Below are 115,343 nucleotides of genomic sequence, written 5' to 3'. Positions count from 1 at the left end.
GTTCGGAGCAGGCAGGCCAGCGTTACCTGCTGGACGTCACGCCCATCCTGCGCTTGTCCATGATGCAGCGCGCCCTGAGCAATCGCCTGCTCAGCGGTGATTCGACTGCGCAAGCCGATGTACTGGCCAACCAGGCGAAGCTGGAGGACGCATTCTCGAAACTGGCCGCCACTGACCGCCAGTTCAACGAGCCGCTGGAAACCGGTGACCGCGTCCAGGATCTGCACGCAGCAGCCACGCGGTTGATGGCGCAGGCCAAGCCGGGCGCCGACCAGAGCGGCGTGTTCGACGCGTGGAACGACCAACTCACCGAGACGTTGAATTTTGTCTACTACGTGTCGGCCACGTCGGGGATGGTGCTGGATGAGGATTACGCATCGCTGTTCATGATCGACCAGAGCACCTTGCGCCTGCCCCGCCAGATCAACATCGTCGGGCAACTGCGTGGGCTCGCCAGCGGCCTGCGTGAAGGGCAGGTGTTGAGCCCGGCTACGCGCGGCGTGATCAAGTCGATGCTCAAGAGCGAACTGCTGATCCACAAGGAACTGCAGCAAAGCCTGGCCTTGCTGCGTCGCCGTGAGCCCGCGCTCGCCGATCGGATCCAGGCACCGATCAACAGCGCTTTCGCAAGCCTCGAGGGCTTCCGTGCGGACCTCGACGCGGTGACGTCCTCGACCAGCGATACACTGGGCAACGTGCAGAACGTACCCGCCAAGGGCAATGCAGTGGTGGCTGAGTTGTACAAGGCCCAGGACACCCTGCAGGTGGAGTTGCTGAATCGGCTGGAACACCGTGTCGAGGAGAAGAATGCTCAACGCCAGTTCATCATTGGCATGTTCGCGCTCGTCGGCCTGCTGCTGGTGTACGTGTTCTGCGGCATCTACAGCGCCATGCGGCGTACCATTCAGGATGTGCTGTTGGCCACCCAGCTCATTGCCCAGGGCGACCTGAGCACGCGCGTCCAGGTCCGCGGCAAGGATGAAATGGCCGACGTAGGCAACAGCCTGAATCATATGGTGCAGGCCTTCAGTGGTTCTCTGGCTCAGGTCGAGCGCAGCTCGCAGTCGGTGTCTGACGCCGCCACGCGCATGGGTGTGTCCATCGACCGCGCCAAACGCTCGATGAACACCCAGCAAAGCGAAACCGAGCAGGTGGCCACGGCCATCAACGAAATGACCACCAGCGTTGCCGACGTCGCGCAGAACACCGAAGGTGCCGCCCACGCGGCCGAACAGGCCAGCCAGTCTTCCCATGCCGGGCTGGCGCAGATGCACGAAACCAAGGTCACCATCGAGGCCCTGGCCGACGAAGTGGAGCGCAGCGCGCAGAAGGTCTCGGCGCTTGCCCAGCACAGCCAGCAGATCGGTGGGGTCATCGAAGTGATCCGCAACATTGCCGACCAGACCAACCTGCTGGCCTTGAACGCCGCCATCGAAGCCGCCCGTGCGGGCGAGCAGGGCCGGGGCTTCGCAGTGGTCGCCGACGAGGTGCGGACCCTGGCATCGCGTACGCAAAACTCCACCGAAGAGATCCGCCGCATCATCCAGGAATTGCAATTGGCCACCGCGGCTGCCGTCGAGCAAATGAAGGCTGGCAAGCAGCGCGCCCAGGAATGCCTGCAGTCCGCGGATGCGGCCTCGACCAGCCTGGATGCCATCAGCGATGGCGTCGAGCAGATCGTCGGCATGAACACCCAGATCGCCAGCGCGGCCGTTCAGCAGCACGCCGTGTCGGAGGACATCAACCGCAACGTGACCGAGATTCGCAATGGCAGCCTGGCGTTGATGGAAGGTATCGAAGACAACGCTGTGACTGCAGAAGAGCTATCACTGCTTGCAACCGAGCTGCGCACCGTGGTGGCGCGGTTCAAGCTATAGGAAGGCGCCCCGAGGGAAGCGCCGATCTGCGCTCAAGGGCAAATCGGCGCGCTGTGGTCCATCGAAGCTGACAGTCGGAGCGCTACAGGGATGCAGCCAGCTTGGTGGCTGCATCCAGGGCGGCGTTGAAACTGGCCTCGGCCGTTGCGGCATCGCCCAGCGTCGCTTCCGACTCCACCGTGTCGATGGCTGGAATCCCCACCATGCGTGCCCAGGTTCTGAGGAATGCAACCTGATGGTCGTAATCCTCGGTGGGATAGTCCTCGCCCAGCACCACTCCGCGGGTGGCGAGCACCACCACCTTCTTGCCCTTGAGCAGGCCGCACATGCCCTGTTCGTCGAAATCGAACAGCACGCCTCGTTGCGACACCGAGTCGATCAGGTGCTTGAGACGGTAGGGCACGCCGAAATTCCACATGGGCACACTGAAAACGATCACATCCGCACGATGGAAGCGCTCGCCCAAGGCGTGGATCTGCTTCCACACCGCCGCCTGCTCGGCAGTCATTTCCACGCCTTCGAGGTCGGCGTACTTGGCATTCAACGCAGGACCGTCGAAAGGCAGCAGATCAGTGGTCCACACATCCAGCACGTCGACGGTGGCGTCAGGCTGATGCGAAGCGACGGTTTCGAGGTAGCGTGCGGCCAGTTTCAGCGAGGCGGAACGCTCGCCACGCGGAGAGCTGGCAATGTGAAGAATATGCATACAGGGGTTTCCTATGTGGCGCAGCTGCGCGGGGTTTCGATTTAGTCCTGTGCGCGAGCGCCGATGTTCAATTCTGCAACGCGTACCGTCGGCAATGCTCCAGGTACCCTTGCTCATGACTGCCCACCAGATGAACCACGCTGGACCATAGCCAGGACGGCGCGTCCAGCGTGTTCGAACGATTCGTCTGCAACTCGCGCATCCAGTCGGCCCTGGTCGAAAGGTCCATCTGCCGTGCGTGAGCGGCGCCCACCACTCTGGCCAGGTAGCTCGCCGCGCGCATGGCCTCGGTTTCGCTCAACTGGTCGAGCTCAAGCTTCATGTCCTGGGGCAGCAGTTCACGAATGAAGAAACCATGGTCGAGCATCCGCGTGGCCAGCATCCGATTGCCCAGGCCCGGAGACAGATGCCGGGCGCCTTCGACCACGCGCCGGCCGTTATCGCGCGGCATACCTGCGCGCACCGTGCGCGGTGCTGCGGCAGCGACCGCTTCCTTGACGTCCAGGAGACACAGTTCCTGGTCATCGTCGTCGCCCACGCCGAGCAGCACGGCATAGCGCTTGAGGCCCAGGGAGCTGCAACCCTTGACCCAATAAGCCGAATCCAGCAACTCGACACTGTCACTCCCCGAGCGGCCCTTGAGGGACGTGACCAGGGCATGGATCTCGTCGGTGGCGCACAAGGCCTTGATGGCGCTGCGCTCGGTTTTGGAGAGCGCCCAGAAATGCTTGCCCAACGGAATCGTCGGACGCATGTCTTCGATGCGTTCCTGCGCCAGATGCTTCCACGTACGCTGCACAGCGCTGCGCATGCCAGCCTTGACCTGCGCGGGACGCTGCGGCTGTTCTTCCTGGTTGTTCTCGAAGGCTTGCTCGTAGCCCACCATCATCTCTTCGAGCATGCGCGCGGTAGCCACGCCGGGCAGGTCCGAGCCGCGAGCCGCGGTCGCCAGCGACAAGCCGAGCCGGACCAGGTCGTGGACAGGGTTGCCGATCACCGTCTGGTCCAGGTCGCGAATATGGATGTCGATGCGACCCTTCAAATCGCCGGTCGGCCCGAGGTTGCCGGCGTGACAGTCGCCACAGATCCACACCGGCGGCCCACTGGGCAAGCGCCGACCGGACTGGGACTGCAGCCATTCATAGAATTGCACGGTGCTGCCGCGCACATAGGCATGCGCGGATCGGGCCATCTTCAAATTGCGCAGTTGCTCGAGGGGTTCCAGGCGTGCGGCAGGACGGGGCGTTTTCATGGAATAGTCTTTGGGGGAAAGACTATGGAGTGGTTATCCGAGGTGCATGTTTCAAAATGTTTCTAGTTTTTTCTCCGGGCAAAACACGACGAGAGGAGCATATGGCTTTGGCAGACGCTGAGCCGTTCTATGCCGGCAGGTAGCGGGCCACCGGCGCAGATGGGTGCAGGGTTCATCCAATACGCGTGGGCTTGGATTCCTCGATGAATACATCTGGCTTGGTATGGAAGCGCTGTGCCAGCGCATAGGCCATCTTGTGGCTGATGGGGCGCGTCCCGGCCAGCACCTTTGACACCACATGCTTATCGCCAATTTCGGGCAAATCCGAACCGGTAAGCCCCAGCATCTCCATGAAGTCACGCAACAGCTGCACGGCAGTGCTGGTGGGTTTCAAATGGGCGTTGATGGCCTCGAACTGCTGCGAATCACGCTCGTAATTCAGAAGCGCATCCTCGAGCTCGACCAGTACCTGCTCTTCATACTTGTTCAGGGTGTGGCCATCAGTCAGCTCGTCGAGCAACGCAGACGCAAGCGCGTATTCAGCGGGGCTATGGATGCCGCCAACGAACGACTCACGTAGCTGCTCAACCAATACTTGAAGGCTTTCCAAGGCAGCACGGATGCTTTGAGGATCTTGAAGTACGGTGGTCATGGTTTCGCCCCCTGGTTGTTTCTGGCATACCAGTCATTTGCAGCGTCATATTCAGCATGGGTATAGATGTGTTTGACGTACAGCTTTTGTCGCTTGTAATTGACGCCTGCGATCAATCTCAATTTGTTGCCGCCGATATCGATCACAACCCACCCCACCTGTGCCCGGGGCTTGAATAGATCCAACCGGCTCCCAAACAGGTCTGCCAGATCGTTGTAACAGCTGGGTTCCAATGCACACAGAATTCGATAGCAGGCTTTGAGGGCAGTGGCGCAGGTAGGGTGCCTACGGCATGCGTCGTCAAATCGATCCTTCTTCAGAACATCCATATGTTTTCCTGGCGTTTATCGTCATGATACGCCAGTTGTCATTTTTGGCAACCTCAAGCCGGCCGTAGCAGTGATGTGCAAGCTAGGTCCCCAAGCATTTGCATGTCAGCCATCAACCCTATGACGAGCCAAGTCGGAACTGCTCTCAACGAGGCCCGGACCGTGGCCGCTTTTGCCCAGCACTGTTCGCTTCGGGAACTGCACAACTGCCGTTCCTGCAGCGAGCACTGCCGTCCGGGTGGGGCAGCCAGGCCAGATGCGGACGCCAGCGGCAGAACAGCCGATAGCCAACGTTGAACAGGGGCCTGGCCCACCGCCAGGACAACGGCGCGGCCCATAGGCCAAGGCCCGCGGCGCGCCAGCTCCAGAGTGTCGCGTCCAGGCCGGTGACCCATGTTCCATCGCTGAACCGGGCATGAAGCAACGATTCCATGTGCGCCCGGGTGAAGCCCAAGGATTGAGCGTCGAACGCCGGATCGCTGATATCGATGAAATGAAGGCGTTCGGGCAAGGCACGCGCCCTCAGAAGCTTGATTTCGTGGGCGCAGAGGGGGCAGTCACCGTCGAAGTAGAGGGTCAGCGGCCACTTTATGCTGTCGTGCATCGATGAGTGTCCTGGGTGGGTGTGGGAATGAAATGTCTGAAATCGAGCGAGGTGTGCTTGATTGGAATAGACACCCGGTTCTCCCTTTCACTCGTTTTTTTCGTTGGCGCGCAGATTGTTTCGCGCAAAAGCGCGTTCGATCAGCGCCCAAGCGCCTTGCCCCACCCCTGATCCTTGGCGTGGCGCCAATCGCGGTCTTCCTTGCTGTCGATGCCGACATGCCGTTGGAAGTCAGCGATGGCGCTGGCTTGGCATTGCCGGAAGCCGTCGTCCCAGCCGGTGGCGTATTGACGATCCGAAAGGTAGACGGGCACGTTCTTGCGAAATTCGCCCAAGGCTTGCGCGGCGTGCCGACCACTGCCGCAGCCGTCCTCGAAGCCGCTGGCGAAGGGGGCAGGGTAGCCCTCGGCCAATAGCCGCTCCCGGGTCGTTTGGCAGGCGCTCAACACTACTGCCGATAAGGCTAGGCTCAGCAGCACCCCAGTTCGTCTGCCAGGTCTCCACAGGGCGTTCATCGCCGGTACCCGTCGGGCATCAGGGCCGCAGCCGGCACAGGTGAAGGCTGTGTCGAGGGGCGGTAGAGAATCCAGCGATAACACAGCACGCAAATGACCCAATCGATCAGCAGCGTCCAGATGTTATGGGAAAGGAAGTGCGCGCCTTGCGCCATTCGCCCCAGCGAAAAGACCGATCCCAGTATCAGCGCCACCGCCAGTGCGATGCTCGCAGTGCGTGGGCGACGATCGCGCCAGAAAAAGAACAGGGCGAGCAGCGAGAAGCCGCTCGACGCATGGCCGCCGGGCCAGCACAGACCAGGCTTTTCCGTTGCGGCGCGGGGGCTGAGCAACGGTGTATAGGTTTCCTGGCCGCCGAACTCTTTCAGGCTCCAGGGGCAATGCACGGCTGTCAGCACCTTGAGCGGCGTCACCACCGACGTAGTCAGCGCCATCGCCAGCACCACATACCCCAGTGGTCGACGCCATTGGCGCAGGCGCGTGGCCCACAGACTCGCCACGAAACCTGCGAGTGCAAGTACGGCAAAGGCGATCACCGCCTGCTTGGCGCGATCATGCAGAATATTTTCCAGCCAGTAGCTCTGGCGTCCGATGAAGCCAACCCCCGGCACGTAGAAGATCTGCGCCAGGGCGAAGTCGAGGGCGGGCGGATACAGCCACAGCATCGTTGCCATCAGCACGAGCGGAATGCCCAGCGCCAATCGAAAGTCAAAATGCCGGGACGCAGCAACAGGTAATGCGATAGCCATGACAGGCTCCGATCCAATGATGAAGAACAGGTGAAAGTTACGTGGGGAAGTAACGACGGCGGCCTGTCATCAATGATCTATTGGCCGCTTGCGTTACGAGCGACGATAAGTTTGCGCCGTTCAGAACGAAGTGAACGAACTGTGAAAAATACGTGGAAAGTAGTGCTCGCCTCGGCTGAAGGAAGCGATCGCATTGCTGTGTTCCAGCGCATGCCTCGAAACGGACTCGCAACGAGCTTTTCCTCGCGAATCTTTCACGAAAATTTGAATTATCCGCGTCTAGAGTCCGCGCCATCGACAACCGTAGCACGGCGCACGGCTCGCTTCTTTGCCCGACGGCAGACTCCCATGTTCAAACTCAAACCTGTACGCCCGGAAACCGCGACGGTGCTTGCCAGTGTCTTTCTGCTGGTGGTGTTCAATGTGCCCCTCTGGCAGCATCTGGCTGCAATCACCGGGGAGGGTGGCGCTGGAACACAACTTGCCCTTGCGTTTGCCATCATGCTGTTGGGCGTGTTCAATATCGTCCTGACGATAGTGGCGTTTCCATTCATATTCAAACCGGTATTGACGGTGCTGTTTCTCACCAGTGCCAGTGTCACCTACTTCATGAGTCACTACGGTGTGCTCATGGACGTTGGCATGCTTCGCAATCTGGTGGAAACCAATATCACCGAAGTACAAGGCTTGTTGTCTCCGATGCTCTGGGTCTATGTCTTGCTGTTGGGCGTATTGCCGTCGGTGCTGTTGTGGAAAACGCCCATCGCCTACCGCAAAGTGCATCGCCAGTTGGTCAGCAAGGCACTGGTCGGCGCGGGCTCTGCGGCGGTCATTGCCGTGGTCGCGCTGGTGGACTATCAGGGGCTGTCGTCACTGTTGCGCAATCATCACGAGTTGCGCCTGATGGTGGTGCCGAGCAATTACATCGGTGCCTCGATCGCCTATGCACGCGAACAAGTGTCCACGGCACGACAGCCATTCCGGGCCATCGGCGAAGACGCCGTGCGAGCCGTCAACGTGGCCAGCAATGCGCCCAAGTCACTGACGGTACTGGTGGTAGGGGAAAGTGCGCGCGCCGAGAACTTCGGCATCCTGGGTTACGAGCGCGAGACCACGCCGCAACTTGCCCAGGAACAAGGGCTGGTGGCCTTTACCGACATGCACTCCTGCGGCACCGAAACGGCTGTCTCTGTGCCATGCATGTTCTCCAACATGGGCCGCAAGCAGTACAAGGCGGACATTGCGAAAAACCAGGAAGGCTTGCTGGACGTGCTCAAACGCGCGGGGCTGGATGTGGTGTGGTGGGACAACCAGTCTGGCTGCAAGGGGACGTGCGACCGGGTCACTTTGCTGGACGTCAGCCATGACAGAGATCCCGCATTGTGCGCGGACAACGAGTGCGGGGACGAAATTCTGCTGCAAGGTCTGCAGGCCTTCATTGACCATTTGAGCAAAGATACCGTTCTGGTATTGCACCAGATGGGCAGCCACGGGCCCGAATATTTCAAGCGTTACCCCAAGGCGTTCGAGAAATTCACGCCGGTGTGCAAAAGCAATGCGCTGGATGCGTGCAGCAGAGAGAGTATCGTCAACGGCTATGACAACACCTTGCTGTACACCGATCACGTGCTGGCTCGGCTCATCGATGTACTGCGCAGCAACCAGGATCATCTGGCCACCGCGATGATCTATCTGTCGGATCATGGCGAGTCGCTGGGCGAGTACAACCTGTTCCTGCATGGCACGCCTTACATGCTTGCCCCCGATCAGCAGAAACACGTGCCGCTGCTGGTATGGCTTTCCGAAAGTTATCAGCGCGCGCTCACGGTCGACAGCCGCTGCCTGCAGCAGACGCGTCATGAACCGCTGAGCCAGGACAATCTGTTTCACTCGGTGCTAGGCTTGCTGCATGTGCAGACGCGTGTCTACGACACCGGATTGGATATGTTCGCCAGTTGCAGGGGGATCAACGGGCATGCGGCTGACGCGGCGAAACAACTGGCGGCCGGCCGCTGAGCGGGTGACCTTTTTCCGTTGTTCCGCCTGACACCACAAAGAGGGTTCCATGCGCATACTGGTTATCGAAGATCACGCCGATATCCTCGCCAACATCTCCGAGTATTTCACGCTCAAGGGCTGTGAAGTTACCGGGGCGCTGGATGGCGTCACTGGGCTGCACCTGGCGATGACCGGCAACTTCGACGCCATCATTCTGGATGTGATGCTGCCCGGCATGGACGGCAATCGGGTCTGTCACAAGCTGCGCTCGGTTTCCAGGCAGAACACCCCCATCCTGATGCTGACTGCACGTGACGAATTGGAAGACCGCTTGACCGGCTTCAGCGTCGGTGCCGACGACTACATCATCAAGCCCTTCGCGTTGTCCGAGCTGTTTGCTCGCGTCGAGACGGTGAGTCGACGGTCGACAGGCGTTCGGAAGAACGTGCTCCAGGTCCATGACCTGACCTTCGACCTGGATTCGCTTGAGGTGAAGCGGGCGGGCAAGCTGCTCAAACTCAACCCCACCACCCTCGTGCTGCTGGAGCTGCTGATGCGCAAAAGCCCCGCGATAGTGAAGCGTCGCGAGTTCGAACTGGCGCTATGGGGCCAGGAAACGCACGACTCCGACAGCCTGCGAACGGGCATCTACATGTTGCGCAGAACCATCGACAAAACCTTCGACGTGCCCCTGCTGCACACCGTGCACAGCATGGGCTACAAGCTGCAGGGCCCGTCCGGTGGCGAAGTGTCGATCGAACGGCACTGACCCCGGCCCAGGCCTCGCAGCGCCAGGCTCAGGCGAGCTCTAGCGCCTTCAGTATCTGCACCAGGCGCTCGTTGGACTGCCGGTCGAGCCCCTTGAGGGGAAGAGGCAGGCAATTGGCTGCTGCCTGGCCCATGATCTCGGCTGCGGCAGCGATGACCCGGACACTGCCATATTCACGGAACATTGCCCACAGCGGTTCAAGCCCTGCCGACAGTTCGACGGCGCGGCCCGAGTGTGCACCCTTCGTTGCCTCGATGAGCGCCAGCGCAGTTCGCGGAAACAGTCCGCCCAGCACGGAGTACCACAGCTCGCACCCTGCATTGAGGCCGGTCACTGCAAAGGCATCGCCACTGATGCCTATACTGACGTGGGCAGGGATGCTCGCCCGCAGGCGCGCCACCCGGGCCGAGGCTTGCGCTGGATCCAGGTTCATGCCGGGGATCTTGATCGAGGCGACATTCGGCAAAGCTGCAATGCGCCCGTGCAGCTCGTCCGTGAACTCGAAGTGCGTGGTGCCGGGGTTGTCGTAGACCACCAACGGCACCGAAACGTGGTGAGCGAGGGTTTCGTAGAATTCGAATACTTCATCGGCACCAAGCTTCTGGTAACTCACCGGCGGCAGCAACAGCGCGCAGGCCCCAGCGGCCTGCGCATCCTCCGCCAGCAGCAGCACATCTCGCGTGGCGACCGAGCCGATCCCGACGATAACGGGCACCTCACCGGCCACGCTGACGGCAAGCTGCGTCGCGAGGCGTCGTTCTTTCCGGTTCAGGTACGCGTAGCTTCCCGTCGAGCCCAGAACGCCGATGGAATCGACCTTTGCCGACGACAGGTTTTCAATCAACCCGGCGAAGGCCGTTTCGTCGACGACACCGTCACGCAGCGGGGTCAAAGGGAATGCGCTCAAACCTGTGAACATGAAAGAACTCCTCATTTTCGGACGAAATACGCAGGTTTGCATCGGCGACCGGCGTTGCTATAGGGTACCTGAGTACATTGCCAGCGACGCAACAGAGTGGGGCCCCTTTATGTCGTTCGATATTCACCATCTGCTTCTGGTGTTCGTCACCTACATTGTCGGCGCAGCGAGCCCGGGGCCCAGCAACATGCGAATCATGAGCGTCGCGATGCACCAAGGCAGACGCCCGGCGTTGGTGCTGGCGGCAGGCGTCATCAGTGGTTCGTTCTTCTGGGGTTCCATGGCTGCTACGGGTGTCTCGGCAGTGCTCGTGCAATACGCCGGCGCGCTGTTCATTCTGAAGATGGCAGGCGGCGCCTATCTGCTTTTTCTGGCCAGCAAGGCCTGCCGTTCCGCGCTGACGTCCAATCAACGCTTTGCCGATGAGTTGGCATCTTCACCGAAGGCATCCTGGCCGAGTCTGTATCGTCGGGGCTTGCTGATGCATCTTACCAATCCGAAAGCCCTGCTGAGCTGGATCGCTACGATGACCCTGGGCTTGGGCCCAGGCGCGACGAGCTCGACCGTGGCGATCATCCTGGCGGGTTGCGCCATACTTAGCGTGACCATTTTTGGCGGTTATGCACTGGTCTTCTCTACGGCCCCAATGGTGCGTGCCTATGGAAAGGCGCGCCGTTGGATCGAGGGCACCTTGGCGATGGTCTTTGCCGCAGCCGGCTTGAAACTCCTGTTCGCCAGGCCGTGATCCGCTGCAGGCCCTGATCGCGCTCGTTTCGCTATCGTCGTGAGCCATATCCGATAGCTGCCGACCTGCCCCATGCTCAAGATTCCTGCCGGCGGGCCGATGATGGTTGTCATCAACCCCCGATCGCAATGGAATCCTGCATGATCATCCGACGCCTCAATCTCGCCCCTCGGGCGATCGCTTTCTTCTCGGCCGTAGTCGCGGTCGTGATCCTTCTGGGCAGTATCTCCATCGTTCAGATGAACAAGCTCTACCAGGCCGAGCAGGACGTGGAAACCAACTGGATGCTCGGCATTCGCGATGCGGGTCAGATGAACAGCGGACTGCTGAGGTTGCGGCTCGAAAGCATGCGCGGTGCTACCACCACCGATGCCGCGCTTCGTGAACAGACGATTGCTGCGTTTCCGGGCTATCGCCGTACTTTTCAGGAAACCATCAAGCACTACGAAAGCACCGTTGCGAGCGACGATGACCGTAAACTTTACGAATCCATACGCTCCGATGCGGCAGCGTATGACCAACTGCTGGGTCAGCTCGAACCTATGCTGCGTGCTGCCGACACCACTGCGGCAACTGCGCTGATCAACACGGGCATTCGTCCGTTGACCAATGCCCTCGAAGGCAAGGTCAACCAGCTCATGGCGCTGAACGACCGCGGTGCCACGGATGCCGGCGATGCGGCGCTGGCGACGTTCGAGTCGGGACGCAACTGGGTCATCGGGCTGATGGCTGCGGCCGTGCTGGCTACCATCCTGCTCGCTGCGCTATTGATCCGCAGCATCACCCAGCCGATCAAGGAGGCCGTGCAGATCGCCCAGCGCATCGCGCGCAAGGACCTGACCGAAACGATCGTCGTGGTCGGGCAGGACGAGGCCGCCAGCATGCTCACCGCGTTGGCCCAGATGCAGGCCAACCTGCGCCAGACCATCGCGCACATTTCCGACAGTTCCAGCCAGTTGGCTGCCGCCTCGGAAGAGATGAGCGCCGTGACCGAGGAATCCAGCCGCGGTCTGGCGCGCCAGAACGACGAGGTCAATCAGGCTGCCAGCGCCGTCACCCAGATGAGCTCGGCCGTTGATGAGGTGGCACGCAATGCGGCAGAGGCCGCCGACGCGTCGGCAACCACCCAGTCCCTGGCCAGGGATGGGCTGGGCAAGGTCGAGCAGACCCTCACCGCCATTCAGGCACTGGCCACCAACGTGGGCAGCACCAGCACCCAGGTCAAGCAGCTGTCGTCACGGGCGCGGGAGATCAATACGGTGGTCGAGGTGATTCGCGCCATCGCCGAACAGACCAACCTGCTGGCATTGAACGCGGCCATCGAAGCGGCCCGCGCCGGAGAGCAGGGTCGAGGCTTCGCCGTGGTGGCGGATGAAGTGCGCGCCCTGGCTCACCGCACGCAGCAGTCGACCCAGGAAATCGAAAAGATGATCGGCTCCATGCAGACCGATTCGGTGCAAGCCGTGCAAGCCATGGAGCAGAGTCAGCAGATGGCCAGCGATTCGTCGGCCGTGGCGCAGCACGCCAGCGCATCGCTCAGTCAGATATCGGCATCGATCAACCTCATCAGCGAACGCAATACCGTAATCGCCACCGCAGCCGAGGAGCAGGCACAGGTGGCACGGGAAATCGACCGCAACATCACCAGCATCCGCGACCTTTCGATCCAGAGCGCAGCCGGCGCCACGCAAACGGCCACTGCCAGCGGAGAAGTGTCGCGGCTGGCGGTCGGGCTGACCGCATTGGTCGGGGCGTTCGCGATCTGACCGTGGCCGAGTGGGAGCGGCGCAACTGTAGCGTCAGCGATTATTGCGCAGAATCGAGAAGTTCAGCGCCGCTGCCACGCAGAGCCAGGCCAGGTAGGGGAACAGGATCAGCCCGGTGATGACGTCCAGGCGCATTGCCAGGGCAACCATGGCGGCGGTCACCAGCCACAAGACCACGATGATCACCATCCCGGCGAGCAGGCGATGGGCGCCGAAGAATACCGGCGTCCACAGGGTGTTGAGGGCGATCTGAGCGGCCCACAGCGCCAGGACGGTCTCGCTGCCCGGCAGTTGGGTCAGTCGATAGCCCGCCCAGGCGAGCAGCAGGTAGATGACCGTCCAGGCGACGGGAAATGCCCAGTTGGGCGGGGTGAAACGCGGCTTGACCAGCGAGGCGTACCATTCGCCGGGCTTGAAGATGACACCGGTGCTGGCTGCGGCGGCGCAGGCCAGCAGGAAGATGAAGAAAACCATGATGAGTCCTTGTGCAGGGGCAGGGGGACGCTGCAATAGCGAGATGTGCTATCAAGCTGACGCCTAAACGACGGAAAAGTTTGCGCGGGCGCGCAGTGCGTTCAGCCTTCCTCCCGCTGTCCTGCCTGGCCAACCGCAGCGCTCAGGCGACGAATGGGACGTAGCGGCACCAATCGAATCCCAGCTGAAATTGTGCAAGACAGCCCTGATCATTGTGGTAGGTTTCGATGATCCCTGCTGCCAAGCTGTTCAATCGACCCTGCGTTTCAGTCCGGAGAATCACCATGTCCCAGAGCAACGTTTCCAAGGCACCACGACAGACCCTGACCGAACAAGTCCTGCAGGCCAAGGCCACGCACAATCTGACCTGGGCGGCGCTGTCCGAGGGGACCGGCCTGAGTACGGTGTATGTGACGGCCGCGCTGCTGGGCCAACACCCGCTGCCGCAGGCGGTTGCCGAAGTGGTGGCCGAGCGTCTGGGCCTCGACGCGCAAGCGGTCGTTCAGTTGCAGACCATACCGTTGCGCGGCAACGCCGAAGACGTGTCCAACGACCCGACCATCTATCGCTTTCACGAAATGGTCCAGGTCTACGGCACTACCTTGAAGGCTCTGGTGCATGAGCAATTCGGCGACGGCATCATCAGTGCGATCAACTTCAAACTCGACATCAAGAAAGTCGAAGATCCCGAAGGCGGATCGCGTGCTGTGATCACCCTGGACGGCAAGTTCCTGCCCTACAAGCCTTTCTAGGATCCTCGCCATGAACCAGAAAAACCGCCCACCGTTGCCACCTTTCACCGTCGAAACCGCCATTCAGAAAGTGCGTGGCGCCGAAGATGGCTGGAACACCCGGGACGCCGCCAAAGTGGCGCTGGCCTATACCCACGACACCTACTGGCGCAACCGCAGTGAGTTCATCGAAGGTCGAGCCCAGGCCCAGGCGTTTCTCGAACGCAAGTGGCGCAAGGAGTTGGACTACCGCCTGATCAAGGAGCTGTGGGCCTTCGCCGACAACCGCATTGCCGTGCGTTACGCCTACGAGTGGCATGACGATTCGGGCAACTGGTTTCGCTCCTACGGCAACGAGAACTGGGAGTTCGCCGCCAACGGACTCATGCACCGGCGCTTCGCCTGCATCAACGACCTGCCGATTGCCGAGTCCGAACGCAAGTACCACTGGCCCTTGGGGCGGCGCCCCGACGATCACCCAGGGTTGAGTGATCTGGGGCTTTGAGGGCGCGCTGACGGCCATCGTCAGCGCAAGTGCTCAGGCCAGTTTGCCGCGCGACACGCCCGTTTGTTCCGAGGCCGTCACGCGGGCGGCGGCTTCGGCATCGACCGTGCGCAACGACTTGCCACGGGTTTCACGGGTCAGGCTGACGGCGACGATGGAGATTACCGCAGCCCCGACCAGGTACCAGGCGATGGGCGTGGAGCTGTTGTATTTGTTCAGCAGGGTGATTGCGATCAGCGGCGCCAGCGAGCCGGCGAAGATCGGCGCCACCTGATAACACAGCGACAGCGCTGTGTAGCGCACGTGGGTCGGGAACATCTCGGCCATGAGTGCCGAGTAGGGCGCATAGGTCATGGATTCGATGGCCAGGCCCAGAGTGATGGCCGCCATGATCAGCCAGTTGTTGCCGGTGTCCATCATCGGGAAGCCGACGAAACCCCAGAACGCCGTCAGTACCGCGCCGGTCAGGTACACCGGTTTGCGGCCGACCAGGTCGGACAGGTAGCCCATCAGCGGAATCATGAAGAAGTGCAGGAAGTGCGCGCCGAACATCAGCAGCAGAATCTGCGAGGTGTCCTTGTGAACCACCAGCTTGAGGTAGGTGATGGAAAAGGTCACCACCGTGTAATACAGAATGTTCTCGGCAAACCGCGCGCCGATTCCCACCAACACTGAACGCCAGTGATGGCGCAGTACTTCGACCACACCCAGCTGTTCGGATTGAATCGATGCCTGGCGCGCCTGGGCTTCCTTGAAGATAGGCGCATCGTCGACGCTGCTGCGGATCCAGTAGCCGATCAGCACCACAATGGCCGACAGCCAGAACGCCACGCGCCAGCCCCAGGCCAGGAACTGCTCCTCGGAAAGCCCGGTGGACAGCCCCAGCAAGGCGACGGTAGCGATCAGGTTGCCCGCCGGCACGCCCGCTTGTGGCCAGCTGGCCCAGAAGCCGCGACGGTTGTCTGGGCAGTGCTCGGACACCAGCAGGATGGCACCGCCCCATTCGCCGCCGAATGCGAAGCCCTGGATCAGCCGCAACAGCACCAGCAGCACGGGCGCAGCGTAGCCGATGGTGGCGAAACCTGGCAGGCAGCCCATCAGGAAGGTGGTGATGCCCACCACTACCAGGCTCAGTTGCAGCAGGCGCTTGCGGCCGAACTTGTCGCCGTAGTGGCCGAACACCAACCCGCCCAGTGGTCGGGCCAGAAAGCCCACTGCGTAGAGCGCGAAGGCAGCAATGATGCCGTCGATGGGGCTATCGGTCTGGCGAAAGAACAGCTGGCCGAACACCAGCGCGGAGGCCGTTCCGTACAGGAAGAATTCGTACCATTCGGCGACGGTTCCGGCCATGGCGGCCGCCACGACACGTTTGAGTCCCGCTGGGGTGGTCGCGTTGGAAGAAGTGGACATGATCAGGCTTCCTGGAGTGGCAATGACAGGTACCCGGGCCTGGCGGATGCGCCTGGCCCGGTCGTGATTCAAAGACCGACGTCGGGCAGGGTGGGGCGGTTGGCCAGGGCCTTGGCCATGATGCGTTCGACGAACAGACGGTCTTCATCCGGCAGGGCCAGGCGCGGTGGGCGAGTGAGGGCGCTGCCGCGGCCCATGATCGCTTCGCACAGCTTGATGCACTGCACCAGGTCCGCCCGGGCGTCCAGGTGGAGGATCGGCATCAGCCACCGGTAGATTTCCATGGCTTCGGCAAAGCGTCCGGCCTTGGCCAGGCGGAAGATGGTTTCGCCTTCCTGTGGGAAAACGTTGGACATGCCCGACACCCAGCCTTCGGCGCCCACTGCGATGCTTTCCAGGACGACGTCGTCGAGGCCGGCGAACAGCACGAAGCGGTCGCCCACTTCGTTGCGCACGTCGATGAAACGCCGGGTATCGCCGGAGGAGTCCTTGAAGCACACCACGTTGTCGCAGTCGGCCAGGGAAATGAGGATCTCGGCGGTGACATCGTTCTTGTAGATGGGCGGGTTGTTGTAGACCATCAAGGGCACGTCGGCGTGCTTGGCCACGTAACGGAAGTGCTCGGCGGTCTCGAAAGGCTTGGAACCGTAGACCAGTGCCGGCATCAGCATGACGCCGTCCACCCCAGCCTTGCGTACGGCATTGGCGGTTTTCGCGGCAGCGACACTGGTGAATTCCGCCACCCCGCAGATGACCGGCACGCGCCCACCGGAGGCGTCGACGGCCACTTCGGTGACAGCGATTTTCTCTTCGGCGGTCAACGAGGTGTTTTCACCTACCGAGCCGCAGACCACCAGGCCTGACACGCCGTCGCGAATCACATTGGAAATCACCTGATGAGTCTTTTCCAGGTTGATGGAAAAGTCATCGTTGAATTGAGTGGTAACAGCCGGGAATACGCCACTCCAGTTGATGCGCTTGCTCATTCGATTTGCTCCGCTGATTAATGGTATTTCGTATACGCTTTGATTCGTACGTTGTTTGCAAAGGGTGATGCGGTTCCAGCCATGTTGTCGCGAGTAGGCGATGTGCCCGCTCGTGTATGGGTAGCGCCTATTTGACCGACTTCAGGAACGCGGCCGTTTCCGGCTGCAAGGGGTTGCCGATGACTTGGTCCGGGCTGCCGATCTCATGCACCAGGCCGTTGCGGAAAAACGCCACGCGATCGGACACATCGCGGGCGAAACGAATCTCGTGGGTTACCAGTACCATGGTCATGCCGTCTTCGGCGAGCATGCGCATGGTGTCGAGCACTTCGCCCACCAGTTGCGGATCGAGCGCCGAGGTGGCTTCGTCGAACAGCATGTAGTCCGGTGACATGGCCAGCGCTCGGGCAATCGCCATGCGCTGCTGCTGGCCGCCCGAGAGCTTGCCGGGAAAGGTATTGAATTTGTCGCTCAGGCCGACATGGGTCAACTGCTGCACGGCCAGCGCCTCGGCCTGCTCCTTGCTCTTGCCCAGTACCTTGCGTGGCGCCAGCATGACGTTCTCCAGCACGGTGAGGTGAGGAAAGGCGTTCCATTGCTGGAACACGATGCCGATTCGCTGGCGCAGCTGGTTGAGGTTTGTGCTGCTGCCGTGGACCTCGACCCCGTCGACTCGAATACTGCCTTTCTGGATCGGCTCCAGGCCGTTGATGCACATCAGCAAGGTGGATTTTCCCGAACCCGAGCCGCCGATGATCGACACCACCTCGCCCTTGCTCACCGTCAGGCTGACGCCCTTGATGACCTCCAGTTCGCCGAAGGATTTGTGTACGTTGTCGATCTCAATCATTTTCCTGCCACCTTCTTTCCAGACGAGCGCCCAGGCGAGCGACCACCAGGCTCATGACGTAGTAGATGAGCCCGGCGATGCACAGCACCAGCAGCGGCTCCTGTATGCGCGTGACGATGGTCTGCGACGCGCGCAGCAGTTCGACGATACCGATCCACATCACCAGCGCGGTGTCCTTCATGACGCCAAGCACCAGGTTGAGCCAGCCGGGGAAGGCGACCCGGGTGGCCATCGGCAGGACGATGTAGCGCAGGTCTTGCCAATAGCTCAGGCCGAGCGAGCGGCTGGCCCGGCGCACCGATGGCGACACGGCAAGCACCCCGCTGCGGACGATCTCGGTGAAGTACGCCGCCGCGTAGACGCCCAGCACGATGCAGCCGACGCTGAACGCGCTGATGTTCAATCCGACGATGCTCTTGAGCGAGTTGAGCAGCACGAACTGGATCAGCAACGGCACGCTGCGGAACACGTCCAGCACCCACGCCAGCGGCAGGCTGGCGCGCGGTGCGAGGGCCCGCAGCAGGCCGCACAGCAAGCCGCCGAAGGAGCCCGCCAGGATTGCCCAGAACGTCAGTTGCAGGGTGACCCAGGCGCCATCGAGCATGTACAGGAGGTCTGTCGCGGTGAGGCTGGTGGAAAACATGCGCCGCTCCTCAGTAGCGAAACAGACGCCAGCTCAACAGCCGGGCGAGGCCGACGATCAGCTTGGCGATCAGGTAATAGAGCACCGCGGCCATCGCGAAATATTCGAAGGTGCGGAAGGTCTTCACGTTGTAGTCCTGGGTGACCCCGGTCAGGTCGTCGTTGAGCCCGACTACCACGCCCAGGGACGTCATCAGCACCGCCCAGACCATCTGGTTGCTCAGCGGGTAGAACACCACGCGCAACAGTTGCGGAACGATGATCATGCGGTAGGCCTGGAAGGCACTCATGCCCAGCGAGCGCGCGGCGCGCATCTGGGTGTCCGGCACCGCCCTGAGACCGCCGCGGAAATTTTCCGCCAGGTAGCCGGCGTTGTTGAAGGTGATGCCGGCCAGCAGTGCCAGCCAGGAGCTGACGTGCAGGCCCAGCGAGCCGAGGCCGAAGTACAGGATGTAGATCTGGAACAGCGACGGGGTGTTGCGCGCAATCGACACCCAGCCGTCGCCGATGCCGCGCAGCGCCCGGCCGCGGAACGTCCGTTCGGAGCCTGCACGCATCACGGTCAGAAGCAGGGCGATGAGCACACCGAAAATCATCGACAGCGCCGCGGTTTCGAACGTCACCCACGCGCCTTGCAGCATGTCGGGCAGGGCGCGCCACGCAGCCCGCCATTGGAAGGTGTAGTCAAACATGCTCCGCGCCCTCCGCTGCACAGGTGGCCAGCCAGGCGGGCGGTCGAGCGCTGGTGGCGCCGCTGCACGCGCTGTCGACACAGGTGCCGAGGCTGGCGAAATGAACGCTGCGCCCGACCAGGCCGGGCGCGTAGTGGGCGTACTTGCCCGAGTTGGTCATCAGGCTGCGCACACCCACGGGAATGACCGGTTCGCCCAGCATGCACCAACAGGTGTCGGTGATCAGCGTGGCGCCGAAGGCCTCGAGCACGGCCACATGACCCGCCGCCCGTGCCTGTTCCAGCACCGCTCGGCCACAGGTGATGGCCAGTACCACGTCCGGGTGCCTGCGCAGGCCGCGGCAGAGCTCGGCCAGGCGGGCGAATTCGGTCAGGGAGAAGTGCGGGTTGCCCAGGGATACCAACCTTACCTGCGTGTCCCGGGCGCTGTTGAGTTCCATCCAGCTGGCGTAGAGGTCTTGCAGAGAAATCGAGACGCGCGGCAGCGTTTCCGGTGAGTCACTCGAGTGCGCCGGGTTCAGGGCTTCCGGAGTGACGCCGGCGATATGAAACATGGGTGCAGCGCTGGTGGTGGCGAACGCGGCGCCGAATGCCTTGAGGTCGTCCAGGCTGGGCCTGAGGTGCTGCAGGCCGCTGATCAATGGAATGCGGCTGCCGCACTGGGTCCCGACGTGATAGCCGAGCAGCGGGTAGAAGCTGTCATCCAGTTCTTTCAACGCCGGTACGTCGATCAGCAGTTGGGCCCGACGTTGCTCCTGGAGATGGCAGCCGATCAGGGGCGCGCGGCCAGTCAATGCAATGCAGATGTCCAGGTAGTCCGGGTACTTGAGCGTGCGCGCACCGAGCACGCTGTTGGCGTATACCACCGCGTTGGACTCGGCCCACACCACTTGCTCGCCGAGCGCCGGTGCACTGTCGAGCAGATAGGGCGCGCAGGTGAAACTTGCGCGCGCACCCATGGCCGTGTACGCGTCGCCCAACGCGCTGGCAGGCTCGCCCAGGGCCGGATCGATGCCCAGTGCTCGCCAGCGCCGCTGGTCCACCGAGATGGCGTTCAGGGTAGTGGGCACCCGCACCCGCGCGCCCCATTGCACCAGTTGTTCGGCAAACCGCAGGCTGGCAGGGCCGGTGTAGATGCAGCCGTCGATGTGCGCCTGAGTGATATCGACCAGTTCCCGCGCGCCCTGTAGACGGGCCATGCGCAGGACGATCTGCATCGCCACCTGCGCCGCCTTGCCGTGGCTGCCTGCGAGCAACTCATGGTCACGGCTGTCGAGTGCAAAGCCGTCATCGAACGGCTCCGGCTGGCCGACGCCTGGCTGCGGCTGCCAGTCGTCCGCCGGCGCCTGGCTGTAGAGACCGAGCGTTGCCCCATCCAACCGAGCCCATGCCACGCCGCGCAGCGTATCGAAGGCTTCCTGGCCGATGCACAGCACCGGCAGCGAGCGGGCGAAGAAGTGCTGTGCCACCAGCACGCCCAAGCTGAGGATTTCATCGGCTTCGGCCAGTACCAGCGCTGCCGGCGCGTGGCCGTTGCTGATCAGTTCCATCATGACGCTGCTGCCAGTGCAGGACCCGCGACTGCCGGGAATCGCCAGGACCCGGCCCGCCACCCGCTGACCGCTGAGCGGGTGATGACGGTCGATCACCTCGCCACTGCTGGGGTCGACCCCGCCCCAGAAACTCAGGCCAGTGTCGGCAAACAACAGGGCGCCTTGTGCGCTGCCGTCTATCAGGCTGCGTCCACCGACGCTGCGTGGCATGGTCGTCACCTCAGTAGTAGACGTTGGGTACGGTGAGGTTGGCGGGCGCAATGTCGGTGCCGACCCATTTGACGAACAACTCGTTGTAGCGACCGCTGCGCACCTGCTGGTTGACGAACAGGTTGAGGTAGTTGAGCAGACCGTATTCGGTGCGCTTGGCGCCCAGGGAAACGTAGTCGATCACGTAGGGCGCATTGCCGGCGACCTTGAGGTTCTTGTATTTGCCGGATTTCAGAGTGGCGGCGGCCACGGTATTGGTGACCACGGTGGCCTGGATATGGCCTTGGGCGACGGCCAGAATGGTGTCGTTCTGCGACTGATACGCGCGGAAGCTGCCGCTGCCCCAGCCCTTCACGTCCTTTTCCAGCGCGATGGCCTCGTAGGTGCCGCTGGTGTTGCCCACTGCCTTGCCCTTGAGGTCGTCGAAGCTGTTGACGCCGGTGTCGTCGCGGGTCAGCACGACCATCTGGAAGGCGAAGTAGGGCACGCTGAGGCCGACGGTCTTGGCCCGTTCCAGGGTGTCGGAGGTGGAGGCCACGATTACGTCGGCACGGCCCGAGATGAGTGCCGGAATCCGGTCTGGAAACGGCGTCTCGATGACTTCGGCATCGACGCCCAACACCTTCGCCAGGTCGTTGCAGTAGTCGACGTCGAACCCCGCAGGCTTGTTGGCGCTGTCGCGCATGCCCATGGGCGGGAAGTCCAGGGTCACCGCACAGCGCAGCTTGCCGGAACCAATGATGTCGTCCAGCTTGTCGGCCTGGGCGGTCGCCATGAAAGTAGTACTGAGCACAGCGGTTAGGGCTACGGCGAAGGCGGGAGTTTTCATGGAGGCCTCGGAGTTGGGTGGGCACTGGAACTGTCATTGAGAATTTCGTATACGATATTTCAAATGCAACAGACGTGCCTGTTTTCGTTCGTGCTCGCGCTGTCGTCGTAAGCCCCTGAATCAGGGCGTATTCATCATGGATCGACGATGGTGGAAGAGTCGGGTATGACGCCGTGGGGTGTTACATAAGGGAGCACCGCCCCAATGATTGCCCGCTAACGGAACATCAGCGATGGCTTTCGCGGTACAGGCTTGGCGAAAGGTGCGTCAGCGCGCGGAACTGCCGGCTGAACGCACTGTGGTCGGTGTAGCCACAGCGCAGGGCGACATCGGTGATGGGCAGGTCTTCGTCGCGCAGCAGACGTGAGGCCTCCTCGAGGCGGGCCTTGTGAATCAGCTGGCGCGGGGTCAGGTGGAAGATCCGCTTGCAGTGACGCTCCAGTTGCGCAACCGACAGCCCGGCAATGGCGGTCAGCTCCGCGAGGCTGATCGGACGATGAAAATGGGTGCGGATGTGCGCGTCGACCGCCGCCAGTTTCGCGAAGGCCGGGTGGCTCGACTGAGGCAACTGCAGGTCGCGGGAAATGCCGGCCAGGCCGATGATCCGACCCTGTTCATCGTGCAAGGCGATCTTGTGGGTCAGGCACCACACGGGCTGGTTGCCATAATAGAGGTGCAGCTCCAGCTGATTGGCCAATTCGCGGCCGCTGCCAAGGACCTTGCGGTCCTGTTCGGTGTACAGCGTGCCAAAGCGTGCCGGGAACACTTGCTCGGCGGTCAAGCCCAGCAGCTGCTGACTGGTCTTGAAGCCGCAACGCTTGGCCAGGGTGGCATTGACGAAGGCATAGCGGGCGGCGTCGTCCTTGATGAAAAACACCACGTCGGCCAAGGCGTCGAGCAAGGGGGCCAGGGGGTGCAGGCTGCCCAGCAGGTTCGGTAGTTGGCACGGGCTGGCGCTGAGGAATGCGGCGAGCATGGGGTCGAGGTCCGGAAGTGACTCCTGCAGGATAGTGCTGCCGGGCTGCTGCGCAAAGCCCGGACAATGTGTTCAGGCGGGCGGGTGGCCGTCGAGGCGCAGCAGGGTCTCGATCCGTGCCGGGCTGAAGGGCGGTCGCGGTGCCGAGGGTTGCCAGCCGAACAGGTGCGCGGTGGCGGCGCCGCATACCCGCCCCTGGCAAGCGCCCATGCCGCAGCGGGTGGCGAGTTTGGCCTCGCGCCAATCGCAATGGGCGGCAAGCGCTGCAAACGGCACGTCTTCGCAGCGGCAGACCAGGGTGTCCGGCGCGCACAGGGCAGCGAGCGCAGGATCGAGGGCAAATGCCCGGTTCAGCACGGCGGCGAAGCCTTGCCAACGGGCCCGCTGCGGCCAAAGCCGCTGCGCCGCCGCCTGGTCGCCAGCGGCGGCGTGTCCGGCGATGCTGCCTTCCACCGAGGCCAGCTCGCTGCCGCCGAAGCCGGTGCATTCGCCTGCGGCAAAATGGTCCGCCAGGCTGCTCGCCTGCCAGGCATCGACGGCGATGGCCCGGTCCTGCAGCGCACAGCCCAAGGCCTCGCCCAGCTGCGTGTTGGGCACCAGGCCGAAGCCGCAGGCCAGCCGGTCACAGGGCAGTTCCCTGATTCGGCCCTGCTGCATCAGTCGTACGCCTTCCAGGCGGTCGTCACCCAGAGCGGCCAGCACATGGCTGCTGGTGCGATAGGCGGGCGAAAACAGTTGCAACGACTGCAGCCATTTATGTGGCCAGCGTGGCAGCTGCGTGGCAAATCCTGCCACGGCGCGGGTGCTGGCCTGCTCGGCGATGCGCAGGATCCGTGCGCCGTTCTTCGTTGCACTGTGCGCGCTGGCCAGCAGCAGCGGGCCGCTGCCAGCGACCACCACGCGTTCGCCCGCAACGGGGAGGCCGCCCTTGATCAACGCTTGCAGGCCACCGGCACCGGTCACGCCAGGCAGCGTCCAGCCGGGGAAGGGCAGCAGCAACTCGCGGGCACCGGTGCACAGAATCAGCTTTGCATAGCCAATGATCCAGCCGCGCTCGTCGCTCTCCACCAGTAACTGATGGGGCGCAGGCCGGGCGATCACCCGAGTGGAACCCTGGATCTGCACGTTGGCACACGCCTGCAGGCGCTCGCGCAGCCGTGTGGCCTGGGTGGGCAGCGAGGCCTGCGGGCCATCGCGCCAGATCTGCCCGCCGGGCAACGGATTGTCGTCCAGCAACACGATGCGCAGGCCGCTGGGTGCCGCTGCCAGCGCCGCATGGATGCCTGCCGGCCCGGCACCGATGATGAGAATATCGACGTGCTCGATCATGGCAGGCTCCGTACCTGCATGCCGTCGCGGCAGGACGTCTGGCACGCCAGGCGCCGCGCGCCGTCGATGGTCACACGGCATTCCTGGCAGATACCCATGCCGCACAGCGGCGCGCGCCGTTGGCCGCTGACCGAGGTGCGCGTGCAGCCATCACCGGCCATCGCGAGTGCCGCAGCGACGCTGGTGCCGACCGCCACCTGCAGCGTGCGTCCATCGACCGTCAACTCAAGCATGGCTGGACCCTCCAAGAAAACGTTGCGGCAGGTAGGGCGTTGCCGCCAGCGGCAGTGATTCGTCGAACAGTTGCGCCACCAGCAAATCGGCGGTCGCCGGCGCAGTGGTCACCCCCAGGCCTTCATGACCCACCGCCAGCCACAGGCCCGGACGCTGGGGATGCTCGCCCACCAGGGGCAAGCCATCCGGGCTGGCGGCGCGAAAACCGGTCCAGGCACGAATCACATTCAGCGTGTTCAGCGCAGGCACGTACTCTGCCGCGCGCCGGAGCATCTTGGCGAGCATCCAGCCTTCGACGTCGGGATCCGTGGTGTTGAATTGCCGCGAGGCGCCGATGAACAGTTGTCCGGTCGGGCGCGGCTGGATGTTGCAGGCTGTGGACGGCCCACTGGCGTTGTGGGCGCTGGTGACATAACCCAGTTCCACCAGCGTGTGGGTGATCTGCGCGGGGTAGCGGTCGGTGATTGCCAGATGGCCTTTCTTGGCCTGGATCGGCAACTCGGGGCACAGCTCGGTGGCCTGGATGCCGTTGGCTAACAGCACCATGCCAGCACTGAGCCATTGGCCGTCGGCCAGACGCACACGGTTGCCGTCTACCTGGGTGACCGTGGCGCGTTGCTGGCGGATCAATGGATGATCAAGCATCCACTGGGCGGCCGCCGGCGCATACACAATGCCGTCCCCCTTGATCAACAGACCACCCTCCAGCCCTTCGCGAAGCAACGGTTCGCGCTCGCGCAGGGCGTTGCCAGCGAGGATTTCGCAGGCCTCGCCATGCTCGCGCAACACCTCGAGCTTGTGCTCGGCAACGGCCATTTCCTCAGCGTTGGCGGCCAGCCACAGGGTGCCGTTGCTGCGGTAGGCACAACCGTCGGGCAACGACCCGGCGATGTCGCGCCAGCGCTTCAACGAGTATTGACTCAAGGCCAGTTCGGCCGCGTTGTCGTCGAGCACCAGCAGGTGGCCCATGCCGGCGGCCGTGGCACCGGGCGTGCCGGCGTCCAGCACCCGTACGCTCAGCCCGCGCTTGGCCAGGGCCTGGGCGCAGGCAGCGCCGACGATGCCTGCGCCGATGACGATGGCATCGGCCACGGCCGTGGGGTTCACAAGCGGATACCCCAGGCGAAGGGGTCGTCGGCCTGCAGGATCAGTGTGGCTTCGGCGCTGATGTAGGCCCGGCCGCGAATGGTCGGCACAACGGGCCCGTCGCTGCCGTGTTCCAGGGTTTCATAGGAACCCTCGAACTCGCTGCCGATGACGCTGGCCTGACGCCAGATCTGCCCGGGCTGCAGTTTGCCGTCGGCGGCCAGGCACGCCAGCTTGGCGCTGGTCCCGGTTCCGCAAGGCGAGCGATCGTAGGCTTTGCCGGGGCACAGCACGAAGTTGCGGCTGTCGGCCCGTTGGTCTTCGGCGAACAACTCGATGTGGTCGATCAGCCCGCCGTCCTCGCCGCGTATGCCTTGGTTCTCCAGCGCTTGCTGCACGGCGACGGTGTAGGCCGTCAGGGCGTCGAGGTTGTCGCCGCTGACCGCCAGGCCATGCTCGGCGACCAGGAAAAACCAGTTGCCGCCCCAGGCGATGTCGCCGGTGACCGAACCGATGCCCGGCACCTGCAGGGCGACGTCCTTGCGGTAACGATAGGCCGGCACATTGCGCACGCTCACCGAACCGTCCTCGTGCAGCGTGGCCTGGACGGTGCCGACCGGCGTCTCGACGGCGTGCACGCCCGGCCCGATTCGGCCCAGGTGGGCCAGCGAGGCGATCAAGCCGATGGTGCCGTGGCCACACATGCCCAGGTAGCCGGTGTTGTTGAAGAAGATCACCCCGGCGCAGGCGTTCGGGTCTACCGGCGTGCACAGCAGTGCGCCTACCAGCACATCGCTGCCCCGCGGCTCCAGTACACAGGCGGCGCGCCAGGCATCATGCCGCTCGGCGAGCAATTGCTTGCGCTCGGCCATGCTGCCGGTGCCCAGCTCGGGAAAACCGTCGATCACCAGGCGGGTGGGTTCACCACCGGTGTGCGAGTCGATCACTTGGATGCGGGTCATGGGGCCACTCGTCGGGTCGGTTAAGTGACCCTTAGAATGGCGCAGATAGCCAACTGCGGCTTGAGCTATTTAGCCCGCGACAATGACGAATTCGGCACAGTGCCAGGGTTCAGCGGGCGCTTGGCAGATGCTCGAACAGGGTCTGGCAGACGCCGACGATGTGTTCGTCGAGCAGGCGCACGGCCAGCTCCACGTTGCGCTCGCGGCAGGCCTGGAGAATCTCCCGGTGTTCGTGGTCGGCGCGATCCTTGCCGGCCGACAGGCTCATCTGCATGCGCAGGTAACGCTCCAGCTTGTCGTTGACCGAACGAATCATCCCCACCAGGAACGGCCGTTGCGCGGGCTCGTAGAGGCAGGCGTGCAGCGCCCAGTTCAACTCGGCCCAGCGGCCCACGTCGGTTTCACCGATGAACTCGCGGCAGATCCTCTCGGCGCGGGTAAAAGTGGCCTCGGTCATGTTTGGAATGGCCAGGCGCAGCACCTTGTCTTCGAGCAGCATGCGCACTTCGAACATCTGCGCCAGCTCCGACTCCGACAGGCGCGTGACCATCGCCCCGCGATTGCGCTGGAACATGACCAGACCCTCGGCTTCGAGGCGCTTGAGCGCTTCGCGAACGGGGATCTTGCTGACATTGAACTGGCGGGCGATGTCGTCCTGACGGATCGGTTCGTCCTCGGCAAAATGCCCGGCAACGATCGCGTCGCGCAGGTGCCGGGTGATGATCTCCGAGGTCGAGGGAGAATTGCCGAGGTCCGGCGCGTTGAGTTTGGTCTGGGCCACGATGCTGGGTCATTCGAGGGATTGAGTGCATATGGTATACAGTTTTGCGGCGGCCTGAACCGGCTTTGATCCGGCTAAGGCATCAGGCGCTGCCGCTGATGACGCCGTCGCAGCTTCATCAGCACCCCTGCCAGCAGCGCGCCGCAACCCAGCGCTACCGCTTCCACGCTTGCGCGCTGCCAGTCGCCGGCGACAGCGTAGCGCCACAGGTTCTGCCCCGTGGTCCAGTGATTGAGCAGCGGCAGGCACAGGCACAGCAGCGCCCCCAAGCCGAGCTGTTCGGCCCATGCGCGGTTGCGCGGCCGACACAATGCGTGCAGCAGGGTCGCCAGCCAGATCAGCAGAAAACAGCGTATCTCCCAGCTGGCCCGGTCCGGCAACTGCAGCGGCAGCAGCCGGTTGGCGTAGAAGTAGGCACAGCACGCCAGGCCAATGCCCACACTGCACGCCACGTTGAGCGCTTCGACACCGTGATAGAAGCGTCGGGTCGCAGCGCCGAATTCGTGCTGCCCCTTGATCCGTCGCTTGATCGAGAACAGCAGCGTGCCGGCGACCATCATCAGCGTGCCCAGCAGGCCGCTGGCGAAGTACACCCACCTCAACGCCCAACTGCCGAAATCGGCGAAATGCAGGGCACGCATCACGCCTTCGATGCGTGCGCCCATGGACACGCTGTCCGGGTCAGGCAGCCTGAGTTGCAGCACGTCGCCACTGGCTGCGTCGAACAGCACGCTGGCCTGGGGCGTGAACAGATCGGACGAAGGCTGGCCGGGGTCGAGACGACCGATGACGCGCACGCTGGCGCTGGCAGTGCCAGGCTTGTCCACCAACAGCATCTGCGCCGGCTGCCCGGTCAATGCATGGGCCTGTTCAAGCAGCCGCTCCCACGCAGGTGTCGGGGTGTCGAGCGCCGCAGTGTTGCGCACAACCGGAGCCTGCGGCGCCAGGTCGGCGCTGAAGCGTGCATGGGCACCGTCATTCGAGCCGTACACGGCGTACACCGGCCACGGCATGTAGCTGCTGGCGAAGATGCACAGGCCTGTGTAGGCGATCATCAACTGGAACGGCAAGGTCAGCACGGCCGCGGCGTTGTGTGCATCGAGCCAGGCACGCGGCCCGCGGCCGGGTCGGAAGGTGAAGAAGTCGGCGAAGATGCGTCGGTGAATCACGACCCCCGATACCAGTGCAACCAGAAAACCGACGGTCAGCGCGCCGACGATCCAGAAGCCCAGCGCCGGCAGTTGCAGCATGTAGTGGAACGACATGAAATGCCGGCCGCCTTCGGTCTTGCGCAGTGCTTGCGACATCACCGGTGTACCGCTCGCAGGGTCGAGAGCGATCTGCCGGGTGCCGCTTGCGTCGCGCCACAGCAGGTGCACGGCCTCGCCCGCAGAGGTCGGCAGCTGCACCCGCCACAGCCGCGCACCGGCGCCGTGTGCAGCCAGGTAGCGCTGCGCTTGCCAGGCAGCAGAGCTTTGATCCAGCGGCTCCCCGGCGTCGAGCGGGGCGATCGGCTGCGCCTCCATCCAGCGGGTGATGGGTTCGCGGAACACACTCAACGAGCCGGTCAGGAAGATCACGCACAGCAGCCAGCCGCAGACCAGGCCGCACCAGGTGTGCAGCCAGCCCAGGGAGCGGCGCAGGGAGCCGTTCAGCGCACTGATCCCGAGGTCGACGCGATCAGAAATCGCCTCGCAGGGTCAGCATGTAGCTGCGTGGCTCGCCGAACACGTTCGAACGGTCGACCGCTACCGCAGTGGTGTAGTAACGCTTGTCGAACAGGTTCTCGGCGTTGAGCTGCACCTTCCAGTGCTCGTCCAGCTTCCAGGCCACGCGCGCATCCCAGATCGCATACCCCTGACTGCCAAAGTCCAGCCCGGTGGTCGACGAGGCCTTGTAGTAGGACTGCGCCGACACGCCACCCCCGACGGTCAGCCGGTCCCAGGCACCGGGCGGGTTGTAGCTGGTCTGCAGGCGCAGCATGTGCTTGGGCGTCTCGTAGGCCACCTCGACGTCTTCGGTATTGTTGCGCAGCAGGTTGAAGGTGTAGCCACCGAACACCTGCCAGCCTGGCAGGATCTCGCCGCTGGCTTCGAGGTCGACGCCTTTGCTGCGCTTGATGGTGCCGTTGACGTAGCAGCTGCCCTCGGAGTCGTTGCTGGTGCAGTTGGTATTGGCCAGGTCGACCAGAGCGACGTTGGTCTGCTTGATGTAGAACAGCGCCATCGACAGGTTCAGGCGGTCATCGAACAGCGCGCCCTTGATGCCGGTTTCGTAGTTGTCGCCTTCGGAGGGTGAAAGCGGCGTACCGCTGGTATCGACGTAATTGCCTTGGGCATTGAAGATTTCCGCATAGCTGGCATACCACGCCCAGTCGTCGCTGATGTCGTAGATCACGCCGGCGTAGGGGGTGACCTTGCGTGTCACCTTGGACTCGTAGGGCAGGGCGGCGCCGCGCTTGATGTCGTAGGTGTAGTCGTACCAGCTGGTGCGACCACCCAGTACCAGGCTCAGCGGTTCGCTCAGGCGCAGCCGTGAGTTGGCGTACAGGCCCGCGCGCTCCTCGGTCATGTCGATATCGGTGCTCCATGCCGGCCTGGCAGGCTTGGCGATGGCATGGTGGTCGACATTGAAAATGTTCAGTGGCCGGTTGCCCAGGCTGGCGGTGGCCTGCTGGGTGTTGGCCTCCTGGCGCGACCAGGTGCCGCCCACGGTGACGTCATGGGTCAGGCCGAAGGCATCGAAATTGCCGCTGACATGGCTGTCCACCCCGGTGCTGGTGACCTTGTCCTGGCGAAACAGTGCGGCCTGAAACGCCGAACCGGTATTGGTCACCGGGCTGATGGTGCGTCGCGCATAGGCAATCTGTTGATCGAAGCTGCCTTCGGAAACGGTCACCGAGGTGGTGCTCGACCAGCGTTCGTTGAAGCGGTGCTCGATTTCCGCGAACGCTTCGCTCATCTCGCTCTGGTGACGGTTCCAATCCTGCACCAGCGAAGTGGAGCGGGAGATGTCCAGGGCGTTGCCGTTGCTGTAGCGCGGCAGGCCGTAGATCGAATAGCCGTTGATGACGTTTTCCTGGTGGCGCAGGCTCAGGCTCACGGTGGTGTCCGGGTCGATATCGGCTTCGACGATGCCATACACCAGCGGCGTGCGGGTGTTGCGTTCATCGAGGTAGGAACCGTTGTCTTCGTAGGCCGTGACCAGTCGGCCGCGCACGCTGCCGGTTTCGTTGAGCTTGCCGCTGGCGTCCAGGTCCATGCGGTAGCGGTCCCAGGAACCGGCGCTGGCCTGTACCGTCAGTCGCGGTTCGGCGGTCGGCCGCTTGCGCACCAGGTTCACCGCGCCGCCGGGCTCGCCTGCGCCCACCAGCAGGCCCGCCGCGCCGCGCAGCACTTCGACCCGGTCGTAGATGGCAGTGTCGGGCTTCATCCACCCGGTGATCTGATAGCCCTGGCCAGGCACACCGTCCACCAGAAAGCTTTCCGCCAGCAGCGAAAAACCGCGGGAGGTGTACACATGCCCGCCGAAGTTTCGGTACTGGAACGTGATGCCCGGGGTTTGTTCCAGCACCTTATCCAGGCTGGTGAGCTTCTTGTCGTCCATCAGTTGCCGGGTCACCACGCTGACGGTCTGCGGGGTGTCCTTGAGGCTCAGGTTGAGTTTCGCGGCGGTGCTGCTGCTACCAGTGGTATACGAGCCCGTGCCGTCGGTGCTGCTGCCCAGATCGTTCATGGCATTGACGGTGGTGGCGCCCAGAGCCATGGCCGGATCGTCGCGCGCGGGCAGCTTCTGCAGCACCAGGGTGCGTGCATCGAGCATCTGCCAGCCGAAGCCGCTGCCGCGCAGCAGCGTCTGCAGGGCCTGGTCGAGGGTGTATCGGCCTTTCAAGGCCGGTGCGCGCAGGTTGGCCACATCCGAGGAGTTGAAGATCAGGCGTACGTTGGCCTGGTCTGCCAGTCGGGTCAGCGCCTGATCCAGCGACTGCTCTGCCGATTGCAGGTTCAGGACGGTGGTCGCTTCTGCCCCCTGTGCCGAAGGCGCAAGCAGTGGCAGGCCCGCCGTCATGGCCAGCATCAATGCCAGGCTCAGGGTGCGACCGGTAGCGGGAGTGAATGAAGGAAAACGTGCCTGCATCTGTAAACGTCCGTAAGCCAATGGAGGCGGAATGCCCGAGAATCTTGCTTCTCACTCCAACGACGAACGAGGTGACCCGACCTTGCCACTCAAATTGAAAATATTTTCATTATCATCTGCCAATCTGATGATAACCGTTCTCAAGTGGGATAGGATGCGCGCCTCGATCGCCTGGGCCGTGCGCATGTCCGTATCACCCAACTCCAACCCTTTGCTGATGGTCTTTCAGGAGCACTATGCCGACCTGTTGGCCTTTCTGGCACGGCGCTTGGGGAATGTGGAAAAGGCTGCCGACGTGGCTCAGGACACCTACGTGCGCCTGGCTGGCCTGGCCGACACGGCGCAGATCCTCGAGCCCCGCGCTTTCGTCTTCCGCGTGGCCGGCAACCTGGCCATCGACCGCCTACGCCAGGAACGGCGCTATTGCGCGCTGCAGGTCGATGAGCCCGACGAGGAACCCTGTGATTCCATGGCCTCGCCGGAACGCTCCTTTCTTGCCGCCGAAGCCATCGAGCAACTCGACAAGGCCCTGCAGCGCCTGCCCAGCAATGCCCGTCTGGCGTTGCTGCTCAGTCGCCTCGAAGGCCTTACCCACGCAGAGATCGCCACACGCCTCGGGGTGTCGGAAAGCTCGGTAGGCAAGTACATGGTGCACGCCATGCGTCATTGTCGCGATTGGCTTCGTCAGTCGGAGTGCCCTTAGAATGCACGGTACTGACGTCTATGCGGCAACGACCGCGAGCCCATTATCATGACCGAGCCCACCCATCCGAGTGCTTCTGCCGTCGACCTGGAGGACCAGGCCATCGAGCAGTGGGTGCACCTGACATCGGGCCGCGCCAGCGAGGCGGATCGCAGCGCCTTTGCCCGCTGGCGCGGACAGAGCGCGGACCACGAGGCAGCGGCACGACTGGCCGAGCGGATCTGGCAGGCACTTCCCCAGACTTGCGCCGCGCAGCGCTTCGTTGTGCCCGCCAGGGTCACGCGCAGGCCGCTGCGCTGGGCGGCGCTGGCAGCCGGGGTGGGCGCCCTGGCCCTGACCGGGTTGAGCGAGCCGGCCAAGGTGTATTTCGCCGACTATGCCACGGCGGTCGGCGAGCGACGGGCGCTGACCCTCGAAGATGGCAGCCAGGTGTGGTTGAACAGCGGCTCGGCTTTATCGGTTCGCTATTCCTCGTCGCGGCGCGAGATCAGCCTGATCAAGGGCGGAGCGCTGTTCCAGGTGAGCAAGGACGCCTCGCGTCCTTTCGTGGTGCAGGCGTCGGGCGGCAGCGTACAGGCCGTGGGCACCCGCTTCGATGTCGATCGCCAGGGTGAACAGGTGCGTGTCGGGGTGACGGAGGGTGAAGTGAAGGTTTCGTCTGGTGGGGCGGTGGTTCCCCTGAAGGCCGCCCAGCGTCTTGAATACGTTGCGGGAACGGCGCCGTCGCCCACCGGCGCTCTGGACCTGGGCAGCGCGTCGGCCTGGCAGCGCGGCAAGTTGATCTTCAACCGCCAGCCGTTGGCCGAGGTGTTCGCGGACATTGAACGCTATCTGCCTGGCTCGCTGGTGATCGCAGGCAGCCTGCCGACCACGGCAGTGAGTGGCGTATTCAACCTCGACGACATTCCCGGCATGCTCGAAATGCTCGCCCGCACCCAGCCGGTGAAGATCTATCAAATGCCCTGGCTGACCGTAGTGGTGGTGAATCAGACGCGCGCATGAGCCTGGCATAAAGCCTTGGCCGTCGAGGCAAAAGAGGTTTGGCGGGGGAACAGGGCTATCGAGGGGTGGGACGCTAGGGCGCAAGGCCCTAGCAGACAACGGATATCACTTTTTCTTCTTCGCAGGCTTTTCTGCTTTTTCGACCTTGTCAGACTTCTTGGCCTTTTCAGGCTTGCTGTCGGCTTTCTTGGCAGTTTTCTTCGGCTCGGCGTCTTTCTTCTTGTCTTTCTTGTCCTTGTCGGAGGACTTCGAAAGCGCTGAGGCTGCGGCGGATTTCTTTTCCGGTGACGACTTTTTGTCCTTCATTTCCTTGCTGGCTTTCGAAGCATCGCTTTTGGTTTTCTTCTCGTCTTTAGCCACGTTGACCACCTCTGGGGAAAGTGCCGATATTGACACAGTGCCTGTGGGAATATTCACAAGCTGATCATTAGGCGAACGGCTGGAAAAGCAGTTCAACTTTTTTTGCGAAGCGCGCTGCTGCGCCGACGACCTGCCGGCAGCGGTCGGCGCAGTCGGGCTCAGGCGGGTTGAGCCACCACGTTGTTGCTGACATTGCGGCCCAACACCAACACCGTGGCGAACCCTGCGCCAACCAGTGCCGTGGCCAGGCTCAACAGCACCGAGCTGCCCAACCGATCGACGATCTGCCCGCCGAAGAACGAGCCCAGGGCAATGATCACCTGAAACAGCGCAACGAACAGGGGCATGCCGCGCTCCACATCCTTGGGCGCGACCACGAACATCCAGATGCTGGCGCAGGCCGGGAAAGCCCCGAAAGCGAAGCCCCACAGGGCTATCAGCATGGCGGCCCCGGTGATACCAGTGGCGAAGTGGGGGAACAGTGCGGTGCTGGTGCCGATCATCAGGGCCACCAGCAACAACGTATTGCGCACGCTGCGATTGGCGGCGAAGCCGGCGAATACATTGCCCAGCACGCCGGCCATGCCGTAGAGCAGCAACAGCGAGCCGATGGTGGACCCATCGAAGCCGGCACTCTGCTTGAAGAACGGTGCCACGTAGGTGTACGCGGCGAAGTGCGCCAGGCCGATCAGCAATACGGCGATCAAGCCAACCCGCGCCTGTGCATTGGTGAACAGGGCAGGCAGGTCCCTGACCCGAATGGCCCGGTCCGGATACAGCGGCGGCAGCAGGAAGATCTGCGCCAGCAGTACCGGCACGCCCACCAGCGCGGTGACCAGGAAGGTCATGCGCCAGCCCATCAGGCCACTGAGCCAGGTGCCTACGGGCACGCCCAGTACCGTGGCCAGGGTCACACCCATCATGATGATCGACGTTGCCTTGGCCACGCCGACGCCCTTGGGCGCCAGTCGACCGCTCAAGGCGATGGCCGTGGCCCAGAAGCCGCCGATGCTGACGCCCAGCAACACGCGGCCGATCAGCAGGACGTTGAAATCGCTGGCGAAGGCCACGATGGTGTTGGCGATGATCATGATCAGCGTCAGGCCGGTCAGCAGGTAGCGACGGTCCATCGCACCGATGCCCACCGAGAGCAAGGGCGCAGCAAGCGCAGCCATGATCCCTGGCAGGGTGACCATCAGGCCGGCGCGACCGGCACTGATGCCCAGGTCGCTGGCAACATCGTTGAGCACACCCACGGGCAGAAATTCGCTGGTCACCAGGGCGAAGGCGCCGACGGCGACCGAGAGGATCGCCAGCCACTGTTGCTTGACGCTTTGCGGGGTACGTTCGGAAAGGCCGGGGGCGGCCGAGTGAGGGGTGGGCATGGGCATCGGTTCCAAAGGGGCGTGGCGCCTGCGGGCAGGCGTGAAGAGCGGGGGGATTGGCGGCGATTATAGGGGAGGGTTGCCGCAGCCTGGGAGGCGCGGCGCTTGATAGTGATCATCAGTGAGATCAATGCGCCGCTCCCCCTTGTGGGAGCGGGTCTCTGCCCGCGAAGGGCGCGCCGCGGTCGGCCAGATGCACCGCAGCGCCTTTTCGCGGCCACGGACCGCTCCTACGATGGGTTGGTGTATTTCTTCCCCTGTAGGAGCGGTCATCGACCGCGAAGGGCGCACTGCGGTCTGCCTGATTCACCGCAGCGCCTTTTCGCGGCCACGGACCGCTCCTACGATGGGTTGGTGTATTTCTTCCCCCGTAGGAGCGGTCATCTACCGCGAAGGGCGCACTGCGGTCTGCCTGATTCACCGCAGCGCCTTTTCGCGGCCACGGACCGCTCCTACGATGGGTTGGCGTATTTCTCCCCCGTAGGAGCGGTCATCGGCCGCGAAGGGCGCACTGCGGTCTGCCTGATTCACCGCAGCGTCCTTTTCGCGGCCACGGACCGCTCCTACGATGGGTTGGCGTATTTCTCCCCCCGTAGGAGCGGTCATCGGCCGCGAAGGGCGCACTGCGGTCTGCCTGATTCACCGCAGCGTCCTTTTCGCGGGCAGAGCCCGCTCAGGGGATTGGGTGGGCAGACGGCTATCGGCCCTCCCAGCGCCGGAACAATGCACTGGCGTTGACGCCGCCGAAGCCGAAGCCGTTGGACAGGGCGTAGGTTATCGCTGTCTTGCGTGCAGTCGGACCGACCAGATCGAGCCCGGCTGCCGCTTCGTCCGGCGTGTGCAGGTTCAGCGTCGGCGGTGCAATTTGATCGCGCAAGGCCAACACGGTAAAGATGGCCTCGATCCCACCAGCGGCGCCCAGCAGGTGGCCGGTGGCCGACTTGGTCGAGGTGATGGCAAGGCCGGCCCGAGTGCCGAACAAGGCGCGAATGGCCGCCAGCTCACCCTTGTCGCCGACTGGCGTAGACGTCGCGTGGGCATTGATGTGCTGCACATCCTGGGCGTCGATGTCGCCCTGGCGCAGGGCCTGTTCCATGGCCCGGCGGGCTCCGCTGCCATCTTCCGGGCCGGCCGTCAGGTGGTAGGCGTCGGCACTGGTGCCATACCCAACCAGTTCCGCCAGCGGCGTCGCGCCTCGGGCCAACGCATGTTCGAGCGATTCGATCACCAGCAGGCCTGCTCCCTCGGACATGACGAACCCGTCGCGATCCTGGTCGAACGGCCGCGATGCCTCGCTCGGCCGGTCGTTGAAACCCGTGGACAGCGCACGCGCGGCGGCGAAACAGCCCAGGGTGACGCGGTCGATGGCCGCCTCGGTTCCGCCACAGATGGCAATGTCGGCTTCACCGCTGCGGATCAGCCGTGCGGCATCGCCGATCGCCTGCACGCCCGCGGCGCACGCGGTGACCGGAGCACCCAGGGGGCCTTTGAATCCATTGCTGATGGACACGTGCCCGGCCGCCATGTTGGCCAGGAACGATGGCGCGGTGAACGGTGACAACCGTCGCGGTCCGCGCTCGTCGGTCGTGCGCACGGCCCCGGCGAGCGCGCCGAAGCCGCCGACGCCCGAGCCGATGACGGTTGCCGTGCGCTGCTGCTGGGCTTCGCTGGTGGGGTGCCATCTGGCCTGGGACAGCGCCTCATGCGCGGCGACCAGGGCGAACTCGATGAAGCGGTCCATCTTCTTGCGCTCCTTGGCCGGTATCAGCGCCTGCGCATCGTAGCCTGCCACCGGGTCGGCCTCCAGCGTGGGAACCTGCCCGGCCACGGCGACCCCGGTACCTTCACCGATGTGCGCAGGCAGGGGGCTGATGCCCGAAGTGCCCGCCAACAGCCGCCGCCAGACCTCGTAGACGCCGCATCCCAGCGGCGTCACCAGCCCGGTACCGGTGACGACGATGCGTTTCTGACCCTGTCGATTGTTCATGGGTGTTTCTCCAAGCCTGTCATTGAATGACGTGTTGAACGGGTATCCGGACGAATGCGGAACCAGATGGAATACATCGCGGGGAGGAATATCAGGGTCATCACCGTCCCGCCGAACGTGCCTCCTATGAGGGTGTAGGCCAAGGTGCCCCAGAACACCGAATGGGTCAGTGGAATGAACGCCAGGATCGCCGCCAGCGCCGTCAGCAGCACCGGCCGGGCGCGCTGCACGGTGGCTTCGACCACGGCGTGGAAGGGCTCCAGGCCGTTCTTCTCATTGAGGTCGATCTGCCCGATCAGAATCAGCGTGTTGCGCATCAGAATGCCAGACAGCGCGATCAGCCCGACCAGGGCATTGATGCCGAACGGCTGGTTGAACAGCAGCAGTGTAGGCACCACGCCGATCAGCCCCAATGGGGCGGTGAGGAACACCATGGTCATGGCTGACATCGAGCGGGTCTGCAGGATGATGATCAGCAGGGTGATGGCGATCATGATCGGAAACAGCGGCGCCAGTGCCGCGGTGGCCTTTGCCGATTCTTCGATGGAGCCTGCCTGTTCGATGCGGTAGCCGTCGGGAAGCGTGGCGATGATCGGTTGCAGGGCTTTCGTCAGTTGGCTGGAGACATCCGGCGGCTGCAGGTGCTCGGCGATGTCGCCGCGTACGGTCAGGGTAGGCACCCGATCGCGGCGGCGCAGAAGCGGATCTTCCATGCGGACCTCGACAGCGCCTATCTGCGACAGCGGGATGCGCTGGCCATTGCCGCCGACGAGGGTGAAGCCGCCGATTTTCGCCGGGTCGAGGCGGATCTCCCCAGCAGCCCGGCCCACCACCTGCACCGAACGAATGTCCTCGCGCACGGCGGTGATCGGTACCCCGGACAACAGGAACTGCAGCTGCTCGGCAACCATAGCGGAACTCAGGCCCATAGCCTGCAGGCGATCCTGGTCCAGGACGAAATGCAGGGTGGGCACCCGCGGCCCCCAGTCGAGGTTGACGGTGCGCATCATCGTGCTGCCCTGCATGACCGTCTGCACCCTGCCGGCGATTTCACGCAGCACTTGCGGATCCGGCCCCATGACGCGGTAGGCCACCGGGTAGGGAGAGTAGGGCCCGAACACCAACTGGGTCACCCGCACCCGCGCTTCGGGGGCCAGGCCCCGAGCCACGGCCTCGCGGATCTTCAGCTTGAGGGCCTCGCGCGCCGCCTGGCTGTCGGCCAGCACGACGATCTTGGCGAACGAAGGGTCCGGCAGTTCGGGCGCCATCGCCAGATAGAACCGCGGCGGGCCCTGGCCGATGTAGGCAGTCACGACCTTTGCCTCGTCCTGCTGGCGCAGCCAGGCCTCGATCTTGGCGGTGGCTGCGCTGGTCTGCTCGATGGCCGTGCCATAGGGCATCTGCACTTCGATCAGCACTTCCGGCCGATCCGAGGTGGGGAAGAACTGCTTATTGACCTGGGCCATGCCCACGATCGCCAGGGCGAAAGAAAGGAGCACCAAGCCTGCCACCGGCCATTTCCAGCGAATGACCTGATTCAGGAACCGGCGAAAACGGTTGTAGTGAGGGGTGTCGTAGATCGCCCCATGACCGCCTTCGACGGCCTTGATCGCCGGCAGCAGCTTCACCCCCAGATAGGGGGTGAACACCACTGCCACCACCCAGGATGCGATCAGCGCGATGCCGACGATCCAGAACATATTGCTGGTGTACTCGCCGGCCGTGGACTGGGCGAAGCCGTTGGGCATGAAGCCGACGGCGGTCACCAGGGTGCCGGCCAGCATGGGCGCCGCGGTGTGGCTCCAGGCATAGGCCGAGGCCTTGATGCGGTCGTAGCCTTCCTCCATTTTCACCACCATCATCTCGATTGCGATGATGGCATCGTCTACCAGCAGCCCCAGTGCCAGGATCAGCGAGCCCAGGGTGATGCGGTCGAAATGCTTGCCTGTGGCTTCCATGACCACGAACACGATCGCCAGGGTCAGCGGCACCGCCGCCGCAACCACCACGCCGACGCGCCAGCCCATGCTCACGAAGCACACCACCATGACCACCAGCAGGGCGACGAAGAACTTGATCATGAACTCGTTCACTGCCGAACCGATGTTCACCGACTGATCGGTGACCTGCGCGAAGGTCATGCCCAGTGGCATCCCGGAGCTGATCCGCGCCGTCTCGCCGGCCAGCGCCTTGCCCAGCTCCAGACCGTTCCAGCCATCACGCATGACCACGCCGAGAAGCAGCGCCGGTTCACCCTGATGGCGCACCATGAACGTGGCCGGGTCTTCGTAGCCGCGCGCAACCGTGGCCACATCGCCCAGCTTGAGCGTGCGCTGGCCGGCGATGACAGGCGTGTCGCGAATGGCGTCCAACGTGCCGAAGGCACCGTCGAGTCGTACCACGACTTGAGGGCCTTGGGTTTCCATGGCGCCTGCGGCGGTCAGCCTGTTCTGTCCGTTCAGGCTGGCGAAAATATCCTGCGGCGAAACGCCCAGCGTCGCCAGGCGCTCATGGGAAAAGGACACGAAGATCCGCTCGGACTGCTCGCCAATGATATTGACCTTCTTCACCCCGGGTACGTGCAGCAGGCGCTGACGCAGTGATTCGGCTTCACGCACCAGCAGGCGTTGCGGCTCGCCTTGCGCCTTGAGCGCGAACAGGGCGAAGGTGACGTCGGCGAACTCATCGTTGACCATGGGGCCGACCACCCCGGCCGGCAGGCTACTGGCCGCATCGCTGAGCTTTTTGCGTGCCTGGTAGAACTCGTCCTCGACCTGAGCAGGCGGCGTCTTGTCCTGCAGAAACAGGAGGGTGAAGGCCAGGCCCGGTCGGGTGTAGGTTTCGCTGCGCTCGTACCATTTCAACTCCTGCAGACGCTTCTCCAGAGGCTCGGCCACCAGGTCCTGCATCTGCTGCGCGGTCGCGCCGGGCCAGGCCGTGATCACGGTCATCTGCTTTACCGTGAACGGCGGATCCTCGGCGCGGCCCAGCTTGAAGAACGACAGGGTGCCGACGATGGCGATCAGGAAAATCAGGAACAGCGTCACCGACCGCTCGCGCACGGCGAGGGCGGACAGGTTGAAGCGACTGCCGCTCAAGGCTGAGACCCGGCCTGGACGCGCAGATCCTGCGGCGCCAGCAGCACTTCCTCGCCCTCATGAAGCAGGTGCGGGCCCAGGGCAACCAACCGCTCACCTGGAAGCACGCCGCGCACCGTGGCTGTGTCATCTCCCAGGCCGACGACCTGGATTGCCCGCCATGCGATCACCGCCGGCGTGCCCGCGACGATCCACACACCTGGCCCGTTGCCTGGGTCGTGAATGGCGGCCATGGGCACGCTCAGGGCGTCGGCTAGCGAAGGCGTCGGGGCAATGGCAAGGGTCACGGTCGAGCCCAGCGGCGCATTGGCCTGTTCGCCGTTCAGCACATAGCGCGCTTCGAAGGTGCGGGTCAGCGGGTCGGCAGCGTCGGCCAGTTGTCGCAGCGCGGCGCTGACGCTGTTGCCGGAACTGCCGAACAGCCTGGCCTGGGCAGTGCTGCCCGGCGCCGGCCGCAGGGTTTCGGGCAGTTGCACGACCGCTTCGCGCAGGCCTGCCTTGGCCAGCTTCACCACAGGTTGTCCGGCGCTCACGACCTGGCCTGGTTCGGCCAGGGTGGCCACGACCACACCGTCGGAATCCGCGGTCAGGGTAGCGTAGCTCGCTTCGTTGCGGCCCACGGCTGCCTGCGCCTGCAGTGCTACCAGATCGGCTCGGGCAGTGTCGGCTGCTGACTTGAAGCGGTCGTAGTTGGCAGCGGAAATGGCGCCGCTGGCAACCAGTTGGCGATTGCGCCGCTCATCGTTCGCAGTCTGCGTGGCCAGCGCCTGGGCGGCGGCCACGGCTTGCTCGCGGGCGTTGGACTGCAGTGCCAGGTCGGCGGGGTCGAGTCGCATCAACCGCTGTCCGCGGCTGACCGACTGGCCAGCATCGACGAAACGCTCCACGACCTTGCCCCCCACTCGAAAGCCCAGGTCGCTTTGCACGCGCGCTGCCACCACACCGGTAAACGCGCGGTCGACATCCGTTGCATGGCCGGCCTCGATCACCCTCACCAAAGGTGGCTGCGTGCGCGGGTCGACAGTGCTGGGCTGGCCTTCGCAGGCGGTCAGAAGCACAGGCAGCAGGCAAATGCCGAGCACTGGAGCGCGAAGCCGAGACATGGGATTCCTTACGCAAGCGGGTAGAAGGAATCCGATTCTGATACTAGTGACCAAATCAGTCAATGGTCACATATCAGGGTGCCAGGCTCCTCAGTATCAAGGCGGGCAGTTGTGCGGCGGCGAGCGAGGCGCTCTCGAGGTTGTATTGCAGCTGCACTGGACTGATGTAGGGCCGCATCACCAGAAAGATCCCATGGCTCGCTTCGTCCAAAGGTGTCTGATGTTCGAACTCGCCGGTTTCTCTGCCTTCGCGCAGGATCTGCTCGATCAGCCCATGCAGGCGTTGGCCGTGTGCCGCCGCCGAGGGCCAGTTGTCCCGCGCCGCGACAGCGGCGATGTCGTAGAGCTTGCGATCATGGAAAAACAGCTCGCTGCCGGCTTCCACCACGGCCTTGAACAGACGCGTCAGCTTGTCGGAAGGGCTGCTGGCTGCGCCCATGGCCTGGTCGACCACGGCCATGATCATGGCCAGCCGGCTGGCGCAGATCATTTCGCCGATGGCCTGCTTGGATTCGAAGAACTTGTAGATGTAGGCCTTGGAAAAGCCGATGGCCTTGGCAAGGTCCGATACCGTGGTCTTGTCATAGCCGTAATGGCCGAAGTGGGCCATGGCGGCCTCGACGATCTGATCGCGAACGCTGTGATCGGTTGGGCCCCGGGAGGGGAAAGCGAGGGGCTGGCGGGTCATGGCGGTTGTAGGGCTCGGTAGACGGGGATCTACAGAGAGTGACTGTAACCGCGTCTGGTCACAAGTTCATTTGCGACGCGTCGAGCCTGCGAACGGCCGCTCCCACCCAACGAGCAGCGCCCTCGTAGGCGCGGCCGGTGGCCGCGAAAAGGCCCTGGGCCGGCACGTTGACCTGCGCCCAGGGAAGCGACTGCCGACGGGCCGGCCTGGTTCTAGAAGTCTACGCTGGCCGACAGCTCATAAGTGCGCGGAGCGCCCAGCCCCAGGCTCTGGGTGAGCGGCATCCCCCAGTAATCCTTGTCGGTCAGGTTGCGCACGTTGGCACGCAACGTCACGGGTTTGTTGGAGACGTGCGTGGTGTAACGCGCACCGGCATCGAAGAGGGTGTAGCCGGGGACGGACAGGCTGTTGTCGGCGTTGATGTATTGCTCGGAAACCGCCGTGGCATTGGCGGTCACCGTCAGGCCTTCAAGCAGGGGGGTGTCCCATTCCATGCCGAGCTTGCCCTGCAGTTTGGGATAACCGGTGGCCTTCTTGCCGTCCGTGGCGCCACCGGCGCTCTTGGTCACTTCCGGGTCGACGTAGGCGACACCGCCCATCAGCCGCACATCCATCATCGGCGAACCGAAGAAACCCCACTCCACGCCGCGGTTGCGCTGTTCACCACCGAACGAATAGATATTGGTGGCCGGGTCGGTGTAGGCATTCGGGCGCTTGATCTCGAACACCGCCAGGGTGTGGGTGAAGGTGCCCAGGTCGAGCTTGAGGCCGACTTCCTTCTGCTTGGACTTGAACGGCGCGAACACATCACCGGCGTTGGCGGCGCTCGCGGGCGCCGAGGCGCCCTTGCTCAGGCCCTCGATGTAGTTGGCATACAGCGACAGGTTGTCGGTGAGCTTGAACAGGATGGCGCCTGCAGGGGAGGTGGCATGGGTATCGTAATTGGGTCGGTTGCGCGCGCCGGTGACGACGCTGAACGTATCGGTGACCACTTCCTGACGGCGTACACCCGCAGTGACCTGCAGACGATTGTCGAACATCGACAGGGTGTCGGCTATGCCGTAGCTCTTCAGGTCGTTTTCGGTGTGCGAAACCGGCGGCCAGGACTCGGGCGATTTTGCTCCCCAGACAGGGTGGTAGATGTTGGTAGTCACGATTGAATTGGGGACTGCACGAAGACCGAAGTTTTTTTCCTTGTCACTGTATTGGGTAGCGTTCACCGACCACTGGTGATTGATGCCGAACGTATCGAAATGACCACGCAGGCCGACCTCGGCCGAGGTTTTCTCGATTTCGGTTTTCAGCAGCCCCATGGTCGTTCTGAAATCACCCGCCGCATTGATCACGGCCGAGGATATGGCTCCGCTGTATTGGTAATGGGTTTTGCTGGTGCCCACCGCACCGTAGGCCATCACGGCGTCGCTGAGGTCGTACTCGCCGCGCAGGATGACGCCTTTGTCCTTGGTTTCGACGTAGGCCCAGTCAGGGTTGAGCAGCGTTCCCGCTTTCGGCGGCTTGGGAATGCCGACGCCGGCAGCCAGGCCAATGCCGCGGTTCTGACCGTTGACACGATCGTCGGCGTCGAAGAGGTCGACGGACAGCCGGGCGCGCTCGCCGCGCCAGTCCAGCGCCAGCGACGACAGCACGTTGCGCGACGACTGGTCATCGGTGGCGGTGTCGCCGTCACGGTAGACACCGTTGAAGCGCACACCGAATTGGTTGCCCTCGCCGAAGCGTCGACCGATGTCCAGATGCCCACCGAACTGTGCATCCGATTGGTAGGTGCCGGTCAGACGCGTCAGCGGGGTATCGCCAGCGCGTTTTGGAATCAAGTTGACGATGCCGCCCACCGAGCCGCCGGGTGGCATGCCATTGAGCAGCGCCGAGGGGCCCTTGAGCACTTCGATACGCTCGTACATTTCCGGCGATGCCCGGTAGAAAGGCGCCATGCCGTAGAGGCCGTCGACGGTCATGTCGCTGACGCTCACGCCGAAACCGCGGATCGAATAGTTCTCGCCGTAGGTGCCCTTGATACCATTGTTGAACACCGACGGGTCGGTGGCGGCGATCACGTCGGTGATGTCCTTGGCCTGCCTGTCCCGAATGTATTTGTCGGTGTAGCTGATGGTGCTGAAGGGCGTCTCCATGATGTCTTTGTTGCCGAGCAGGCCGACCCGCCCACCGGTTGCCACTTGTCCGCCGGCGTACTCGGGCATCAGGGTGCCGAGCGTGTCCTGGGTGCCTTCGATAGTGGTCTCGGACAGCACCAGGCTGCCTTTGTCGGGCGCTGTGCGAGCTTTTTCAGCCTGCTCCTGCGTCTCGCCGAGGGCGCCCATCGCAACGCCGCTCAGGCCGAACAGCAAAGCCATGTGCACGGCGGTGCAGGTACGGCTCAGGGCGAATGTCGGTGCTGCCGGTGCTGGATTCGCGGGTCGCGGGTGACGGTGTGGCAACATGCTGGATTCCTTTCGGTTCGGTAATGAGTGAAGGCTCACTAGGGTTCCGAAACAAAACGAAATGTCCTCAATGGAAAAGATTAACATTCGATAATAATTCTCGTCGCCGTGACCGACCGTTGCCTTGCGGCCACATTTGCCGCTTCGGATCAGTGTGCGTAGCCCTCCATCACCTCATCAGCCATGCGTGAAAGACACGTCACGCTGGCGGTGCACAGGTACCAGGTGCGGGCGTCGACGAAGATCACCCGGCCCTGGGTCCATGCCTTGGTCTTGCGCAGCAGGGGGTTGTCCAGGCTGTCCAGGTTCAGCGCCGGGCGTCGTTCCATGACGGCGGTGCGGTCGATGACATAGAGGATGTCCGGGTCGGCCTGCTGAATGAACTCGTTGGAGATCGGCTGGCCGTGCAGCCCGGCTTCGATGTCGCTGCTGGCGGGCTTCACGCCCAAAGTGTCGAAAATGAAGCCGTAGCGCGATTTCACGCCGTATGAGGTGAAGGCGCCATTGTTGTGCAGCACGATCAGCGCTTTCTCGGGACGCCCCTCGGTGACCTTGCGCGTCTGCTCGACCTTGGCATCCATCAGCGCGACCTTTTCCTCGGCCAATGCCGGTTTGTTCAGGATGCGGCCAAGCAGGGTCAGGTGACGCTTTGCCGTTTCGATGAAATTGCCCTGTTTGTTGGTCAGGTCGATGTCGTCGTAGACCGTCGGTGCGATCTGGCTGAGCTCGTCATAGCTGCGCGCCTGCAACGGCGAGATCAGGATCAGGTCGGGCTTGAGCGCGTGCAGGCGCTCGAGGTTGGGTTCGATGGTGGTACCGACATCGGCGATGTTCGGATCATCGCGGTACTTGAGCAGAAAGTCGGCGACGTAGTCCTTGGCGATGCCCACTACCGGCGCGCCGAGTTGGTCGAGGCTGTCCAGTTCGCTCATGTCGAAGGCCACGACACGTTGCGGCAGCTTGTCGATAGTGGTCGTACCCAGGGCATGCTTCACGGTGATCGGCGTGTAGGCGGTGGTGGCAGGCGCGGCTTGCACGGCAGCGGGTGGGGTGACCCCGGCCGTGGGTTGGTCGCAGCCGTAGAGCGTGCTGATGGCCAATGCCAGCAGGCCACCGGCGACCTTGTGGTGTGGGGTGTTCATATCGGTTGCCTTGATGTCGAGGGGTTGAAATAGTTGCAGACGAACCCGCGTTCGCTGCGCAGGATTTCGAAATCCAGTTCGTAGAGATCGCGCAGGCATGCTTCGTTGACCACCTGCGCGACCGGGCCCTGGCTGTGCACGGTGCCGTTCTTCATGGCAACGATGTGGTCGGAATAATTGGCGGCAAAATTGATGTCGTGCACGACCAGGATTACCGTGCGCCCCTGTTCGTCGCACAGCCTGCGCAGGGCGCCCATGATCATTACGGCGTGTTTCATGTCGAGGTTGTTGAGCGGCTCGTCCAGCAGCAGATAGTCGGTCTGCTGGGCGATGGTCATGGCCAGGAACGCCAGCTGCCGTTGTCCACCGCTCAGTTCGTCGATGTAGCAGCTGCGCAGTGCCTGCAGGGACAGAAAACCGATGGCCTGGTCGATTGCCGCGTGGTCGGCGTCGGTGAGGTTGCCCTGGCTGTAGGGGAAGCGACCGAAGGCGACCAGCTCTTCGACCGTCAGGCGCAGGCTGAATGATTGGGTCTGGCGCAGGGTAGCGACTTGCCTTGCGTAATCGCGCACGGCAATGCGGGCGCTGTCGCGGCCGTTCAGGGTCAAGGTGCCCTGCGACGGCTTCTGCAGGCGGGCAATGAGCATCAGCAGGGTAGTCTTGCCGGCGCCGTTGGGACCTATCAACGAGGTCACCTTGCCGGACGGAAACCGCACGCTGACGTCGTTCAGCACCGGGGTGCTGCCGTAGGATTTGTGCACGTGGCTGAGGGCGATCATGGGCTGCCTCGGGTGCGGATCATCAGCGTGAGGAAGTACACGCCACACACCAGGTTGATGAGAATGCTGACGGAGGTGTTGTAGTTGAACAGCTGCTCGACCAGGTACTGGGCAACGATGAACACGCCGATGGCGACACCGCAGGCGGTCGGCAGGGTGGCGTGGTGGCGCGCGGTGCGGGCCAGGGCGTAGCTGATGTTGGCGACGATCACCCCCATGAAGGCGGTGGGGCCGACCAGGCTGGTGGACACGGCCACCAGCACGGCGATCAGTGCCAGTTGCAGGCGCACGCTGGGTGCGTAGTCGACGCCCAGCGAGACGGCCTGGTCGCGGCCCAGCGCCAGTACATCGAGTACCGGCAAGGTACGGTGCACCAGCAGGCATGCGCCGACGACCAGCACGCCGCCGTAGATCACCTGGTCCAGCCGAGCCCGGTTGAACGAGGCATAGCTGAAGCCCTGCAGGATCGAGAACTCGCCTGGACTGATCTTCAACTGGATGAACTGGGTGAAGGTAGCCATCACCATGCTCAACACCAGCCCCAGCAGCAACAGCAGGTAGACGTTGCTGCGCCCATCGCGGAACAGCCAATGGTGGATCAGCCACGAATAGCCGAGCATCAGCACGATCGACAGCAGCGCGTTGCCGCCCCGGCCGAGCAGTACCAGGCTGTGCGTGCCCAGGCAGAGGATCAACAGGGCCTGGAACAGCAGGTAGATGGACTCGTAACCCATGACCGCCGGAGTCAGGATGCGGTTGCCGACGATCGTCTGGAACATCACCGAGGAGTAGCCGATGCAGACACCGGCGATGACCATGGCGGCCAGACGAATCAGGCGTCGTGGGATCACGTAGGCGAAATCCATTCCCGAGCCCAGCAGCACGAAAGCCACAGCCAATGCCAGTACCGAGAGCCAGAGTCCGTAGCGGGTCGCGTTCGGGTTCATGTGTACTTTCTCAGGAGCACGATCAGGAACACCACGCCGCCGATGCTGCCTGCGGTCAAGCCGATCGGCACCTCGAAGGGGTAGATCAGCAGGCGCCCGATGATGTCGCAGACCAGCAGCAGCGCCGCCCCGCACAGCGCCACGATGGGCAGCGTGCGCTGCAGGTTTTCGCCGTGGTAGAGCGCCACCAGGTTGGGCACCACTAGGCCCACGAAGGGTATCGCCCCCACGGTGATCACCGTCGCCGATACGCACACGGCCACCAGCATCAGGCCCACGGCGGCGTTGGCGGCGTAGTTCACCCCCAGGCTGCTGGCCATGCCTTCGCCCATGCCCAGAATGGTGAAGCGCTGGGCGAACAGGTAGGTGAGCAGCACGATCGGCAGGATCAGATAGATGATTTCGTAGTTGCCCTGCACGATCTTGGAGAAGTCGCCGAGCATCCAGCCCTGCATGCTCTGCAGAAGGTTGTGGCGATAGGCGTGGAATTCGGCGAGTGCGCTGAGCACGCTGCCGTACATCAGGCCGACCACGGGTACCAGCACCACGCTCTTGAACTGGATGCGGCGAATGATCGCCACGAAGAGCACGCTGGCAAGAAAGCAGAAGCCCAGGGCGAACAGCATTCTGACCGTGCTGCTCGAGGCCGGGGCTATGCTCAGCGACATCAGGATTCCCAGCTTGGCTGCATCGAGGCCGCCGCAGGTGGCCGGCTCGACGAAGCGGTTGCGCACGATCTGCTGCAGGATCACCCCGCACATGGCCAGCCCGGCACCGGTCAACACCAGTGCCGCGAGGCGCGGCAGACGGCTGGCGGTGAGGGTCAGCCAGGCATCGCCGGAGAAATTCCACAGCTCGCTCCAGGACACCTCCTTGACCCCCAGCGTCAAGGACAGCCCGCACAGCAGCAGGAATGCAACCGGCCAGCTCGCCGCCCTCACGTAGCGTCCTCGTCCGCCGCTGCCGCGGCCAGCCGCCAACCCTTGGCGGCGCGTCGCTGCGCCAGGAAGCGCGCGTAGGGCCCGGCCTGGCGGCTGAGCTGGGCATGGCTGCCCCGTTCGGCGATGCGCCCACTCTCCAGCACCACGATCTGGTCGGCCATTTCCACCGTCGACAGCTGGTGCGCGATCACCACCAGCGTGCGCTTGCCGCGCAACCGGGCCAGGGTTCGCGCGATGGCTGCCTGGTTTTCGGCATCGAGGGCCGAGGTGGCTTCGTCGATCAGCAGGATCGGCGCATCCTTGAGCAGTGCCCGGGCAATCGCGATGCGCTGGCGCTCGCCGCCGGAAAGCCGTGCGCCGCCTTCGCCGACCTGGGTGTCGAGCCCGTGCGGCAAACGTGCGACGATCTCCAGCACGCCGGCCTGCTCGGCAGCCTGCAGGATCTGCTCGCGACTGGCATCGGCCCTGCCGACGCCGATGTTGGCGGCGATGCTGCCCTGGAACAGGTAGGCGTCCTGGAATATCTGACTGGTCTGCGCCGCCAGCCAGGCGCTGGACAGCTGCCGAACGTCCACACCGCCGATCTGTACGCTGCCCTGGCCAACGTCGAAGAAGCGCGCGATCAATCGCACCAGAGTGGTCTTGCCCGATCCTGAGGCGCCGACCACGGCGGTCATGCTTCCCGCCGCGATGTGCAGGTTGATCCCCTGCAGGATCGGCGCCTGGTCGGCGGTGTAGCCGAAGCTCACGTCGTCGAACGCCACGCTGTTGTCGGCAGGCTCCGCCGCTGTCTGCGGCATCGGCATCGGCAGCGGCTGCACGGCGAACAGCTCATCGACCACGGCCAGTTGTCCGCGCGCGCCGCGCAACACTTCGCTGTAGCTGGCGACCTCCAGCAGCGGGTCGATGAACCGACTGGCCAGCACCAGCGCCACCACCAGCGCTGCCATCGAAGCGGGTGTCGCGCTGCCGGCAGACGAGTGCAACGCCCACCCGGCAGCTGCCAGCAGTGCTGCGAAGCTGGCCTGGACGGCCCAGCTGTTGAGTACCACCGACATGGCCGAGACGTGAATCAGGCGCCGGGCCGACTGCTGCTGGCCGGCAATCGCCTGCTGCACAAACCGTGCGCCACCGTCTTCGCCGTTGAATGCGCGCAGGACCGACTGGGCCTGGGCGAACTCCACCATGCGCCGACTGGCTCGGGCGCTGCTGGCATGGAATCGGGCGTCGCTGCGTTGCCCCATCCGGGCCGTCAGGGTGAACACGGCAAGCAACAGCGGCAGGGTCACCGAGGCGATCAGGGCCATCTGCAGATTCAACCAGAACAGCCCGGCCACTACTGCCAGCGGGGTGATGACGCTGGTGATCAGGGGCGTCAGGACGTGGGCGGGCAGTTGTGCCAAGGCCATCATGCCCTGGGTCGAGACATGGCTCAGACGAGCGGTGTTGTCTGGGTCGAACCAGCCGACCGGCAGTCGCGCGACGTGCTCGCTCAAGCGATGGCGGCCGGTTTGCAGCACGGCCATGCCGAAGCGTACGCCGGTTTTCTCGACCACCCGACGCAGCGCCCAGCACAACCCTGCGCCGACCAGCATCGGGACCAGCCCGCGCGTGGCGGCCGTGATGTCGTGGCCCAGCAACCCGGTGAGCACGGGTATCACGGCGACGATGGTCAGCCCGTTGAGCAGCCCGTACAGCAGGGTCAGCCCCAGGTAGCGATAGAGCACGTCGGCGTCGTTGCCCAGCAGCCGCAGGAAAGTGTTCAGCATGGGCCGTGCTCCGCAAGCTCGGTGTTCGGGTAGTCGCCCGCTTGCCACAGCCGGGCGTACCGGCCGCCAGTGGCGAGCAATTGCGCGTGGGTGCCTTGCTCCTGAATGCTGCCGTGGTCGATCAGGATGATGTGGTCGGCGTGCATCACCGTATCCAGACGGTGGGCGATCACCAGCACGGTGCGGCCCTGGGCGAAGCGTGAAAGGGCCTGCTGGATGTGCACCTCGTTCTCGGCGTCGGCGGCGGCGGTGGCTTCGTCGAGGACCAGCACGGCCGGGTCGAGCAGCATGGCGCGGGCAATGCTGACTCGCTGCAGTTCGCCTCCGGACAGTTGCGCGTCTTCGCCCACCACCGAATCGTAGCCACGGGGCAGGGCGATGATCCGCTCGTGCACGTTGGCCAGGCGCGCTGCCTGCTCGATCTCGTCGAGGCTGGCCGAGGCGCGGCCCAGGGCGATGTTGTCGCGCAGGCTGGCGTGGATCAGGCGCACGTCCTGCAGTACGAAGCCGATATGCCGATACAACTGCGTGCTGTCGATCTGGCGCAGGTCGACGCCACCCAGGGTAATGCGCCCGGTATCCGGGTCGAAGAAGCGCAACAACAGGCGCGCCAGGGTCGACTTGCCAGCGCCGGACGGCCCCACCACGGCCGTGACCGTGCCGGGCCTGAGGGTTAGATCGATGTTGCTCAACGCCGGCGTTTCGCCGTCGTAGCTGTAGCTCAGGTTCTGCACCTGCAGTTCGGTTCGTGCCGGCAGGTCGATGGCTGCAGCCGTTGGGCTGGCCAGTTCCGGGGTGGCCAGCAATTGCTGAATGCGCAGGGCCGCGCCCGTTGCGTTGTGCAGGTCATGGGTGATGTAGCTGAGCAGCAGCAAGGGCGCGCACAGGCTGGGCGCCACCAGGACGAAGGGCAGCAGGTCGATGGCTTCGATCCAGCCCAGCCAGGTGAACAGCGTGCCGAACGCCAGCACGATGCCGAGCACCACCACCGGGGTGATCAGCGCATGGGCATTGGCCATGGCACTGACCAGGGGGCGGGCGAAATCCTCGAACGCCAGCGCGAAGCCGTCCACGGCCTCACGGTAGTTGGCCTGGGCCTTGCCCTCGATACCGAAGGACTTGACCACGGTGATGCCGTTGACGAATTCCACCACGGCGTTGTTGATGCGCGCCATCCCGGCGCCGAACGCCTGCATGTTGGCGCTGCTTGCCCGGGTTGCCCTGGAAACGAACAGGAAAAACAGCGGAAAGGGCAGCAGCGAGATGACTGCCATGCGCCAGTCCGTGGCGAACAGGTACACCGTGGCGAACGACACCGCCCCCAGCGAGCGACCGACCGTGGTGTAGAAGTGCGCGGTCAGGCTGTGCAGGGTATCGACGTCATCCTGCATTGCCTGCTTGACCTCGCCCGAGGCCCGCGCGGTGAACCAGCCCAACGGTACCTTGCCCAGCCTGCGGGTAATGGCCAGGCGCAGGTGTGAAGTGATCTGGTTGTCGAGCAGATGGGCGAGCATTTCGCCCAGCGAGAGCAGGATCATGCCCAGCATCAGGCAGGCCAGGCTGCCGGCGATGACGGGCCACACGTGCGCAGTCGACTCCAGCGCCCAGACCCCGCCGTCGGCAGGGTCCAGCGCCAGGCCGGCGAGGTAGGCGATTGCGGCCAGTGGCAGCAAGGTCAGGGTGGTACCCAGGCCGGCGAGGATGGCCGCCACGATCAAGCGGCCACGAATGGGCCGGAGCAGCTGGGATATCGGGCCTTCGGCGACAGGGGGGTCGGTAGCGGGTGCGGCGCTCATTGAATCTCCGTAAAGAGGGCAGGGCCCTCGGCAAGGTGTGCAGGCTCGGCACAGGTCGTGGATGCACGGTGCTTACCGTGTATTACGAGCGACGGCGAATATTCCTCAATGGCTGCAGCGATCGCTGGCGAAGGGCTGGCAGGCGCGCATGGCGCTGGCGATGTACTTCTCCACGGACGACACCGACACATTGATCTGACTGGCGATTTCGCGATGGCCCATTCCGCTCAGGCGATGCAGGAGCAGGGCCTGGCGGGCCTTGGCCGGCTGCTGGTTGATGACGGCGTCGACCTGGGTCAGTGCTTCGAACGCCAGGGCGCGACTCTCTTCCGATGGCCCCAGTGGCACGTCCTGGTGCCTCAGGCGTTCCAGGTGCCCGGCTTCCAGGCTGCGACGACGGTAGAGGTCGATGAGCATGCCCTTGGCGATCTGCGTGAGGTAGCAGCGACAGTGCTCGGGCGCTGGCACGGCGCCCTTGCGGATGAGGTTGAGGTAGATGTCGTGCGCCAGGTCCGCGGCGTCCGTCGAGTTGCCCAGCTTGCGTCGCAAAAGGCCGCTGAGCCAGCCGTGATGATCTTTGTAGAGCCGCTCCACTTGTTGTCTGAGCGCGAACGATCCGTTGTCCACGATGCCTTTCCCCACCCCATGTCGACGCTGCGATTTTGACGAATGCTAATAAGTATGATTATCATTTGCACGATACGGTGTTTGTTTCGCGAGTGCAAACGCACCGCTCTTCCTCGCCGTCCTGCCGCGTTCATGCATCGGCCGCGGCCTTGTTTTTCCTGCCAACCAAGGTGCTTATTTCCATGATGGAAACCCGTCCTGACAACGTATTGCAGACGCCGCTTACGCCCCATGAAGAGCAGGCGTGGCTGCTCCAGCAGCAGTATCCCGAGCAGATCCGCAAGCATTTCTGCGCCTGGTCGCTAGGCTGCGCATTCGATACCCAGCGCCTGGAGTCCGCCCTGAGGGCGGTCATCGATGCACTGCCGGCGCTCAATGCCCGTTATCTGTTCGACGATGAAGGCGAGTTGCGCAAGGTCACGGCCGAGGATTGGCAAGCCTGTGTCGCCGTGCTGCACGTCGATACTCCGGCGCAGGCAGGCGACCTGCTGCTGGCCCGTCAGGCGTCGCCCTGGGACGCCGAAACCCAGGCGCCGCTCGCTGCCCTGGTGATCCAGACCGGGCAGGGCGTGATCCTCGGGTTCGTGCTGCATGAGGTGCTGGACCAGACCTGTCGCGAAGACGACCTGTATCGACTGGTCCTGGATGCCTACGACGGTCGTCCCGTGGGCGTGCCGCACCTGCCGTGGCTGATGCGCCAGGCCACCGACAGCCCACCGCTGGCTTCGCCATCGGCCGACCCCCAGGTGTCGAACGATGCCGACGCCATGGGCGCGCTGATCCTCGGCGAGTTCCGCAACACGCTGGCGGAGCCGAGCATGACGTTGGAAGACGACTTCTTCGAATTTGGTGGCCATTCCCTGCTGGCGACGCGAATCATCGGCAAACTTGCAGACAGCCACGGCGTGGAGGTGGACTTCAACGACTTCTTCAGCGCGTCCACGGCGGGCGCGCTGGCACAACGGGCACGTCGCCGCGAACAGCGTGCATTGGCCGCTGCAGTGGCCTCGTCGACACCTGTGCGAACCGCCCCTTTCGCACCGGCGCAGGCGTCGCTCGGGCGTGCGTACGCCGCCTTCGATTTCGGCACGATCTTCAACCTGCCGTTCGCCGTGGCGTTTCGCGAACCGGTCGACGAGGCCGTTTTCGAGCGCGCCTTCCACGATCTGGTCGAGCGCCATGCCAGCCTGCGCACGACCTTTCATTTCGATGAAGGCGAACCCTACCAGCGGCAGGTACCCCTGGAGCGGCTGAGCCAGTACCGCTGGTTCTGGTCCAGCCAGCACAGCGAGGGTGCCAGCCTGGCCAGCGAAGCGGGGCATGTTTTCGACCTGTCCCGCGAGCTGCCGATGCGCGTGCGCTTCCTGCGTGACGGGCAACAGGCGGGGCAGACGCTTTCGCTACTCGTCCACCACATGGCCATCGACGAGTGGTCGCTCAACGTGCTGATGCAGGACCTGAGCCAGGCCTACGCCGCGCGCGCCGCCGACCGGGTGCCGGTCTGGCACGAGCCGGCGCCGGCCTTTCACGAGTACGCCACGCGCGCTCGCATCGCCGGCATCGACCCACGGCACCTGGCCTACTGGACCGACATGCTGGGCGATGCCACGCGCGGCCTGCAGCTGCCTGGCCAAGCCAGTGCGGCCGGCGCGCGTGCGAGCGAATCCGGCATCCAGGCACAATGGTTCGAGATCACCCCGAGCCAGGAGCTGACCGATGGCCTGCAGCGGTTTGCCAGGCACAACAGTGCTTCCCTGTTCGGCGTGCTGTACACCGCCATTGCCTTGGCCTTGCACAAGGTCGGCGGCCTCGAGGAACTGGTGATCGGTACCTCGGCTTCCGGACGCACCGATCCGGCCTACTACAACACGGTCGGCTACTTCACCACCATGGTCGCCCATCGCGTGCGCTTCGATGCGCAGCAGGCACTGGGATCTATGGTCGAGGCAGTCAGCAGCCTGATCAATGATTCCATGGCCTACGCCGACGTGCCGCTGGAGCAGATCCAGCAGGCATTGGGCATGACCCCCGCGGACGGCCTGTTGTTCGACGTCTACATCCAGATTCACGCCAGCAACGCCTTGAATGGCGCGCTGCGTGGGGCCGACGGCGAAGCGATCCGCTACCGGCAGGTCGACCCGGAAAAGAGCCAGTCGATGTTCGGCATGCAGTTCGAAATCATGGAAAACATGTTTGAGGGCCAGCGCTCGTTGCGACTGGTCGTCACCTATCAAACCGCGCGCTACAGCGCCATGCAGATGGACCGTGTCAGCCGCGCAATCGAGCAGGTGTTGACCGCGTCCACTGACAGGGAAGGAGCAAAAGCATCAGTGGGGCAGTTGAGCGTCTAGCGCCGTCCCTTGTAGGAGCGGTCATCGGCCGCGAAGGGTTCACCGCGGTGCATCAGGCTGACCGCGGTGTGATTTTCGCGGCCACGGACCGCTCCTACGGAGGGGCGCGGGGCGCGGTTCAGTCCTGATGCATGCCGTAGCGCTGGAACGACGAGCGTTTTGGCAGTCGGTAGCGGGCGCGCCCCAGCAGTTGGTTGACGATGGTGGCGTTGCGCGTCGGGGCGATGCCCAGGTCGGGTGAGCCGACGCCGTGCTGAAAGATTTCCGCGTTCTGGATGAAGATCTTGCCGGCGCCGTCGTCACGGCGGCGCGCGGTGAAATCCGCCTGCACCACGCAGTCACCATAGCTGTCGGTGTCCAGCAGTGTGTCCTTGAGCCGTTCGAACCACTGCGGCCAGGTGTGCCGGTAACCGGTCGCCGCAACGATGGCGTCCGCTTCGAGCGTGCCGGTCTGGTCCAGTTCACGGTGCCGGTAGGCGATACGCAGTGCGCCGTGAACATCCTCCACACGCTGCACCTCGCAGTTCGACAGCAAGGTCAGCCCTGGGTCACGCCCGCCGATGGAGCGCTCGTAGATCAGGTCGTACAAGGCGCCGATGGTCGAAAAACTGATGCCCTTGTACAGCAACCCTTGCCCGGCAACCACTTCGCGCCGTCGCTCGGGCGCCAGACTATGGAAGTAGTCCATATAGGCAGGGGTGAAGCATTCCTGGCCCAGCTTTGAGTACTCCATCGGATGAAAGCCCGGCGAGCGCGTGATCCAGCGGATCGAGGCGCCTGCCGCGACCCGCGCCGGCGTCAGTTCGCTGAACAGTGCCAGTACACATTCCGCTGCGCTTTGCCCGGAACCGATGACGGTAACCTGCCGGCACTCGGCCAGTTCCGCCTGACGTTTGCCGAATTGCGCCGAGTGCATGATCGGCGCAGTGCTCCTGACCTGTGCCCACTGGGGCAGCAGGGGCTGGGTGCCGATGCCTACGGCCAGGTGTCGGCTGCGGTATTGACGCTTGAACCCCGAGATCGACTGGCTCTGGATCAGGAAACGCTGGGTGTCGGCGTCATGGGTCACCTCGCAGACTTCCTCGTCGAAACGGCAGGCACCCAGGCGCTGGGCTGCCCAGCGGCAGTAGTGGTCGTATTCCAGCCGAGGTACCTGGAAGTTGTCGTAGTAATAGAACGCGTGCAGCCGATCGTGGTGATGCAGGTAATTGAGGTAGCTCAAAGGGTGGGTTGGATCGGCCATGGTCACCAGGTCCGCCAGAAAGGGCACCTGCAAGGTGGTGCCGGGAAGGAGCAGGCCTTCGTGCCAGCGAAACTCGCTCTTGCGTTCCAGGAACAGATGACTCACCTCGGGGTGGCCATCGAGCAGCGCGGCCAGGCCCAGATTGAACGGGCCGATGCCTATGCCTGCAATGTCTATCGTCGTTACATCCGTCATCCCGTCTCTCCATGAGCATTGTCGGGTGGGCGCGACGCCGTTGCAGGGCGCCGCATTCGATTCAGTCGGTCAACGTGGCTGCGCTCTTGGCGAGCAGGCGCTGCACGTCGTGGGCATTGCGGCACTGCAGTAGCTGGCCGGGCGACAACGTCACTGCGAAACGCTCGCGTAGCCCGGCCGCAATGGCTTTCAGGTGCTGTGGTCGCAAGCCCAGGCTGATGAAGTGGGTGGTAACGTCGTCGGCATGCTGCGCCGGGCGGCCCAACACGCTCAGGTAGACCTGCAGCACGGACAGCGCCAGCGTGTCGGCAGCCGGCGACGACTCGGTGGCCGGTACGGCGAGCAGCGCGCGTGCCTGCCGGCGGTCGACCTTGCCGTTCTGCGACAGCGGCAGCTGGTTGACGGCCAGCAGGCGCGTTGGCAGGTGCGAAGGCTGCAGGTGTTCGCGGGCGTAATTGCGCACTTGGACGACGCTGACTGGCGGCATGCCGGCAGCGCTCACGTACAGCACGCCGAGGTTGGTTTCGCCCTGGCTGGAGTCCTGGTAATCCACTACCAGCACCTGGCACAGCGCAGGATGGTTGCTCAGGACCTTCTCGACATCGGGCAGCGAGACGCGCACGCCGCGCACTTTCACATAGCCGTTGACCCGGCTGTCGAAGAGCAGGGTGCCATCGCTCCGGTAGCGTCCGCGGTCGCCGCTGCGAAAGGCCCTGATCGGGTGGCCCTGTTCATCGCCGACCGTGATGAAATCGGTCTGCGTGTATTCGCCGCCTTCCAGATAACCGAGCGCCAGGTTCACGCCCGCGGTGTGGATACGCCCCACAACGCCCGGCGGGCAATGCCGGCCGTGGTCATCGAGCAGCAGATAACGGTTGCCCGGCAACGGCTCGCCGTAGGGAATCAGCGTGCGGTCGTCGTTGCCGATCTCGTGCCAGATGCTCCAGATGGTGGTTTCGGTGGGCCCGCCCAGGGAGATCAGGCGGGCGTGCGGCAGGCATTCGCGCAACTGGGCGATCACCACCGGCTTGATGTAGTCGCCACCCTGGGCGATCAGGCGCAGGCTGCGCAGGTCATGCTCGCCGCGACCGGCCAGGAGCATTTCCACGATCGCTGGTACCGAACACCAGAGGCTGACCCGATGCTCGGCGATCAACTGGTTCCAACGCACCGCGTCCTTGTCCTCGTTCACCGCCGGCAGCACCAGCGTGGCTCCGGCGCTGAGGCTGCCGAAGACGTCGAACAGCGACATGTCGTGGTGCAGCGGCGTCACTGACATGAGCACGTCGTTCTGGCTGACTTGCCACCGCGCCAGCGTGCTGCCGATGACGTTGGCGGTCGCGCGGTTGTTCAGCACCACGCATTTGGGTTGGCCCGTGGTCCCCGAGGTGTACAGATAATAGGCGGGCGCTTCACTCAGGGAAAAATCGGGCAACGACACGGGGAAGGGCGCGTGCTTGGCGAGCAGCTCGGCCATGATGGCCATTGGCTGTTCGATGGGTTCGAGATCGGCCAGTACGACCAGATCAGGTTGGCAGTTGTCCAGCAGGTAGCGGCGGCGTTGCTCGGGTGCTTGAGCATCGATGGGCACCCAGATCACACCTGTCAGCGCGCAGGCCAGCGTCAGCATCGTGTGCTCCGGGCTGCGGGGCAGACAGATCGCGACCACGTGACCGCGCGTGAGGCCTCGGGCCTGCAAGGCGGCGATCACCCGCGCCACGCCGTTGCCCAGTTCGGCGTAGCTCAGCCGCCGGGATCCGCAGATGAGTGCAGTGCGGGTGTTGTCGGCATCGAAAACCTGCTCGGCGATGTGGGCCAGGAAAGGTGCCTGGCAGGCATCGCGCTCGGGGCTGTTGCGGCGATAGTGGGCGGTGTCGAGCAGCGGCGCCGTTTCCAGGGTGAAGCTGTCGTGGGCGGCGATCTGGCTGATGGCGTCGTCCAGCATGCGCAGAATGTCGCTGACTTGCGCCGAATCCATGACCTCGTGGGCATAGTCGATATCGACCCGCAGCGAGCCTTGGGCGTCGGTCGACAGGCGAATGTCCATGGCCACCTGCGGCGTCTGGGTCAGCCCGCCGTGCAGGCCCATGGCGCTGTCGGCTGGCGTCACCGGCCACGACAGGCCGCTGGTGATCACCACCGGCAACACCGGCCCCGGGCCGTGGCGCTCGAACAGCAAACGAGTCAGGTCGACCCCGGAATACGCCAGGTGCTGCAGTCCCTCCAGCACATCCACCTGCAGCGCCTTGGCACGTTCGGTGAACGGGCGCCGATCGGCAATCCAGTTGATGGCGATAAAGCTCGAGTGGTTGGCCAGGTCGGCGCTGCGGGTTGGCGCGACCGGCAGGGCGACGCACAGATCGCCCTCGTCGAGCCAGTGCGAGAGCACTTCCAGAACCACCGCCATCAGTGCGGAATTCTTGAACAGGCGCTGTTGTGCGGCCCGTCGGCTCAGCGCTGCAAAGCGCGATTGGGGCACCTGCAGACTCTGCCGTTGGTAGCGAGACGGACCAGCCTGGGCAAGCGGTCGTTTCCACGGCAGGCAGGGCGGCCCGCTGACCGCCGCAAGCTTCTCGCGCCAGTAGGCCATGTCTGCCTTGCGTTGCTCGTTCGCGGCCGGTGCTGGCAGCGGGGCCGCTGCTGCCGAGGGCTGCTCGGGCGTGCCGGTGAACAACTCCACCAGCAACGCTGCGATGGAGTGGCCGTCCACAATCAGGGCGTCCATGCGCACGAACACGACGTGCTGGTCCTGCGCCAGTTCGAACAGCGTGACGTTCCACGGCGCCGCGTGCAGGCCGAACACGGCATGTGCGTAAGCTTCGCGGCGCTCTTCCACCTCGCGCAGGCCATCGCTCAGGGGCAAGTGGCGCAGGTCGATTTCATCCAGATGGGGCTCGGCCACATCGCTGACGTACTGCACGCAGCGCTGGGCATCGATGTGGGTACGCAGGCTCGGGTGGCGCCGGACCATGTCGGCCAGGCGGGCACGCAGCACGGCTGTGTCGATGTGCCCGCGGTATTCGCGAAATTCCTGCATGGCCACGCCGCCCAGCGGCATGTGCGCGCCGCGCCCCAGCAGGTAGGCCTGCTGCAAAGCGTTCAACGGGCGTCGGGCCGGCGGCGACGACAGGGGTTGATCCAGGCGGGTCGGATCGGCGGCAACCGCTTGCACCCGCGCGACGAAGCGCTCGAACAGAGGGGACACCCAGGCCAGCGGCAGGGCATCGACACGGATATCCCAGTTGATCGAAAGCCCTTCGTCGATGTGAGCGACCTGAACGTCCAGGGCCACCTGCGGACCTTGGGAGATCACCCAGTTCATCGGGCCGAACGCCCGCCGCACACGTTCGGAGAACAGCTCGCCCTTGCTGCGCTCCAACGCAGCGGTGAAGACCACCGGCGCCAGTTGCGCCGAGCCCGTATGCCGCGACAGGTCGCGCATCAGGTCGACGCCGGAATAGGCGCAGTGCTCCAGGGCCTGGATCAGGCTGTCACCCAGCTGTCGGCACAGAGTCGCGGGACTGCTGGCGTCGGCCATCTCCACGTCGACGATCAGCACGTTGGCGAATTCGCCGATGATGCCCTGCACCTGGGGCTGCACCGGCGCGCGCCAGAAGCTGGGGACATTGAGGCGAAAGCGTGGATCGCCGGTGCGCTCGCCCAGCACCGACGCGAACAGCCCCAGCATCAGGCTGGACAGGGTCAGTCGGCGCTCCCGCGCCAGCTTCTGCAGGGCTTGGTAGTGCCCGGCGTCGAGCCAGGTATGCAGGCGCTGGCTGTGCGGCTGCGCTGCGCTTGATTCGAGCAGGGGCAGGGTTGGGGCGGGCGCGATGTGGTCCAGGCGCTGGCGCCACCAGTGGCGATCGCGGTCGCGGGCAGCCTTCACCGCAGGGTCTGCCCGCAAGGTGTCCAGCCACTGGAAAAACGTCGGCGGCGTCGAAGCCGGCTGCTCGGGTGCTTCGTAACCGACGGCCAGGTCTTCCATCAGCGTGGGAAAACTGGACGGGTCGATAGCGATCATGTCGCTGTCGACGTGCAGGCGGAAGCGATTCTCGGGCAGCAGGCTGACGCCCACGCGCAGCCCGCCGACGTCTACCAGATCCAGCTGCTGATGGGTCCAGGCTTCGCGTTTGCGCTGTAGCGCCTGTTGCAATTGCACGGCCGGCAGATCGCTCAAGTCGTCGACTTCAAGCGCCGGCCCGCGCGCCGTTGGCGGGGTGTGTTGCAAGCCCTCGGGGCTGACCCGCAGGCGCAGCATGGGGTGACGGCTACAGGCATCTTGCAGCGCCGAGCGCAGGCGTTCGAGGTCGATTCCAGCGCCATCGAACTCGGCGTACAGGTGAGCTGACACGCTCCCCAAGGCCGCATGAGCAGTACGCCCGATCCAGCAGGCGGCTTGCATCGAAGTTAACTCTCGCATGGCTCACTCGTCTCACATGATTGACAACGTTCCGTTTATGTCGTCACCATTAGAAACAATAATCATTAACATTCGCAATTAAAACTTACATTCCAGGGCAGGGAGGCGACACCTCAGATGAGATCAGCCATAGTCAGGGCGACTGCGCCGCAAGACGTGCAACACGTTGTGCAAGATGACAATTTTTCGTTCATGTCGGGTCAGCGCGAGTTGCGTGCCCGCGGGCTGGCACAGCGCATCGAGACTCCGGCGGTGGGCGGGCAGGACGCGCAGGGTCGCTTCCAGCAAGCCATCCAGCGCGCTTTCGAGCAGGCGCGAAAGGCCGGGCAGGCCGTGCCGATGGTGGTCGGTGCGATTCCCTTCGACCCGTCCGAAGCGTCGTGCCTCTACGTTCCGGAGCAGGCGCAGTGGCACGACTTGGAGCCGGGCGGGGCGGGTACGCCGAGCCCCATGCCGTCGTTGCTGGAGCAGCGCAACCTGCCCGACCAGCACGCGTTCATGCGCTCGGTCGAGCACGCCGTGGCCAACTTCGGCTACAGCGACGTGCGCAAGGCGGTGCTGTCGGTGCAGCGCGAACTGGTGTTCAGCCAGGCCATCGACGTGAACGCCCTGGCCCATAACCTGCGGGTGCAGAACCCCAGCGGCTATCACTTTCGCGTGCCCATGGCCGACGGCGGCACCTTGCTGGGCGTGAGCCCCGAGTTGCTGGTGCGCAAGCACGGCGCCTCGTTCGTTTCCAATCCGCTGGCCGGTTCGGCCAAGCGCATGACCGATGCCGACGCCGATCGACGCAATGCCCAGTGGTTGTCCGAATCGGACAAGGACCACTACGAGCATGGCTTCGTCACCGCAGACATCGCCGCGCGGGTCAGCGAGCTGTGCACCCGGCTGGACGTACCGCCGCGGCCTTCGCTGATCAGCACCCCGACCCTCTGGCACCTGTCGACGCGCATCGAAGGCACCTTGGCCGACGCCTCCGTGTCGGCCCTGCAACTGGCCTGTCGCCTGCATCCCACGCCTGCCGTGTGCGGTTTTCCCACCGAATTGGCGCGGCGTCTGATTCGTTTCGTCGAACCCACCGAGCGCGGCCTGTTCACCGGCATGGTCGGCTGGTGCGACGCCCAGGGCAACGGCGAATGGGTCGTGACCATTCGCTGCGGTACGGTCTCAGGCCCGCGGGTCAGGCTGTTCGCCGGCGCCGGTATCGTCGAAGCCTCGCAACCGGCGGCGGAATGGGCCGAGGTCCAGACCAAGCTGCGCACCATGCTCCAGGCGTGCGGACTGCACGCGTGATTTGCCCTTCCTCATGACGAGTGAAACCATGACTATCGAATTCACCCGCTGGCCACAGGACCGTGCCCAGGCCTACCGCGACCTTGGCTACTGGCTCGACCGGCCACTGACGCGCATCCTCGAAGAGCGCTGCCAGGCACAACCCGACGCGCCGGCAATCATCTGTGGCGAGCGCAGCTTCACCTACGCCGAGCTTGACCGCCTCTCGTCCAACCTGGCCTCGCGCCTGGCTGCGTGCGGCCTGGGCCGTGGCGATGCGGCGCTGGTCCAGCTGCCCAACATTGCCGAGTTCTACATTGTATTGTTTGCCTTGTTCAAGGCCGGCATCGTGCCGCTCAACGCGTTGTTCAGCCACCGCAAGCTGGAGCTGGGGGCGTACGTCAAGCAGCTGTCGCCGCAATTGTTGATTGCCTCGCGCGAGCACGAAGTGTTTCGCGATGACAGCTATGAAAGCCTGTTCGAACAAGCGACGGCCCAGCCTCGGGTCGCTCTGTTTCTGGCCGATTCGCGCAACCAGCACAGCCTCGCCCAATGGCTCGAGACGCCGGCCACCGAGCAGGTGGCCTACGCGCCCACAGCCGCCGATGAAGTGGCCCTGTTCCAGTTGTCCGGGGGCAGCACCGGCACGCCCAAATTGATCCCGCGCACCCACAACGACTACCACTACAACGCGCGCGCCTGCGCCGAAGTCTGCGCCCTTACGACACAGACACGCTTTCTGTGTGCCCTGCCGGCCGCGCACAATTTCCTGCTCAGCTCGCCAGGCGCGCTGGGCGTGTTTCACGCCGGTGGCTGCGTGATCATGGCCGACAACCCCGAGCCGCTGGCGTGCTTCGCCCTTATCCAGCGGCATGCGGTCAATACCGTGGCCCTGGTGCCCAGTGCCGTTGCCCTGTGGTTGCAGGCCGCGCCCCAGCACCGCGCGCAGTTGCAATCGCTGCACTACCTGCAGGTGGGCGGCGCGGTGTTCGCCGACTCGTTGGCGCGCCAGGTGCCGGCGGTGCTGGGCTGCCAGTTGCAGCAGGTATTTGGCATGGCCGAAGGGTTGATCAACTACACCCGCCTGGACGACAGCGACGAGCAGGTGTTCACCACCCAGGGGCGTCCGGTGAGCCCTGGTGATGAAATCAAAATCGTCGACGAGCAGGGCGCCGAGGTGCCCAGCGGCCAGCCGGGAATGCTCGCTACCCGAGGTCCGTACACCTTCTGCGGCTATTACAACAGCCCGGAGCAGAACGCCCAGGCGTTCGACGAACAGGGCTATTACTATTCCGGCGACCTGGTGCAGCGCCTGCCCAGCGGTGATCTGCGCGTGGTGGGCCGTATCAAGGATCAGGTCAATCGTGGTGGCGAGAAGATCGCTTCCGAAGAGATCGAAAACCTCATCGTGCTGCACCCGGACGTGACCCATGCCGGGCTGGTGGCGATGCCGGACCAGGCCTTGGGCGAGAAGAGCTGCGCGTTCGTGGTCACTCGCGATCCGGCCCTCAAGGCGCCCGCGCTGCGCCGTCACCTGCTGGCGCTGGGCATCGCTGAATACAAATTGCCCGATCGTATCCGCATGATCCCCAGCATGCCGTTGACGGCCGTGGGCAAGATCGACAAGAAGCGGCTGCGCCAGCTGCTGGCGGTGGAAGACAACCGCAGCTGGCTGCAGACACGTCTGCTGCAACTGATCGAGGACGGTGACGCCCTCGACCCTCAGGAGAATCTGATTTTCTACGGGCTGGATTCCCTCCAGGTGATGCGCCTGGCGGCCGAGCTCAAGGAGCGCGGCGTGGCCGTGAGCTTCGAGGAACTGGCCACCGAACCGACCCTGGCCAACTGGTGGGCACTGGTCGAGAGCCGCCAGAAAGCTGCCTGATTCAAACGGCGAGCCGTGCTGGTGCAGTGCGGCTTGCCTGGTCATTCCAGAAAGGATCCACGATGACATTGTCTACTGCCGACACCGCCCGACTCGATGATTTCTGGCGACACTGCCTGGAGCATCAGTTCTTCAACATTGGCTACCCGGAAAATGCCGATTTCGACTACAGCGCACTTGAGCGCTTCCTGCGCTTTTCCATCAACAACTGCGGCGACTGGGGTGAGCACAGCAACTACGTGCTCAATTCCTTCGACTTCGAAAAGGACGTCATGGCGTACTTCGCCGACCTGTTCGACATTCGCCGCGAGGACAGCTGGGGCTATGTCACCAACGGCGGCACCGAGGGCAACATGTTCGGTTGCTACCTGGCACGGGAGCTGTTTCCCGATGGCACCTTGTACTATTCGCGGGACACCCACTATTCGGTGGCCAAGATCGTCAAGCTGCTGCGCATCAAATGCCGCGCCGTGGACGCACTGCCCAATGGTGAGATCGACTATGACGACTTGCTGGCGAAGATCGCAGCGGACGGGGAAAGGCACCCGATCATCTTTGCCAACATCGGCACTACCATGCGCGGCGCCGTCGACGACATCGCCATCATCCAGGCGCGCCTGCAACAGGCAGGTATTGCGCGGCGTGACTACTACCTGCATGCCGATGCCGCGCTGAGCGGGATGATTCTGCCGTTCGTGGATACGCCGCAGCCGTTCACCTTTGCCGCGGGCATCGATTCGATCTGCGTATCCGGGCACAAGATGATCGGCTCGCCGATTCCCTGCGGCATCGTCGTGGCCAAACGCAGGAACGTCGAGCGCATCTCGGTGGAGGTGGACTACATTTCGGCGAGCGACAAGACCATCAGCGGTTCGCGCAACGGCCACACGCCGATGATCATGTGGGCGGCGCTGCGCACCCATTCGCCAGCCCAGTGGCGCCGCCGGGTCGCGCACAGCCTGAAGAGCGCCCAATACGCGGTCAATCGGTTGCGTGCCGGCGGAATCGACGCGTGGCGCAACCCGAACTCCATCACTGTGGTGTTTCCCTGCCCCTCGCCGGGCATTGCCCGCAAGTACGGCCTGGCCACCTCGGGTGATACCGCGCACCTGATCACCACGCCGCATCACAGCGACACCCGGGTCATCGATGCGCTGATCGACGAGGTGATCGCCGAGGCGCGTCCGGAGGCCTGGCGCGCCACCTTGCAGCGAAGCTGGCACGCGAACACCCAACTGCCGCCACGCAGCACGTCCTGGGGCGGCGGAGCCAGGCTCGACGGGCGGTGATGACCGGCTCATGGCGTGACACGTTGCCCATTCCACCTGAAGAACGAGGGAGACCATCTTGAATCAGCCACCCACACCCCAGGACTGTGCCAACCTGGAAGACATCCGTTGCGGCATCGACTGGCACGACCGGCAGATCTTCGACGCCCTGGTGCAGCGTTTGCAGTACGTCAAGGCCGCAGCGCAATTCAAACCCAGCGAGCAATCGATCCCGGCACCCGAGCGAGTTGCTGCCATGCTCGAACAGCGCCTGGAGTGGGCCACTTTGGCCGGCTTCGACCCGGCGTTCACCGAGGCACTGTTCGAACGAATCATCCACTGGAACATCCAGCAGCAGATCGCCCACTGGCGCACGACCCGAGCGCCCAACGCCTGATCCACCGCGGCGTTCTTTTCGCGGGCAGAGCCCGCTCCCACAAGGGGGGCGGGGTTGGATGTTCTGTGGGAGCGGGCTCTGCACGCGAAGGGCGCACTGCGGTCCGACTGATGTTCTATGGCAGCACGATGTATTCGTTGCGCTGTTGAATGCCTTGGTGGGGCCCCTCGACCAGGTGCACGTAACGACCGCCGACCTGGTCGATCGGCACGCAATCGTCCACGTCCAATACGGCGTCGGTGTGGGGCTGGCGCCAGTCTTCGAGGCACTGGCGGCGGGCGCTGCTCTTGGCATCGCGCGCCGTGTGCGCCACCACCAGCAGGTAGTGGTGTGCTTCGCCGAACGACTGCGCCTCGTAGCCACCAAGATTGATCACATACAGCCGCGGCATGCCGGCGCCAGGCGCCAGCGGGCTGAACTCGACCTTCCACTGTTCGACACCGTCCACCGCCATCCAGGCATCGATGTGCAAACCTTTCTGACTGCCGAACCAGTCTGCCCTCAGCTGCGGATAGGTCGCTTCGAGCGAGTCGGCGACGACGCAGGCGATATCGTGCACTTCGATGCGCGCCTTGGGGTGCTTGCCGCCAAGCAGAACGACGTAGAGCATGGGTCGGGGTCCTCGAGTGGGGTGCTGGTACGACAGCATCCTGCCACTCATTGCTCAACGCCGTCTCGCTGAATGGGGCATTCGGCACCGCCCCTCAGCGAACGTTCTTGTCGAGGAATTCGCGGATCACCGGAATGATCTCCCGGCCATGGGTTTCCAGGGCGAAGTGGCCGGTGTCGTAGAAGCGAATGTCCGCCTGGGGCAAGTCGCGCTTCCAGGCCTGGGCGCCGGCTGGAAGGAAGAACGGGTCATGCTCGCCCCACACGGCCAGCAGGGGCGGCTGGTACTGGCGGAAGTAGTCCTGAAAGGTGGGGTACATCGCCACGTTGGAGGCGTAATCCAGCACCAGGTCCAGCTGGATGTCGGCATTGCCGGGCCGCGAGATCTGCAGGCCTTCCAGGGTGTAGCCGTCCGGCGAAACCGCGCTCGGGTCGCTGACCCCTTCCAGGTACTGCCATTTGATCGAAGCCGGTGTCGGAAAATCCCGCAAGGCATCGCGGTGCTCTTGGGTAGGCTCGCGCCAGTAGGTCTGGATGGGTGCCCAACCAGCGCCCAAACCTTCCTCATAGGCGTTGCCGTTCTGCGAGATGATCGCACTCACGCGCTCGGGGTGCGCCACGGCCAGGCGCCAACCCACTGGAGCACCGTAGTCGTGGACCATCAACGCGTAGCGGTCCAGCTCGAGCTGTTCGGTGAACTGGCCGATGGTCTGCGCCAGTTGGTTGAAGGTATAGGCGTAGTCGCCCCGGGCGGGCGCTTCGGTGAAGCCGAATGCAGGCAGATCCGGCGCGATCACATGGTAGCGGTCGGCCAGTTGTGGAATCAGGTCGCGAAACATGAACGAAGAGGCGGCAAAGCCGTGCAGCAGCAACACCGTGGGCGCGCCCGGATCGCCGGCTTCTCGGTAGAACACGTTGACATCGCCGACCTGCTCGTAACGGTAGTGCACCGTGCGGTCGGCATGGGCGTTCGACGCGGCGCTGGTCAGCAGCGAAGCGGCAAGCGCGGCTGCGGATTTCGAAATGGTCATGACGGCTCCTAATGTAACCCTTGATTGGTATGTTTGAAGGTTACGGAACATTCTGGTAACCTGTCAAACTAATTTTATGGGTTACAGAACGTCATGAATCTTACCGCCATCGCTCCTGACACGTTGTTCGTGGCCGACAACCTGGCTCTGGATTTCATCAATACCCAATACGGCGTGGGCGATCAGCAGCACGATTGCCTGCGTGACGACGAGGACGTACTGAAGTGGCTCGATGCTGCTGGCCTGCCTGCGCGGCATGACCAGGCGGACACTGCTCGCGGACTATTGACCCAGGCCCTTGCGCTGCGCGCGTGTGCCAAAGGACTGGTGAACGCCGCGATGACCGGGGAAGAAGCCGACCCTGAAGTGGTCAACCAGATTCTCGAGGCCGGGCGCCCTGTCAGCGGCTTGCAGTGGAATGGCGCGGCACCGGCGTTTCGCATCGCGGTGCAGCCCAGGGATGCTGGTTCGGCAAGCCTGCTGTGGCCGGTGGCCGACGCTCTGGCCAGACTGGTCACGGGGGACACATTCGAGTTCGTTCGGCAATGCGAAGCCCATGACTGCGTGCTGTTCTTTCACGACCTGAGCAAGTCGCATCGACGCCGCTGGTGCAGCATGGCGACCTGTGGCAATCGCATGAAAGTGGCGGCGTTTAGGTCCAGGAAGAAGCCCGAATAGACTGGTTTCAGCCGCTTCCCGGCGCCGGGAAATGCAGCGCAAAGCGGATGCGTCCGGGCTGGGGTTGGGTCACGCTGGCCTCACCGGCGTGCAGTTGCATGATCGCCGCGACAATGGCCAGTCCCAAGCCATTGGAGTCCGAATTATGCTGGCGCGAAGCGTCGCCTCGGTAGAAACGATCGAACAGGCTGGCCAGCGCCGAAGGCTCCAGGGCAGGGCCCTGATTCTCTACCACGATCACGCATTGCCCCTCTGCCGACTCGACGCTGATCAGGGCATCGCTGTGCGGGTCGGCGTAGCGGATCGCGTTGGCCACCAGGTTGCTCAGTGCGCGCCGCAACAGCAGCGGGTCGGCGTGCAGGGTGGCGTCACCGGAAATCAGCAGGCGGATCTTGCGTTCTTCGGCGAGCCCTTCGAAATAGTCGGTGACCCGCGCCAGCTCGTCGTGCACCTGCAGCGGCTGGCGCTGCACCACCGCCTGGGCGTCGTCGGCGCGCGCGAGGAACAGGATGCTTTCGACGATCCGGGAAATACGCTCCAGCTCCTCCAGATTCGACGCCAGCAGTGCCTGGTATTCGTCCGCACTGCGGCCTTGGCGCAGGGCGACCTGGCAGTGCCCCATCAACGAGCCCACCGGCGTGCGGATTTCGTGGGCGAGGTCTGCGGAAAATTGGGTCAGCCGCTGGTAGCCCTCGGCCAGGCGATCGAGCATCGCATTGTAGGCTTCGCTCAACTGCTGCAGTTCGACCGGCGTGTTGTCGCTGCTCATGCGGCTGTGCAGGCGTGCCGGGGAGATATCGGTGGCGTGCGCCGCCATCTCGCGCAGCGGCCGCAAGCCGCGGCGCAGCAGCACGAAGCCGAGCAGGGCGGTGAGCAGGAACGCCATGCCCACGGCCAGGTAGATCCGCTGGCGGAACTCGCCAAGCATGGCCATCTCCTTGACCATGATGTGCGCCGCCGTGAGTTGCACCTCGCGGCCGCCGGAGGTGGTCAATACGCTCGCCGCCCGCAGGGGTATGCCCGAGGGTGCCATGCCGGTGCGCAGGTCGGCGCTGCCGGGAATCGCATCGTGGGCGACCGCAGGCACGGAGGGCAGGGTCGCGTGCAGCGGGTTGACCTGAATCACCGGTGGCTGGCCGGTCTCGGCAATGACGAAGATGTCGTCTTCGCTGCCGAGCATGTTCTGGAAGATCTGCGGGCTGCTCGACAGTTTGTCCAGGGTCAGGTCGTAGTGCAGCAGTTTGCGAAAGTGGTCGAGCCGCCCGAGCACGGCGTTGTCGCTGCGCTGCAGCACCGAAGCTTTCATCGATTCGTACAGGTACCAGCCGGCGCCGGCCACGGTGAGCATGGCCACCAGAGAGAAGGCCAGGGTCGAGCGCAGGGTCAGGGAAGGTTGGCGTCGGCTTCGCATGCCCGCACCTCGCAGACGTAACCGATGCCGCGCACGGTGTGGATGAGCTTGACCGGGTAGGGCTGGTCGACCTTGCTGCGCAGGCGCTTGACCGCAACGTCGACCACATTGGTATCGCTGTCGAAATTCATGTCCCACACCTCCGAGGCGATCTGGGTGCGCGAGAGCACGTCGCCTTCGCGCCGCAGCAGCAGGTGCAGCAGGGCGAACTCCTTGTTGGTCAGGGTGATCACTTCCTGTTGCCGCGTCACCCGGCGCCGCAGCAGGTCCAGTTCGAGGTCGGCGAGGTGGAAGCGATCGGCTTCACGGGCGCCGCCGCGGCGCAGGATGGTGCGGATGCGCAACAGCAGTTCGGTGAACGAAAAGGGCTTTACCAAGTAGTCGTCGGCGCCCAGCTCCAGGCCCCGAATGCGGTCTTGCAACTGGTCGCGGGCGGTCAGGAACAGCACCGGTACATTCTGCCGCGCGCGCAGCACCTCCATGATCTGGAAGCCGTCGATGCCGGGCAGCATGACGTCGAGCACCAGCAGGTCGTAGGGATTCTCCAGGGCCAGGTGCAAGCCATCGGCGCCGTGCTGCGCCCAGTCGACGTTGTAGCCGGATTCGCCGAGGCCCTTTTTCAGGTACTCGCCGGTCTTGGTGTCGTCTTCGATCAAGAGGATGTGCATCGATCAGGCTCGCTCGGGCGTTCGCGGTTGCCGTGGAGGGTTCGTGGCGGGTGGGTTCGCACAGCGCAGTCTAACCAAGCGGCGCGGCGCTGTCGGTTACATTACCGTCATTGAGGCGCATGCCGCGCGAATGACAGAAATGTCATCGAGCGGTCATGCGCGCGTGCGGGTTGGTGGCCGAGGATGGGTGCACACCTACCGCAAGGAGTCGTACCGATGAAGATCAAAACTGCCCTGTCGACCACTCTGGGCACGTTGCTGCTCAGTGCCGCCGTGATGGCTTCGGCTGCAGACATGCCGGTGGTCAAGCCGATGCGTGGCACGGTCGATGGCCTGGACAACAACACCTTGTCTTTCACCACTCGCAGCGGCGCGCACCAGACCATCGGCCTGACCGACAAGACCGGCATCCGCCTGGTGTCCAAGGCCAACATCGACTCGATCAAGGCTGACAGCTTCATCGGCTCGGCGGCTACTCCCCAGGCAGATGGCACGCTGAAAGCGCTGGAAGTGACCGTGTTCGAACCCAGCCTGAAGGGCAGCGGGGAAGGGCACTACGGTTGGGAAAACGCCGACGGTACCACCGGCACCATGACCAATGGCACGGTCGGCAAGCTGGCCCAGGCCAATGGTCGGACCTTGACCGTGAACTACAAGGGCGGCGAGAAGCAGGTCGTCGTGCCTGAAGATGTGCCGATCGCCTATGTCGAAGCCGGCAAGTCGGAGCAGCTGGTGAAAGGCGCCAAGGTCGTCGTGTTCCCTGCCGAAGACGGCAAGACCGCCCGTGGCGTGGCCGTGGGCAAGGATGGCTTCCAGCCACCGATGTAACCTGTGTCATACCCCCGTGGCCGCGCTCCCACAGGGGGCAGGCGCATCCTCTTCGTTGTGGGAGCGGGTCTCTGCCCGCGAAGGGCGCGCCGCGGTAAGGCTGATCCATCGCGGCGCCCTTTTCGCGGGCAGAGCCCGCTCCAACAGGGGTAGATGCATCCTCTTACTTGTGGGAGCGGTCATTGGCGTGTGTTTCTTTGACATGGGAGGGCCATTCGATGGCCGTGCGTCGCATACATTCACTGACGGTACGCCTCACCCACTGGATCAATGCCTTCGGCATGACCTGCATGTTCATGAGTGGCTGGGGCATCTACAACGCCTCTCCATTGTTTGCGTTCCGTTTTCCGCCCTCGTTCACTCTGGGTGGTTGGCTGGGTGGCGCGATAGCTTGGCATTTCGCGGTGATGTGGCTGTTGGTGATCAATGGCCTCGTCTACGTCCTCTACGGATTGATCAGCCGCCACTTCAAGCGCGATTTGCTGCCGATCACTTCCCGCGCGGTCAAACGCGACCTGCGCGATGCCCTGCGTTTGCGGCTGATCCATGAAAAGGGCGTCTACAACGCGGTGCAGCGCCTCATGTACTGGCTGGTACTGGCGGCCGGGGTGCTGATTCTGGTATCCGGGGTAGCCATCTGGAAGCCCATCCAGTTCCAGGAGCTGGTAGCACTGCTGGGCGGCTACGATTTCGCCCGCTACGTCCATTTCGCCGCGATGTCTGCCATCGGCGCCTTTACAGTGGTGCACCTGGCCCTGGTGCTGCTGGTGCCCAAGACGCTGCCGCCGATGATCACCGGCGGGGTAAGGCCTTCGACTACCGGGAAGACCGATCATGAATGAACCCAAATCCCGCCGGGTCGCTCCGATAATCCTGGAGCCGGCCCAGCGCAGCCAGCTCGAAAGCCTGCAGCGGCGACATTTCCTGCGCGGCGGCCTCACCGTCGGCGCCATGGCGATGCTCAGCGGCTGCAATCTGCAGGACGGTGATCAGGTCGACAAGGTGCTCTGGGCCATGTCGCGCTGGAACGATCGAGTGCAAGCCTGGCTGTTCAACGGCCAGCGTCTGGCGCCTACCTACAGCAAGGCGCAGATGACCCAACCGTTCCCGTTCAACGCGTTCTACAGCGAGGACGACATCCCCGATATCGACGTATCGGGCTACGCCCTGGCAGTATCCGGCCTGGTGCGCGACAAGGCGTCGTGGACACTCGAAGGCCTGCGCAAGCTTCCGCAGCAGACAGACATCACCCGGCTGATCTGCGTCGAAGGCTGGAGCGCCATTGGCCAGTGGGGCGGGGTGCCGTTGAAAACCTTCCTCGAGCACATTGGCGCCGATACCACAGCCAAATTCGTCGGATTCAAGTGCGCCGACCGCTACTACTCCAGCCTGGACATGCCCACCGCCCTGCACCCGCAGACGCTCCTGGCCCTGGACTATGGCGAGGTTGCACTGCCGCCCGAATATGGCTACCCATTGCGGGTTCGCGTGCCGACCAAGCTGGGCTTCAAGAACCCCAAGCACATCGTCGAGATCTTCGTCAGCAACGATTACCCCGGCGGCTATTGGGAAGACCAGGGCTACAACTGGTTCAGCGGCATCTAGCCGCGCGCGACGCGGCTCGCGCCGCTGCTACAGGGGTTCAGCGGCATCTGGAAGCGCGCATCCCCCTGTAGCAGCGGCGCAAGCCGCGTCGGCGGTAAATGCGGCCCCCCCTGACACACCGCAGTAAACCCGGACGCGGCTTGCGCCGCTGCTACAGGGGTTCAGCGGCATCTGGAAGCGCGCATCCCCCTGTAGCAGCGGCGCAAGCCGCGTCGGCGGTAAATGCGGTCCCCCTGATACACCGCAGTGAACCCGGACGCGGCTTGCGCCGCTGCTACAGGGCTTTGCAAAACCCTCGCAAGGTCAGGTTCTGGTGACGGTGAGGACCACGGCGGCGATTCGTTCGGCCTGGCGATACCCGGGGGTTTCCAGCTCTTCGCCGAATACGTCCGGGTCCACCTCTTCGTAGGTCCATTGAAACCCTGGTACGTCCACCAGCGGCTGCACCTGGGTCAGAAACAAATCGACGCCGGCCATCGACGGCGCGCCGGTGTACAGCAGCAGACTGCCGCCGGGCGCCAATCGACCCAACGCCTCGCTGGCGATGCGCACCGACAAGGCCGACCCCAGTTCGCCGCCGCCGTCGCGGTAGGCCCGTGCCTGGGGATCCTGCATGTACGGAGGGTTGGCAACGATCAGATCGAAATCCCCGCTGGTGCCCTGCAGCACGTCGCTGTGCCAGGCCGCTACATTGGCTACGCCCGCCAGTGCCGCATTGACTGCAGTGAAACGCAACGCCGCAGGATTGATATCCACTGCCTGAACCTGCGCTTCGCGGCGCGCCAGGGCAATCAGAATCGCCCCTGCGCCGCTGCCGCAACCGATATCGACCGCGCTGCGGATCGGCTGCCGGGACTCGTGCAGGTGCTTCTCGATGGCCCGTGCAAAACGATAGGTATCGGGCCCAAAGAAAACCGAATCGTGGGCGACGGTCGGATAGGCCGAGTGAACGAACAACTGCCCGCCCAGGCTGGACCAGCGCACCTCGCTGCGCAGCAGCCCCGACTGCTCGCTGACGATGGCATTTTCCAGCAATGCCGCCGTCTCCACTTCGGGTAACAGGTTGGATTCGAACGGGCGACTCCAGCCGAACACATCGCGCAGGTCACGGGCGACCGCGTTGCCAGGCCGCTCGTTGTTGCGCTGATGGGTCAGCGGCGTCACCGTCACAAAGCGGTAGCCATCTGCTTGCAAGCGGCGACCCAGCTGGAGCAGCACCTGGTCCAGTTCCGCGCCCTCGACGGTTGGGCACACGTTCACCTGGTTCATGTCAGAGCCTCGTACCTCAATATTCATGGCTCAGCGCTCCCTCGCTCAGTCGCTGAGTGAATGCCCGGGTCGCTTCCAACCCCTCGGGCGATGCGTGCAGCGATGGCGACATCTTGCGAATCAGTGCCTGGGTCGGTTCCGCAGGCCGGGCTGTGCCGGTCGCAATGGCGACCGCGGGTGCGCGTTGGCGAAAGCGTGCCCTGAACGGATTGCTGGCGCCGGACTGATCGTCCAGCCAATCGCCGGCGATCCAGTCCTTGAGCAACTGCCGTTCGTAACCGTTGAACACGCCGAACATGGGCGCGCCCGGCCCATCGAGCATCTGCCAGAAACGGCTGGCCTCGGGGTCCTGGTGTCGCTTGATCCAGCCCTTGTTTTCCAGCGCGGTCAGAAAAGCGCCGCACTGGCCCGGCTTGGCCAGCCACTCGTTGACGGTCCTGCCTTCGAGGCGGCAGTAGTCTGAATGCATGTACTGGCCAAAGCCGCGCTTGCGCTCCAGCATCTGCACCACCTCATGGTCCAGATCGAAGCCCTCGATCACTGCGGCAGAGCCGATACCCAAGTCGTTGAGGTTGTAGCCTGCCCGCAGCCTCTGCAGAAACGCAGCGTTGTCCGCACCGCCCGGCAGCAGATCGAGCACGGCCGCTACCGCCTTGTGGGCATGCCCAGTGCCAGCGTTGTCGATGGTCACGTGCAAGGTGAAATAGTAAGGGTCGATGCCCAGCTCGTTCAGTTCGAACGCAGTGATCAGCAGGTGCAGCGGCAGTTGCTCGTAGCCCAGGTTGTAGCCGATCACCTCGGGCAGGAAGTCCTCGCTGGCCTGGCCCAAGGCCAACTGAATGGCGCCTTGCAGGTACAGCTCGTCGGCCAGGTCGTGGGTCGCCAGGCAGTCGTGCTCGGCCAACAGCGCGCGGTACAGCGTGACGTGGTTGAGTGAGGGATCACCGTCGCCCAACTCTTCGAGGTAGGTGCGGATCAGGCCGTGATAGCGCCAGTCCGCCGCATGCTTGACGGTGCCGAACAACCACGCGCCATCGACCAGCTTGCTCGGTGCCACCTGTTGCAGGAAATACAGGGCGTGGGCCTTGTTGCTGAAAAACCGTCGGGGCGCGCCGGCGTGGCGCAGGGCAAGATACTCGGAATACTGGCGACCCACCGCCGCGGCGTTGTCGGCCACCCACTGCAGCAGCTGCGCAGGGTTCGAGGGCATCGGGCAGGGCAGCTCGGCCGCCAGCGCCAGTTGTTCTTCGAGAAACTGCTTCGCCCGTCCTGGCTCGGTGGCGTCGGTCTGGTCGAGCAGCGACCGGTAGAGCGGCAGGGCAGTAGGCTCGGGCCTGGCCCCTGAATGCGGATGGCCAGTGGATTCAAGCGGGATCATGACAGCACCCATCGTGTTTTTGGTGTCTGGTTTCGAGTGAGCCCGCCTGCAGAAATTCACCTGGACCGACGAACGCCCCTGCCGATCACGCCGCTTGGCTGTGGGTGTGCCCATGGCGATGCAGCGCCACCCAGATCACTACACTGAGAACCCCGATCAAGGTCGCTGCCGATCCCAGCACCAGGTTGTGCGAAGTGCTGAACGCGGCTTGGCCAGCGGCGACCAGCTCGGCAGCCTGCGGGCCACCCAGCACCTTCGCCGCGCTCATGGTTTCACCGATCGAATGCCGGGCGGTCTCCGCGATTGCCGGGGGTAGCCCTTCAGGCAGCTGGATAGAGCGGGTGTAGCCGCTGCCCAGGACGATACCGAACCCGGTGATGCCCAGCCCTGTGCCCAGGTCATAGCTGGTGGCTTCGAGCGCGCCGGCCGAGCCGGCCTTGTGCGGCGGCGTACTGCTCATGATCGCTACCGACGATGCCGTCAGGCCAATGCTCAGGGACAGACCCAGCATCACCAGCAGGCCGATCACGGCCCATCCGCTGTGGTGCAGGTCAGCCATGGCCAGCCCTGCCAGGCTGGCGCTGGCAGCAGCCAGCGACAGACTGCCCACCCAGCGCAGGCCAATGGCACGCAACAGCAGACCCGCCAAGGGCCCGCCGACCGCCGAGGCGATCATCAACGGCAAGAGGAACATGCCGGCCTGGAGCGGTGTCTGGCCGAGCACGAATTGCAGCTCCTGGGCCAGCATCAATTCGACCCCGGCCAGGGCGCCCATCACCACCAATGCCATGACCACGCCTGCGCTGATCGCCGGTGAGCGGAACAGGCTGAGGTCGAGCATGGGGCGTGCGGCGTGCAATTGCTTGTGCCCGAACCAGCCCAGCATGCTCAGGCCGATCAGTGCCGAGGCGCTGGTGACGAACACCGAGCTGCCGGGCTTGAACCCGGACTTGAGCGCATAGACAGTGGCCATGATACCCAGCATCAGGATCAATGCCTGGCCGATGGTCCAGTTGCCGTCGCCGGTGATGGAGGTGCGCGGCACATGCTTGAGCACCAGCGGCATCACCACCAGCATCACCGGCACATTGACCAGAAACACCGCGCCCCACCAGAAATGCTCGAGCAGGGCGCCGCCCACCAATGGCCCGATGGCCGCACCTGCCGAGCCGGTGGCACCCCAGACGCCCAGCGCCAGGGCCCGCTCGCGCTCGTCGTCGAAGGTTTGGCGGATGATCGCCAACGTGCAGGGAATGATCATCGCCGAGCCGAAGGCCATGAACGCCCGAGCGGCGATCAGAGTGGCCACGCTGGGCGAGAACGCCGCAAGCACCGAGCCGAGGCTGAAGATGCACAACCCGGTGATCAACAGCTGGCGATGGCCGATCCGATCGGCGAGGGTACCCATGGGGATCAGCAGGCTGGCCATGATCAACGGGTAGATATCGATGATCCACAGCACCTCGGTGCCAGTGGCCTGCAGCGCCAGGGTCAGCGAGGGGACCGCCACGTGCAGGATGGTCACGTCCAGCACCACGGGCAGAAACACCATCATGACCGCGACCAGTACCCACCAGCGTTTTGCAGATTGAGACGACGACACGGGACTTCCTTGAATTATCGAACGGGCCGCAGGTGCGGCGGCCCGGCACGCGCTGATACCATCACGCCATTGTTCCTGAAGCAAGCTGAGGCATGCGGCACACCATGACGGCAAAGCAACCGGGCAGCAAGGGACGCAGTACCCGCGGTATCACCTTGGTGGATGTCGCGCGTCTGGCAGGTGTGGCGCCGATGACCGTCTCGCGTTATCTGAACGCGCCGGACGCGGTGCGCGAGGAAACCCGGCTGAAGATTCAGCAGGCCATCGTCCAGACCGGCTACGTGCAGAACCGCCTGGCCAGCTCCCTGGCGAGCAATCGCAGCCGTCTGGTCGCCGTGGTCCTGCCGATGGTCACCAATCCGCTGTTCTCCGACACCTTCCAGGCGATCAACGAACGCCTGATGCAGGCAGGCTACCAAGTGCTGCTCGGCGTTTCCGGTTATCAGAGCGAACAGGAGCAGCATCTGCTCGACGTCATCCTCAGTCGACGCCCCGACGGCATCATCCTCACCGGCACCCTGCACACCCAGGCCAGTCGCGCGCGCTTGCGTGCCGCGGCTGTACCCGTGGTGGAGACCTGGGACCTGACCGACGACCCCATCGACATGCTGGTGGGCTTTTCCCATGAACGCGTGGGCAGCGAGGTCGCGCAACGCCTGCTGCGACTGGGCTACCGTCGATTCGCCCTGCTGGCGGTGGACGATCCGCGTGGATTGCGCCGTGCCCAGAGTCTGCTCGATGCTCTCACCCAGGCCGGCATCGGCGATGTTCAGCAGCAGATCTTCGCCGGCTTGCCGACCCTGGAGCAGGGGCGACGGGGGCTCGCTGCGCTGCTCGAGGACGATTGGCCAACCCCGCAGACGCCACCCTTGATGGTGGTTTGTACCTCCGACACCCTCGCTCATGGCGTGCTCACCGAAGCGGCTGCGCGTGGCTTGCCGGTGCCCGAGCGACTGGGTGTGATGGGCTTTGGTGACATGAACTTCGCCAGCCATACCTTTCCGGCCTTGTCCACGGTGCGCATCGACGGTGCGCAGTTGGGTGCCTGTGCGGCTGACCTGTTGCTGCGCCGTCTGCAGCAGCCCGAGCAGGTTGCCGAGATCGTCGATATCGGCTTCTCCCTCATCGAGCGACAGAGCACTCGCGCCGTGTTCTGATTCAACACCGCTGGAAGTCTTCTGCGTCTGCCGAAGCGACCGAAACCGATTTGAAGGAGTGGGTTCAGTAACGTACCCACGGTGCCTGGTCTTGGCACAGCGCTGCGCACGCAAGTCAAGGCCCGTGCCGATGCACTGATCGATGAGACCCGTTGAGTCGGTTTACTGGCGTTTGTGCCTTCGCCATCGGTCAGGGTCCTGGCGGTACGGCCGCAAAACTGTTTCGCGTGCGTTGCACAGTGTTCCGTGGCCGATAGGTGCAGCCCTCGGCCACCGGGGGCTGTAGCGTGTCGGTCGTCGGGCGGTGGGCAATTTCGCCAATGAACCGTCGCTTTGCGCTGGCGATCTGCCATACACTGTCGCCATGAGCTTCATTGACGCCAATAAAATTGACGAATTGGGCCTGCAGATATTTGGCGCCATCAATCCAGTTTGCATAAGTAGCTGATTTATAAGCACTTTATAAAAAAATACAGCCCTGATAATTTATTTACATGCGGGTGATAGCACTCGGCTTGCACTGCCGGACTTCTGCCACCTAGTATCACCTCGCCTTACCGATGCCGCCCCAGAGTCGGCACTGACAAACAGCGACCTGTTGGTCGCACGAGATCGCCAATGCCTGGGTCACGCCGATTCGTTTCAGCGCCTTTGAGGACTAAACGAGACGTGTACCTGTTTTTTTTGCTCCGATGCTGCGTTTAAACGACGTCCGGACTGAACCTTGTCGCAATAGCTTGTCCAAGGTCAGCTTCGCAGGATGTGCCGTTGGCGTTGCACCGGTCGTTGTTGCTTACCAAAGACTCTGGAGATTTGCATGAAAGCGATTGTCACCGGTGTAACCGGCCAGGATGGAGCGTATCTGACGCAGCTGTTGCTGGAAAAAGGCTACACCGTCTACGGTACCTACCGCCGCACCAGTTCGGTGAATTTCTGGCGCCTGGAAGAGCTGGGTGTCGCTGGCCACGCCAACCTGCACCTGGTCGAGTACGACCTGACCGACCTGTCGGCCAGCATTCGCCTGCTGCAGAACACCGAAGCCACCGAGGTCTACAACCTTGCAGCGCAGAGTTTCGTCGGCGTGTCGTTCGACCAGCCGTTGACTACCGCCGAGATCACCGGAGTAGGGGTGGTCAACCTGCTCGAAGCGATCCGCATCGTCAATCCGAAGATCCGCTTCTACCAGGCGTCCACCTCGGAGATGTTCGGCAAGGTGCAGGCGATCCCGCAGATCGAGAGCACGCCGTTCTATCCGCGCAGCCCGTACGGTGTCGCCAAGCTCTACGCCCACTGGATGACCATCAATTACCGCGAGTCCTACGGGCTGTTCGCCACCAGCGGCATCCTTTTCAACCACGAGTCGCCACTGCGCGGCCGTGAGTTCGTGACCCGCAAGATCACCGACAGCGTGGCCAAGATCAAGCTCGGCAAGCTCGACGTGCTCGAACTGGGCAACCTCGACGCCAAGCGCGACTGGGGTTTCGCCAAGGAATACGTGGAAGGCATGTGGCGCATGCTGCAGGCCGACGAACCCGACACCTTCGTGCTGGCGACCAACCGTACCGAAACCGTGCGCGATTTCGTCAGCATGGCGTTCAAAGCGGTGGATATCAGCCTGGACTGGTCGGGCAAGGATGATGCGGAATGCGGCACCTGCCGCGCGACCGGCAAGGTGCTGGTCAAGGTCAACCCGATGTTTCACCGTCCGGCCGAAGTCGATCTGTTGATCGGTGATCCGGCCAAGGCGCGCGAGATACTGGGCTGGCAGCCGCAGACCAGTCTCGAGGAGCTTTGCCGAATGATGGTCGAGGCAGATCTGCGACGCAACGAAATCGGCTTTTCTTTCTAGGCGCCCTTGGCGTCTACCCCGAATCACGGCAGTGGGAATGGATATGAATAAACAACAGTGGATGGCATGCCTGGCGCTGGCGCCTTGGCCCTTGAGCGCTTGGGCGTTGGAACCGGCAAAAGTCGAGCTTGGTCCCGTGAACTTCACTCCGACTTTGGAGATAAGCGAACGCTACGACGACAACTTTCGTGCAGTGGATCGCAATGAGGACGCGTCGTGGATCACCTCGGTCAAGCCGACCCTGTTGTTTACCCGCGAAACCCGCAACACCGGCTACAAGTTCCAGTATTCGGCCGACAGCCAGACCTACCTGGACCACGCCGACGCCAGTCACATCGACCACGATGCCGAGCTGAGCGGCGTGTGGGCCTTCGATTCGCGCAATCGTCTGGACGCCATTCTCGACTACAAGCGTGGTGAAGAAACCGTCGATTCCGCCGACGAGCGCGAAAACGACAAGTACACCCGTCAGGGCGGTCGCCTGAAGTACACCTTTGGCGCACTCAGCGCCATGAACCAGATCGAACTGGGCGGCGGCTACCGCCAGCAGCGCTATCGCAATGCCGAAGGCATCAACGATGACAAGGAATACGACGCTACCAGCGTCAGCGGTACCTGGTTCCATCGCCTGGGCGGCAGCACCCGTGCCCTGGTCGAGCTGAACCACGTCGACTACGACTACCTGGACTTCGATCGTCGCAACAGCAAAGGCAACCGCGTGCTGTTCGGTATCGACCGCGATGTCACCGCCAAGCTCAGCGGTACCGCCCGCCTGGGTTACGAGCGCAAGGATTTCGAAAGCTCGCAGAGCAACGACTACGGCAGCGGCACCTGGGAAGTGGGCATGGACTACAAGCCACGCACCTATTCCACCATCTCGGTGAACATGCGCCGCGCCTTCGACGAAGGTGACGACGGTGCCAACACCGTGCACGTGACCAGCAGCCGCCTGGGCTGGCGCCACAGCTGGTCGTCGTTCTTCGCCACCGACGTCAACTATCGCTACGCAGATCGCGAGTACCTGGGCACGGGCGGTCGCGACGACAAGCAGAACGCCGCCGGCGCCGAGATCATCTACACCGCCAGCCGCTGGGCCGAGGTTGGCCTGGGCTACAGCCGCGTCGACAACAACTCGAACGTGAACAGCGAAGACTACGTTCGCAACATCTACCTGCTCAGCCTCAAGCTGTCCCTGTGAACTCAACCCAAAGGGGAGAAGCCACCATGTTCAAGCATGCATTGATTGTCGTACTGGCACTGTTCAGCCTGGGAGCCCAGGCCGATGCCTACAAACTCGCTTCGGGCGATGTCATCCGGGTGTCCGTACTGGGTGAACCCGATCTGACCAACGAGGAAGTCCACCTCAACGATTCCGGTACCTTTTCCTACCCCTTTCTCGGCAACGTGAAAGCCCTGGGCAAGACCACCGACGAGATCGAACGCGTCATCACCAAAGGTCTGAGCGGTGATTACCTCAAAGATCCGAAAGTGACCGTGAGCGTGGTCGAATACCGCCCCTTCTATATTGGCGGCGAAGTCAAGGCACCGGGTGGGTATCCCTACAAGCCGGGCCTGACCATGGACCGTGCCATCGCGCTGGCCGGCGGCCTGACCGAGCGTGCTTCGGTCAACCGCATCAACATCAATCGCGGCGGCAGTGCCAAAGCGGCCCAGTTGGCAACACCGGTAGAACCGGGCGACACCATCACCATTGACCAGGGGTTCTTCTGACATGAGCCAGATTGCCGTAAGAAACAGCCAGGGCGTTGCTCCCTGGCAGGCTGTGCCCGCGTCAGAAGAACGCGATGCGCTGGATTCGCGCAAACTGTGGCGCACGCTGTGGCGTCGCCGCGGCATGATCCTCGGCGTTTTCGCGGTAGGCACCGCCGCCGCCGTGATCTACGCGCTGAACATGACCCCGACCTATCGCTCCGTCGCCACTCTGGTCATCGAGCCCAGCGGTAACCAGGTCATCACGTTCCAGCAGACCCCGGACCGTCCCGATCCCAACAGCGATTACCTGCAGACCCAGATGGGCCTGATCCAGAGTCGCGAAGTGGCCGAGCGCGCCGTGCGCGAGCTCGACCTGTCGCACCACGAGGAACTGGACCCACGGCAGAAGCAGTCGCGCCTGGCCAAGATCAAGGCCCAGCTGTCCAACTGGCATGCCGACTGGTTCCCGCAGAGCTGGCATCAGGAGCTCAACTACACCGAGCAGCAGGCGTTCAACAGCGCCGTGATGGAACTGCGCCAGCGCACCAGCGTGACCGTCGTGGGCAAGAGCCACCTGGTCAGCATCGGCGTGACCATGGCCGATGCCGAAACCGGCGCGGCCACCGCCAACGCCTTGGCCCAGGGTTACCTGGCCAGCCGGCAGAACTCGCAGCAGCAGGAATCGCTGACCGCCAGCCGCTGGATGAACACCCGCATGGTCGAGCTGCGCACCCAGCTGCAGCAGGCTGAAAGCAAGTTGCAGGCTTATCGCGATGGCCAGGGCCTGGTCGATGTCGGCGGCGTGGCTACCATCACTGCCAACGAACTGGCTCGTACCAGCGACCGTCTGGTCGACGCACGCCGCGAACGTGCCGATGCCCAGAGCCAGTACCGTCAGGTGCAGGGTCTGTTGGCCCGCGGTGGCAACCTGGACCTGTCCAGCGTGCCTGCGGTCATCAACAACCCGGTGATCCAGCAGTTCCAGGCCGTGGCCGCTACTGCCCAGGCGCGGGTCGACGAGTACAGCCAGCGCTACGGCGACAAGCATCCGCAGATGGTTGCCGCACGCTCCGAACTGCAAGCCGCCCAGGCCAGCCTGCGCAGCCAGGTCAGCCAGGTCGTCGCCGGTCTGCAGCACAACTACCAGTTGGCGCAGGACAACGAGAACTCGTTGCGCTCCTCGTTCAACACCAACAAGCAGGAAATCCAGGACATCTCCCGCAAGGAGTTCGCCCTGCGTGAACTGCAGCGCGATGTCGACAGCAACCGTGACGTGTACAACACGTTCATGACCAAGCTGCGCGAAACCATGGCGACTGCCGACCTGGTCTCGGGCAACGCCCGCGTGGTCGACCCTGCCATTGCACCGCTGTTCCCGACCACGCCGCGCAAGGCCATTCTGGTAGTGCTGGCCGCGCTGCTGTCGCTGATCGCCGGTTGCGCCATTGCCCTGCTGCGTGAAGCCTTGAACAACAGCTTCAAGAACAGCGCCGACGTCGAGCGTGCCCTGCAGCTGCCGGTACTGAGCGTGGTGCCGTTGCTCAAGCGCCGCAACCGTTCGCGCATCCACCGCCAGTTCGAGCGCAACGACGACGCGGCATTCGCCGAAGCCGTACGTACCCTGCGCACCGGCGTGATGCTCAACGACGACGATGTACGTCGCAAGACCCTGGTCCTGACCTCGACCACTCCGGGCGAAGGCAAGACCACCCTGGCGATCAACCTGGCCGGTGCCATGGCCCGCGTCGAACGCGTGCTGTTGGTGGAAGCCGACCTGCGCCGTCCGAAAGTGGCCACCAACCTGGGCCTGGACGCTCAGCACATCGGCCTGGCCGAGTTACTGGCGGGCAAGGCGGGCGTCGATGACTGCCTGCAGACCATCGGTAGCCTGGACGTGATCTGCGCTGGTGAAATGCCGTACAACCCTCAGGAACTGCTGGCCAGCACGCGCATGCAGACCTTCCTGGAGTGGGCACGCCACCGCTACGACCGCGTGATTCTGGACACCCCGGCCAGCCAGTCGGTGAGTGACGCAGCACTGCTGTGCGGCATGGCCGATTCGGTGATCTACGTGATCAAGTCCGAAGCCACCAGCATGCCGCTCGTGCGCAAGAGCATCGGTCAGCTGTTGCAGACCGGCGCGCCGATCACCGGTGTGGTCCTCAACCAGGTGTCGCGTCCCGAACCCGGTCAGCGTCGCGACCACTACTATGACTACCTGCCGGCAGCCCCGGCTCAGTAAACCTTTCCGACCTTGCAGCCGCGCCGCTCTCCCTTCGGGGTGAGCCGTGCGCACGGCTGGTCGCGTTACGGAAAATGCCCAACCACGCCGCACTTGTCTGCAGAGGATACATCTATGATTGCGCCTCGCTTGCACCCGATGGTAAATCGTCGGGGCCTGACGTTCTGGACCATGTGGCTCGCGGGTGCCACGCTGGCATGCGCGCTGACATTCAGTGTCCTGTACGCACACTTCAACGAATTCCCGCCCCAGTATCGGGTCCTGATGATGATCGGGGTTCTTGCTTCGGTCCCCGTCTACAGTTTCCTGCACGTTTACCACAAGCGCCTGAACTACCTGAGCGGCCTGTTGCGCCTGCTCGGCGGCTGGCTGACCCTGGTCGCGGCCCTGGCCGTGGTCATCTGGCTCAGTGGCAGCCCGCAGACGCTGGCGCCCGGCATGGCCGTCAAGCTGATCGCCTACGGTTTCCTGGCCCAGGCGGCAACCTTCATCCCGCTGCGCTTCCTGCTCAACCGCCACAACCAGCGCCTGAAGAACGAGCGCAAGGCCGTGATCATCGGCGCCGGTGAACTGGCCGGCAAGCTGGCGCGCCAGCTCAAGCCGCGGGTTCCGGTGCTGGGCGTCATCGCGCCGGACGCCGAAGTCGATGCCGACTGGGTACCGGTGCCGGGCGTGCCGCACCTGGGCGGTTTCGACGAACTGCGCGACATCGTTCAGCGCGAGCAAGTGCGTCGGGTGTACATCGCCCTGCCACTGGATCGCATGGTGCAGATCGAATCGATCTACGTCGACCTGCTCGACCTGGCGGTGGACGTGGTCTGGGTGCCGGACTTCGGCAGCATGATGCTGCTCAACCAGTCGATCTCGCAGATCGAGCAGTTCCCGGCCATCTACCTCAACGAAACCCCGCTGAGCTCGCACCCTGCTGCGGCCATGGCCAAGGACCTGATCGACCGCAGCCTGGCGCTGCTGGCGATCATCGCCCTGGCACCGGTACTGATCAGCTGCGCAGTGGCGGTCAAGCTGTCCTCGCCAGGCCCGGTGTTCTTCCGCCAGGGTCGCGACGGCTGCAACGGCACCGTGATTCACGTCTACAAGTTCCGTTCGATGCGCATGCACGACGACCAGGAAGTGAAGCAGGCCACCCGCAACGATTCGCGCGTAACCCGCGTCGGTGCGTTCCTGCGTCGTTCTTCGCTCGACGAGCTGCCACAGCTGATCAACGTACTGCGCGGCGAAATGGCCCTGGTCGGTCCGCGTCCCCACGCCATCGCCCACAACCATTACTACTGCGACAAATTGATGGCCTACATGGCACGTCATCGCATCAAGCCAGGCATCACCGGCCTGGCCCAGGTCAGCGGCTTCCGTGGCGAAACCGATACCCTGGACAAGATGCAGGGGCGCCTGGAGCGTGACCTGGCCTACATCAATCACTGGTCGTTGTGGCTGGACATCAAGATCCTGATCAAGACCCCGTTCACCCTGTTCTCACGGAACATCTATTGAGCCCGGAGGCTGGGATGGAACACGACTTGAGCCAGGGGCCGACACCGGCCCCCGGCCTCATTCAGCAGTTGCGCCAGAACCGCATGGTGCGGAATCTGGCGACTGCGCTCGGCGGCTCGGCCGGCGCGCAGCTGATCAACCTCGCGCTGATCCCGGTGATCATGCGTATCTACGGCCCCGAAGCGTTCGGGGTGGTGGGTACCTTCCTCAGCCTGACGATCATTCTGATCCCGGCCTGCAGCCTGACCTGGTCGATGGCCATCGTCCTGCCGCAGACCCACCGCGACGCCAGCGGACTGGCCAAGCTGGCGACCGTGGTCGCCTTGCTGGTTTCCATACTGGTTGCCGGCGTGCTGTTGTGGTGGGGGCCGATGCTGGCCGAGCGCTGGAACCTGTCACTGCTCACCCCGTACCTGATGCTGCTACCGCTGGTGATGTTCAGCTCGGCGGTGCTCGAAGTGCTGCAGCAGTGGCTCTATCGCCATGGGCGCTATCGCCTGACCGCCCGAGCCGCCACCAGCCATGCGCTGGTCTACAATGGCATGCGCAGTGTCGGCGGCCTGTTCAACAACAGCGCAACCATGCTGGTGGTCACCAGTGCTCTGTACTACGTGGTGCACAGCCTGCTGATCCTGATCGGCATGGCCATGAGCAAGCCGGCCCCGGCCGAGGTTGCCGAAACCGACGAGGCGCCGCGCAAGACCCTGCGCCAACTGGCCAGCGAATACCGCGACTTCCCACTTTTCCGTGCCCCGCAGGTGTTGATCAACGCCTTGTCGGTGCACATGCCCACACTGGTACTGGCCTCGCTGTTCGGCGCCATACCGGCCGGCTATTTCGCCCTGTGCCTGCAAGTGCTGGCAATGCCCAGCAACTTCATCGGCAAGGCCATGGGCAGCGTCTTCTACCCGCGCATCGCCGCCGCCGTCCATGCGCGTGAAGCGGTGGTCGGCCTGCTGCTCAAGGGCGTCGGCGCGATGACGGCGATCGGCTCGGCGGGTTTCCTGATCCTGGTCATTGCCGGGCCCTGGCTGTTCACCGTGGCCTTCGGTGCCCAGTGGCACGAAGCGGGCGAATACGCGCGCTGGCTGGCCCTGGCGGAATTGGCCCGGTTCGCGGCGATGCCGTGCGAAGTAGCCATCCCGGCCTTGCGCCTGCAGGCCTACTTCCTGGGCTTCGAAGTCTTCGCGACTTCGCTGCGCTTCGGCGCGGTGGCCCTGGGCGCCTTCTGGGGCGGCTCGGCCCTGGCGGTGGTGATGGCCATCGCGGCGGCAAACATTTTCATCTATCTGGCGATGCTGTCGATCGTCGTATTCAAGGCGCGTGCCTGGCAGAACCGCCAGCGTGGCACTCTACAGGAGGCTGAAGCATGACCAGATCCAATAATGACGTATGCGCGATCATCCTCAACTGGAATGGCGCCGATACCACCATCGACTGCATCCGTGCTCTGGACGCGCACTGCCGCGTTCCGGTCGTGGTGATCGACAACGATTCCAAGGACGACAGCGTGTCGCGCCTGCAGCAGTTCCTCAACGATTCGACCGGCCCGGACGTACGGGTGATCGACGAGCGTGCCGCCGGCAGCTATGACACGCCCCATGAGCGCGTCTTGATCGTCAACGAAGGCAACCACGGCTACGCCGGCGGCAACAACGTGGGCATCGACTACGCGATACGCGCAGGCTATCGCTACATCTGGCTGCTCAACAACGACGTGACCGTCGAGGCCGGTGCACTGGAAGCGCTGCGCGATACCCTGGAGCAGTCGCCCAAATGCGGCTTCTCGGCTTCCGTGCTGGTGTATTCGGACCGGCCACAGGTGGTCCAGTGCGTGGGTGGCGGAATGCTCTTCCCCTGGCTGGGCAAGACCAAGCTGATGGGCAAGAACCTGGATCGCACGCAACTGGCCACAGCCGGGCTGCCCGAGCCCGACTACCTGATGGGCGCCAGCCTGATGGTACGTCGCGAGGTGATCGAAGAGGTCGGCATGATGGACCACCGCTACTTCATGTATTCCGAAGAAGTGGACTGGGAACGTCGCGCCGCCGCCGTGGGCTGGCATGGTCGTGTCGCTCTGAACAGCTTCGCTCGCCATGGCGACAGCGGCAGCACCCGTGGCCGCAGCCACATGTTCCACTTCTACCGCAACCGCGCGGCCATCATGTACAACAAGCGCTTTCATTCGACCGCGTGCACCTTCGTCTCGGCGATCGCGCTGGGCGCGATCACCGTGCTGCAGAACCGCGGCAGTGCCAAGAACATCAAGTTCGGCATCAAGGGCATCACCGAGGGCTTGGCGTTCAAATGGCGCTGAGTGATCTATCGTCCACGAGGTAACGGACATGCTCCAGGCTTTGTTCAATCCGCGCACGTTGCTGTGCCTGCTGGTGGTGGTCAACTCCGGCTTCGTTTTCCTGACCGACAACAAGCTGGCGGGGCTGCCGTACCTGCGTGAGCTGTACCTGGCCGGTGTGGTGGGCGCAGCGGTGTTGTTGCTGGCCATGTGGCAACGCCCGTGGCAGTCACGGGCCAGTATGTGGATCCTGTTCATGGGCGTGGCCCTGCCGGTGATGTCCGCACTGTTCTCCTGGTATCACTTCGAGCAGCCACTGTTCTACGGCCTGCTCGAAGAGCGCCGCAACTTCCTCTACCTGCTGTTCTTCCCGGCCTTGTACCTGATGTTGAAGGCGCAACCGACCCAGGAGCAGCTCGAGCGCTATTTCCTGATCGGTGGCCTGGCGTGCGTGGCGGTAGGCTTTCTCTACTACTTCAAGATCGTCCCGGAAAACGCCGCCGTGGCGTTCAACGTCGACGAGAAGGACTACGGCCTCAACCCGTTGCGTCCGGATCGCTTCAGCATTGGCGGGTCGTATGTGTCGCTGTGCGCGATGATGCTGATGTACCGCCTGCGCCGTCGTATCGAATTGGTCCCGGTGCTGTTGCTCGGCCTGTTCGCCGCCTACCTGTGGCTGGTTCTGCAGACGCGTAACACGATGCTGGTGTGGACCCTGGCGGCGCTGTGGATCTTCCGTGCGCACCTGCATGTGCTGGTCAAGCTGGGCCTGGCAATGATCGTGGTGGGCGGAATCGCCTACATGGTGATGCCGGCGCCGTTCGAAGCGCAGTACGAGCGACTGATGGCCCTGGTGCAGGAAGCGACCGAGCCGGGTGGGGTGCGTGCCGATACCACGGCGATCATTCTGCGTGACACCGCGGCGAACTGGTACGTAGGGATGGGGGCGTTGTCGCTGCAGTGGCAGGGCGGGTTCTCGCGCCTGTACAGCTCGTACTTCTACCTGTCGGACGTGGGCTTGCTGGGCGTGCTGTATCGCTACGGCTTCATCATGCCGCTGATCATCCTGGTGTACTTTCTCGGATTCTGGAGAATCAGCCGTCAGTGCCGCAACAAAGGCGACCTGCTGGCTGCCTTTGTCCTGGACATGTGCTTCAACCTGATCAATCTGTTCCTGTCGCCGGCCATGATGTACGACGGCAACATCGCAGCGCTCGCGGTTGCGGCATTCGTCTATTACGGTCAGGTGAGGGTGCCGGCATCGCAACCGGCCGATCGTCCCTTGGAACGACCGGCCGGCCCTGTGGGCCTGGCGATCAGGTCGGGCCGATAGCCTTGCACTTCGGCTCTTTCAGGTACCTGCCCATGACCGACCATTGAGGACGGGCCTTGCCGTTGATCGGCTCGACCGCCATGAAGTAGCCACCCCAGTAAGGGCCGCTCGACCAGTAGGTGAGCGGCATGCACTGCAGGGCCAGGTACTTGTGCAGCCGCTCGGCCGCGTCCAGCCAGCGGGGGTCATTGTCAGGGACGCCGAACTCGCCGATGTGGCCTTTCTTGCCGTTGCGCTTGAGCCATTCGACGAAGGGCTTGGCTCGGTTTACCCCGATATCCGGATCCCATTTGCCGGAAATTCGATTCTTGTAGTTACCACTGCCGTCTGGATCGATGTAGATATGCGCGGAAAAGATCAGCTTGTTCGACGGGTCCTTGAGTTTGAGCAGCTCGTCGTTATAGTGCGGCCAGCGTTCGGCACTGGCCCACGAGCGGCCCTCGACGTAGATCGGACGAGTCTTGTCGATGCTCCGTATGGCGTCGATACCAGCCTGCGCCGCAGTCGGCCAGATGGCGTCGGATTCGTCGTGCGGCTCGTTCATCAGGTCGTAGCCGGCCAGCGCACTGTAGGGGCTCCAGCGGCGGGCCATCTGAGTCATGAGGTTCTTGTAGTGAGCTACGGTGACTTCCCTGGTGCCGATGATCTTGCCGCGGTAGCGCCCGTAGTTGTGCACGTCGAGGATCACTTGCATGTTCGCCTGTGCAGCCTGCACCAGCATCTTGTCGATCAACTTGGCATAGGTGGGGTCGAATGCCCCACCCAGCGTGGGTTGCAGGCGCTCCCACTTGAGCGGAAAACGCACGCTTTGAATGCCGCGACGCTTCCAGTTGGCAAAGAAACCTTCGCGCGGAAAGAAATAATGCGTACCTTCCACGCCCGGAAACGCATTCTCGGAGAACTCTGCCCCCGATACGTTGATCTGAACCATCGGCACATCCGCGAATGCGGCGCCAGAGCCCAGCACCAGCGCCATCGACATCGCCGCACTCAACAGTGCACGACGAGGACGAGACGGGTGGAGTTGAGGCACGAAAGGTACTGCGCGCCCGGAATCTGCACGTGAATACAACCTTTTGCTGTTCATTGGCTCAGCCTATGGATGGAAACCAGTCAATTACCATGCTTCAGACGAATAAGCCGAATCGTCCAAGCTCCCGCAGCCTTTCTATGGCGCTGCATTAACGCATTCTAGAACTGATAGGACGGCCTGGATGAAAGTTTTTGGAATAGATTTCTACAAAGGTGACCAAACGCACTTGATCCGTGCCATCAAGGGCGACGTGAACAAGCCGTTTGGCTACGTGGTTACCGCCAACGTGAACCACGTTGTGCTGCTTGAAAACGACTCGGTTTTCCGCAATGCCTATGACGCGGCGGCCTACCGGGTCTGCGACAGTCGCGTACTGATGCCCGTGCTGCGCAAGTTCGACGCCGGTGTGCCCGAAGCCATCCCAGGCAGCACCCTGACCGTGTCGGTGATGGATGAAGCCCAGCGTGAAGGCTGGACCGTGACGGTCGTCGGCTCGACCACCGATGTGCTGCAGGTGCTGGCCCAGCGATACCCGGCGGTGACGTTCCTGCACTACAACCCGCCGATGGGCTTCATCGACAACCCTGCAGAAGTGGAGGCCACCCTGCAGTTCGTCGAACAGCATCGGGCGCAGCTGGTGATCATGTCGGTCGGTTCGCCGCGCCAGGAACTGCTGTGCAAGATGATCGCCGACCGCGGCCTGGCCCACGGCGTAGGCTTGTGCACGGGCGCAGCGCTGAACTTCCTGTCGGGCAAGGTGCAACGCGCGCCGATGTGGGTGCAGAAGCTGTCACTGGAGTGGCTGCACCGCATCCTCAGCGAGCCGCGTCGCCTGGCCGGGCGCTATTGGCACGACGGACGGCGTATCGTGCCGATCATCGCGCGGCAGTATTCCCAGCAGCGCCAGAAGCCCTGAAAATCATAAAGCCACCCTAGGGTGGCTTTGTCGTTGTGCATTCCGGGGTTTTGCTTGCGGCGGGCGCTCAGCGCTTGCCCATGGAGCGGCGCGTGCCGTTCGGCGCGCGGCCTGGGGTCTTGTCGTGGTTGGACTTGCCGGCGCCGGGGTAGCGAGCCGCTTCCTTGGCCGCGAAAGCACCGGGCTTGAACGGGAAGGTGAACGCCGGGACCGCTGCCTGGCTGTCGAGCTCGGCGTCCTGGACGAGCGGATCGGCATCGGGATGTTGACTGACAGGCATGGTGACTCCGGGGCAAGCGCGTTGAAAGGGAGGGGCAGTATACCCGAGCCTCCCTTGCAGCGCTTGGTGCCACTCACACGGCCCTGGCCGGTGTCAGACCGGGCAAGCCGTATGGCCGTTGTCCAGACCCTGCTTGACGTTGCGCGAGAGCAGGCTGGCCTTGCCGTCGTGCCAGGTCAGGGTCAGCACGTAGAGCGAATCGAAGTCGCCGGATTCCCAGTCGTCGGTGATGTTCATTTTCTGGCCCACGGCGCGGCCGGCCACTTCGTTGATCAGTTCCGGTAGGTAACCATGCGACCAGGCGGTGTAGATGACGGCATTGTGGTACTTGTCGCGCATCAGCTCCTTGGCCAGGTCTCGGGTGTCGTTGGCGCCGTATTCGATGTTCACCGGCAGGCCGAGCTTGATGGCGCTGGGGCTGATGGTCATCAGCGGGCGCAGGTAGCTGTAGGATTCGTCGTTCTCGCCTTCCTCGACGTGCCGGCCAGGGTCGGCGGCGAACACGAAATCGGCATTGCCGAACCGTTGTGGCAGCACCTCGGCCAGGTTCAGCGCGCGGTTGAGGCCCTGACAGTTGAGCTGGCCGAGGCCACCGGCGGGTTTCTCGGCGTGGCGCAGGAACACCAGAGTCTGCGTGCCATCCACTGGAGCCGCACGGCTGTCGCTGATTTCGAAGGCCAGGAAGGAACAGGTACCGGCCAACAGCATGGCGGGCAATGCGTAGTAGTAGCGTTTCAACTGCCGGGCACAGTTGCTCAAAGTTTTCATAGGATGGGTCTTGAACTCTCTTTGGGTTAGCTGACACACCCGTCCAATGCGTGCTGCGAGCAGCCGCCTGGGTCTCCCTGTCTTTGTTTTTCCTGCCTGTTATCCTGTGGCAGGGGCGACTCTCTGAGTGTCATGTTGCCTTTAGGTTCGGCACTTGTGCCAATCAAGATAGTGGCATTTTGTTTCAAATTGACGACGTCTCGCCTGTGCGCAGGCCTGCGCCCAGAGCACGGGTCAAGGCTTGGCGGGTATCGAACAACGCCTGGCGAAACACCTCATGCTGCGCCTCGACCCGCCATACCGGACCTACCAGCGCCAGGGCGTACTGACCTTGCGAGGTCTGCAGGGCCACGGCCACGGCACCAACGCCCATCATGTGCTCATTGGCGTCGCAGGCATAGTCCCGCACGCGAACCTCAGCCAGTTGTTCAAGCAAGTGCGGCAGGTCCGGTGTGCTGGGCGTCAGCGGCTCGAGCACCGGGCCGAGCAGTTGCACGACGGCTTCGTCACTCATCTTGGCCAGCAATGCCTTGCCCCCCGAGGTCGCGTAGACGCTGAGGAAACTCCCGGAGGAGGGCGCCACACGCAGCGGCTGCGGCGACACCACCGAGTGCAGCAGCATCAGGTGGGTGCCGTTGCGGTTGACCAGTACCGAGGTTTCTCCGGTGCGCTCGGTCAGTGCCTCCATATAGGGGCGGACCTGCTGGATGATGTCGACATGGCTGTTGGAGGCCAGGCGCATCAATGCCGGGCCTAGGCACACGCCGCCGGCGCCGTGCACCTTGAGCAGCTCTTCGTGGGCTAGGGCGTCGACCAGGCGCTGCACCGTGGAGCGGGGTAGCTCGATGCGCTTGGCGATTGCGCCCAGGCTCAAGCCGTCGGGTTCGCTTTCGAGGCAGCGCAGGATAGCCGCTGCCCGGGAAATGACTTGAATACCGTTGCGATCGTTGTCGCTGCTCATGCAATTTGCCTTTTGTATCGCTGTTCGGTACAGTGTATCGCAATAGTGACCCAGCCAACAGGTTACCGAGCCAACAGGTTACCGAGCCAACAGGTTACCGAGCCAACAGTCAGTCTGTCGTTGGTTGCCGCCAGCAGGATTTCTTTGTGTCCCCACCTTCACCCCCAGCCCCGACCCCTTTCGGCGGGCGCCTGGCACTCGGCCTGATCGGCGTATTGATCGCCGCGCTGACGTCCGGCATCAATGACCGTGTCACCGACATTACCCTGGCCGACCTGCTGGGCATCTACGGTTTCGGCCATGATGAAGGCAGTTGGGTCAGTTCTGCCTATGCGGCTGCCGAAGTCTCGGCGATGCTGCTGGCGCCCTGGCTGGCGGTAACGTTTTCGCTGCGCCGCTTCGCCATCGTGGTCACCGTGGCCTTCGCCGGTTTCGGCGCACTGTGCCCGTTCGCGCCCAATCTGGAAAGCCTGCTGCTGTTGCGCGTGCTTCAGGGCCTCGCCGGCGGGGCGCTGCCGCCGCTGCTGATGACCGCCGCGCTGCGTTTTCTGCCTTGGCACATCAAATTGTACGGGCTGTCGGCCTATGCGCTTACCGCCACGTTCGGGCCGAACCTGGCGATGCCGCTCGCCGCGCTGTGGACCGAGGGCGGTGACTGGCGCATGGTGTTCTGGCAGATCATTCCAGCGTGCCTCATCGGCGCCGCCTGCATTGCCTACGGCCTGCCTCAGGATCCCTTGCGCCTGGAGCGCTTCAAGCAGGCCGACTGGCGCGGTGCCTTGCTCGGGACCGCGGGCATCAGCATGCTGATCATCGGCCTGACCCAGGGCGAACGGCTCGACTGGCTCGACTCGCCGTTGATCGCCTTGTTGTTGATCGGCGCCGGCGTCTGCCTGCCGCTGTTCCTGCTCAACGAGTGGTTCCACCCGCTGCCACTGTTCAAGCTGCAGTTGCTGGGCCGGCGCAACTTCGCCTTTGGCATCACCACGCTGTGCCTGTTCCTGTTCGTCGGCATGGCCGGCAGCGCGATTCCGGCAGGCTACCTGACCCACATCCAGGGCTATCGGCCGCTGCAGACCATGCCCACCGCGCTGTGCATCGCCTTGCCGCAGCTGCTCGTCGCGCCACTGGTGGCGTTCGTCATCAACCGCAACTGGGTGGATTCGCGCTATGTGATGGCGGCCGGTTTCGGCCTGCTGACCCTGGCCCTGCTGGGCGGCTCGCAGATCACCGCTGAATGGATCCGCGACGACTTCTATCTGTTGCAGGCCCTGCACACGTTCGGCCAGCCGATGGTGGTGGTGCCGTTGCTGATGATTGCCACCGGCGTGATTCATCCGCTGGAGGGCCCGTTCGCCTCGTCCATGGTCAACACCCTGCGCGGGCTGTCTTCGGTGGTGGCCGGCGTGGTGCTGGAGAATTTCGTCACCGCCCGCGAGCACCTGCATTCCAACACCTTGCTCGACCAGCTCGGCAACAGCTACCAGAGCCTGATGCCGCTCTACGGCGAACCGGCCGCCGAGATGGCCGGTCGGGTGCGCGCGCAAGCGTTCGTGCTCAGCTACAGCGACGCGTTCCTCGCGCTGCTGGCCTTCATCGCCGTGCTGCTGGTGGTGTTGGTAACCCTGCCCAAACGCGCCTATCCACCGCAACCCCCGGTACCGTCATGAAATCCGTTATGAACAACCGAACCGCTGTATCCCTCATCGGCGCCGCTATCCTCGTCTGCGCGGCCTATGGCCTTTACCACGTGCTGCACAGCGATGGTGTGCAGCGCACCGACGATGCCTACATCCGCGCCGACTCGGTGCTGGTGGCGCCACGGGTAGCCGGGGTGGTTACCGAGGTGCTGGTGCAGGACAACCAATCGGTCCAGGCCGGGCAGTTGCTCGCGCGTCTGGACGAGCGCGACTACGCGGCATCGGTCGCGGCCGCCCAGGCCAATGTCGGTGCCGCACAGGCACAGGTGAAGAATCTGCGCGCCAGCATCGAGCGTCAGGCGGCCGTGATCGACCAGGCCAGCGCCGCGACCCGTGCCACTGCCGCTTCGCTGAAGTTTGCCCAGGCCAACGCCCAGCGTTACCGCAACCTGTCCCAGGCCGGCGCCGGCACCCAGGAAGAGCGGCAGAAGGCCGAGGCCGAACTGCAGGGCTGGGAAGCCTCGCGTGACCGCGATGCGGCCTCGCGGGTCGCGGCCCAGCGCACCCTGGACGTGCTCAAGGCCGAACTGGAAGTGGCCGAGGCAGCAGTGGACAAGGACCGCTCGGCGTTGCAGCAGGCCGAGCTGAACCTGTCGTACACGCAGATCCTGGCACCCGCCGATGGCATGATCGGCCAGCGTTCGGTGCGTGTGGGCGCCTACGTCGCGCCCGGCCGACCCCTGCTGGCCCTGGTGCCGCTGCACCAGGCGTTCGTGGTCGCCAACTTCCGCGAAACCCAGTTGGCGCACATGCACGCCAGGCAGCGTGTGGACATTCGTGTCGACAGCATTCCCGACCAGGTTTTCCGCGGCCATATCGACAGCGTGGCACCGGCCACCGGCCTGTCGTTCGCGCCGATCAGCCCGGACAACGCTACCGGCAACTTCACCAAGGTGGTGCAGCGCATCCCGGTCAAGGTGGTGTTCGAGGCCGACCAACCGCACCTTGACCGTCTGCGGGTGGGCCTGTCGGTGGTCGCGTCGGTCGATACCACCCAGGAGCCCTGAAATGAAACGTGCATTGCTGGTTCTAGCCTTGAGCAGCCTGGGCGCCTGCAGCGTCGGCCCCGACTTCCAGCGTCCTCGGGCAGCGTTGCCAACCCAGTGGCAGGACAGCGCCGGGACGCGCGCCGACGCGGCGCTGGACGCCGCCTGGTGGCAGCAGCTGGGCGACCCGCAACTGACCGCGCTGGTCACCCGCGCGGCCAAGGCCAACCTGGACATCCGCTCGGCGAGCAACCGCGTGCAGCAGAGCCAGGCCCTGCGCCAGGTCAGCGGCAGCCAGCAATTGCCCGGGCTCAGCGCGCGTGGCGGCTACCAGCGCGAGCGCAACAGTGGCGAGGGGTTGAACGATCCGTCCGGCCAGAACGGCCGGGCGCCTTTCGAACTGTGGAGCGGGGCGCTCGACGCCAGCTGGGAAGTGGACCTGTGGGGCCATGTCCAGCGCAGCGTGGAGATGGCCGAGGCCGACGTCCAGTTCAGCCAGGCCGAGCGCGATGCGGTCGGCTTGAGTATCGCGGCGCGCACCGCCACCGACTACATCCGCCTGCGTGGCGTGCAGGCACGCCTGGCGGTGGCGCGGCAGAACCTGGATATAGCCCGGCAAACCCAGCGCCTGACGCAGACCCGGTACGACAACGGCGTCACCACCAACCTGGACACCGCCAACGCCGCCGCACTGGTGGCAACCATCGAAGCGTCGCTGCCGATGCTGCAGGCGCAACAGGACCGCTTGATCAACGCCCTGAGCTACTTGCTGGCGGAGCCGCCCCGGGCCCTGGCCGACGAACTGCGCACCCCGCAGGCCATTCCCAACCCCGCCCCGGACGTGCCCATGGGGGTGCCCTCGGAGCTGGCGCGGCGCCGGCCCGACATCCAGCGCAGCGAAGCCGCCCTGCATCGCGCCACGGCAGCCATCGGCGTGGCCAAGGCGGATTTCTATCCGCGGGTCAGCCTGGGCGCCAGCTTCGGTTTTCAGGCGCTGGCCGGCTCGGACCTGGGCGGCTGGGATTCGCGCAGCTGGTCGTTCGGCCCCAGCCTGTACCTGCCGATCTTCCAGGGCGGGCGACTGACCGGCACCCTCGAGCTGCGCGAGCACCAGCAGCAGCAAGCGGCGCTGGACTACCAACGGGTGGTGCTGGCGGCCTGGCACGAGGTTGACGATGCCATGAGCGACTATGCCGCCGAACAGCAGCACCACGCGGCGCTGGGCGAGGCAGTGCGGCAGAACACCGTGGCCCTGGGCACTGCCCGCGACCGCTACAACCAGGGCGCCACCGACTTCATCAACGTACTGGGTGTACAGCGCGCGCTGCTGGCCACGCAAACCCAGCTGGTCGACAGCGCCACCGCGGCGGCGATCGACCGTGTGCGTCTGTATCGGGCCCTTGGCGGAGGATGGCCGAAAGACGCCTGAAGAAGCCGCGATGTGCCCGGCCAGCCGTGCTAGGGTAAGGTCTGTCAGCCAACAGGAGCCTGCCCATGCCCGACCTCGCCCCGTTCACGCTCAGCAACCCGCCCGGCCTTTTCGACCCGGCGCCTTATGGCTACTCCCATGTGGCCGAGGTCGCCGCTGGCAGCAAGTTGCTGTTCATCGCCGGCCAGGGCGGTGAAAGCCTGGACAGCAGCATCTCCCCGGACTTCCAGCTGCAGGCCGGGCAGGCCCTGGCCAACCTGCGCACCGCACTGGCCTCGGTCGGTGCCGATTATTGCCATGTCGCCAAGCTGACCGTGCTGGTGGTCGATCACGACCACGAGCGCCTGGCCATCTGGAGCGACACCCTGCGCGAGGCGTGGGGTGGCGAAATGACCCCTGCCTGCACGTTGATCCCGGTGCCGCGCCTGGCCCTGGACGGCATGCTCATCGAAGTCGATGCGGTCGCGGTGGTGCCGCAATGAGCGAGTTGATCAGCGCCCTGCGCGGCATCGTCGGCGCCACCCACGTGCTGACCGAGTCGGCCGAGACCGAACGCTTCCGCCAGGGCTTCCGCTTCGGCAGCGGCAACGCACTGGCGGTGGTCCGCCCCGGCTCGCTGCTGGAGCAGTGGCAGGTGGTCAAGGCCTGCGTGGCGGCGGACGTCATCGTCATCATGCAGGCGGCCAACACCGGTCTGACCGGAGGTTCCACGCCCGACGGCGGCTACGACCGCGAAGTGGTGATCATCAGTACCTTGCGCATGCGCACGGTGCATGTGATCGAGGAGGGTCGGCAGGTCATCTGCTTCCCCGGTTCCACCCTCGATCAGCTGGAAAAGGTCCTCAAGCCGCTGGGCCGCGAGCCCCATTCGGTGATCGGTTCTTCGTGCATCGGGGCGTCGGTGTTCGGCGGTGTCTGCAACAATTCCGGCGGCTCGCTGGTGCGCCGCGGCCCGGCCTATACGCAGATGGCCGTGTATGCCCAGCTCGGTGCGGACGGCACCTTGCAGCTGGTCAACCACCTGGGCGTCGAATTGGGCGACACGCCCGAGCAGATTCTGGGCAACCTCGACGCCCAGCGCTACACCGCAACCGACATCAAGGCCGATGCCGGGCTCGGTTCCGACCATGGCTATGCCGCCTATGTGCGTGAGGTCGACGCGCCTACCCCGGCGCGCTTCAACGCCGACCACCAGCGCCTGCACGAGGCCAGCGGCAGTGCCGGCAAGCTGGCGGTGTTCGCCGTGCGCCTGGACACCTTCGCCGCCGAGCGCGACACCGCCGTGTTCTACATCGGCAGCAACGACACCGCCGACCTCACGCAGATTCGCCGGCACATGCTCGAGCAGTTCGACGAACTGCCGATTGCCGGCGAGTACATGCATCGCGACGCCTATGACGTGGCTGCCGAGTACGGCAAGGACACCTTCCTGATGATCCACCACCTGGGCACGCAGCGGCTGCCCAGGATGTTTGCCCTCAAGAGCCGCGCCGACACCTTTCTCAAGCGTTTTCCCTGGCTGCGCGCCAACCTCGCCGACCGGGTCCTGCAGGTCGCCGCGCGCTGCTTCCCCGATCACCTGCCACCACGCATCCGCGATTTTCGGCAGCGTTACGAGCATTACCTGATGCTCAAGGTGTCAGCCGGCTCGGTGGCACCGACCCAGAAGCTGCTCGAAGGATTGTTCGCCGGGCGCGAGGGAGACTTCTTCCGCTGTACCGCAGAGGAGGGCAGCAAGGCCTTCCTGCATCGGTTTGCCGCTGCCGGTGCGGCGGTTCGCTATCGCGCGGTGCATGACCGCGAGGTAGAGGACATCGTGGCCCTGGACATCGCCCTGGCGCGCAACGATCGGCAGTGGTTCGAGACGCTGCCCGACGACATCGAGCAGCAGATGATCGTCAAGCTGTACTACGGGCATTTCTTCTGCCACGTGTTCCATCAGGACTACATCCTGCGCAAGGGCAGTGATTGCCTGGCGGTGGAGCATCGCATGTGGGCACTGCTCGACGAGCGCGGCGCCGAGTACCCCGCAGAGCACAATGTCGGCCATCTGTACCCGGCCAAGCCGGCGCTCAAGGCGTTCTACCAGCAGCTGGACCCGTGCAACGCGTTCAACCCGGGTGTCGGCCAGACATCCAAATGTCGCCACTGGCAGGAGTGATAGAGCGGGCAATCCGAGATTGTGCACGACCCTGTAGGAGCGGTCCGTGGCCGCGAAAGGTTGACGCGGTCGGCCTGATCCACCGCGATAGCTTTTTCGCGGCCGATGACCGCTCCTACGGGGAACCGAAAACCGCGCAGGACCTTGTAGGAGCGGTCCGTGGCCGCGAAAGGTTGACGCGGTAGGCCTGATCCACCGCGATAGCTTCTTCGCGGCCGCTGACCGCTCCTACGTGAGGGCCTCGGGGGGGGCGTCAGTCCGGCAGCCACTCCTGCAGAGTCAACTCGACGGTGATGAACGACAGGTTGCGGCCGCGCTCCAGTCGTCCGGCGAAGATGTTGCCGTCGGCGTCCGCAACCACCGCCTGCAGGCGACTCTCGCCGATGACGATCTCGCCACTGATGCTCAGAATCTCCACTCCCGGTCCCGGCACGTTCAGGGTCTTCATGCCGTGTCGGCCCAGATAGCCCAGCTGTGCATCGATCAAGCTGCCCAGCCCGCCACGAATCACGGCCAGTGCGATCCCGTGGCTGGCGCACAGCGCCTCGGCGCTTTCAACGATGTCTTCGTTGGGTTTGAGCCGGGCGACCACGAGTCGGCCCAGGCGGCCGGTCTGGATGCTGGAAGCGGACAGGTCGGGTTCGAGTACGGCGCTGGCGTTCATGAGGCCTCCTGGTCGATCGGGTGCAAGAGATTGAAGTGGGTTTCGGCATCGGGCTGTGCCTGATAGGCGACCTGATCGAACAGGCACAGGCGGATCACCAGGTTTTCGCTGCCCACAATCAGTTTGTCGAGCACCAGATGGCCACCGTGCTGCTGCCCGTCGCGATCCAGGAATCCGGCGTGGCAATGCAGCAACGGCATGTTCTGCGCATCGCGGCCGACGGTGATGGCACCGCTGATGAACGTGATGTAGCCGTCCAGTACCACCGGCGCACCGTAGTCGTAGGGGCGCTCGGCCTTGTCGGTGACCACCATGCGGTGATAGCTCAGGTGCGCCGCGCCGCCACAGAGAATGCGCCCCACCGCGCTGCCGTAGCGGCGCCCGCGCAGGGCGGCCAGCAAGCCTTCGGCGACGTTGCACGCCAGGGGCAACACGATGCGCAACTCTTCACCCTGGGCCACGCTGCGGTCCAGGCGCCGCGGCTGCTGCGCCGGCCCGCCGTGGACGAACACCCGTACGCCATCGCGCTGTTCGAAATGGGGGTTCATCAGGCCACCTCCTCGCGTTCCTGCAGCAGTGCGCGGATCTGCTTCTTGACGATCTTGCCGTAGCCGGACTTGGGCATGTCGTCCCAACGCACGAAGTGCTTGGGCCATTTGTAGCGAGCCAGGCGCGGTTCCAGATGGGCCAGCAACTGCTCGTCACTGACCGGGCCGGTGGTGACGATCACCGCGCAGCCGCATTCGCCCCATTTCGCGTCCGGCATGCCCAGCACGGCCACTTCGTTGACAGCAGGATGGGTCAGCAGGGCTTCCTCGACCTCGCGTGGGTAGACGTTGGAACCGCCGGAAATGTACATATCCGAGGCCCGGCCGGTGATGAACAGGTAGCCGTGCTCGTCGACGTGGCCCAGGTCGCCGGTGTGGAACCAGCCGTGCTTGAAACAGCTGGCGTTGGCCTCCGGGTTGTTGTAGTAGCCGCTGAACACCGCCGGGCCGCGCACGCAGATCTCGCCGTCCTCGCCGGTCGCCAGTTCCTGGCCCGACTCGTCGAGAATCGCCACTTGCATGCCAGTGCGCGGATAGCCGCAACTGCCGACCTTGGCGGCCGGGGAATCCTCGGCATCGTGGCAATCGGCGGGCAGCACGGTGATGTTGCCGGTGACTTCGCCCAGCCCGTAATACTGCACCAGCACCTTGCCCAGCTTGCGCAGGGCGTGACATTGGTCGGCGCGGTACATCGGCGCGCCGGCATAGATCAACTGGCGCAGGCTGCTGTGGTCGTAGCGGTCGACGGCGGGGTCTTCGGTAAGCATCTTGACGATGGTCGGCACGGTGAACAGGTTGTCGACCCGGTGTTCCTGCACCAGGCGCCAGGCTTCGTCGCAGTCCAGTCGATCGCCGGCCGGCAACACGCAGGCGGCGCCGCGTGCGACGTTGACCAGCGCATGGATGCCGGCGCCATGGGACAACGGCGCCAGCACCAGGGAGCGCGAGTGCTGGGTCAGGCTGGGCATCAGGTCGGCGATGTGGTTGTTGATGACGAAGGCCATCTGCCCGTGCGTGAGCACCCCGGCCTTGGGGTGGCCGGTGGTACCCGAGGTGTAGAAGAACCACAACGGGTCATGGTAGTTGACGTCGGCGGGGCGGAAAGCGCTGGCGTGCGGCGCGCCTTCGTCCAGCAACTGCCCGTAGCTGAGTTCGCCTTCGCGGGGTTCGCCAAGGGCGATCACATGCACCAGGGCCGGCGACTCGGCGCGCACGGCATCCACGTAGTGAGCCAGGCCGTCGTCGTAGAACATGGCCACCGCGCCGCTGGAACTGCCCAGATAGGCAGCCTCGGGCGGGGTGATGCGCACGTTGGTCGGTACCCATACCGCGCCCAGGCGGAACGCTACCCAGGCGCTCTCGAACAGCGGCAGGTTGTTGCGCGAATGCACCAGCAATTTGTCGCCCTTGCCCAGCCCGCGCGCGCGCAGTGCGGCGGCGACGCTGTCGACCCGCTGCGAGATGCTGCGCCAGGTGTGCACCTGGTCACCGCGGATGAACCCCGGTGCATCCGGGTAGCGGCGGGCAATCTGGTTGAGCAGTTCGCCCAGGTTCATCACATTGTCGATGCCGGTCATTGCACGCGCTCCAGAATGCTCACGTAGTTGGTCACCGCGGCGCCGCCCATGTTGAACACGCCAGCGCGGTCGGCCTTGGCCAGTTGCATGTCGCCGGCCTGGCCGCTGAGCTGCATGGCCGCCATCACGTGCATCGACACGCCGGTGGCGCCGATCGGGTGGCCCTTGGACTTGAGCCCGCCAGAAGGATTGATCGGCAGCCGGCCGTCCTTGCGGCTGATGCCCTCGGCAATCACCCGTGCGCCCTGGCCGCGTTCGGCCAGGCCCATGGCTTCGTATTCGAGCAGTTCGGCAATGGTGAAGCAGTCGTGGGTTTCCACCAGCGACAGGTCGGCCAGGCTCAGGCCAGAGGTGCCCAGCGCTTGCTGCCAGGCGCGCGCCGCGCCTTCGAAGAAAGTCGGGTCGCGGCGCGACAGCGGCAGGTAGTCATTGACCTGCACTGCCGCGCGGAAACTCACCGCCTGGCCACGGCCGGGCGCATGGTCGTCGCGACTGATGACCAGGGCGGCGGCGCCGTCGGTGATCAGCGAGCAGTCGGTGCGCTTGAGTGGCCCGGCCACGAACGGGTTCTTTGCCGACGGCTCACGGCAGAATTCATAGCCCAGGTCGCGACGCATGTGTGCATAGGGGTTCAACGCGCCGTTGGCGTGGTTCTTCGCGGCGATCATCGCCAGCGCGTCCGACTGGTCGCCGTAGCGGTCGAAGTAGGTCTGGGCGATGGTGCCGAACACCCCGGCGAAGCCGCCCTCGATCTGTGCTTCCTCCTTGGCGTAGCAGCATTTGAGCAGGATCTTGCCGACTTCCTCGGTGGGCAGCGTGTTCATCTTCTCGAAGCCCACCACCAGCGCGTGGCGCGACTGGCCGGAGAGCACTGCCTGCAACGCCGAATGGATCGCCGCCGAGCCAGTGGAGCAGGCGTTCTCCAAGCGCACCGAAGGGGTGAAGCGCAGGGCCGGGATGTGGTTGGCGAGCAGGGCGGAGGGGAAATCCTGATACAGAAAGCCGGCGTTGAAATGGCCGACGTGAACCGAATCGATCTGTTCGGCGTCCAGCCCGGCATGCTCGAGCGCGGCCACGGCCGCATCGGCCATCATCTGCTCGGGGTCGAGCTGGTCGAATTTGCCGAAGGGGGAGTGGTACCAACCGCTGATGACTGGCGAACCCATGAGGTCTTTCCTCGAATGAAATCTGGATTGATGTTGTTTGCCAAGGTCGATAGCAAGAGCGGTGCCAAGGGCTTGAAACGCCGGCCCGTGGCGGGCTGGCTGTTACCGTGGCGAGGTGTCGTGTCGCCACAGGTGTCGCTTCGCTCGCGGCAGGCGACACCTGCGGGAGACACCTGTTACATCGGGCTGTACGGCGCTTTAGGCGTGAAACGTGCGGATACATTCGAGTCGGTACAGTTTTGTTCAAGAAAAACAGGGGCTTGCTTGCCGGCGGGCGCCCTTGGATACGCTTTTTGCGCCGACGGGGCAGGGGTGGCACCCGATTTGCTTTCTCACCCTGCATCCCCAGCGCCAGCCACGGCAGCCCGGTCATCAAACCGGTCAATAAAAACAAGAAGGTCAGGAGAGCTACATGAGTGATTTCTCGCGCCGCAGTTTCATCAAGACCGCCACCCTCGCATCGGCGGCGGTCGCAGCCACTGGCCTGGGCTTGTACAGCTCGAAAAGCCAGGCGGCGGAGTTCAAGCTCAAGTTCGCCAACAACCTGCCCATGATTCACCCGATGAACGTCCGGGCGCGGGAAATGGCCAAGGCGATCAAGGAAGAGACCGACGGCGCCGTGCAGATCCAGGTGTTCCCCAGCAGCCAGTTGGGCAGCGACACCGACACCCTGGCCCAGGTGCGCTCCGGCGCGGTGGACATGTTCGCCCTGTCGCCGGTGATCCTCGGCACCCTGGTGCCTTCGGTACAGATCAGCGCCGTAGGCTTTGCCTTCAAGGACTACGATCAGGTCTGGAGTGCGATGGACGGCGAGCTGGGCGCCCATGTCCGCGGCGAGATCGCCAAGACCGAGACCCTGTTCGCCTTCGACAAGATCTGGGACAACGGCTTTCGCGTCACCACCACCAGTACCCGTCCGGTGCTCAAGCCCGAAGACCTGGTCGGCATGAAGCTGCGCGTGCCGCCCAGCCCGATCATCATGTCGATCTTCAAGGCGTTCGATGCGGCGCCCACCAGCATCAACTTCGCCGAGGTGTATTCGGCCCTGCAGACCCGCATCGTCGAGGGCCAGGAAAACCCGCTGACTCTGGTGTCGTCGGCCAAGCTCTATGAAGTGCAGAAGTATTGCTCGCTGACCAACCACGTGTGGGACGGCTTCTGGATGCTCGGCAACAGCAAGTCGTTCGCCCGCCTGCCGGCGGACATGCAGGCCGTGGTGCGCAAGCACGTCGATGCCGCGGTGATGAGCCAGCGCGCCGACCTGGCGGCCTTGCAGGGCAGCATCCGCGACACCCTCAAGGAAAAGGGCCTGGAGCTGGCCGACACCGAGCCGCAGGCGTTCCGCGAGAAGCTGCGCAGCGCCAACTACTACGCCGACTGGCACGAGAAGTTCGGTGAAGCGGCCTGGGCCATCCTCGAAAAATACTCCGGGAAGCTGGCATGATGAGCGCCGAGGCGATGCCGGTCGAAAACGCTGCCATGCCCCTGCCGGCCCGGGCGCTCATCTGCCTCAACCGCGGCGCCATGCGCGTGGTCGAGGTGCTTGCCGTAGCCTTGATGCTGGTCGAGACCTGTGTACTGCTGGCCGGCGTGGTCTCGCGCTACGTGTTTCACAACCCGCTGGTGTGGACCGATGAGCTGGCCTCGTCGTTGTTCATCTGGCTGGCGATGTTCGGCGCCGTGCTGGCCCTGGATCGGGGCGAGCACATGCGCATGTCGGCGCTGGTGAACAAGCTGCCACCGGCCTGGCGTGGTTTCAGCGAAACCCTGTCGGCGCTGATCGTGGTGCTGTTCGTGGCCATGATCATCACCCCGGCGATGGTCCACTCCCACGAGCAGATGGCGATCACCACCCCGGCGCTGGGCATCCCCGACGGGGTGCGCGCGGCAGCCTTGCCGGTCGGCGCCATGCTCATGCTGCTGGCAGCGGTGTCACGCATGGCGCGCTACTCCACGCTGCGCCAGTTCGTGGCCGGCGTCGCCGTGGTCGCGGTAGTCGGCGGCACGCTGTGGCTGTCCCAGCCGCTGCTGGCGGAGATCGGCAACTACAACCTGGTGGTGTTTTTCCTGGTGCTGCTGGGCGCCTGCGTGTTCGGTGGCATCCCGATCGCGTTCGCCTTCGGCACCGCGACCATGGCCTATCTGGCGCTGGCCACCCATGCACCTTTGTCCATCGTGGTCGGTCGCATGGACGAGGGCATGTCGCACATGGTCCTGCTCGCCGTGCCGCTGTTCGTCCTGCTGGGGGTGGTGTTGCAGCTGTCGGGCATGGCCCGCACCCTGATCGATTTCATGGCCTCGCTGCTGGGGCATGTTCGCGGTGGCCTGCAATACGTGCTGCTCGGTGCGATGTTCCTGGTGTCGGGAATCTCCGGTTCCAAGGTGGCCGACATGGCCGCGGTAGCGCCGGCGCTGTTTCCGGAAATGAAGAAGCGCGGCTCCGAGCCGGAAGAACTGGCCGCCTTGCTGGCCGCCACCGGCGCCATGACCGAGACCATTCCGCCCAGCTTGGTGCTGATCACCATCGGTGCGGTATGCAGTGTCTCGATCACCGCGTTGTTCATCGGCGGGCTGATGCCGGCGGTGGTGGCCACCGTGGTCATCGCCATCGTCTGCTGGTGGCGTTCGCGCAAGGAAGCCATGCCCACCGTCAAGCGCGCACCGATGTCGGTGGTCGCCAAGACGTTCATGATCGCCTTGCCGGCCCTGGCGTTGCCGCTGCTGATCCGCGTGGCCGTGCTCGAAGGGGCGGCGACCGCCACCGAGGTGTCGACCATCGGTGTGGCCTACGTGGTGCTGGTGGGTCTGGTGATGCACCTGTTCATGCGCCACATCGAGTTCCGCAAGGTCTACCCGATGATGATCGAGGCTGCGGCACTGTCAGGGGCAATCCTGTTGATCATCGGCATGGCTTCGGCCATGGCCTGGGCCCTGACCCAGTCGGGGTTCTCGGCCAACCTGGTCGACCTGATCAGCGAGATACCCGGCGGGGCGATCGGCTTCATGTTCGTCACCATCGTCACCTTCCTCATCCTGGGCAGTGTGCTCGAAGGCATTCCGGCCATCGTGCTGTTCGGCCCCTTGATGTTCCCGTTGGCCGAAATGCTCGGCATCCACCCGGTGCACTACGCCATGGTGGTGATCCTGGCCATGGGCATCGGCCTGTTCGCGCCGCCGTTGGGGGTGGGTTTCTACGCTGCCTGTGCCATCAGCAAGACGTCGTCCGACCACGTCATCCGGCGTGTCTGGGGGTACTTGGCGGCACTGGTGGTGGCCTTGGTCATCGTTGCCTGTTTCCCGTGGATTTCCATCGGTTTCCTTTAAGAGAGTCCTGGTCATGAGCCAAGCAGTCAGACAGCTTTCAAGCAACATTGGCGTGAAGAGCATGGGCGCAGGTCGGGTAGCCTTCATCACCGGCGCGGCCATGGGCATTGGCGCGGCAATCGCCCAGCGCCTGGGCGAGGACGGCCACCGCGTGGTGGTCGCCGACATCAACCGCGGCGCCGCCGAGGAAATGGTCGCCGGCCTGCGCGCGCAGGGGGTCGATGCCGAGGCGGCGATGATCGACATCGGTGATGCCGCGTCGATCGCCGAGGTGTTCGCGAGCCTGCCGCGCTGCGACGTGCTGGTGAACAACGCCGGCATCGCCAGGACGCAAGCCTTCCTGGATTGCGACCTGGCCGATTGGCAGCGGGTACTCAACATCAATGTGACCGGCGCACTGTTGTGCGGTCAGCACGCGGCACGCTTGATGAAGGCGCAGGGCTGGGGGCGGATCATCAACGTCGCCTCCATCAGCGGCATGCGCGCGAGCGCGGGGCGCACCGCGTACGGCACGTCGAAGGCAGCGGTCATTGGCCTCACCCGGCAAATGGCGATCGAGCTGGCCGAGTACGGGATTACCGTCAACGGCATCGCGCCGGGGCCGGTGGACACGCCGCTGACCCAACGCCTGCATTCCAGCGCCACCCGCGACTCCTACGCCCGCGCCGTGCCCATGCGCCGCTACGGCACCCCCGCGGAAATGGCCGGCGCGGTGGCCTTCCTGGCATCCGACGATGCTTCCTACATCAGCGGACACGTGATCCCGGTGGACGGCGGCTACATGGCCTCCGGCATCCTCGAAATCTGACTGCCAGGTAAAAATACACTGCGGCGTGTCAGGCATACCGCGTCAATCCTTCGCGGCCGCTGACCGCTCCTACACAGGCCCTGCACAATCGCAAGGCCCCCCTGTAGGAGCGGTCATCGGCCGCGAAAAGAGCGCCGCGACACCTCAGGGGTTCACTGATCCTGCAGCGTCGCCTCTTCCCCGGCGCGCATGGCGCTTTCCACGAACGTGGCGATGCAGGGGTTGTGGTTGTCGGCCTTCCATACCGCGACCACTTCGATCACCGGCGGTGCCACCAGCGGCCGAAAGGTGGTGGTGGTCAGGCGCATGTTACGCATCGAACGCGGAACGATGGCGATGCCCAGCCCTTCACCCACCAGATTGACGATGGTCTGCTGCATGTTGATTTCCAGCCCCACGTTGGGCGTCACGCCATGCTGCAGGCAATAGTTGACGATCATGTCATGCAGGGCCGGGGCGATGCGTCGCGGCACGATAATGAAAGTCTCTGCGGCCAGATCACGCGGATCGATCAACGGCTGCTCCAGCAACCGATGCCCAGGCGGTAGCACCACCGTCATCTCCTCGCGGTAGATCGTCACCGTTTCCAACCCACTGCAATCCTGCGGGCGGTACATGATCGCCACATCCTTGTGGCCGCTGCTGATGTCCTGGGCCAGGTCCATGGGCAGTGTTTCGGTGAGCTTCAGATTCACCTGCGGATACTGCGCCGCGTAACGCCGAGTGATCGCGGGCGTCACGCTGTAGGCCGTCGACATCATGAACCCCACCGACAATTCCCCGGCCGCCCCGCGAGCCGCCGCCAGCGCATTGCGCTTGGCCTGCTCGAACGCCGCAAATACCGTTCCGGTGTCCAGATAGAAACGCTGGCCGGCATCGGTCAACTCCACCTGCCGCCGCGAGCGGTCGAACAGCTTTACCCCCAACTCGTCTTCCAGCAAGGCGATCTGCCGCGACAACGGCGGTTGGGAGATGTGCAGCCGCTCGGCCGCGCGGCCGAAGTGCAGGGTTTCGGCCAGCGCACGAAAGTACTGTAAATGCCTGAGCTCGATCATTGATGCTCGCAAAGGTATCAGTGGGTGCCTGATTATGGATTGGAAAACATAACTCCGCCTGCCGTATTGTGAAATGGCCACAGCGTCGAGGCTTGCGTCACGAGCGCCAGACCTCGAGATAGTCACAAGCTATAGAACAATAAAAGGTGACGCCGATGTCTTCTGTATGCGAACACACCGCACGTGCTTCGACTTCTTCGCCCGCACTTTCTTCGCCCGCCGCGTGCGATTCCGATATTGCCAACGACAGCGATCCGCAAGTCCGCCAGGCCTTTCGTCGCGCCCTGCGCCTGATGGAGCGTGGCATTGCCGTGCTCATCCAGGGCGAAACCGGCACCGGCAAGGAAGTGCTGGCCCGCGCCTTGCACGCCCACAGCCAACGCCATCGGGCGCAGTGCGTGGCGCTCAATTGCGCCTCCATTCCACAAAGCCTGATCGAAAGCGAACTGTTCGGCTACTCGCGCGGCGCCTTCTCCGGCGCGTTGCCCTGCGGCAAGAAAGGCAAGGTCCAGCAGGCCGACGGCGGCACCCTGTTCCTCGATGAGATCGGCGACATGCCGTTCGAACAGCAGACGCGCCTGTTACGGGTGATCGCCGAACGCGAAGTCACACCCTTGGGCGCCGAGCGCAGCGTCAAGGTCGACTTCGCCCTGATCTGCGCGACTCACCAGAACCTCACTGGCCTGGTGCAACAAGGCACGTTTCGCGAAGACCTGTTCTATCGCATCGCCACCGGTGTGGTGCAATTGCCGCCGCTGCGCGAGCGCACCGACCGCGCCGAACTGGTCTGCCGCATGGTGGCCAGCGAATTGCCCGGCTGCGACCCTCGGCAACTCATCGCCTCGGATGTCTGGCCACTGCTGCTCAATCATCCCTGGCCAGGCAACCTGCGGCAGATGCGTGCGGTGATTCGCTACGCCTGTGCCGTGATGGAAGGTACCCGCATCCAGCGCGCCGACCTGCCGGTGGACTTCATCGCCCAGGGCAGTGCGCCCGCCGTGTCGCCTGCCAACGTCACGCCGATCCGTCGTCCGGTGATTCTTGCCGCACCGGTGGACGAGCGCGCCGACGTGCTCGATGTGCTCAACGCCTGCCGCTGGAACATGTCGGCGGCGGCGCGTGCCCTGGGCATCTGTCGACCATCGCTGTACCGCGTCCTGCGCCGCCTGGGCATCCCGCCGCTCAAGGACCAACTGGCCCAGGGCGCCTACCTGCCAGCCTGACGCCGCCTCTGTATTGCCTGATCTTCAACCAAGGGAACAACAATAATGAATGCCCCTATCAGTCTTGCCATCACCGGCCAGGTGGCGGTGGTGACCGGTGCCGCGCGCGGTATCGGCCTTGCCATCGCCCAGGCGCTGGGTCAATGCGGTGCTCGGGTGGCAATTGCCGACCTCGACGGCGCGGCCGCGCGCGCCGCTGCCGGGCAGTTGTGCGAACTGGGCATCGACGCTATCGGTGTGGCGGTGGATGTGTCCGACGAAGCCCAGGTGCAAGCGATGGTCGACAGCGTCGAGCAGGCGCTGGGCTGCGTCGACATCCTGGTCAACAATGCCGGGATCGTCTCCACCGGACCGCTGCTGGAAGTCAGCGCCGCCGAATGGAACCGGGTCATGGCCATCGACCTCACCAGCGTGTTCTTCTGCGCCAAGGCCGTGTTGCCGGGCATGATGGCCCGGCGCGCCGGACGCATCATCAATATCGCTTCGGTGGCGGGCAAGCGCGGTGGCGGCCTGCTGGGCAACAGCTGCTATGCAGCGGCGAAGGGAGGAGTGATCGCCCTGACCAAGGGCCTGGCCCGTGAAGCCGGGCCGTTCAATATCACCGCCAATGCCATTACTCCCGCCTTGACCGACACCGACATGACCCGCGCCCTGAGCCCCGAGGCGCGCGCCAAAGTGCTCGCCGACATGCCGCTCGGCCGTGCCGGCTCGCCACGCGACATCGCTGCAGCGGTGTGCTTCCTGGCCAGTGGCGCGGCCAGCTTCGTCACCGGCGAGATCATGGACGTCGACGGCGGCTACATGCGCGACTAGCGCTGCACCCCGGCCGGTATCAAGGCCAGGATCAGCGACACCGTGACCAGCGACAACAGGGTCGAGACCAGGATCGCCCGCGACATGGTGTCGGCCTCACGGCCATACAGCGCAGCCAGCATGAACGGCCCGTTGCCGATGGGCAGGGCGCTCACCAGGAGTGCCGCCCAGGCCCACATCGCCGGTATGTCGAACACCCAGAACGCCAACCAGGCGGTCAGCGCCGGCTGCACCAGCAGCTTCATCGCCACCAGCATGGCCAAGGTCTTGCCGTCGGCCTTGTGCGATTTTTCCGCCGCCAGGAACAGACCGATCGACACCAGCGCACAGGGTCCGGCCGCCGCGCCGAGAAACTGGAACAGCTGGCGCACGCCCACCGGCAGCACCAGCCCACTGTAGGCGACCAGCGAACCCAGCACCGGGGCGACCATGATCGGATTGCGCAGCAGCGATTTGCCGACTTTGAGCAGGGTACGCCCCAGGCGTTTCTCGGTTTGCTGGAAGGTCTCGATCATGATGATGGCGACAGCGAACAGCAGGCAGGCGGTCATCACCGCGCCGATCACCGCCGGGGCGATACCGGGGTCGCCGAACGTCAGCAGGCACAGCGGGATGCCGAGAAACCCGGAGTTCGGATAACCCGCCCCGAGGGCATCGATGGTGGCATCGAGAAAGTGCGCACGGGCCCGCACGCGCAGCCACAGCGTCAACAGAAACACGATGCCCATGCCCAGGCCGAAAGCCACCACATAGCCCATGTCCAGCCCGTGCAGTGTGCCCAGCCGCGCCATGGCCTCGAATAACAGGGCCGGCAAGCCGAGGTAGATCACGAAACGGTTGAGCTCGATCGAGGCATTGGGCCCCAGGACGTTGCGCCGACGGCAGACGAAACCTACCAGAATCAACCCGAACACTGGAAAGGCGACGTTGAAGATTGCGAGCATCGGGTGCTGTGTCCTGTGGACTGTTGGAAGCCCCAGTGTAGCAGCGTCGCCACCCGTGGCACGGCTAGTTGCGCCGGGTCGGCGCAATTGGCCACACCCCAACTCTCGACGCGGACCTACCGTTGGGCAACTCGTCGTTTTTTACTTGAATGCAGGGGGGGAGCTGCATCTACACTGATGGCACTATCACATTAGGAGGCGATAGTGTGTCATGACAGCCAATAACCTGATGGACCTGGTTGCGCTGAAGCCGTTGTCTGCCACCGAGGCAGGCTGTGTGGATCGCGTGTTGCGCGCCATGCGCACGCACTTGGGCATGGATGTAGCGTTCGTTTCTCATTTCCGCCAGACCGACCGCGTGTTCACTCACGTCGACGCGGCGGCGTTGATACCCCTGAGCCCCGGCGATGTGCTGGAGATGAGCGCCGGCTACTGTCGCGGCGTGGTCAGCGGCGAACTGCCTGGGATTATCCGCGATACCGGTCAATTGCCGGCTGCGATGGCCATACCGCAGACCCCCGGCCTGCCAATCGGTGCGCACATGAGCGTGCCCATTCATTTGAGTGATGGCCGCCTGTACGGGACGTTCTGCTGCTTCAGTCACGCACCGGATCCGGGGCTGACCGAACGCGACCTGAAGATGATGAAGGTGTTCGCCGAACTGATTGCCGAGCGCTTGGAGTCCGACCTGCAAATGGTCCGCGATCATGACGACAAGGCGCTGCGCGTGCTGGACGTGATCCAGTCGCAGCAGCCACGCGTGGTCTATCAACCGATCTACGACCTGCACACCATGCACGTGGCAGGCTGGGAATGCCTGTCGCGCTTCAACGGCCAACCGGCGCGCACCCCGGACGTGTGGTTCAAGGAGGCCGCCGAAGTCGGTTTGGGCAAGGAACTGGAATGCCTGGCCATTGCTGTGGCCCTGGCCGGTCTGGCGCGGCTGGCGCCGGGCACCTACCTGAGCATCAACTGCTCACCCGAGCTGGTGCTCAGCGGACGATTGCTGGGTCTGTTCAAGAACTACCCGGCCGAGCGCCTGGTGCTGGAGATCACCGAGCATGCGGTGGTACAGGACTATGCGTCGTTGCAAGTGGCCCTGCAGCCGCTGCGGCTGCGGGGTGTGCGCGTGGCCATCGACGATGCCGGCGCCGGCTATGCCAGCATGCGGCACATCCTGCAGGTGCGTCCGGACATCATCAAGCTCGACATGAGCCTGACCCGTGGCATCGACCAGGATTTCCAGCGACGCGCCATGGCGTCGGCGTTGATCGCGTTCGCCCGCGAGACGGGGAGTGTGATCGTTGCCGAAGGCGTGGAAACCGAAGCCGAGTTGGCGCAACTCAAACGCCTGGGCGCCGCCAACGCCCAAGGCTTCCTCCTCGGCCGCCCGCAACCGTTGTAGCAGCGGCGCAAGTCGCGTCGGCGACACATGCGGTGGGTCAGGATAAACGCGATGCCCCCGGACGCGGCTCGCGCAGCTGCTACAGAGATCGCGTGATCCGCGTCCGGGGGTATGTGGGTCGAAATGCGTTGAACCCTTAGAAAACCACGCCCTGGCTGCGCAGGTAATCATCGTACGTGCCGCTGAAATCGATCACGCCATCGGCGCTCAGCTCGATGATGCGGGTGGCCAGCGACGACACGAACTCGCGGTCATGGCTGACGAAGACCAGCGTGCCCGGATAGTTCTCCAGCGCCAGGTTCAGTGCCTCGATCGACTCCATGTCCAGGTGGTTGGTCGGTTCGTCCATGAGCAGCACGTTGGGCTTCTGCAAGGTCAGCTTGCCGAACAGCATGCGGCCCTGTTCACCACCGGAAATCACCTTCACCGACTTGAGAATCTCGTCGTTGGAGAACAGCATCCGGCCCAGGGTGCCACGTACCATCTGCTCGCCCTGGGTCCACTGGCCCATCCAGTCGAACAGGTTCATGTCGTCTTCGAAGTCGTGTGCGTGGTCCTGGGCGTAATAGCCCAGCTCGGCGCTCTCGGTCCACTTCACCGCGCCCGCGTCCGGGGTCAGCTCGCCGACCAGGGTGCGCAGCAGGGTGGTCTTGCCGATCCCGTTCGGGCCGATGATCGCTACACGCTCGCCCGCTTCGACCACGAAGCTGAAGTTCTCGAACAGTGGCTTGCCGTCGAAGCCCTTGGACATCCGCTCGACGGTGACCGCCTGGCGGTGCAGCTTCTTGTTCTGCTCGAAGCGAATGAACGGGCTGACGCGGCTCGAGGGCTTGACCTCGGCCAGCTGGATCTTGTCGATCTGCTTGGCCCGCGAGGTGGCCTGCTTGGCCTTGGAGGCGTTCGCCGAGAAGCGCGAAACGAAGGTCTGCAGCTCGGCGATCTGGGCTTTCTTCTTGGCGTTGTCCGACAGCAACTGCTCGCGCGACTGGGTCGCAGCGGTCATGTATTCGTCGTAGTTGCCGGGGAACAGGCGCAACTCGCCGTAGTCCAGGTCGGCCATGTGAGTGCAGACGCTGTTGAGGAAGTGCCGGTCGTGGGAAATGATGATCATGGTGCTGTTACGCGCCGTGAGAATGTTTTCCAGCCAGCGAATGGTGTTGATGTCCAGGTGGTTGGTCGGCTCGTCGAGCAGCAACACTTCCGGATCCGAGAACAACGCCTGCGCCAGCAGCACCCGCAGCTTCCAGCCCGGCGCCACTTCGGTCATCGGGCCGAAATGCTGTTCCAGCGGAATGCCCAGGCCCAGCAACAGCTCGCCGGCACGGGACTCGGCGGTGTAGCCGTCCATTTCGGCGAACTCGGTTTCCAGCTCGGCGACGGCCATGCCGTCTTCCTCGCTCATTTCCGGCAGCGAGTAGATGCGATCACGCTCGGCCTTGACCTTCCACAGCTCCTCGTGGCCCATGATGACCGTGTCGATCACCGTGAAGTGCTCGTAGGCGAACTGGTCCTGGCGCAGCTTGCCCAGGCGCACGTTCGGCTCGAGCATGACCTGCCCGCCCGACGGCTCCAGATCGCCGCCCAGGATCTTCATGAACGTCGACTTGCCACAGCCGTTGGCGCCGATCAGGCCGTAGCGGTTGCCGTTGCCGAATTTCACGGAAACGTTCTCGAACAGCGGCTTGGCGCCAAACTGCATGGTGATGTTAGCTGTGGAGATCAAAGAGCTTACCTATCAATAACTTGGGGAGCGGTGGTTTCAGTTGATACCGATTTGATACCATTTTGGAGCTTTTCCATCTCGCTCCAATCTGAGCTTGAGTTTATCCACCGCGCATACGTTGACAGCAGCATCTGCACACTGTGGCCGAGCTGCTGAGCAATAAAGGCGGGGTTCAAACCGGACATTAAGCATATTGTCGCATAGGTGTGGCGGCAGTTGTATGGCGGCCGGTAGCGAATTCCCAGCGCCAGCAGGGCTGGACGCCACTGCTTGTGGATGTCCGATGTCTGTTTTACGTACTCTCCGTTCTTCGAGGGAGGGAAAACGTAGGGAGTCTCAAGGACCTTACCAACTCCACTTTTCCGACGTTCTGCATAATCTCGCGCGAACTCCAAGGCGTGAAGCGCGCGATCGTTCAGCAATACGAACCGATCGCCGCCGGTTTTCGTGCGCTCTTCGATCTCTCCTAGGGCGACTGTCCGACAGACATGAGCGATCTTTTTGTTGAAATCGATCGCGTCCCAGCGTAACGCAAGTGCTTCAGAGAGCCGCAGTCCCGTGAAAAAGACGAACTCGTAGAAGGCTGCGTAGATTGTTCCAGGCCAGTGCTTGTGGGCGTAGAGCTGGGCAATGATCCGGTTCGCGTCGTTTAACGTGAATGGGTCTATCTCTTTGCGGTTGCGCTTTGGCAGTTCGATTGAGTCGGCGGGATTCTTCGCAAGCAGCCCGTCGGAGACGGCCGACTTCAGCACTGTGGAAAGCTTGGTAAGGGCGTTGCGCTTCACCCCAGGCGAAGCCCAGGCCGTAGAAGTGATGATCGTACGGATCAGGGTAGGGGTGATCAGATCGATCCGGACCAGTGCCAAGCGCGGGACCCAGTATAGGTTCAGTGCCCCTTTGTAATTGTTCCTAGTGCCCGCAGTGATCTCCCGGCTATCCAACCAAAGCTGGGCATATTGGCCGAAGCTGAGCGCGCTTCCGGAGACGGTTGCCGAGCCGGGGAACAGCTCGGCGTATTTGTCGTCATCAAGCAGCCCATGTTTGATGAGGCTGACTACCTGATCGCGAAGCTTGGATGCAGCTGCGATGCCTTTTTGTGTCTGGGGATAGGGGAGCGTTTCACAGCGCCGGACCCCGTTGTAGGTAAAGCGGACACGGAGAGCGTTCCGGAAGACTTCCACCCCTCGGGGCATACCCACTGACTTTCCAGCCATTCTTCGTATCTCCTGATGCTGTAGATGATTCGGCTGCCTTGCTTGATCCACACTCCCATGGGGATCTGGCGGCGTGCACGCCTGGCCCGCAACGCATATACGGTGGTGCCCAGCAGGTCCGCCATTTTCTCTTCCGATACCTTGTCCATTTCGTGGACAACGGCCACCTCGCGCTCTGCGCTCATGTTTTGGTACCTCTCCAATTGAATTTCGGCCCGCACTCGGGCAGTCGGCGCCCACTGTTGGGGGCAGAAGGGGTTAGCTCGGGCGTTCGGTCTTATCTCTCGACAGCGCCCTGTCCATCAGCGCAATCGACTTCCGGCGCCGGTCCTAAACCTCAGGGCTGTCGGGGTCGTAGGTAGGGCCGAGATAGCTGCGAGGATCA

At 64.0% G+C, this 115,343-nt stretch carries 98 protein-coding genes and 1 pseudogene (1 of these 99 cut by a window edge); 40 read left to right on the top strand and 59 right to left on the bottom strand.

Going from position 1 to position 115,343, the window contains the following annotated elements:
* A protein-coding gene (locus IFU31_RS02970) for a methyl-accepting chemotaxis protein (protein ID WP_192102240.1) crosses the window boundary here: on the top strand, positions 1–1,877 show its 3' portion. 148 nt of this gene lie to the left of the window's left edge; 1,877 of the gene's 2,025 nt are visible here — the last part of the coding sequence; its start codon lies beyond the left edge, outside the window; its stop codon occupies positions 1,875–1,877.
* 82 nt (positions 1,878–1,959) lie between these two features.
* Here the strand turns inward: IFU31_RS02970 and IFU31_RS02965 are convergent, their stop codons facing one another.
* The 7 genes from IFU31_RS02965 to IFU31_RS02935 form a co-directional block, all read right to left on the bottom strand.
* Positions 1,960–2,583: an FMN-dependent NADH-azoreductase gene (locus IFU31_RS02965; RefSeq protein ID WP_122712882.1), complete on the bottom strand. Its 624-nt coding sequence runs from the start codon at positions 2,581–2,583 to the stop codon at positions 1,960–1,962.
* A 67-nt stretch (positions 2,584–2,650) separates the two neighbouring features.
* Positions 2,651–3,835, bottom strand: coding sequence for a DUF2252 domain-containing protein (locus IFU31_RS02960; protein WP_192102239.1), 1,185 nt, complete (start codon positions 3,833–3,835; stop codon positions 2,651–2,653).
* Between the two features lie 172 nt (positions 3,836–4,007).
* The gene (locus IFU31_RS02955; protein WP_192102238.1) at positions 4,008–4,487 is read right to left on the bottom strand and encodes a helix-turn-helix domain-containing protein; all 480 of its coding nucleotides are present in this window, start codon (positions 4,485–4,487) and stop codon (positions 4,008–4,010) included.
* Entirely contained in the window at positions 4,484–4,816 is a 333-nt protein-coding gene (locus IFU31_RS02950) for a type II toxin-antitoxin system HigB family toxin (RefSeq protein WP_192057337.1), read from the bottom strand. Before IFU31_RS02950 ends, IFU31_RS02955 begins: the two co-directional genes overlap by 4 nt.
* A gap of 145 nt (positions 4,817–4,961) precedes the next feature.
* Entirely contained in the window at positions 4,962–5,420 is a 459-nt protein-coding gene (locus IFU31_RS02945) for a thiol-disulfide oxidoreductase DCC family protein (protein WP_192102237.1), read from the bottom strand.
* 140 nt (positions 5,421–5,560) lie between these two features.
* Positions 5,561–5,935 carry a hypothetical protein gene (locus IFU31_RS02940; protein ID WP_244646846.1) on the bottom strand — a complete coding sequence of 125 codons (375 nt, stop codon included), beginning with the start codon at positions 5,933–5,935 and terminating at the stop codon, positions 5,561–5,563.
* Positions 5,932–6,684 carry a phosphatase PAP2 family protein gene (locus IFU31_RS02935; RefSeq protein ID WP_192102236.1) on the bottom strand — a complete coding sequence of 251 codons (753 nt, stop codon included), beginning with the start codon at positions 6,682–6,684 and terminating at the stop codon, positions 5,932–5,934. The genes IFU31_RS02940 and IFU31_RS02935 overlap by 4 nt, the downstream gene beginning before the upstream one ends.
* Before the next feature lie 348 nt (positions 6,685–7,032).
* Here IFU31_RS02935 and IFU31_RS02930 point away from each other — a divergent pair, with 348 nt between their 5' ends.
* Together IFU31_RS02930 and IFU31_RS02925 are read left to right on the top strand one after the other, a co-directional pair.
* The gene (locus tag IFU31_RS02930; protein ID WP_192102235.1) at positions 7,033–8,700 is read left to right on the top strand and encodes a phosphoethanolamine transferase; all 1,668 of its coding nucleotides are present in this window, start codon (positions 7,033–7,035) and stop codon (positions 8,698–8,700) included.
* A 49-nt stretch (positions 8,701–8,749) separates the two neighbouring features.
* Positions 8,750–9,451 (top strand): response regulator transcription factor, encoded by a 702-nt coding sequence (locus tag IFU31_RS02925; protein WP_192057335.1) that lies wholly within the window; start codon positions 8,750–8,752, stop codon positions 9,449–9,451.
* A gap of 28 nt (positions 9,452–9,479) precedes the next feature.
* Here IFU31_RS02925 and IFU31_RS02920 read toward each other — a convergent pair whose 3' ends face one another.
* Entirely contained in the window at positions 9,480–10,370 is an 891-nt protein-coding gene (locus tag IFU31_RS02920; protein WP_192102234.1) for a dihydrodipicolinate synthase family protein, read from the bottom strand.
* Between IFU31_RS02920 and IFU31_RS02915 the strand changes: the two genes are divergently transcribed.
* The 3 genes and pseudogenes from IFU31_RS02915 to IFU31_RS21790 all read left to right on the top strand — a co-directional run bounded on the left by IFU31_RS02915 (position 10,369) and on the right by IFU31_RS21790 (position 12,881).
* The gene (locus IFU31_RS02915; RefSeq protein ID WP_244657614.1) at positions 10,369–11,115 is read left to right on the top strand and encodes a LysE family translocator; all 747 of its coding nucleotides are present in this window, start codon (positions 10,369–10,371) and stop codon (positions 11,113–11,115) included. The genes IFU31_RS02920 and IFU31_RS02915 overlap by 2 nt on opposite strands.
* Positions 11,116–11,243: 128 nt before the next feature.
* Positions 11,244–12,026 (top strand): annotated as a pseudogene (locus tag IFU31_RS21795) (MCP four helix bundle domain-containing protein); the annotation flags it as partial.
* Complete coding sequence (locus IFU31_RS21790) at positions 12,018–12,881, top strand: methyl-accepting chemotaxis protein (RefSeq protein ID WP_425311987.1); 864 nt, start codon at positions 12,018–12,020, stop codon at positions 12,879–12,881. The pseudogene IFU31_RS21795 and the gene IFU31_RS21790, both read left to right, overlap by 9 nt.
* A 33-nt stretch (positions 12,882–12,914) precedes the next feature.
* Here the strand turns inward: IFU31_RS21790 and tspO are convergent, their stop codons facing one another.
* Positions 12,915–13,355 carry a tryptophan-rich sensory protein TspO gene (gene tspO / locus IFU31_RS02905; protein WP_122712873.1) on the bottom strand — a complete coding sequence of 147 codons (441 nt, stop codon included), beginning with the start codon at positions 13,353–13,355 and terminating at the stop codon, positions 12,915–12,917.
* 284 nt (positions 13,356–13,639) lie between these two features.
* Here tspO and cynS point away from each other — a divergent pair, with 284 nt between their 5' ends.
* Positions 13,640–14,107 (top strand): cyanase, encoded by a 468-nt coding sequence (gene cynS / locus IFU31_RS02900; protein ID WP_122712872.1) that lies wholly within the window; start codon positions 13,640–13,642, stop codon positions 14,105–14,107.
* 10 nt (positions 14,108–14,117) lie between these two features.
* Positions 14,118–14,591, top strand: coding sequence for a nuclear transport factor 2 family protein (locus IFU31_RS02895; RefSeq protein ID WP_192102232.1), 474 nt, complete (start codon positions 14,118–14,120; stop codon positions 14,589–14,591).
* Positions 14,592–14,624: 33 nt separating this feature from the next.
* Here IFU31_RS02895 and abaF read toward each other — a convergent pair whose 3' ends face one another.
* The 15 genes from abaF to IFU31_RS02820 all read right to left on the bottom strand — a co-directional run bounded on the left by abaF (position 14,625) and on the right by IFU31_RS02820 (position 31,267).
* Positions 14,625–16,001 carry a fosfomycin efflux MFS transporter AbaF gene (abaF, locus tag IFU31_RS02890; protein ID WP_192102231.1) on the bottom strand — a complete coding sequence of 459 codons (1,377 nt, stop codon included), beginning with the start codon at positions 15,999–16,001 and terminating at the stop codon, positions 14,625–14,627.
* 68 nt (positions 16,002–16,069) lie between these two features.
* Entirely contained in the window at positions 16,070–16,987 is a 918-nt protein-coding gene (locus IFU31_RS02885) for a dihydrodipicolinate synthase family protein (RefSeq protein WP_122478602.1), read from the bottom strand.
* 127 nt (positions 16,988–17,114) lie between these two features.
* Complete coding sequence (locus tag IFU31_RS02880) at positions 17,115–17,837, bottom strand: amino acid ABC transporter ATP-binding protein (RefSeq protein WP_122478600.1); 723 nt, start codon at positions 17,835–17,837, stop codon at positions 17,115–17,117.
* Positions 17,830–18,480 carry an amino acid ABC transporter permease gene (locus tag IFU31_RS02875; RefSeq protein ID WP_122478598.1) on the bottom strand — a complete coding sequence of 217 codons (651 nt, stop codon included), beginning with the start codon at positions 18,478–18,480 and terminating at the stop codon, positions 17,830–17,832. Before IFU31_RS02875 ends, IFU31_RS02880 begins: the two co-directional genes overlap by 8 nt.
* A 10-nt stretch (positions 18,481–18,490) precedes the next feature.
* On the bottom strand, positions 18,491–19,171 hold the full coding sequence (locus tag IFU31_RS02870) for an amino acid ABC transporter permease (protein WP_192102230.1): 681 nt from the start codon (positions 19,169–19,171) through the stop codon (positions 18,491–18,493).
* Complete coding sequence (gene lhpI, locus IFU31_RS02865; RefSeq protein WP_192102229.1) at positions 19,164–20,933, bottom strand: cis-3-hydroxy-L-proline dehydratase; 1,770 nt, start codon at positions 20,931–20,933, stop codon at positions 19,164–19,166. The genes IFU31_RS02870 and lhpI overlap by 8 nt, the downstream gene beginning before the upstream one ends.
* 10 nt (positions 20,934–20,943) lie before the next feature.
* Positions 20,944–21,762 (bottom strand): ABC transporter substrate-binding protein, encoded by an 819-nt coding sequence (locus tag IFU31_RS02860; protein ID WP_192102228.1) that lies wholly within the window; start codon positions 21,760–21,762, stop codon positions 20,944–20,946.
* Positions 21,763–21,988: 226 nt separating this feature from the next.
* On the bottom strand, positions 21,989–22,738 hold the full coding sequence (locus tag IFU31_RS02855; RefSeq protein ID WP_192057329.1) for an AraC family transcriptional regulator: 750 nt from the start codon (positions 22,736–22,738) through the stop codon (positions 21,989–21,991).
* Positions 22,739–22,810: 72 nt separating this feature from the next.
* Positions 22,811–24,067 (bottom strand): NAD(P)/FAD-dependent oxidoreductase, encoded by a 1,257-nt coding sequence (locus IFU31_RS02850; protein WP_192102227.1) that lies wholly within the window; start codon positions 24,065–24,067, stop codon positions 22,811–22,813.
* Entirely contained in the window at positions 24,064–24,300 is a 237-nt protein-coding gene (locus IFU31_RS02845) for a (2Fe-2S)-binding protein (protein ID WP_192047320.1), read from the bottom strand. Before IFU31_RS02845 ends, IFU31_RS02850 begins: the two co-directional genes overlap by 4 nt.
* Positions 24,293–25,408 (bottom strand): FAD-dependent oxidoreductase, encoded by a 1,116-nt coding sequence (locus IFU31_RS02840; RefSeq protein ID WP_192102226.1) that lies wholly within the window; start codon positions 25,406–25,408, stop codon positions 24,293–24,295. Before IFU31_RS02840 ends, IFU31_RS02845 begins: the two co-directional genes overlap by 8 nt.
* Positions 25,405–26,349, bottom strand: coding sequence for a 4-hydroxyproline epimerase (locus tag IFU31_RS02835; protein ID WP_192102225.1), 945 nt, complete (start codon positions 26,347–26,349; stop codon positions 25,405–25,407). The genes IFU31_RS02840 and IFU31_RS02835 overlap by 4 nt, the downstream gene beginning before the upstream one ends.
* A gap of 109 nt (positions 26,350–26,458) precedes the next feature.
* Positions 26,459–27,130 (bottom strand): FCD domain-containing protein, encoded by a 672-nt coding sequence (locus IFU31_RS02830; RefSeq protein WP_192102224.1) that lies wholly within the window; start codon positions 27,128–27,130, stop codon positions 26,459–26,461.
* A 74-nt stretch (positions 27,131–27,204) separates the two neighbouring features.
* The gene (locus tag IFU31_RS02825; RefSeq protein ID WP_274598187.1) at positions 27,205–28,752 is read right to left on the bottom strand and encodes a PepSY-associated TM helix domain-containing protein; all 1,548 of its coding nucleotides are present in this window, start codon (positions 28,750–28,752) and stop codon (positions 27,205–27,207) included.
* Positions 28,753–28,810: 58 nt separating this feature from the next.
* The gene (locus IFU31_RS02820) at positions 28,811–31,267 is read right to left on the bottom strand and encodes a TonB-dependent siderophore receptor (protein ID WP_244657613.1); all 2,457 of its coding nucleotides are present in this window, start codon (positions 31,265–31,267) and stop codon (positions 28,811–28,813) included.
* Between the two features lie 154 nt (positions 31,268–31,421).
* Between IFU31_RS02820 and IFU31_RS02815 the strand changes: the two genes are divergently transcribed.
* Together IFU31_RS02815 and IFU31_RS02810 are read left to right on the top strand one after the other, a co-directional pair.
* Positions 31,422–31,970, top strand: a complete 549-nt coding sequence (locus IFU31_RS02815; RefSeq protein WP_244657612.1) for a sigma-70 family RNA polymerase sigma factor — start codon at positions 31,422–31,424, stop codon at positions 31,968–31,970.
* Positions 31,971–32,018: 48 nt separating this feature from the next.
* On the top strand, positions 32,019–32,972 hold the full coding sequence (locus IFU31_RS02810) for a FecR family protein (protein WP_192102223.1): 954 nt from the start codon (positions 32,019–32,021) through the stop codon (positions 32,970–32,972).
* 105 nt (positions 32,973–33,077) lie between these two features.
* On the opposite strand, the gene IFU31_RS02805 is transcribed toward IFU31_RS02810, so the two are convergent.
* The 14 genes from IFU31_RS02805 to IFU31_RS02740 form a co-directional block, all read right to left on the bottom strand.
* Entirely contained in the window at positions 33,078–33,341 is a 264-nt protein-coding gene (locus IFU31_RS02805) for a hypothetical protein (RefSeq protein ID WP_163007615.1), read from the bottom strand.
* Between the two features lie 149 nt (positions 33,342–33,490).
* Positions 33,491–34,717 (bottom strand): MFS transporter, encoded by a 1,227-nt coding sequence (locus IFU31_RS02800; protein WP_122478575.1) that lies wholly within the window; start codon positions 34,715–34,717, stop codon positions 33,491–33,493.
* Positions 34,718–35,414: 697 nt separating this feature from the next.
* The gene (gene fabF / locus IFU31_RS02795) at positions 35,415–36,704 is read right to left on the bottom strand and encodes a beta-ketoacyl-ACP synthase II (RefSeq protein ID WP_192102222.1); all 1,290 of its coding nucleotides are present in this window, start codon (positions 36,702–36,704) and stop codon (positions 35,415–35,417) included.
* Positions 36,701–39,802, bottom strand: a complete 3,102-nt coding sequence (locus IFU31_RS02790) for an efflux RND transporter permease subunit (RefSeq protein WP_192102221.1) — start codon at positions 39,800–39,802, stop codon at positions 36,701–36,703. The genes fabF and IFU31_RS02790 overlap by 4 nt, the downstream gene beginning before the upstream one ends.
* Positions 39,799–40,905, bottom strand: a complete 1,107-nt coding sequence (locus IFU31_RS02785) for an efflux RND transporter periplasmic adaptor subunit (RefSeq protein WP_192102220.1) — start codon at positions 40,903–40,905, stop codon at positions 39,799–39,801. Before IFU31_RS02785 ends, IFU31_RS02790 begins: the two co-directional genes overlap by 4 nt.
* A gap of 73 nt (positions 40,906–40,978) precedes the next feature.
* A complete protein-coding gene (locus IFU31_RS02780) occupies positions 40,979–41,593 on the bottom strand; it encodes a TetR/AcrR family transcriptional regulator (protein ID WP_192102219.1) in 615 nt (204 codons plus the stop codon).
* A gap of 212 nt (positions 41,594–41,805) precedes the next feature.
* Positions 41,806–44,049 carry a TonB-dependent receptor gene (locus IFU31_RS02775; RefSeq protein WP_244657611.1) on the bottom strand — a complete coding sequence of 748 codons (2,244 nt, stop codon included), beginning with the start codon at positions 44,047–44,049 and terminating at the stop codon, positions 41,806–41,808.
* 149 nt (positions 44,050–44,198) lie between these two features.
* On the bottom strand, positions 44,199–45,191 hold the full coding sequence (locus IFU31_RS02770; RefSeq protein ID WP_122478563.1) for a siderophore ABC transporter substrate-binding protein: 993 nt from the start codon (positions 45,189–45,191) through the stop codon (positions 44,199–44,201).
* Positions 45,188–45,970: an iron ABC transporter ATP-binding protein gene (locus IFU31_RS02765; RefSeq protein ID WP_192057320.1), complete on the bottom strand. Its 783-nt coding sequence runs from the start codon at positions 45,968–45,970 to the stop codon at positions 45,188–45,190. The genes IFU31_RS02770 and IFU31_RS02765 overlap by 4 nt, the downstream gene beginning before the upstream one ends.
* A complete protein-coding gene (locus IFU31_RS02760) occupies positions 45,967–46,917 on the bottom strand; it encodes an iron chelate uptake ABC transporter family permease subunit (RefSeq protein ID WP_192102218.1) in 951 nt (316 codons plus the stop codon). The genes IFU31_RS02765 and IFU31_RS02760 overlap by 4 nt, the downstream gene beginning before the upstream one ends.
* Positions 46,914–47,858, bottom strand: a complete 945-nt coding sequence (locus IFU31_RS02755) for an iron chelate uptake ABC transporter family permease subunit (protein ID WP_192102217.1) — start codon at positions 47,856–47,858, stop codon at positions 46,914–46,916. Before IFU31_RS02755 ends, IFU31_RS02760 begins: the two co-directional genes overlap by 4 nt.
* Positions 47,855–49,627, bottom strand: a complete 1,773-nt coding sequence (locus IFU31_RS02750) for an ABC transporter ATP-binding protein (protein ID WP_192102216.1) — start codon at positions 49,625–49,627, stop codon at positions 47,855–47,857. The genes IFU31_RS02755 and IFU31_RS02750 overlap by 4 nt, the downstream gene beginning before the upstream one ends.
* The gene (locus tag IFU31_RS02745) at positions 49,621–51,423 is read right to left on the bottom strand and encodes an ABC transporter ATP-binding protein (protein WP_192057318.1); all 1,803 of its coding nucleotides are present in this window, start codon (positions 51,421–51,423) and stop codon (positions 49,621–49,623) included. Before IFU31_RS02745 ends, IFU31_RS02750 begins: the two co-directional genes overlap by 7 nt.
* Before the next feature lie 105 nt (positions 51,424–51,528).
* A complete protein-coding gene (locus tag IFU31_RS02740) occupies positions 51,529–52,050 on the bottom strand; it encodes a sigma-70 family RNA polymerase sigma factor (RefSeq protein WP_122478551.1) in 522 nt (173 codons plus the stop codon).
* Positions 52,051–52,232: 182 nt separating this feature from the next.
* Here IFU31_RS02740 and IFU31_RS02735 point away from each other — a divergent pair, with 182 nt between their 5' ends.
* The gene (locus tag IFU31_RS02735; RefSeq protein ID WP_192102215.1) at positions 52,233–54,401 is read left to right on the top strand and encodes a condensation domain-containing protein; all 2,169 of its coding nucleotides are present in this window, start codon (positions 52,233–52,235) and stop codon (positions 54,399–54,401) included.
* A gap of 118 nt (positions 54,402–54,519) precedes the next feature.
* Here the strand turns inward: IFU31_RS02735 and basC are convergent, their stop codons facing one another.
* Together basC and IFU31_RS02725 are read right to left on the bottom strand one after the other, a co-directional pair.
* Complete coding sequence (gene basC / locus IFU31_RS02730) at positions 54,520–55,839, bottom strand: putative histamine N-monooxygenase (RefSeq protein WP_185793572.1); 1,320 nt, start codon at positions 55,837–55,839, stop codon at positions 54,520–54,522.
* A gap of 61 nt (positions 55,840–55,900) precedes the next feature.
* Entirely contained in the window at positions 55,901–60,259 is a 4,359-nt protein-coding gene (locus tag IFU31_RS02725; RefSeq protein WP_192054380.1) for an amino acid adenylation domain-containing protein, read from the bottom strand.
* Positions 60,260–60,451: 192 nt separating this feature from the next.
* Between IFU31_RS02725 and IFU31_RS02720 the strand changes: the two genes are divergently transcribed.
* The 4 genes from IFU31_RS02720 (at position 60,452) to IFU31_RS02705 (ending at position 65,081) form a co-directional block, all read left to right on the top strand.
* A complete protein-coding gene (locus IFU31_RS02720) occupies positions 60,452–61,552 on the top strand; it encodes an isochorismate synthase (RefSeq protein WP_240998816.1) in 1,101 nt (366 codons plus the stop codon).
* Positions 61,553–61,580: 28 nt separating this feature from the next.
* Positions 61,581–63,416, top strand: coding sequence for a (2,3-dihydroxybenzoyl)adenylate synthase (locus tag IFU31_RS02715; RefSeq protein ID WP_192102214.1), 1,836 nt, complete (start codon positions 61,581–61,583; stop codon positions 63,414–63,416).
* A 62-nt stretch (positions 63,417–63,478) separates the two neighbouring features.
* On the top strand, positions 63,479–64,705 hold the full coding sequence (locus IFU31_RS02710) for a histidine decarboxylase (RefSeq protein WP_192102213.1): 1,227 nt from the start codon (positions 63,479–63,481) through the stop codon (positions 64,703–64,705).
* A 58-nt stretch (positions 64,706–64,763) separates the two neighbouring features.
* The gene (locus tag IFU31_RS02705) at positions 64,764–65,081 is read left to right on the top strand and encodes an isochorismate lyase (protein ID WP_197979557.1); all 318 of its coding nucleotides are present in this window, start codon (positions 64,764–64,766) and stop codon (positions 65,079–65,081) included.
* Between the two features lie 115 nt (positions 65,082–65,196).
* Here the strand turns inward: IFU31_RS02705 and IFU31_RS02700 are convergent, their stop codons facing one another.
* Both IFU31_RS02700 and IFU31_RS02695 read right to left on the bottom strand, forming a co-directional pair.
* Positions 65,197–65,691, bottom strand: a complete 495-nt coding sequence (locus IFU31_RS02700; protein WP_192102212.1) for a DUF1543 domain-containing protein — start codon at positions 65,689–65,691, stop codon at positions 65,197–65,199.
* Positions 65,692–65,785: 94 nt separating this feature from the next.
* Positions 65,786–66,721 carry an alpha/beta fold hydrolase gene (locus IFU31_RS02695; protein WP_192102211.1) on the bottom strand — a complete coding sequence of 312 codons (936 nt, stop codon included), beginning with the start codon at positions 66,719–66,721 and terminating at the stop codon, positions 65,786–65,788.
* Positions 66,722–66,814: 93 nt separating this feature from the next.
* On the opposite strand from IFU31_RS02695, the gene IFU31_RS02690 reads away from it, so the two are divergent.
* Positions 66,815–67,399: a CGNR zinc finger domain-containing protein gene (locus tag IFU31_RS02690; protein ID WP_122478533.1), complete on the top strand. Its 585-nt coding sequence runs from the start codon at positions 66,815–66,817 to the stop codon at positions 67,397–67,399.
* Between the two features lie 7 nt (positions 67,400–67,406).
* On the opposite strand, the gene IFU31_RS02685 is transcribed toward IFU31_RS02690, so the two are convergent.
* A complete protein-coding gene (locus IFU31_RS02685) occupies positions 67,407–68,810 on the bottom strand; it encodes a heavy metal sensor histidine kinase (protein ID WP_192102210.1) in 1,404 nt (467 codons plus the stop codon).
* Positions 68,783–69,478: a heavy metal response regulator transcription factor gene (locus IFU31_RS02680; RefSeq protein ID WP_122478529.1), complete on the bottom strand. Its 696-nt coding sequence runs from the start codon at positions 69,476–69,478 to the stop codon at positions 68,783–68,785. Before IFU31_RS02680 ends, IFU31_RS02685 begins: the two co-directional genes overlap by 28 nt.
* Before the next feature lie 222 nt (positions 69,479–69,700).
* Between IFU31_RS02680 and IFU31_RS02675 the strand changes: the two genes are divergently transcribed.
* The 3 genes from IFU31_RS02675 to IFU31_RS02665 all read left to right on the top strand — a co-directional run bounded on the left by IFU31_RS02675 (position 69,701) and on the right by IFU31_RS02665 (position 71,911).
* On the top strand, positions 69,701–70,306 hold the full coding sequence (locus IFU31_RS02675) for a hypothetical protein (RefSeq protein WP_192054513.1): 606 nt from the start codon (positions 69,701–69,703) through the stop codon (positions 70,304–70,306).
* Positions 70,307–70,524: 218 nt separating this feature from the next.
* Positions 70,525–71,148, top strand: coding sequence for a cytochrome b/b6 domain-containing protein (locus IFU31_RS02670; protein ID WP_192102209.1), 624 nt, complete (start codon positions 70,525–70,527; stop codon positions 71,146–71,148).
* On the top strand, positions 71,141–71,911 hold the full coding sequence (locus IFU31_RS02665) for a molybdopterin-dependent oxidoreductase (RefSeq protein WP_192102208.1): 771 nt from the start codon (positions 71,141–71,143) through the stop codon (positions 71,909–71,911). The genes IFU31_RS02670 and IFU31_RS02665 overlap by 8 nt, the downstream gene beginning before the upstream one ends.
* A gap of 303 nt (positions 71,912–72,214) precedes the next feature.
* Here IFU31_RS02665 and IFU31_RS02660 read toward each other — a convergent pair whose 3' ends face one another.
* From IFU31_RS02660 to IFU31_RS02650, 3 genes are all read right to left on the bottom strand, one after another.
* Positions 72,215–73,180 carry a methyltransferase gene (locus tag IFU31_RS02660; protein ID WP_192102207.1) on the bottom strand — a complete coding sequence of 322 codons (966 nt, stop codon included), beginning with the start codon at positions 73,178–73,180 and terminating at the stop codon, positions 72,215–72,217.
* A 16-nt stretch (positions 73,181–73,196) separates the two neighbouring features.
* The gene (locus IFU31_RS02655; RefSeq protein ID WP_192102206.1) at positions 73,197–74,558 is read right to left on the bottom strand and encodes an iron-containing redox enzyme family protein; all 1,362 of its coding nucleotides are present in this window, start codon (positions 74,556–74,558) and stop codon (positions 73,197–73,199) included.
* An 85-nt stretch (positions 74,559–74,643) separates the two neighbouring features.
* Positions 74,644–76,161 carry an MFS transporter gene (locus IFU31_RS02650; RefSeq protein ID WP_342214247.1) on the bottom strand — a complete coding sequence of 506 codons (1,518 nt, stop codon included), beginning with the start codon at positions 76,159–76,161 and terminating at the stop codon, positions 74,644–74,646.
* A 104-nt stretch (positions 76,162–76,265) separates the two neighbouring features.
* Here IFU31_RS02650 and IFU31_RS02645 point away from each other — a divergent pair, with 104 nt between their 5' ends.
* The 9 genes from IFU31_RS02645 (at position 76,266) to IFU31_RS02605 (ending at position 88,260) form a co-directional block, all read left to right on the top strand.
* Positions 76,266–77,318, top strand: a complete 1,053-nt coding sequence (locus IFU31_RS02645) for a LacI family DNA-binding transcriptional regulator (protein WP_192054399.1) — start codon at positions 76,266–76,268, stop codon at positions 77,316–77,318.
* Positions 77,319–78,135: 817 nt separating this feature from the next.
* Positions 78,136–79,167, top strand: coding sequence for a GDP-mannose 4,6-dehydratase (gene gmd, locus IFU31_RS02640; RefSeq protein WP_122478519.1), 1,032 nt, complete (start codon positions 78,136–78,138; stop codon positions 79,165–79,167).
* Positions 79,168–79,210: 43 nt separating this feature from the next.
* Positions 79,211–80,365 carry an outer membrane beta-barrel protein gene (locus tag IFU31_RS02635; RefSeq protein WP_192047287.1) on the top strand — a complete coding sequence of 385 codons (1,155 nt, stop codon included), beginning with the start codon at positions 79,211–79,213 and terminating at the stop codon, positions 80,363–80,365.
* Between the two features lie 26 nt (positions 80,366–80,391).
* Positions 80,392–80,898, top strand: coding sequence for a polysaccharide biosynthesis/export family protein (locus IFU31_RS02630; RefSeq protein WP_122478517.1), 507 nt, complete (start codon positions 80,392–80,394; stop codon positions 80,896–80,898).
* 1 nt (position 80,899) lies between these two features.
* A complete protein-coding gene (locus IFU31_RS02625) occupies positions 80,900–83,122 on the top strand; it encodes a GumC family protein (protein ID WP_122478515.1) in 2,223 nt (740 codons plus the stop codon).
* Positions 83,123–83,236: 114 nt separating this feature from the next.
* A complete protein-coding gene (locus tag IFU31_RS02620; RefSeq protein WP_122478513.1) occupies positions 83,237–84,631 on the top strand; it encodes an undecaprenyl-phosphate glucose phosphotransferase in 1,395 nt (464 codons plus the stop codon).
* A gap of 14 nt (positions 84,632–84,645) precedes the next feature.
* Positions 84,646–86,004 (top strand): lipopolysaccharide biosynthesis protein, encoded by a 1,359-nt coding sequence (locus tag IFU31_RS02615; protein ID WP_185793558.1) that lies wholly within the window; start codon positions 84,646–84,648, stop codon positions 86,002–86,004.
* A complete protein-coding gene (locus tag IFU31_RS02610) occupies positions 86,001–86,948 on the top strand; it encodes a glycosyltransferase family 2 protein (RefSeq protein WP_122478509.1) in 948 nt (315 codons plus the stop codon). Before IFU31_RS02615 ends, IFU31_RS02610 begins: the two co-directional genes overlap by 4 nt.
* Before the next feature lie 28 nt (positions 86,949–86,976).
* On the top strand, positions 86,977–88,260 hold the full coding sequence (locus IFU31_RS02605) for a hypothetical protein (protein ID WP_192102205.1): 1,284 nt from the start codon (positions 86,977–86,979) through the stop codon (positions 88,258–88,260).
* On the opposite strand, the gene IFU31_RS02600 is transcribed toward IFU31_RS02605, so the two are convergent.
* A complete protein-coding gene (locus IFU31_RS02600) occupies positions 88,244–89,293 on the bottom strand; it encodes a glycoside hydrolase family 5 protein (protein ID WP_342214248.1) in 1,050 nt (349 codons plus the stop codon). The two genes, IFU31_RS02605 and IFU31_RS02600, sit on opposite strands and share 17 nt — an antisense overlap.
* 181 nt (positions 89,294–89,474) lie before the next feature.
* Here IFU31_RS02600 and IFU31_RS02595 point away from each other — a divergent pair, with 181 nt between their 5' ends.
* The gene (locus tag IFU31_RS02595; protein ID WP_122478503.1) at positions 89,475–90,209 is read left to right on the top strand and encodes a WecB/TagA/CpsF family glycosyltransferase; all 735 of its coding nucleotides are present in this window, start codon (positions 89,475–89,477) and stop codon (positions 90,207–90,209) included.
* A 67-nt stretch (positions 90,210–90,276) separates the two neighbouring features.
* Here IFU31_RS02595 and IFU31_RS02590 read toward each other — a convergent pair whose 3' ends face one another.
* The 3 genes from IFU31_RS02590 to IFU31_RS02580 form a co-directional block, all read right to left on the bottom strand.
* Positions 90,277–90,489 carry a hypothetical protein gene (locus IFU31_RS02590; RefSeq protein ID WP_185793556.1) on the bottom strand — a complete coding sequence of 71 codons (213 nt, stop codon included), beginning with the start codon at positions 90,487–90,489 and terminating at the stop codon, positions 90,277–90,279.
* Positions 90,490–90,582: 93 nt separating this feature from the next.
* Complete coding sequence (locus IFU31_RS02585) at positions 90,583–91,257, bottom strand: histidine phosphatase family protein (protein WP_192102204.1); 675 nt, start codon at positions 91,255–91,257, stop codon at positions 90,583–90,585.
* Positions 91,258–91,441: 184 nt separating this feature from the next.
* Complete coding sequence (locus IFU31_RS02580) at positions 91,442–92,218, bottom strand: IclR family transcriptional regulator (RefSeq protein ID WP_185793555.1); 777 nt, start codon at positions 92,216–92,218, stop codon at positions 91,442–91,444.
* A 146-nt stretch (positions 92,219–92,364) separates the two neighbouring features.
* Between IFU31_RS02580 and IFU31_RS02575 the strand changes: the two genes are divergently transcribed.
* The 5 genes from IFU31_RS02575 to dld all read left to right on the top strand — a co-directional run bounded on the left by IFU31_RS02575 (position 92,365) and on the right by dld (position 98,494).
* Positions 92,365–93,888 carry an MFS transporter gene (locus tag IFU31_RS02575; RefSeq protein ID WP_342345278.1) on the top strand — a complete coding sequence of 508 codons (1,524 nt, stop codon included), beginning with the start codon at positions 92,365–92,367 and terminating at the stop codon, positions 93,886–93,888.
* 8 nt (positions 93,889–93,896) lie between these two features.
* Positions 93,897–94,925 (top strand): HlyD family secretion protein, encoded by a 1,029-nt coding sequence (locus IFU31_RS02570; protein ID WP_240998795.1) that lies wholly within the window; start codon positions 93,897–93,899, stop codon positions 94,923–94,925.
* A 1-nt stretch (position 94,926) separates the two neighbouring features.
* Positions 94,927–96,333, top strand: coding sequence for an efflux transporter outer membrane subunit (locus tag IFU31_RS02565; RefSeq protein ID WP_192102203.1), 1,407 nt, complete (start codon positions 94,927–94,929; stop codon positions 96,331–96,333).
* Positions 96,334–96,398: 65 nt separating this feature from the next.
* Positions 96,399–96,815 carry a RidA family protein gene (locus IFU31_RS02560; protein ID WP_192054413.1) on the top strand — a complete coding sequence of 139 codons (417 nt, stop codon included), beginning with the start codon at positions 96,399–96,401 and terminating at the stop codon, positions 96,813–96,815.
* Positions 96,812–98,494, top strand: coding sequence for a D-lactate dehydrogenase (gene dld / locus IFU31_RS02555; protein ID WP_192102202.1), 1,683 nt, complete (start codon positions 96,812–96,814; stop codon positions 98,492–98,494). The genes IFU31_RS02560 and dld overlap by 4 nt, the downstream gene beginning before the upstream one ends.
* 253 nt (positions 98,495–98,747) lie before the next feature.
* Here the strand turns inward: dld and IFU31_RS02550 are convergent, their stop codons facing one another.
* The 4 genes from IFU31_RS02550 to IFU31_RS02535 are packed head-to-tail and all read right to left on the bottom strand — an operon-like array spanning position 98,748 to position 102,449.
* The gene (locus tag IFU31_RS02550; RefSeq protein WP_122714218.1) at positions 98,748–99,158 is read right to left on the bottom strand and encodes a PPC domain-containing DNA-binding protein; all 411 of its coding nucleotides are present in this window, start codon (positions 99,156–99,158) and stop codon (positions 98,748–98,750) included.
* Positions 99,155–99,706, bottom strand: coding sequence for a hypothetical protein (locus IFU31_RS02545; protein WP_122478483.1), 552 nt, complete (start codon positions 99,704–99,706; stop codon positions 99,155–99,157). Before IFU31_RS02545 ends, IFU31_RS02550 begins: the two co-directional genes overlap by 4 nt.
* A complete protein-coding gene (locus tag IFU31_RS02540; RefSeq protein WP_197979556.1) occupies positions 99,706–101,283 on the bottom strand; it encodes an acyl-CoA synthetase in 1,578 nt (525 codons plus the stop codon). Before IFU31_RS02540 ends, IFU31_RS02545 begins: the two co-directional genes overlap by 1 nt.
* The gene (locus IFU31_RS02535) at positions 101,280–102,449 is read right to left on the bottom strand and encodes an acetyl-CoA acetyltransferase (protein WP_192102201.1); all 1,170 of its coding nucleotides are present in this window, start codon (positions 102,447–102,449) and stop codon (positions 101,280–101,282) included. Before IFU31_RS02535 ends, IFU31_RS02540 begins: the two co-directional genes overlap by 4 nt.
* A gap of 412 nt (positions 102,450–102,861) precedes the next feature.
* On the opposite strand from IFU31_RS02535, the gene IFU31_RS02530 reads away from it, so the two are divergent.
* The 3 genes from IFU31_RS02530 to IFU31_RS02520 are packed head-to-tail and all read left to right on the top strand — an operon-like array spanning position 102,862 to position 106,581.
* Positions 102,862–103,893: a TRAP transporter substrate-binding protein gene (locus IFU31_RS02530; RefSeq protein ID WP_192057300.1), complete on the top strand. Its 1,032-nt coding sequence runs from the start codon at positions 102,862–102,864 to the stop codon at positions 103,891–103,893.
* On the top strand, positions 103,890–105,773 hold the full coding sequence (locus tag IFU31_RS02525; protein ID WP_197975690.1) for a TRAP transporter large permease: 1,884 nt from the start codon (positions 103,890–103,892) through the stop codon (positions 105,771–105,773). The genes IFU31_RS02530 and IFU31_RS02525 overlap by 4 nt, the downstream gene beginning before the upstream one ends.
* A 13-nt stretch (positions 105,774–105,786) precedes the next feature.
* The gene (locus IFU31_RS02520) at positions 105,787–106,581 is read left to right on the top strand and encodes an SDR family NAD(P)-dependent oxidoreductase (protein ID WP_244657610.1); all 795 of its coding nucleotides are present in this window, start codon (positions 105,787–105,789) and stop codon (positions 106,579–106,581) included.
* 152 nt (positions 106,582–106,733) lie between these two features.
* Here the strand turns inward: IFU31_RS02520 and IFU31_RS02515 are convergent, their stop codons facing one another.
* On the bottom strand, positions 106,734–107,636 hold the full coding sequence (locus IFU31_RS02515; RefSeq protein ID WP_122714213.1) for a LysR family transcriptional regulator: 903 nt from the start codon (positions 107,634–107,636) through the stop codon (positions 106,734–106,736).
* Positions 107,637–107,791: 155 nt separating this feature from the next.
* Between IFU31_RS02515 and IFU31_RS02510 the strand changes: the two genes are divergently transcribed.
* Together IFU31_RS02510 and IFU31_RS02505 are read left to right on the top strand one after the other, a co-directional pair.
* Entirely contained in the window at positions 107,792–108,859 is a 1,068-nt protein-coding gene (locus IFU31_RS02510; protein ID WP_122478473.1) for a sigma-54-dependent Fis family transcriptional regulator, read from the top strand.
* A 45-nt stretch (positions 108,860–108,904) separates the two neighbouring features.
* A complete protein-coding gene (locus IFU31_RS02505; protein ID WP_192054422.1) occupies positions 108,905–109,672 on the top strand; it encodes an SDR family NAD(P)-dependent oxidoreductase in 768 nt (255 codons plus the stop codon).
* On the opposite strand, the gene IFU31_RS02500 is transcribed toward IFU31_RS02505, so the two are convergent.
* Positions 109,669–110,616, bottom strand: a complete 948-nt coding sequence (locus IFU31_RS02500) for an AEC family transporter (protein ID WP_185793546.1) — start codon at positions 110,614–110,616, stop codon at positions 109,669–109,671. The two genes, IFU31_RS02505 and IFU31_RS02500, sit on opposite strands and share 4 nt — an antisense overlap.
* Before the next feature lie 211 nt (positions 110,617–110,827).
* Between IFU31_RS02500 and IFU31_RS02495 the strand changes: the two genes are divergently transcribed.
* Entirely contained in the window at positions 110,828–112,021 is a 1,194-nt protein-coding gene (locus IFU31_RS02495; RefSeq protein ID WP_192102200.1) for a sensor domain-containing phosphodiesterase, read from the top strand.
* Between the two features lie 136 nt (positions 112,022–112,157).
* Here IFU31_RS02495 and IFU31_RS02490 read toward each other — a convergent pair whose 3' ends face one another.
* Both IFU31_RS02490 and IFU31_RS02485 read right to left on the bottom strand, forming a co-directional pair.
* Positions 112,158–113,744 (bottom strand): ABC-F family ATPase, encoded by a 1,587-nt coding sequence (locus tag IFU31_RS02490; RefSeq protein WP_122478465.1) that lies wholly within the window; start codon positions 113,742–113,744, stop codon positions 112,158–112,160.
* Between the two features lie 5 nt (positions 113,745–113,749).
* A complete protein-coding gene (locus IFU31_RS02485) occupies positions 113,750–114,958 on the bottom strand; it encodes a tyrosine-type recombinase/integrase (RefSeq protein WP_192102199.1) in 1,209 nt (402 codons plus the stop codon).
* Positions 114,959–115,343 lie beyond the last annotated feature (385 nt).

The organism is Pseudomonas sp. CFBP 13602, from assembly GCF_014842725.1.
GTDB classification, from domain to species: Bacteria; Pseudomonadota; Gammaproteobacteria; order Pseudomonadales; family Pseudomonadaceae; genus Aquipseudomonas; species Aquipseudomonas baltica.
This window is presented reverse-complemented; position numbering and strand designations above follow the sequence as displayed.

Coding starts and splice junctions, on each gene's coding strand:
- IFU31_RS02580 (WP_185793555.1), bottom strand. CDS start 92,218: ATGAGCAGCGACAACGATCGCAACGGTATTCAAGTCATTTCCCGGGCA.
- cynS (WP_122712872.1), top strand. CDS start 13,640: ATGTCCCAGAGCAACGTTTCCAAGGCACCACGACAGACCCTGACCGAA.
- IFU31_RS02585 (WP_192102204.1), bottom strand. CDS start 91,257: ATGAAAACTTTGAGCAACTGTGCCCGGCAGTTGAAACGCTACTACTAC.
- IFU31_RS02870 (WP_192102230.1), bottom strand. CDS start 19,171: ATGTTTGACTACACCTTCCAATGGCGGGCTGCGTGGCGCGCCCTGCCC.
- IFU31_RS02760 (WP_192102218.1), bottom strand. CDS start 46,917: ATGAACCCGAACGCGACCCGCTACGGACTCTGGCTCTCGGTACTGGCA.
- IFU31_RS02715 (WP_192102214.1), top strand. CDS start 61,581: ATGACTATCGAATTCACCCGCTGGCCACAGGACCGTGCCCAGGCCTAC.
- IFU31_RS02550 (WP_122714218.1), bottom strand. CDS start 99,158: ATGAACGCCAGCGCCGTACTCGAACCCGACCTGTCCGCTTCCAGCATC.
- IFU31_RS02540 (WP_197979556.1), bottom strand. CDS start 101,283: ATGACCGGCATCGACAATGTGATGAACCTGGGCGAACTGCTCAACCAG.
- IFU31_RS02860 (WP_192102228.1), bottom strand. CDS start 21,762: ATGAAAACTCCCGCCTTCGCCGTAGCCCTAACCGCTGTGCTCAGTACT.
- IFU31_RS02690 (WP_122478533.1), top strand. CDS start 66,815: ATGAATCTTACCGCCATCGCTCCTGACACGTTGTTCGTGGCCGACAAC.
- IFU31_RS02920 (WP_192102234.1), bottom strand. CDS start 10,370: ATGTTCACAGGTTTGAGCGCATTCCCTTTGACCCCGCTGCGTGACGGT.
- IFU31_RS02960 (WP_192102239.1), bottom strand. CDS start 3,835: ATGAAAACGCCCCGTCCTGCCGCACGCCTGGAACCCCTCGAGCAACTG.
- IFU31_RS02680 (WP_122478529.1), bottom strand. CDS start 69,478: ATGCACATCCTCTTGATCGAAGACGACACCAAGACCGGCGAGTACCTG.
- IFU31_RS02655 (WP_192102206.1), bottom strand. CDS start 74,558: ATGATCCCGCTTGAATCCACTGGCCATCCGCATTCAGGGGCCAGGCCC.
- IFU31_RS02955 (WP_192102238.1), bottom strand. CDS start 4,487: ATGACCACCGTACTTCAAGATCCTCAAAGCATCCGTGCTGCCTTGGAA.
- IFU31_RS02750 (WP_192102216.1), bottom strand. CDS start 49,627: ATGCTGAACACTTTCCTGCGGCTGCTGGGCAACGACGCCGACGTGCTC.
- tspO (WP_122712873.1), bottom strand. CDS start 13,355: ATGGTTTTCTTCATCTTCCTGCTGGCCTGCGCCGCCGCAGCCAGCACC.
- IFU31_RS02935 (WP_192102236.1), bottom strand. CDS start 6,684: ATGGCTATCGCATTACCTGTTGCTGCGTCCCGGCATTTTGACTTTCGA.
- IFU31_RS02800 (WP_122478575.1), bottom strand. CDS start 34,717: ATGCCCACCCCTCACTCGGCCGCCCCCGGCCTTTCCGAACGTACCCCG.
- IFU31_RS02670 (WP_192102209.1), top strand. CDS start 70,525: ATGGCCGTGCGTCGCATACATTCACTGACGGTACGCCTCACCCACTGG.
- IFU31_RS02930 (WP_192102235.1), top strand. CDS start 7,033: ATGTTCAAACTCAAACCTGTACGCCCGGAAACCGCGACGGTGCTTGCC.
- IFU31_RS02665 (WP_192102208.1), top strand. CDS start 71,141: ATGAATGAACCCAAATCCCGCCGGGTCGCTCCGATAATCCTGGAGCCG.
- IFU31_RS02885 (WP_122478602.1), bottom strand. CDS start 16,987: ATGAGCAAGCGCATCAACTGGAGTGGCGTATTCCCGGCTGTTACCACT.
- IFU31_RS02695 (WP_192102211.1), bottom strand. CDS start 66,721: ATGACCATTTCGAAATCCGCAGCCGCGCTTGCCGCTTCGCTGCTGACC.
- IFU31_RS21790 (WP_425311987.1), top strand. CDS start 12,018: ATGCAGGCCAACCTGCGCCAGACCATCGCGCACATTTCCGACAGTTCC.
- IFU31_RS02630 (WP_122478517.1), top strand. CDS start 80,392: ATGTTCAAGCATGCATTGATTGTCGTACTGGCACTGTTCAGCCTGGGA.
- basC (WP_185793572.1), bottom strand. CDS start 55,839: ATGACGGATGTAACGACGATAGACATTGCAGGCATAGGCATCGGCCCG.
- IFU31_RS02710 (WP_192102213.1), top strand. CDS start 63,479: ATGACATTGTCTACTGCCGACACCGCCCGACTCGATGATTTCTGGCGA.
- fabF (WP_192102222.1), bottom strand. CDS start 36,704: ATGAACAATCGACAGGGTCAGAAACGCATCGTCGTCACCGGTACCGGG.
- IFU31_RS02950 (WP_192057337.1), bottom strand. CDS start 4,816: ATGGATGTTCTGAAGAAGGATCGATTTGACGACGCATGCCGTAGGCAC.
- IFU31_RS02625 (WP_122478515.1), top strand. CDS start 80,900: ATGAGCCAGATTGCCGTAAGAAACAGCCAGGGCGTTGCTCCCTGGCAG.
- IFU31_RS02605 (WP_192102205.1), top strand. CDS start 86,977: ATGCTCCAGGCTTTGTTCAATCCGCGCACGTTGCTGTGCCTGCTGGTG.
- IFU31_RS02685 (WP_192102210.1), bottom strand. CDS start 68,810: ATGCGAAGCCGACGCCAACCTTCCCTGACCCTGCGCTCGACCCTGGCC.
- IFU31_RS02855 (WP_192057329.1), bottom strand. CDS start 22,738: ATGCTCGCCGCATTCCTCAGCGCCAGCCCGTGCCAACTACCGAACCTG.
- IFU31_RS02850 (WP_192102227.1), bottom strand. CDS start 24,067: ATGATCGAGCACGTCGATATTCTCATCATCGGTGCCGGGCCGGCAGGC.
- IFU31_RS02700 (WP_192102212.1), bottom strand. CDS start 65,691: ATGCTCTACGTCGTTCTGCTTGGCGGCAAGCACCCCAAGGCGCGCATC.
- IFU31_RS02590 (WP_185793556.1), bottom strand. CDS start 90,489: ATGCCTGTCAGTCAACATCCCGATGCCGATCCGCTCGTCCAGGACGCC.
- IFU31_RS02610 (WP_122478509.1), top strand. CDS start 86,001: ATGACCAGATCCAATAATGACGTATGCGCGATCATCCTCAACTGGAAT.
- IFU31_RS02500 (WP_185793546.1), bottom strand. CDS start 110,616: ATGCTCGCAATCTTCAACGTCGCCTTTCCAGTGTTCGGGTTGATTCTG.
- IFU31_RS02915 (WP_244657614.1), top strand. CDS start 10,369: ATGAAAGAACTCCTCATTTTCGGACGAAATACGCAGGTTTGCATCGGC.
- lhpI (WP_192102229.1), bottom strand. CDS start 20,933: ATGCCACGCAGCGTCGGTGGACGCAGCCTGATAGACGGCAGCGCACAA.
- gmd (WP_122478519.1), top strand. CDS start 78,136: ATGAAAGCGATTGTCACCGGTGTAACCGGCCAGGATGGAGCGTATCTG.
- IFU31_RS02780 (WP_192102219.1), bottom strand. CDS start 41,593: ATGACCCGCCAGCCCCTCGCTTTCCCCTCCCGGGGCCCAACCGATCAC.
- IFU31_RS02530 (WP_192057300.1), top strand. CDS start 102,862: ATGAGTGATTTCTCGCGCCGCAGTTTCATCAAGACCGCCACCCTCGCA.
- IFU31_RS02835 (WP_192102225.1), bottom strand. CDS start 26,349: ATGACCCGCATCCAAGTGATCGACTCGCACACCGGTGGTGAACCCACC.
- IFU31_RS02495 (WP_192102200.1), top strand. CDS start 110,828: ATGACAGCCAATAACCTGATGGACCTGGTTGCGCTGAAGCCGTTGTCT.
- IFU31_RS02845 (WP_192047320.1), bottom strand. CDS start 24,300: ATGCTTGAGTTGACGGTCGATGGACGCACGCTGCAGGTGGCGGTCGGC.
- IFU31_RS02515 (WP_122714213.1), bottom strand. CDS start 107,636: ATGATCGAGCTCAGGCATTTACAGTACTTTCGTGCGCTGGCCGAAACC.
- IFU31_RS02535 (WP_192102201.1), bottom strand. CDS start 102,449: ATGGGTTCGCCAGTCATCAGCGGTTGGTACCACTCCCCCTTCGGCAAA.
- IFU31_RS02615 (WP_185793558.1), top strand. CDS start 84,646: ATGGAACACGACTTGAGCCAGGGGCCGACACCGGCCCCCGGCCTCATT.
- IFU31_RS02635 (WP_192047287.1), top strand. CDS start 79,211: ATGAATAAACAACAGTGGATGGCATGCCTGGCGCTGGCGCCTTGGCCC.
- IFU31_RS02525 (WP_197975690.1), top strand. CDS start 103,890: ATGATGAGCGCCGAGGCGATGCCGGTCGAAAACGCTGCCATGCCCCTG.
- IFU31_RS02545 (WP_122478483.1), bottom strand. CDS start 99,706: ATGAACCCCCATTTCGAACAGCGCGATGGCGTACGGGTGTTCGTCCAC.
- IFU31_RS02810 (WP_192102223.1), top strand. CDS start 32,019: ATGACCGAGCCCACCCATCCGAGTGCTTCTGCCGTCGACCTGGAGGAC.
- IFU31_RS02510 (WP_122478473.1), top strand. CDS start 107,792: ATGTCTTCTGTATGCGAACACACCGCACGTGCTTCGACTTCTTCGCCC.
- IFU31_RS02725 (WP_192054380.1), bottom strand. CDS start 60,259: ATGCGAGAGTTAACTTCGATGCAAGCCGCCTGCTGGATCGGGCGTACT.
- abaF (WP_192102231.1), bottom strand. CDS start 16,001: ATGTCCACTTCTTCCAACGCGACCACCCCAGCGGGACTCAAACGTGTC.
- IFU31_RS02895 (WP_192102232.1), top strand. CDS start 14,118: ATGAACCAGAAAAACCGCCCACCGTTGCCACCTTTCACCGTCGAAACC.
- IFU31_RS02770 (WP_122478563.1), bottom strand. CDS start 45,191: ATGAACACCCCACACCACAAGGTCGCCGGTGGCCTGCTGGCATTGGCC.
- IFU31_RS02560 (WP_192054413.1), top strand. CDS start 96,399: ATGCCCGACCTCGCCCCGTTCACGCTCAGCAACCCGCCCGGCCTTTTC.
- IFU31_RS02820 (WP_244657613.1), bottom strand. CDS start 31,267: ATGCAGGCACGTTTTCCTTCATTCACTCCCGCTACCGGTCGCACCCTG.
- IFU31_RS02645 (WP_192054399.1), top strand. CDS start 76,266: ATGACGGCAAAGCAACCGGGCAGCAAGGGACGCAGTACCCGCGGTATC.
- IFU31_RS02925 (WP_192057335.1), top strand. CDS start 8,750: ATGCGCATACTGGTTATCGAAGATCACGCCGATATCCTCGCCAACATC.
- IFU31_RS02940 (WP_244646846.1), bottom strand. CDS start 5,935: ATGAACGCCCTGTGGAGACCTGGCAGACGAACTGGGGTGCTGCTGAGC.
- IFU31_RS02520 (WP_244657610.1), top strand. CDS start 105,787: ATGAGCCAAGCAGTCAGACAGCTTTCAAGCAACATTGGCGTGAAGAGC.
- IFU31_RS02880 (WP_122478600.1), bottom strand. CDS start 17,837: ATGATTGAGATCGACAACGTACACAAATCCTTCGGCGAACTGGAGGTC.
- IFU31_RS02565 (WP_192102203.1), top strand. CDS start 94,927: ATGAAACGTGCATTGCTGGTTCTAGCCTTGAGCAGCCTGGGCGCCTGC.
- IFU31_RS02735 (WP_192102215.1), top strand. CDS start 52,233: ATGATGGAAACCCGTCCTGACAACGTATTGCAGACGCCGCTTACGCCC.
- IFU31_RS02620 (WP_122478513.1), top strand. CDS start 83,237: ATGATTGCGCCTCGCTTGCACCCGATGGTAAATCGTCGGGGCCTGACG.
- IFU31_RS02570 (WP_240998795.1), top strand. CDS start 93,897: ATGAACAACCGAACCGCTGTATCCCTCATCGGCGCCGCTATCCTCGTC.
- IFU31_RS02505 (WP_192054422.1), top strand. CDS start 108,905: ATGAATGCCCCTATCAGTCTTGCCATCACCGGCCAGGTGGCGGTGGTG.
- IFU31_RS02775 (WP_244657611.1), bottom strand. CDS start 44,049: ATGTTGCCACACCGTCACCCGCGACCCGCGAATCCAGCACCGGCAGCA.
- IFU31_RS02595 (WP_122478503.1), top strand. CDS start 89,475: ATGAAAGTTTTTGGAATAGATTTCTACAAAGGTGACCAAACGCACTTG.
- IFU31_RS02965 (WP_122712882.1), bottom strand. CDS start 2,583: ATGCATATTCTTCACATTGCCAGCTCTCCGCGTGGCGAGCGTTCCGCC.
- IFU31_RS02485 (WP_192102199.1), bottom strand. CDS start 114,958: ATGGCTGGAAAGTCAGTGGGTATGCCCCGAGGGGTGGAAGTCTTCCGG.
- IFU31_RS02745 (WP_192057318.1), bottom strand. CDS start 51,423: ATGAGCGCCGCACCCGCTACCGACCCCCCTGTCGCCGAAGGCCCGATA.
- IFU31_RS02720 (WP_240998816.1), top strand. CDS start 60,452: ATGTCGGGTCAGCGCGAGTTGCGTGCCCGCGGGCTGGCACAGCGCATC.
- IFU31_RS02660 (WP_192102207.1), bottom strand. CDS start 73,180: ATGAACCAGGTGAACGTGTGCCCAACCGTCGAGGGCGCGGAACTGGAC.
- IFU31_RS02765 (WP_192057320.1), bottom strand. CDS start 45,970: ATGATCGCCCTCAGCCACGTGCACAAATCCTACGGCAGCACCCCGGTG.
- dld (WP_192102202.1), top strand. CDS start 96,812: ATGAGCGAGTTGATCAGCGCCCTGCGCGGCATCGTCGGCGCCACCCAC.
- IFU31_RS02875 (WP_122478598.1), bottom strand. CDS start 18,480: ATGTTTTCCACCAGCCTCACCGCGACAGACCTCCTGTACATGCTCGAT.
- IFU31_RS02785 (WP_192102220.1), bottom strand. CDS start 40,905: ATGTCTCGGCTTCGCGCTCCAGTGCTCGGCATTTGCCTGCTGCCTGTG.
- IFU31_RS02815 (WP_244657612.1), top strand. CDS start 31,422: ATGCGCGCCTCGATCGCCTGGGCCGTGCGCATGTCCGTATCACCCAAC.
- IFU31_RS02945 (WP_192102237.1), bottom strand. CDS start 5,420: ATGCACGACAGCATAAAGTGGCCGCTGACCCTCTACTTCGACGGTGAC.